The following is a 115,343-nucleotide window of genomic DNA, read 5'->3' on the forward strand; positions in this document are numbered from 1 at the left end:
CTCCGCTTTTTTAGTCTTCTATTGTAAAATTTACCTCTGTATCCAGCTTGGGATATTTGGTAGGAGAAACAAATCTTTTGCCCGTGCAGTCTATTTCCTGCCATCCTTTTCGTTTCTTAACATCTCCCACTTCCATAACAAAAGGGATAAACGAGATATCGTCTTTTCCTTCTTCTTTTATTTCAGCATATTGTACCGCAATATCCAATACACATTCATGATCGGTATTCAGCTTTACATTTCGGTAAATAATATCATAATGAGTCTCTTTATTCTCAGGAATTTCCAGATATGCTTCCCAGTTCTCTGTACTGGAATTAAGTTCGCCTATCGCTTTCAGTGCAAAATATAAAGCAATGGTGTAGTATTTCCTGGTTTCTTTTCTCGCATAATCATCAATAAAATGTCCGCCCTCGAAAAGAATCGTTGGCATTCCGGCCCTGATGAAATTATCACCCGTAGATGTAGGGTAAAATTCATCAGAATATCTCCCGATCTGGTGAGGGATTATTTCTTTAAGATGATTGTATACATTGGCAATTACAGCCATACATTTCTTTCTGTTTTCAGTAACGGTACGTTCAACGTTTTCTGAAGGTGCTAAAAATGATAATGTAGCAGGATGAATTCCATCTGTTGTAAAAATCGTTCTCTGCTCATGAAGGTTCAGAGCATAGTCATAGCTTTTCTTTAAAACAGCTTCTTTTAAAATGATGATTTCTTTGCTCGCTTCATTGTGAAAGTCTCTGTTGAGATCGATCTCGGAGGCATTTAGTCTTGTCCATTTTTCAGACCCGTCAGGGTTTAGCATAAAAATAAAATCGAGCTTTATTTTATCAAGCAGTTCGGCTTTTAGTTCAGGAGCTTTATCCAATGTAAATAACAGATCAAGCATTGCATGGGTAGCATTTGATTCGTTTCCGTGCATCTGTGACCATGCAAGTACATTAATATTCCCATTTCCTATTGAGAATTGGTAAATAGGCTTTTCCAAATATGATGTTCCAATCTCTTGAATATAATCGCTGTAATTCGTCTGTAAGTAAGAAAATAATTTTTCCGGGGAAATATAACGATATGGGAAATTAGGATTCGACTGATAAATCTGTTCAAAATTCATTGTGTAGTAATTTACAAGAGTCAAATTTAATCAATTTTTCAACAAATAATAAAATTAACATTTGTAACAATATTAAACAATGTAAATTGTCAAAATGTCTGTGGATAAAATTGTGGATTAATAATAATTTAATGTCATATATTTATATAATTAAAAATGAATAAGTTGAAAGTTTTATCTAAATATTAATTTGAATATTACTTTAATACCATAAAACAATAGTTTTTGACATTTGCTTGTAATTATGTTAAACAAGTTTAGCTGTGGAAAATTTGAAAAATAATATAATATACAAATGTGAATTGTTGATAATTTAGAAGTTTAAATTCGTTTTTTGAATAATATTTTACCCATTATTAAAAATGTAACTTCTATTTAATAAATGAAAAACTTTTTTGATTTAATATTAAATAGTATTTCTAAGGTTCCCTATTAATGGTACCTTACACACATTTCAATTTTTAAAATCAGGCCATTTCTAAGTGATTTATCAGTTTATCAGATATTTGCAACAACCCTACCCTATTTTGTCTTTTAAAAGACTGTTATTGCCTATGAATACAGGTAAAACAGTTGTAAAATATGATTAATTAATTATTAATTAGTCTACTTCATGTATTACTTGAAGCTTAAAGAGTTTTATTGAAAGATGTTGAAAGTTTGTTAAATAAAAAATCTTGCGTCATATTGTTTTTAGTATAATATTTTGAAAATAAGAGAGTTATTAATTAACATTTGTATACAAACAAAATTTAATGTCGTTTACTTTTGTATTTTTCAATTGTAAATTTTATTTTTACATTTGTAAAGTGATTATAAAGCATAGTTTATGAGTTTAAATGAAAGAATTTCCAAGGTTATCGACTATTCAGGACTTACCCCTTCTGAGTTTGCTGATGAGATTGATGTGCAGCGATCTTCTATTTCTCATGTTACCTCTGGAAGGAATAAACCATCTCTGGAATTTATCATTAAAATAAAATCACGCTTTCCGGAGATTCTCTGGGACTGGCTCGTGACAGGTGAAGGTCAAATGCTCAAATCGGATTTACCTGAGATTAAAGTAACAGAAGATAAATCGCCGGAGTTCGCAGATGAGGAAAAGTCTAAACCAACATCTCTTCCCGATCTTTTTACAATGATGAATGAAGATGATGATTTTGGAGCAGATGAAAATGAAATTATGCCGTTTAAAGAAACTCCCGGAGAATCGTATATATCGTCCCAAAGTAAAGGACAGGAGAAAATAAACGATTCTCAGCGATTAGAAAATTATAATCCTGCAAATTTAAAACAAACTTCTGAAAATCAAGGAAGTACAATAAAACGTATTGTAATTTTCTACGAAAATGGGAAATTCGAAAGTTTTGAGCCATAAAAGGTGTTCCAGAAATATAGCATATAAAAAAAACCTTGCAATCTGCAAGGTTCTATCAATATTTTTAAAACAGAAAATTATCTGCTATTTTTTCTCCTTTCAAGTTCTTTCTTAATAAGACCAAGCTCTCTTCCGGTCTGACCGGCAACAGAAGTATTTTCCTGAGCCCTTCTTGTCAGGTACGGAACAACATCTTTTACAGGTCCGTACGGAAGGTATTTTGCCACATTATATCCTTTATCTGAAAGGTAAAATGTAATATTGTCACTCATCCCGTAAAGCTGTCCGAAATAGACATGAGAATTGCCATTTTCAAGGCTTTTACTCTTCATCTTATCCATGACAAGCTCGGAAGAAATTTCATTATGCGTTCCAAAAAAAGCAGAAACCTTATCCAGATGATTCATCACAAAATCAATTCCTGAGTTATAATTTTTATCGGAAGCTTCCTTATTCGGCTGTATCGGGTCAGGATAACCTTTTTCTGCTGCTCGTGCCCTCTCTTTTTCCATATAAGCACCACGAACGATCTTATAACCAATAAAATATCCTTTCTCCCTTGCTCTCTGAAGATGTTCTTCCATATATTCCAATCTTCCGGTGCGGTACATCTGGATGGTATTCCAAACGATCGGCTTTTCCTGATTGTATTTTTCCATCATCTCTTCGCAAAGATAATCTGCAGCATCCTGCATCCAGGTTTCTTCAGCATCCACCATTACTTTTTTGTCATTTTCGTGGCATAGTTGACAAACCTCATCAAATCTTTTAATAACTCTTTGCCATTCTTCTTTCTGGCTTGAAGTCAATTCTCTATTATTGCCAACAGCTTCATAAAGATCAATTCTTCCGAAAGCAGTAGGTTTAAAAACAATAAAAGGAATCGCCGGGTTTCCAACAGAAAATTTTACGATATCTTTAATCTCTCTGCAGACAGCATCAAATGTTTTCTCATCTTCCTTACCTTCAATGGAATAATCGAAAATACTCCCGACCCCTCTTTTGAATAACTGTTTTACCACTTTCATGCTTTCTTCACGAGTTTCACCGCCGCAAAACTGCTCAAATAAAGTGTTTTTTACAATTCCGGTTACGAAAGGAAAGTTATTATGAACGGAAAAATTAAGAACGGAAGTTCCAACTTTGGTGAGTGAAGGCTGCTCGATCATCTTGAACATCCAATACGCTTTTCTTAACTGTGCATCAGATTTATCTGCAAATGCGATTTTAGTATCGTTAAAAATGGGCATTACTTATTTAAATTTAAGGTTCTGCAAAGGTAAGAATAACCTTAGTTTTTTTAAAGAAAATTCTCTATAATTTGCCTTCCAAGCCACTTAAAAGCATAGAAATAATTCCTAGAAAAACCCAGAATCTAAGAATATTAATTGTGAGGAATTTGTTCTTCCTAAAATGGTTCATAATGAGATAAATACAAAGAATAAAGACAAAAAGTCCAACAGCAAAATAATAAGCCATAAATCCTGAAATTCCTGTGCGGAGAATCAGCTTCATTGATACAATCATCGTTGTTATAAGTAACGAAACAATAATTCCGTTAACCGTTTTACTGTCAAAATAATTGGGAATGGTCGTATAACTAAATGCTTTATCTACGCTTTTTGTTAAAGTATCTTTCACGATATCAATACATAGCAATACCAGAAAAAGAAAAACCGCCATTAAAAGAACTTTCTTTGAAAATGTTTCGTAATATACCATCATTCCGAAGAAAGGGTATAAGGTAAGGCTTACAAAAGTGAGATTATTGAGAATTAAAATACGGCTCAGCTTATGACTGTAAAACCACATAAAAAATTGGTAGACAATAAAAAATACGAAAACTTTGTGTGAGATCATCCATGCTACACTCAAAGAAATTACACTCAGAACAAGGTAGGCATAAAGGAAATATTTCTGGTTAATAAAGCTTTGGATTCTTGTTCTGAAGGGCTTTACAATATGATCCTTTTCAAAATCGTAGAACTGATTGATGATTCCTCCGGCTAAAATCGTAAGTACTGTACAGAAAATGATTCCGTGAACCTTAAAATCAAAGACAAACTTTCTGAAGCTCTCATCCTGATTAAAAAGGAAAAAAGTAGACACATACAGCGCAAAAGTAAGAAGTGCAGCAACAAAAAAACGAGCTCCCAGAAGAAAGCCCACAAATTGTGATAATCTGTAAATAAAAGATTTTTTAATATATTTTTTCTCCTGGAAATTTTCTTTTTCAGAATTCATTTCCAACAGTTTAGAATCTGTAAATCACTTCTTTATTGAAGCCATCAAGCATTTTTTCTGCTTTCTCGTAATCTTTGGTAAAACCTAAAATATAACCACCGCCACCGCTTCCGCAGAGCTTTAAATAATAAGCATTAGAATCCAGTCCTTTTTTCCATACATTAAAAAGACTTTCCGGAATCATCGGACGAAAATGTTCATATGCCCAGTGTGAAAGTTTTTTTAGATTTCTGAAGAAAGGGTTCATATCTTTTTTCAAAAATGCATCAATACAAGCATTATTATAGCGTATGAATTCTTCTTTCAACGTTTTTCTGAAACCTTCAGTTTTCATTTTTTCGAAGAAAATCTGTACCATTGGTCCTGTTTCGCCAGTCATGCCGGAATCAATAAGGAAAATAGCACCTTTCCCAGCTTCACTTGCAGGAATTGCAACTTTATCAACACTTTCTTTACTTTCAATAAGAATCGGGAGATTCATATAGCAGATTAACGGATCTATTCCAGAACTTTTACCATGGAAATAGCTTTCCATTAAACCAAAAACATGTCTCAGATTTTTTAATTCGTCCTTTGAAATATTTTCCGGCTCATGTTTTGAAATAGAATATCGCTCAAAAATAGCTGCTACGAGTGCACCTGAACTGCCCACTCCATATCCCTGCGGAATATTACTGTCAAAAAATAGCCCTGAAGAAATTTCTTCTTTAAACTTTGAAACATTTAATTCAAAAGTTTCCGGAAGCTCCAGTTTTTCCAGATAGCCGGCATATTTTTGAAGGTGTTCATTAGATTTTTTTTCAAATTCGGAATCTAATGATGAAAACTTGAGGGTACCTTTATAAAAACTATAAGGTAATGTCAAACCTTGGGAATCTTCAATGATTCCATATTCTCCGAACAAAAGAATTTTCGCGTAAAATAGTGGGTTTGTCATTTAATGTAAATAAATTTTTTGCAAATGTAAAATTATTCTGTTGAATATGAGCAAAACCCGCGCCGAATTCTAAGATATTTTAACATTAAGCAAACTGTCTCTTTTAAAATATTGTAAAAAGTTGTTATTTTATGTTAAAGTTAATAAAAAAGCCTGAAATAATCATTATTTAATTATAACTAAAAACATTAAAAGCAATAAAAAGCAGTATAAAAAAAGACGCTTCCATGAGCGTCTTATTATCGTGAATATTTTGTCTAATTATTTTTCGGTGGAGTAAGCTTTAAAAATCTTATAAGAATTAAACCTACGAAGAAGAAAATTGCCATTGAAAATGCTGCAAACCTCATTCCCGAAGCAGATGGCAGTATGATATCTATTTTAGCGAAAATCTCTTTTAGGGAATCATATTTATCGATAAATAATGCAAAAACAAATGTTCCAACAATAATCGCTATTTTCTCGAGTACATCATAAAAACTGAAAAATGTAGTATTTTCCATAGAGTTTTCCGGTAAAAGCTTGGAATAGGTAGATCTCGACATAGCCTGAAGACCTCCCATCACCAAACCTACTACAGCTGCCACACCATAAAACTGATATTCTACCGTAGGATTTTCCTTATTAAGGAAATATGCCCAGATACATGCAACAATCCATAATATAACAGCAATGGAGATCACATTTTTATTCCCTATTTTCCTTGATAATCTGGAAAAAATTACCGCCCCGATAATCGCTTCAATCTGAATTACCAATAAAGTTCCGATTAATTTATCCTGAGGAAGGTTGATTTCGCTTTTACCAAATAAAGTAGCCATCAGGAAGATCGTCTGCATTCCTACACTGTAAAAGAAAAAACTTGACAAGAAAAACTTCAGGTTTCTGTGTTTAAAAAGTTCTTTTCCTACTTTAAAAAGTTCATTAAAACTTTCTTTACCAATATCTTTATAGAAACAAAGATTGTCCTTTAAAACCTCAAAAAAACCACCCTGCTCTTCGTGTTTTTTAAATATGTTTTTATAATTTAACAATACCAGATCTTTTGGAAGCTTTTCCTTCACGTCTCCAAACTGGGGTAAATGCTTGAAAGTATATTGTGAAAAACCAAACCACCAAGCTCCTGTTAATAAGAAACTTACTCTGGTAAACAATAACTGTTTTTCAGGATTTCCTTTGGCTACCACCTGAATTAACACCAGACAAATAATAACCAAAACGACAGAACCAATATATCCGTAAACATAGCCTTTCGCGGAAAGTGCATCCTGCTTATCCCGGGTAGCAATATCCGGAAGGAATGAATTATAAAATACAAGACTTCCCCAGAACCCAACACTTGCCGTAATGCTGAAAAGTAAACCCAGAAAGACATTGTGCATTCCTGTAAACATTGCTAATCCCATACATGAAGTTGCCCCCAGATAACAGAAAAACTGTAAGAATGATTTCTTATTCCCGATCGTATCTGCTAATGAAGACAGAAATGGTGATAATAAAACAACGATAAAGAAAGAGATTGTGAGCGAATACCCATAGACAGCATCAGGCTGATATTCTTTTCCGAAAATCGTGATCATGTGCCTCACAGGGACATCAATATAGGATTTTGTTTCCTGTACATATTCTTTCTTTTCATACGCAGTGGTAAGAATAGAATAATATATTGGGAAAATAGTAGAAGTAATCACTAAAGAATACACCGAATTGGCCCAATCGTACACCGCCCAGGCTTTCATGATCTTCGGGTTATTTTTTATATTTTGAGTTTGCAGATTCTCAATTTCAGACATTTCAAATAATATTAGTAGCACAAAAATAGGAAAACGAATGAATATTCAGAGATTTTATTTCGCTTGGGAGAAATTTTATTGTTTTGTTAAAATTGGAATTGAGGTCCTGATCAATTAAACAAAAATCCAGAAGCATAACTTCTGGATTTAAAAAATATTTTAATGCTAAATTTTATTGCATATTCTCTATAACGATTGCCGAAGCACCACCACCACCGTTACAGATCGCAGCAGCTCCATACTTACCGTTATTTTGTTTTAATACATTGATCAATGTAACGATAATTCTTGAACCTGAACTTCCAAGCGGGTGTCCAATAGCTACTGCTCCACCATTTACATTCACTTTAGAAGCATCCAATCCTAAAATCTTATTATTAGCCAGACCAACAACAGAAAACGCTTCATTGAATTCAAAGAAATCGATATCCGTAAGTGACAAGCCTGCTTTTTTAAGAGCTATAGGGAGTGCTTTTGAAGGCGCTGTGGTAAAATCTTCAGGAGCCTGGGCAGCATCGGCATAAGAAACGATTCTTGCCAGCGGCTTAAGACCTAATTCTTCCATTTTTTCTTTAGAAACAAGAATTAATGCAGATGCTCCGTCATTAAGCGTAGACGCATTTGCTGCGGTTACTGTTCCTTCTTCCTTTTTGAAAACAGTAGGAAGCGTTGGAATTCTGTCGAAATTTACTGCTTTAAATTCTTCATCTTCAGCAAAAACAATCGGTTCTCCTTTTCTCTGAGGAATTTCTACCGGTACAACCTCATCAGCAAACTTTCCTTCACTCCAAGCCTTGGCAGCTCTTTTATAAGACTCAATTGCGAAATTGTCCTGCTCTTCTCTGGAAATACTGTAATCAGTAGCACATTTCTCAGCGCAAACACCCATGTGTACTTTGTTGTAAACGTCTGTAAGGCCATCTAAGACCATTCCGTCCTGCATTTTTACATCGCCCAGTTTTGTTGCATTTCTGGCATTATAATAGTGAGGAACGGAAGACATATTTTCCATACCTCCGGCCACGATTACATCGGCATCGCCTGCTTTTATGGCCTGTGCAGCCATCGTAACGGCCTTCATTCCTGAAGCACAAACTTTATTCACGGTTGTAGAAGGTGTTTCATTTGAAAGTCCCGCTCCCAATGCTACCTGACGTGCAGGAGCCTGTCCTTCGCCGGCCTGCAAAACATTTCCCATATAGATTTCCTGAACCTGCTTCGGATCAAGACTGATTTTGTCTAATGCCCCTTTTACGGCAACAGCGCCCAGCTTCGTAGCCGGTACAGCTGCTAAACTTCCTAAAAAACTTCCCATCGGAGTTCTTACTGCGGAAACGATGAATACTTCTTTCATTTTTATAATTCTATTTTTTTTATAATTCTATTTTTAATTTAAATATACCTTTCAGATTATTAATTTCACAAAATATTTATGTGTTTCTATTAATCTTTATTATTTCAAGAATCGATTACTTTTTTCTTATTGGAGCAAGAAGAATGATAAAAGCTCCCAGGAACTCTACAATCCAGCCCCATCTTAATTTTACTATGCCCGCAAGCTTATCCTGCCATGATTTAAAAGGCATAAAACTGAAATATTCAGAAGCCTGAAGCTTTATTGCAAATAAGGTAAAGACAAATAAAATAACCAGCAAAACGCCGAAAATCTTTGCCGTTTTTATACTGTTATTTACTACCCCAAAAAGAGATCCGGCGGCAAGAATCCAGCATGCAATGGCAAGAAAATGATCAAGTTTCCAGTAGTTCCAATTTCCAATTATGGGAACATGAACCAGCGGCAGAAAACTTCCTGCAACCACCAATAGTACACCTAATAACTGAATATTTTTCATAATTCTTAAAATGCCAAAATACAAAAAAAAACACACTTATAATCAGTGTGTTTAAAAAGTAAATTTTATTCAGCTATCATTCATGAATGATAAAACAATTAATAAAAATTTAATTATTATGTAATATAAAATGAAAATCATTATATAATTAAAAACTTGCATTTAATAACTCTATTCCGATCTGAAGTCCATATTTGCTTCTGAGATTTGCATTATTGTTAAATGTTGGCGTAAAATCTTTTTGAATAAACACATTAAATCCTGCATATCCTATTCCTAATTTTCCTCCAAAAATAATGTCATTCACTCCATGATTGATAGACTCTCTTTCAACGATCCTTTTACTGTAATCGTTAGAATATCTGTTATAAATGTTGCTGGCGATTCTTACACCGCCGTAAACACCAGCGACAATAGAAAACTGGCTTACTCTGTTGTTTAAGTATTTTGTACCGTTATGTTCAATATATTTGGGGTTAAGAACAAATTTAAAATCGACAGGAACAAAAAGATAATGATTGTTAATATAAGTATCTTTCAGATTTCCTTTTGTAAATTCTTTGGTATCCAGCGTCAGATTTTCCTGGGTAAACGTTTTTCCGTATTTAGCCTTCGACTGATCCCAACGGTAGCCAAGTCCTAACCGGTAAAAAAAAGGGCTTGTAAAGCTTCCGAGCTGACCTTCATATCTCACCATATATATTCCGGAATTGAATACTGTATTTTTAAATTCCGAATTATTATTTAAAAATGCAAAAGGTTTATTTTTAGTGGTGTAGCTGGTTCCCACCAATGCTACCACGTATTGCCACGTACGAAGATAGTCCGATGGTTTATTTTTATCTCCATCCATACGTATTGATACACCGCCCAGACCGAAAACAATCTGATTTTTATCTTTATGCAGTGAATCCAAAGGCTTTAAAACGGCGTCTTTCACAGCCTGTCTGGTAAATTCCTCAAATTCGGTTTTATGAGCATCTATTTTTTCATTGATTGTCTCTTCATATTTTGAGGCAATATCTGCTCTCAACTTTTGTTTTTCATCGCTGGTAATTTTGTTTTGCTTAAAATCATGATCAACACCATCGAGCTCCTTATTCATTTTTATTTTTTCAGAAACTACGATGCTGTCAATCATTTTTGAATAATTCTTCATGGAAGCATTCATATTCGGAGTTTCTTGTGCAAATGAATATGAAAAGGCCATGAAAGCACTCATTAGGGCAATTTTAGTTTTCATGTATATTAATTTTTAGACAATATTTTAGTACTGATCATCTTTTGAACAATCTTTTTAATTAAAAAATAATATTTGTTTATTTGGAATCTACATAGACGGTTACTCCGAGTACGGTTACATTCTCAACATTGGGCCGCGGTTTATCGAAATTAAAAATTCCAATTTTTATATCTTTTTTATAAGGATTTTCCGTTGACTTATCAAATTCTCTTCCTAAAAGGAGCTCATTTGAGTTGATATAAGTAGGCTTCGTCTTTTTAACTTCAGCAATTACCGGGACACCGCTTTCAATTTTCGGAGGTTTTATATTAATTTTTTCATCTGGAGTTATTTCTACGTTTTGTGTCCTAATGTCCGAAAGTTTTGCAATGGTTATTTTGCTTTCATTTTTAGAAACCGGAACCGGTTCAGAAGGTTTTTTCTGGGGTTCAGTGGCAATTTTTATAGTATGATCTTCAACAGGATTGGTTTGTGATATGCCTTTGGGGTTTTGAAATTCAGGATTTATTGGATTAACTTTTGGGTTTAAAACTTTCTTAACAGCGTAGTCGGTGTTTTTGTAACTGAACTCATTTTTCCGCGAATTGAAATATAATATACTGCCCAAAGAAATAAAAAACAATATAACCGCTGCATATTTCCACCAATGAAAAGGCTTTTCTGTGGCTTTTGCAGATTCTTCTCCTAACTTAATTTCCAGTCTGCTCCACAAATCGGAAGAAGGCATTCTTTCAAGCTCTTCGTAGTCTGATTTTAATTTATTTAATGTATTGTTTTTCATCCTTTTTTTTCTTTAAAAAATCAGTGATCCATTTTTTGGATTTGCTTAGCTGGCTTTTGCTTGTACCTTCAGAAATATTCAGTATTTCTGCAATTTCATGATGCTTTTTTTCCTCAAAAACATAAAGATTGAAAATGATTCTGTAACCATCGGGCATTTTGGAAAAAATTTCGTTGAGATCCACAGTTTCCATATCTTCATCCCAATGGTCCTCCGGGTATTCAAGGTTCTGTATTTCTATATCGGAGTAAAGAATATTTTTATTTTTCCTGATCAGATTTATGGAATTATTAACAACAATTTTCCTCAGCCAGTACGGAAAACTTTTCCACTCTCTGCATTCATCAATTTTTGAAAAACAGGTAAAAAAAGAATTCATTACAATATCTTCGGAATCATGAATATTATTCATATAAGAGTTTGCAATGGCCAGCATTTTCGCCGAAAACATTTCGTAAAGTGCTTTCTGCCCTTTTCGATCCTGCTTTTTTGCCAGTTTAAAATTCTCTTCTAAATGCTTCATGTATCTGTTTCTATCTATAAGACGGAACTTTGATTAAATAGTTGCCTCAAAAAATAAAAAATTGCACTTTTTTTGAAAGTGCAATCTAATATATTAATTATCAATAATAAAAGTTAATGTTTTATCTGCGAAATTTCTTCAGGATTGTGCTTGTGTTTAAAAACAATCGCAAAGGCAATAGTTACAATTAATGCATATCCGGCAAAAATATACCAGGAAGTTTGCCATCCTGCAAGCTGTAAGGAAGGATCTGTCTGTGAGAAAACATAATGGTTGACAACCTCCTGTGCAGCTAACATTCCTATTGTCGCTCCAAAACCGTTGGTCATCATCATGAATACACCTTGCGCGCTTGATCGTATGCTTCTATCAGTTTCTTTGTCAACAAATAATGAACCTGACACATTGAAGAAATCGAATGCAATACCATATACAATCATGGAAAGGATAAACATCCAGACACCTCCGCCAGGATTTCCAAGACCGAATAATCCGAATCTTAAGAACCATGCAAACATTGCCATCAGCATTACCTTTTTAATCCCATATCTTTTCAGGAAAAATGGAATCAGTAATATACAAAGTGTTTCAGATACCTGTGAAAGGGAAATAAGAGCATTCGCATTGTTGGATCCCCAGGTATCTGCATATTCAGGAATTGCCTTAAAGCTGGTTATAAAAGGATTTGCATATCCATTCGTGATTTGTAATGAAACACCGAGAAACATTGAAAATATAAAGAAAATTGCCATTTTTTTCTCTTTGAATAAAGCAAAAGCTTTGAGGCCAAGTGCATCAGATAAAGTTCTTTTTTCGTTGCTTTTATTTACTTCACAATTTGGTAAGGTAAATGAATAAAAGAATAGTATTATACCTAATATACCGGAAACGAAAAATTGGCTGTAGCTGTGTTGAAAACTTGGAAAGTCTGTATCGTTCGAAAAGTTGAACTTCAGGCTTCCATTCTGAATTCCGGCAAAATTTACGAATAACATAGCACAAATAAATCCTACTGTTCCCAGTGTACGAATTGGCGGAAACGATTTAATTGTATCAAAATTATTATTAACTAAAACCGTGTATGCCACAGAATTGGAAAGGGCGATCGTCGGCATATAGAAAGTCACACTTAAACTGTAAAGAATAAACAGCTTTGAAAATTCTACATTTTCACCCGCTGACATCCCGTAATATCCTGCCCAAATCAAAAAGACAGCGGCCAGAAGATGCGAAATACCGAGAAGTTTCTGAGCCTGAATCCACCGGTCTGCAATGATACCCATGATAGCAGGCATAAAAATCGACACAATCCCCTGCATCGCATAGAAAAGTCCTATTTTAGAACCCAGCCCTACTGAGCCCAGATAATTACCCATGGAGGTAAGGTAGGCACCCCAAACTCCAAACTGCAGAAAGCTGAGGATGATCAATCGTAATTTTAAATTCATCTTTTATATTATATCACTAGTCAATTTTCTTTTTCCTCCTTTTGATTTCTTCCTGAATTTCCAGGGCCGTATCGTAATCTTCTTCCTTTACGGCTTCATCCAGTAATTTCTGAAGTTCTTCCATTGAAACCGATCTGAGACTGTCTTCAGTATTTACTGTTTCTGAAAATGACTCTTCTTCTTTGGCTACATCTTCCAGCTCCAGAAGAATTCCTGCTTCGTTCAATACCTGTTGAGTGGTAAAGATTGGCGCATCAAACCTTACGGCCATCGCCACCGCATCAGACGTTCTTGCATCCAGAATCAGTTCTTCTTCGTTGGTTTTATTTTTAAAATTAATATTTGAGAAGAAAACGCCGTCTACGATCTGGTAAATGATAACAGAAACCAGCTCATAATTGGCAGAAACTATAAATTTTGTAAATAAATCGTGTGTAAGCGGACGAGGCGGATGTATATCTTTCTCCAGACCAAGAGAAATGGATTGTGCCTCGAAATTTCCTATAACAACAGGTAATTTTATATGTGTTTCTTCATGTTCCAATAACAATGCGTACGCTCCTGATTGGGTCTGGCTGTACGATATTCCGCGAATAATTAGCTGTTTATAATCCATAAGTACAAATATAGATTAATTTTTGAAAGTTTTTTTTACTTTTTAGACAAAAATAAAAGCCCGGAAGGGGCTTTTATAGGTGAGTTATTATAATTGGTGAATTGTGAATTTATTTTTTATGAGTCAATTTTGCTTTGCAAGTGAATTTTTAATTTAAATAATAATTAAAATTGACAAGCTTAGCGAATTGACCATTCACAATTGACTTCTCTTATCCTTTTAATGCCTTAATTTTCTCTGTTAATGCAGGAATAATCTGGAAAGCATCTCCTACCACACCATAATCGGCTGATTTGAAGAACGGAGCTTCCGCATCACTGTTAATAACAACAATAGTTTTTGAAGAGTTTACTCCTGCAAGGTGCTGAATAGCTCCTGAAATACCTACTGCAATATATAAATTCGGAGAAATCGCTTTACCGGTCTGCCCAACGTGCTCCGTATGAGGTCTCCATCCGATATCGGAAACCGGTTTGGAGCATGCTGTAGCGGCGCCTAATACATTAGCTAAATCTTCGATCATTCCCCAGTTTTCAGGCCCTTTCATACCTCTTCCAGCAGAAACTACGATTTCCGCTTCTTTAAGGTCAAGTTTTCCTGAGCTTTGCTCGTGAGAGATTACTTTGGTATCTTCATTGGCAACAGAAAGATTTTTCACTTCTTCTGATCCTGAAACAGGATTTTCCTTTACTCCAAAAGCATTTTGTGAAACAGTAATGATCACACCTGCCGATTCGGCTTTTGCATGCATGAAGCCTTTTCCTGAGAAAGCTCTTCTTTTCACCTGGAACGGAGAAAGACTTTCCGGAGCATCCAGAGCATTGGTAATTAAAGAATGTCCGTTCATCACAGCCAACATAGGCGCAATTGAAGAAGCATCTGTGGTGTGTGGAAAAATGATGATATTTCCGTTTGCCACTTCACTGATTGCCTGCGCATAAGCTTTAGCCGAGAAACTTTTAAGACCTTCGTCTTTGATGTTGATTACATTGGATGCTCCGTATTTATACAATACATCTGAAGCATCGGTTGGGTTTACAGAGATTGCTGTTACGGTATCTCCAGTCTGATCTGCTACAGCTTTAGCATAAGAAACTGCTTCAAAAGCTGCTTTTTTGTAAACTCCGTTTATATTTTCTGCGTATACGAATACTGCCATTTTTTTGAATTTTAAAAATTAAAGGTTTAGGTTTAGGCTAAGATTTATAAAATTAAACCTCAAACTCAGCCTTAGCCATAATAATTAGATCACTTTCGCTTCTTCGTGAAGTAATCTTACCAATTCATCCAGATTATCAGGAGAAATCATTTTTACGGCAGCTCTTGGAGGTACGCTGTCATAAGAAACACCCTGAACTTTCACTTCAGAAGAAGACGGCTCTACTACCTGCAAAGGTTTTGTTCTTGCAGACATGATTCCTCTCATATTCGGGATAATCAGATCTTTTTCATCAACCAATCCTTTCTGACCGGCAATGACGGCCGGTAACTTTACAGAAATTGTTTCCTTACCTCCTTCGATTTCTCTTACGGCAGTTGCTTCACTTCCGTTCACATCTAAACCTACAGATGCATTTACGAATGGCTGATTCAATAACTGGGCAACCATTCCCGGAACAGAACCTCCGTTGTAATCGATGGATTCTTTACCACAAAGAATTAAATCATAACCTCCGTTTTGTGCTACAGCAGCAATTTCTTTTGCTGTTGAAAAGCTGTCTTTAGGATCAAGATTTACTCTTACAGCATCATTAGCACCAATAGCCAATGCTTTTCTTATAACGGGCTCTGTGGCTGCATCCCCCACATTGATTACCGTTACGGTAGCTCCCTGTGACTCTTGCAGTTTAATTGCTTTTGTTAAGGCAAATTCATCCAAAGGATTGATTACCCACTGAATTCCGTTTTTGTCGAATGCGGATTTATCCGCAGTAAAGTTAATTTTTGAAGTAGTATCGGGAACACTACTAATACAAACTAATATTTTCATATGTTGTTTTAATTTTTTGCTTTAAAAAGCCTTAAAGTTTCATTCGCTAATATAATTAAAAAATATATTATGCATGCATAATACTTAGTAAATTATTATTCAGCGCATTAGATGTATTTAATTGGCTGGTTTTGTTGCCCTAAATTCTATCTTGCTCGGTAAAACTCTAGGATTCATTTTTAAAATATCCAAAACAAGATTTCCCATATCCTCCGGCTGAATCTTCCACACATCTTTTTCGGAAGGGATATTACCGTTAAAATGTGTTGCCACCGAACCAGGCATAATGACTGTACACTTGATATTGTATTTTCTCAGATCAATCATAGCAGCTTGTGTAAAGCCTACAACCCCAAACTTTGAAGCGTTGTAACCCGATCCATTTTCAAAAAAATTGGCTCCGGCCAGGCTTGCAATTGTGATATAATATCCCTGAGTTTTTTTCAGTTCTTCTACAGAAGCTTTTAACGTGTAGAATGCGCCTGTTAAATTTGTTTCGATCATGTCGTCCCAATCTTCAACAGAAAGCTGATCTACCGGCTTAAAAACACCCAGCCCGGCATTAGCAATTACAAAATCCAGCTGTCCAAATTTTTCTATCGTGTATTTTATTGCTTCTTCCTCACTTTCAAAGTTCCTTACATCTGAAACTATTCCCAATACATTTTTGGAATATTTTTTTAACTCATTTTCAGCTTTTTCAACATCATCTCTTTTCCGTCCTGAAAAAGCTACAGAAACACCATGTCCAAGCAAAATTTTAGCGATTCCAAAACCAATTCCTTTGGTTCCTCCTGTGATATAAGCTACTTTATCCTTTATCATGTTTTTTGATTTAGTTCTTAAAAATAAGAAAAACGCCCTAAATAGAGCGTTTTTATATGGTTAAATATTTATAAGTATATTATTTTTTGATGAATTTTTTTGAAGTTCTGCCTTCTTTAGTTTCAATATTTATGATATAATTTCCGGGATTAAGATTAGTAACATTTACTTTATCGCCATTTAATTCACTTTTTACATTTTTTCCAGACATGTCATAAATTTCAATCTTATTGACTTTTGTATTTGATTTAATAGTCAAATGATCACTAACAGGATTTGGATAAACTAATACATCATCCGCCGCAGCTTTAAAAATTTCATTAGTAGCCAATGTAGTAGTATTACTTGCAAATACCTGATAGTTATCAATACCAAAAGTTGTTGCTGTATTATTTCCTGTTCCTGCTGAGCTGTAAACATTAAATTCAGTTGGAATAAGACCAGAAGGCGTTGTATATCCTGAAACATTTAAAACTAAAGGAGTGCCTCCATTAATTGTATATGTAATTTGCCCGTTAGCAGTGTTATAACTGTAAGCTACTGTTATCCATGTGTTTGCAGGGTAAGTACTAGTAGTTAATCCTGTGATATTATAAAAATTACCTTCTAAACCGTTAGTAAGGTAAGCCAAGCCATTGATAGTTTTAGTAGATGAGTTATATCTTATCCCAACAATCCCCACAGAATTCCCATCCTCATCTTCACCAAAGATTGCAACACCAGAATTATGATTTCCTGTAGATGTACCTGTATAAATATCTACAGATCCTTTTATAATATTATTTCCAGGTGTCCTTGCATCCCAAGCCGTATCTAAACCATCTTTAGAAACAACTCTCAAGGACGTTGCCGTCGCAGTATTACCTGTTGTAACCTGTAAATAATTACCGTGTCCCCCTGTTCCTGCAACAATTTGATAATCTGTTACTGCTCCAGTATACGGATACATACCACCCTGACCTGCTACAGTTCCTGATGTACTAGTAGATACATTTCCTATAACATAAGAGTTATAATTATCAGATTCTAATAATTGAGCTGATAAAGATAACGATGTCGAAATTAATAGATTTAATAGTAAAATTTTTCTCATATTATTAATCATTATTATTAGGTAATAAATATAAGAACAATATTTTAATCTTCAAAATATTAAAAAAAATAATTGTTAATTTATTCAATTAGTAAACAAACCATAATAAAAATTAATATGTTATAGCTGTAAATGTTAACACTGAGTCAAGTTACTTCACATAATTCTCAAAAAATAGCGGAATACTTTTAATTCCTTTATAAAAATTGAATAATCCGTAATGTTCATTTGGCGAGTGAATCGCATCCGAATCCAAGCCGAATCCCATTAAAACAGATTTAGCTCCTAAAACCTGCTCAAACATTGATGTAATAGGAATACTTCCTCCTCCTCTGTATGGAAGAACTTCTTTTCCGAATGTAGATTCCATGGCTTTTTTTGCAGCCAAAAACTCTTTTGTATCTGTAGGCAAAACATAAGGCATCCCTCCGTGGTGAGGGGTAACTTTTACTTTTACATTTCCAGGAGCTATTTTCTCAAAATATCTGGTGAATTTCTCTGTAATTTCTTCAGGGGTCTGATAAGGAACAAGTCGCATCGAAATTTTAGCAAACGCTTTGGACGGAATTACTGTTTTTGCCCCTTCGCCTGTGTAACCTCCCCATATCCCATTACAATCTAATGTAGGACGGATTGACGTTCTTTCCAGGGTAGTATATCCTTTTTCTCCTTCCACTCCATGCAGGCCGATGGATTTTTTAAATTCTTCAGGATTATCTTTCAATTTGTTCATCTCTGCTCTTTCAGTATCTGAAACTGTTTCTACATTATCATAGAAACCGTCAATAGTGATGTGCCCATCCTCGTCAATAAGCTTGGTAATCATTCTCGAAAGCACATGAATAGGATTCGGAACGGCACCGCCATATAATCCGGAATGCAGATCTCTGTTAGGACCTTCCACCTCTACTTCTACATAACTTAAACCTCTCAAGCCTGTAGTAACCGTCGGTTGCTCATTGCTGTAAATATGAGTATCTGAAATTAAAATACAGTCACAAGAAAGTTTTTCTTTATTTTCATTCACAAAATCGCCAAGGCTCACAGAACCCACTTCCTCTTCTCCTTCTAAGATAAATTTAACATTACAAGGAAGAGCATTGGTTTTCATCATAGCTTCGAAAGCTTTAAGATGCATAAAAAACTGTCCTTTATCATCTGCCGAACCTCTCGCAAAAATGGCTCCTTCAGGATGCAGTTCCGTTTTTTCGATATACGGCTCGAAAGGTGGTTTTGTCCACAATTCCAAAGGGTCGGCAGGCTGCACGTCATAATGACCATATACCAGAACCGTTGGCAGCTCTTTATTTAAAATCTTTTCTCCGAAAACGATAGGATATCCTTTTGTCTGACAAACTTCCACATTGTCTGCGCCTGCATTTTTCAGGTGTGCAGCTACTACATCCGCACATTTCAGGACGTCTTCCTTATAAGCAGGATCTGCTGAAATTGAAGGAATTCTCAGTAACTCAAATAATTCATCCACGAAGCGCTGTTTGTTTTCGTTGATGTAATTTAATGTTTCTTGCATCGTAAAATTTATTTTGCTAAAAGTAAAAAAATTGCCACGCCGGAACAAACAAAAAGATATAATTTTCTTCATGTTTTTACGATATACTGCACTGATGAAAATGTGAAATATTTATATAAGGACGAAAATCCTAGCCCGGATCTGAGCGGTTACCCCACAGCGGGGCTGGAGTATTGGAGAGTACAGGGGTTTGGTGTTGGAGCGCATCGGCGAAGGTCGGCGCGAGGAGTAATAGCGGAGAGCCGGATCAAGCTCCAAAAAAATATCCCGCATTTCTGCAGGATATTAGTATATTTTACCTAATTAATTAGTGTTCAGCCTTTGGAGTCTGAGAACCTTCCGGGATTGGAGTTGCATCAGAGTGTCTGTTGTCTTCTTCTTTATGCTTTACAGCTCCGGCAGTATCTGTTTTAGCAGGAGTTTCATGGCCATCATGCGCATCTCCTCTGTATTCAGAAAGATTATCCTGCTCACCGCTTGTCTGTTCGTCATCAGAATATCTTTCTACACCTTCTTCAAGTTTTAAAGTATTCTTATTTCCGCCAGCCTGGATTTTTTTACAGCTTACCGCAACAGTAGCAAGGGCTAAACATATAACTAATTTTTTCATATGGAAAATTTATTTTTTATGAGTCATCTAAAACCGCATTCTTTGGTCATTTATATGATTTTAGCAATGAGCGATTTCAGGCTAATTTTTTTAATTGCCCAAAATTAAGAAATCTTGCATTTTACAGCAACATTTTTATACTGATTTTAAAATTATTTTACCTTTTTTGGACTGTGTAAAAATAAGATAATAATCGCCTCCATCTTTCAAATTGTATTTTTTCTTTATTTCCTCCGGTTTTAAAGGATAATTCTTTGAAATGATATTGTATTGGCTTTTCTTTTTAATCTCCTTAGGATCAATGATTTCCATTTCAAATATTCTTCCCGGGAAATTTTTAATTCTTAAATCTGAGGTATAGATGTGAGTATTCGGATGAAGTTTTTTCAATCCTGTTTTTTGTGAGATAAGATTAAAAATACCTGCTTTCAGGATGGTATTATTGGGGATGTAAATATATTTTTCCGGTTCTCCGTAATTTGCAGCGACCTCTTCTTCTTCGCCGATTATAAACTCAAAAGCAGGATCATCAGTTTCAAGATTTATACAATTGCAGATTATTTCTCCATGATTTTTTTTGGATAAAAAGACTACAATTTCTTTCACATCATTTTTAACGGCAATAATTTCAACCCTGAAAACACCCTTCAGTACAGAAAGTAAATATTTTATATCAATTAACGGCGATAATTTTATTACTACTTTATCACCAATAGAAACCAGTTTTTCCTGAATTTCAAGAATATTCGGCGACAAATCTTCAAGGAGGAAAACTTTATTTTTATTATGGTCTCTTCGTGCAGGATCAAGATAAATTACATCAAACAATTCTTTAGTTTCTGTGAGAAAATCTTCAAGCTTCTGATGTATAAATTTTGCATTTTTTTCTAAAATATTCCAATTATGCCGAACAATATTCAAAAGTTCGTTATTTTGCTCTATAAGGGTAACATCCTGAAAATTTTGTGACAGATAGTAAGCATCAATCCCAAAACCACTCGTAAGATCGATAAACGATTCGCCTTTTATCAATTGTGATTTGTACTGAGCGGCCTTATCGGAAGAAGACTGTTCTAAATTAAGTTGTGGAGGAAAAATGATCCCTTTTTTCAGTAAAAACGGAAACTTTTTCTGTGCAACTTTTTTCCCTTTGATCTGCTGAACAATTTCCTGCATGGAAACCTCTGGAAATGGCGATTTTTTCAATAATAAGGCGTGCAGATCTGTATCCAGATTGGCATTGATATATTCCTGAACTTGTTGATTTAATAATTTATCTCCCACAAATAAGTTAGCAACAGAACTTAAAAATTCAATTAAATTTATCTTTTATAAAAAATATAATCCGTTAAAACCGGCTCTATTCCGTTTTGCTTCAATAATGAATTGATCTGTCCTCTATGATAGGTTGAATGGTTAATTGCCTGAAAAAGCATTTCGAAAACAGTATTTTCAAAAGCTGCTCCTCTTGAGTTTTGGTATGTGATCTTTTGGTCAGGATCAAAATTGCTAATGATTTCAATACTTTTTTCAAAGTTATTCTGATTAATTTCTTCTAAAACTTCAAAAGGATTCATCTGCCATACTTCAAACATTTTTTCGTTTAAAATTCTCGAGTTCCAGATCTTCTGGGCATTTAAAGTGTGGTTGATCAGGCTAATCGTTTTCTCATCAACTCTTTCCAAATTTTCGGAAATAACTTTAATCATCTCAGTGTTAAAATGATAAGTATATTCAAATAAATCAATTAGTTTTTCTTTCATTATTCAAACATCTGAGCCCATCTTACAGGCTTTATTTCACTTTTATTATACAAATCTTCTGCAGCTTTTTTAGCCTCTAATTTGGGATATAAGTTAACGCCAATAAGCTTTATTTTTCCGTCTTCCACCCACTTCTGTTCTTCTAAGGCATGGTCGTAAATCTGTTTCTGGACCACACCATTTTTCAAGCATTCAAGATAACCTCCTGCTTCTTCAATTTCAAGGAAATAAGCCCATGATTTTTCAGCGATCTGCCGGGTAATATCTTCTACAAAATAACTTCCGTTGGAAGCGTCTTCAAAAACATTAATAATACTTTCATAAGCCAGGACGATCTGTTGTTTAAAAGAAATTTCCTCCGAATTTTCCGTAGTTTTGTCTACAAGATAATTGTTACTGAAAACAGCATCAGCTCCGCCAATCATTGCTGAAGCCAGCTCTAAAGTTGAACGGATCAGATTATTTTCATTATCCGATACCGCTTTATTTCTAAGCGATGTTTCTGCAAAAATATATGGAATTTCGTCTAAATTATATTCCTTGGATAATTCGTTAAAAACAAGTTTAAAAGCTCTTAACTTTGCCATTTCGAAGAAATAATTTCCTCCGACTGCTATTCTGAAAATTAATTTATTTAAAATTTCCGGGCCATAAACTTCAATCAATTCTTTAGTTTTTGCCAACGCAATTCCTAATTGCTGATATATTGCGGCTCCGGCGTTCTGGTGTAATGATATATCAATACAAATATTTCTTCTGAATTGCTTCGCCAGTAATTCTTTAACCAGCTGATCATTTATTACAGCTTCTTTTTCATCAAAAACATCAATTAATGAAAAATACTGATCCTCTTCTCTGGGACTGATATGTCCGGCAAGATCGGTATCGTCAATAAAAATCGTTTTCTGTGAAAGGTTTTCGACATTGTGATCCAAAAGGAAAGCAAATACATCCTCTTCCAGGCTTTCGTGATATCTTGCCACCAAGTGCGTATTTTCTTCTACTTTCGGCAGATTTACCAATGGCGTATTCACTTCATCATAAAATGGCTTTACTACAATTCCTTCTAAATTTTCTTTAGTAAGAATTGGATAAATATCTTCGGTTTTAAGCTGTTTCCTGACTAAATTTTCCCAAGCTGTGTTTGACATGGCGTATTGTTATATGTGGTGGTCAATTGTGAATGGTCAATTGTGAATGGTGAATTTACCAAACAGGCTTATTTTTTACCTTGTGATATTGACAGGCGCAGCGAATTCACAATTCACCATTCACTTTTTAATTATTTCTTTGCTACTTTTGTGCTGTCTACGACCAGAATAAAAATTTCTTCATTCGGTTTTTTCATAAAATAATTTTCTCTGGCGTACTTCTCCTTTTCAGATTTGTTGTTCATCAGCTTTTTATAAAACGCATCATTTTTTTCATATTCGGTTTTATAATACTGAAGCTGTTCTTCATATTTGTTAATCTCACCATTCAGTTCATTGATTACTAGGAATGAAGTTTTATCAAAAAAAATCATCCAGACCAGAAACAGACATATTGTGATGGTATATTTATTGAAAATATACTTCTGAATAAATTTAAAAGTCTCAGATTTTGGCTGAATATCTTTGATAAGTTTGGTCCCTTTCATGTATTTAATGTTTTCTCAGAGAGTTTTTTATCACAGTTGTTAAAAAATCAATCGCCACGGAATTTTGCCTCATGTTTGGAATAATAAGATCTGCTTCATTTTTTGAGGGCTCAATAAATTCCTGATGCATAGGTTTCAGAGTCGTCTGATAACGGTGCAGAACTTCATTTAAATCCCTTCCTCTTTCCTGGGTATCTCGTCGTATTCTTCTGATCAGTCTTTCATCGGAATCCGCATGTACAAAGACTTTAAGGTCGAATTCCTTTAAAAGTTCCTTATTGGTAAGAACAAGAATTCCTTCTACTACCAGAACATTTTTAGGCTCCACCGTAACATGGTCTCCGGTTCTGGAGTGAGTTACAAAGCTGTAGATTGGCTGCTCGATAGGCTCATTATTCTTTAAAGCTTTCACATGTTTTATCAGTAAATCAAAATCAATGGATTTCGGATGATCATAATTCAAAGCTTCCCTTTCAACCAATGTAAGATTATGATTATCATGATAATAATTATCCTGTGAAAGGATGTTCATTCCTTCAATATCAAGCTGCTGAATAATCTTATCAACAACTGTAGTTTTGCCGGATCCCGTTCCTCCCGCAATTCCTATTACAAGCATTCTTTTTATTTCTTTATCGTTTTACAAATATACTATTTTAGTTGAATGCAAATAAATATGCCATCTGAAATTCTTTTAAAACAAAAAAATCCGATGCTATTACAACACCGGACCTGCTTTTATTTTTTAATGAATTTCGTTGATAATTCTAATGCTTTTATTTGTAAAATATAATCTCCTGCCTGCAGATGCGAGACATTTATTGAGTTTCTGGCATTTGTGATGGTTGTTTCCATTATTTTTCTACCTTCCATGTTGAAGATTTCTACTTTTTCTTCCTTACTTATTTTCACGGAAATATTTAGCACATCCGAAACCGGATTAGGATAAATTGCAATAATCTCTTTCTTAGATACATCATTTACACTTAACTGGCAGGAATAAGCCGGCATAGTATATCCTGCAGCAGTAAATTCTGTAGTCATTTGCATAATATCATTGCAGGTAAAACCAAATGTCCCTAACATATCAATAGCAGCCTGTCTTACAGCAATAGCGGCATTTTCCTGGTTTGTACTGGAACTTGTCATTGCTAACCCTTCAAGAAATGCCCTGTCCGTTTTTTCTTTCCCGATGGCATCATAAATTCGCATTAATGCAGAAGCCCATATTTGTCCGTCTGTATGTATGGAACCGGTCAGTCCTCCAGGATAAGCTGCAGTATAATTTGTTATTCTTCCCGGCCAGAAAGAATTATGTCCATCCCAATTGAACATCCAGTGGTAAGCAGCATCAGTAGGTTGCCATTGATTTAAGCTTCTGCTGTATGATTGTGCCCAATAATCCCCGCAGCCTTCGCTCAAACCATCTACCTGCGACAATCCCCCGTTAGTAAGCCAGTCGTGGATACCGTGACCTAATTCATGAAGAATAACGTCTGCATCTTCTGCATCATCGACTCCCCCCTCTCCGAACGCTAAAATCTGTGTTGTTCTCACGTAATGTGAGTTATCGGAGCCATTAAACCCATGTGGATCAAATTTTAATACACCTGCGTTCTGTGTAGGTTTACAGAGAATTCCGAGAGTCAAATTAATATACCTTAAATTATTATCAAGATGCCAATAAGCGTTGACAGCTTCAAATCCCTGTTCATTTCTATTAAAAAGAAACTGGTTATTGGTCTGTGTAAAGAGGCCTGTTGCCGGAGCTTCCAAATCTGCAATTTCTACATAGGTTCCTTTCAGCTTATAGATACCTGAATTCAATTCAAGTTCAGGAATAGTAACCAAAGTTCTTGCAGCATCCAGGCTTGCATTTGTAGCGTCATTGCCATCAACATACTGACCTCCATAAGCTACCTGAGCCTTAGAGAGCGGATCCGGATTAAAGATATAAGCTGAACCTGTAACTAATGTATTTTTTTTCGTTAAACTTTGTTTACTTGTTTTTTTCGGCGGATTTTCAGATTTTTCTTTATGATAAAAAGAAATATCTTTTACACTGATCACGTCACCATTTTGAGCGTCAATAATTGTCTCCCAATCACCAGGATTATCGTACGAATGTGTTATTACACGGTAAACCAGTTTGGTATGCCCTTGCTCTGTAACATAAACAAAAAGCTTGTTTTCTTCAAAAGTAGTCTCTCCTTTAGAACGGGAGGCAATATGTGCTTTTTTTATGGCTTCATCAGGAGAAAATGAAGGAATTGTATTGATCTCTTGCACATTCTTTTTAAAACTTTCTGTAGAAGTATAAGTTATATTGTTCTGCTTATTAAAATGAACTACAATTTCAGATTGAAAGACGGGTACGTCTTTAATAATATGCTGAAAACGCAGAGTTTCACCTGTGCCTCCTTTTCTTACAAAGCTTAGTTTAAACTGACTGAAACCACGGACACCTAAGTTTTTGGAATTTTCTACTATCCATTTTCTTGCCGGAACTTCAAAAGATGATTCCTGACCCATTAATGCCGAAGCAGACATTAGACAACCAAGAATTAGCGAATTTAATTTTATTTTCATACAAATGTTATTTAAGATGCTAAAAGTATCAAAATATTATGAAATATTCAAAATTAAATTCTATCTTATATTAAAACTGCATATAATAACAAAAAAAGAGACCGTCCAAACTTTAGGACAGCCTCTTTTTTTTATACTATTTCGCTCGTCAATTCTCTTGAAAGCAATTTTTCATGCATGGGTTTAAGTAAATCCATTGATCCAGTTTTGACCGTACATTTACCTTTAAAATGAACCAAAATGGTGCATTGTTCGGCCTGTTCCAGCGTATGCTTGCAAATTTCTATCAGACAGTCAATTACATAATCGAAAGTATGAACATCATCGTTATGCAAAACCAATTTATAGACTTCATCCGTATCTTCCAGCACAAGAACATCTTCTTCATACTTACGTTTCGGATCGTCGTAATCTTTAATGCTGTTATAAAAATTCATCCGTCGTTATTTTAGAATTAGATCAGACCTCGCCGATTTTTTCAGCCAGATCATTTATATTATTTGGTTCTTCATATAAAAGCTCAACCAGCTCAACACTTTTGTTATTCATTTTTAAAATTTTAAAATGATAATTCTCAAGTTTAAACTCCTGGTTTTCTTCCGGAATGTCTTGCAAAGCATGCAAGATAAAGCCGGCAAGTGTATTATATTCACTTTCTTCCGAAAGAGGTAATTTTTTAGGCAGAAATTCATTGATTTCGTCAAGAGGCTGCGTTGCCTGAACCCAAAATGTATTCTCCGCAATTTTATCAACTATCTTTTCCTCATCATCTTCTTCATCCTGGATCTCACCTACCAATTCTTCAAGAATATCTTCAAGGGTAATGATTCCCTCCGTACCACCAAATTCGTCAATAACAATGGCAAGATGCTGTTTTTTCTGCTGGAAAATTTTCAAAAGATCCGATATCTTTTTACTTCCTACCACAAAAAATGCATCACGCATCAGTTCTTTAAGATCTTCATGGCTGAGTTCACCTTTTCTCTTTACAAATTCCCTGATGATCTCTTTTGTATAAAGAATACCAATAACATTGTCAATAGAATTTATATAAACCGGAATTCTGGAGTATCCGCTTTCCATGATTTTGTTGATAATTTCATTGACGTCTTCCTCAAAATCGATGGATGTAATATTCTGTCTGGGAACCATGATCTGTTTGGCCGAATGATCTGTAAAGTCAAAGGCATTTTTGATAATCTCGTAGTTTTCTTCCTCAATTTCTCCACTGTCAGCACTTTGCTTTACCAAAAGCTGAAGCTCTTCTGTAGAGTGAATCTCATGTTCTGAAGCAGGATGGATTTTCACTAATCTCAAAAATGTGTTAGACATTAAATTCATCAACCAAATAAAAGGTTTAAAAACAGTATAGAAAACCCTTAATGGAATTGCAGTCGCCATCGTAGTCGATTCTGATTTCCTGATTGCAATTGATTTTGGGATAAGCTCACCAAAAACGATATGCATAATAGTGATCAGAACAAAACTTGTAATGACGGAAATTGAGGTAATTGTTGTCTCTGTAAGGTTAATATTGAGTGAACTGAAAATGTCTTCAACAATATGATGCAGGGCACTTTCTCCCACCCAACCTAAGGCAAGGGATGCCAGCGTAATGCCCAGCTGTGTTGCAGAAAGATATTCATCAAGATGCTTGATGATGTGTTCTGCCTGTTTTGCCATAGAATTTCCTTCTGCGGCTTTTAACTGGATTTGTGAATAACGAACTTTAACAATTGAAAATTCTGCGGCTACAAAGAAGCCATTAAGTAAAACAAGTAATAAGGCCAGCAAAAGCCTGACTATGTCCGAGTCCATTTAGAAGTTGTATATAATTTGATACAAATATATACAAAATAAAAATAACAAAAAAAGCATCGTGGTATACGATGCTTTAATAAATATTGTATGAAAATATCTTTTTAAGAGTTTTTCAAAGCTTCTGCTCCTGAAACAATCTCTAAAATTTCGTTCGTAATAGCAGCCTGTCTTGCTTTGTTGTAGAAGATTACCAGATCATTCTTCAAAGCCTGAGCGTTATCTGTCGCTTTATGCATCGCAGTCATTCTCGCTCCGTGTTCAGATGCTACCGAATCCAGGATTGCTTTGAAAACCTGAGTTTTAATAGATTTAGGAATCAAATTATCCAAAATTTCCGTTCTGTTTGGTTCGAAAATATAATCTGTTTCTACCTGAGGCTCTGTAGTTTCAGGCATTGAGATCGGAAGAAGCTGTTCCGTTGTCACTTCCTGTGTAGCAGCATTGATGAATTTATTGTAAATTAAATAAACTTCGTCAAATTTACCTTCTCTAAAGCTGGTCATCACTCCTTCTGCAACGTTAGACACGGCATCGAAGTTTAAATTGTCATATACTGAACTTGCATTAGAATATACCGTACGGTTTCTTCTTACAGCATCAAAAGCTTTTTTACCTACCGGAAGAACTTCAATCTCATACTGAGAATTATGCTGAAACTGTGCATTAAGCTCCTTAACAATAGAAGAATTGAAAGCCCCCGCAAGACCTCTGTTTGAAGTAACAGCGATAAAAAGCACTCTTCTTACTTCTCTTTTTTGAGCATACACAGAAATCTGATCAGGATCTGAGCTGGAATTTACATTCTGGATAAGCTCCTGCAGTTTTTCAGAATAAGGTCTTAACATTACGATAGCATCCTGTGCTTTTTTAAGTTTCGCTGCGGAAACCATCTTCATAGCACGTGTAATTTGCATCGTAGATGAAATTGACGTAATTCTACCTCGTATTTCTTTTAAGTTTGCCATTATTTTGGTTCAAGGTTTAAGGTATGAAGTTTAAGGTCTAAAACATTCATTCTAAACCTTAAACATTGAATTTTTAGTTATACTTGGAAGCTAAATCATTAGCTGCCTGCTTAAGAACACCCGTAATTGAATCATCGATTTTCCCAGCTTTAATTGCAGCCATTGTGTCAGGGTGCTTAGATCTAAGGAACTCGATATATTCGATTTGGAATTCTTTTACTTTTCTGATAGGAACGTTTCTCAATAAATTCTCTGTTCCTGCGTAGATCATTGCTACCTGGCTGTCTACAGGAAGTGGAGAGTTTACCGGCTGCTTAAGGATTTCCACGTTTCTTTCCCCTTTAGAGATTACGGCTAATGTAGCAGCATCAAGGTCAGAACCGAACTTAGCAAACGCTTCTAATTCTTTATATTGTGCCTGGTCTAATTTTAATGTACCAGATACTTTTTTCATTGATTTGATCTGAGCATTACCTCCTACTCTTGATACGGAGATCCCTACGTTGATTGCAGGACGAACCCCTGAGTTGAATAGATCTGATTCAAGGAAGATCTGTCCGTCTGTAATCGAGATTACGTTGGTTGGAATATACGCAGAAACGTCACCTGCCTGCGTTTCAATGATTGGAAGAGCTGTCAATGAACCTCCACCTTTTACGATTGGTCTTAAAGACTCAGGTAAATCGTTCATCTGGCTTGCGATCTGGTCATCAGCGATCACTTTTGCCGCTCTTTCCAATAATCTTGAGTGAAGATAGAAAACGTCTCCAGGGTAAGCTTCACGGCCCGGTGGTCTTCTTAAAAGTAGAGAAAGCTCACGGTAAGCAACCGCTTGTTTAGATAAATCATCATAAACGATCAAAGCCGGTCTACCAGTGTCTCTGAAGAACTCACCAATCGCAGCTCCTGCCATTGCAGAATATACCTGCATCGGAACCGGATCAGATGCATTAGCAGCAACGATTACTGTATAAGCTAAAGCTCCTTTATCTGATAATGTTTTAACGATTTGTGCTACAGTAGACGCTTTCTGTCCGATAGCAACATATATACAATATACAGGTTTCCCTGCATCAAAAAATTCTTTTTGATTGATGATCGTATCGATCGCAACAGTAGTTTTACCTGTCTGTCTGTCACCGATGATAAGCTCTCTTTGCCCTCTTCCTACAGGGATCATAGAGTCGATGGCAACGATACCTGACTGTAAAGGTTCAGTTACCGGCTGTCTGTAGATAACTCCAGGAGCTTTTCTTTCCAATGGCATTTCGTATAACTCACCAGAAATAGGACCTTTACCATCGATAGGGTTACCAAGAGTATCTACTACTCTTCCTAACATCCCTTCTCCTACTTTGATAGAAGAGATTCTGTTTGTTCTTCTTACGGTATCTCCTTCTTTTACTAATTTACTTTCACCAAGTAGCGCAACACCTACGTTGTCTTCTTCAAGGTTTAGTACAATACCTTCTACATCACTAGAAAATTTCACCAACTCTCCGTATTGTACGTTTTCTAACCCGTATACACGAGCAATACCATCACCGATGGTTAAAACTGTACCTACTTCCTCAACATTTGATTGAGTATCGAAGTTGGCCAATTGCTGTTTTAAGATCGCAGATACTTCTGCCGGATTTATTTCTGCCATTGTATGGTTGTTTTTTCTTTAATTTAATTGAAAATCTTTTTTAACTTTATTAAGTTTAGACTTTACAGATGCATCTACCTGCTGATCACCCACCCTTAAAATGTAACCTCCTAAAATTTCAGGCTTAACATTTACTTCCAAGTCGAATTTGGCGTCAGTATTTACCATATTGGTAGATTTTAAAATCTGATCGATATTTTCTTTTGAAAGCTGAGTTGCTGTTGTAAGTGTTACTCGCTGTACTCCGTTGATATCTTCAACTTTATTGATAAATTCCTGAGCAATATTTCTAAGCTGATTTTCTCTTCCATGTCTGATCACTAAGGTAATCAAATTCTGTGAAGAAGCCGATAAACTCTTAAAAATCTCACTTGCTACCTCTACTTTCTTTTTAGAATCAATGTAAGGTGTAAGGAAGAACTTCTTTAAATCCTGAGACTCAGTCATGATCTTCACTACATCTTTCATTTCAGAAAATACAGTAGCTGTCTGACCTGATTCATTGGTAAAATCAAGTAAACCTTGTGCGTATCTTTTAGCTACTTTAGATGTAAGCATTATTAGTTAAGGTTTGATTTGTTTAAATAATTCTGAACTAATTCGTTTTGAGCCTCAGTATTGTCAAGCTTTTGCTTAAGGATAGACTCAGCGATGTTTACTGATAAAGTACCGATCTGAGATTTAATATCTGCCATTGCAGCATTTTTCTCTGAAGTGATCGTTTGTTTAGCAGCTTCGATCATTTTATCACCTTCAGCTTTAGCAACATCTTTAGCTTCCCCTACGATTCTATCTTTAATTTCTCTTGCTTCTTTAAGGATAGCATCTCTTTCGATTTTTGCTTCACGAATGATTCTCTCGTTATCCTCTTTTAAAGTTTCCATTTCTTTTCTTGCCAGGGTAGCTTGGTTAAGAGCATCAACGATAGAAGTTTCTCTGTCGTTAATAGCATTAACAATTGGTTTCCAAGCGAATTTTGCTAGAAGAAATAATAGGATAACAAAAGTAAGGGTCATCCAAAACAAAAGTCCAATTCCAGGTTCTATAATTCCCATATCTGTAGATTCTTTTTTACGTGTTATTTTATGGATTGTGTTTTAAAAAACTCTTAGCAGCAGCCAACCGCTTCACTGCTAAGAATGTTTTTTTGAGGATAGATTACTTGATGAAAGCACCAAAGATAATCGCGATAAGACCAGCACCTTCGATAAGACCTGCAGCAATAAGCATTGCTCCCTGAATCTTACCAGCTTGCTCAGGCTGTCTAGCGATAGCATCCATTGCGTGACCTCCGATTTTTCCGATACCAAGACCTACTCCTAGTACTGCTAAACCGATTCCTACGTAAACTAAACCTGCTCCTGTTGACATGTCCATAATAAATAAATTATATTAGTTAAAAATTATTTTAAATATTTTCTTTTAATTAATGAGCGTGCTCTTCGTGACCGTGCTCATGCTCGTGCTCTGCTACTGCAATACCGATAAATAAAGCGGATAATACAGTAAAGATATATGCTTGTAGTGCTGCTACTAATAATTCCAATACAGAAACAAATAACGCTAATGGCACAGATGCAAATCCTAAGAAAGGAGATTTGAAAATGAAGATCAATGAAATAATCGCCAAAATCATAATGTGTCCTGCTGTAACGTTAGCGAAAAGTCGCATCATTAAAGCAAAAGGCTTTGTAAAGATCCCGATAATCTCAATTGGAACCATGATAGGATACAAGAGGATTGGCACAGGTGGCATAAAGATATGTTTCCAGTAATCTTTATTAGCGCTAAATAATGTAATTAATAAAGTAATGATTGCTAAAACTGCAGTGATTGCAATATTACCTGTAAGGTTTGCCCCAAAAGGAAAGAAAGGAATTAATCCGAATAAGTTATTGAACCAGATAAAGAAAAATGCTGTCAATAAATAAGGCATATATCTTTTATATTTAACTGATCCGATATTCGGAATAGCTACTTCATCTCTTATAAATACAATTACAGGCTCTAATAATTTCCCTGCACCTTTTGGCAACTGAGATTTTTTATAGTTTCTTGCCATTCCCATGAAAATTACCGCCATGAAAATTACTGAAAGAAACATGGATGCTGTATTCTTTGTAATTGAAAGATCAAAAAATACATCGTTTGATTTTTGCTTTCCGCTGATTATTGAAAAAAGTGTTGCTTTTTCAATACCTTTAGTTGAAACAACCTGTCCGTCTTCTAAAGTATAACCGTCATGTTCATGACCGTGAGCAATGCTGCCTGAAAGGAAAGTGTGCCACCCTTCATTATCTTTAATAATTATCGGAAGCGGAACAGAAACATGATGCTCTTCACCATTATCATCTTTTGTAGTCCATAAATGCCATTCATTTGAATCACCGATGTGTTCCATGATCATTTTAGTAGCATTAAAGTCTTCTTTCTGCTCTATTTTTTCTGCCGGCTCTTCGCCTTCAGAAGTATGCTGAGCAATAGCTAAACTGCTCACAAACACAAATAAAAATGCGAAAAACAATGAAGAAATCTTTCTATTCATATCTCTTTTTTAATCGTGTGCAAATATATCGATTTTATTAAACTTTACCAATACTAAAAATTGATTTTTATCATCAAAAAAATCAGGATTTATTAATGAGTTTTATTACAGGTATATATATAAGGAGTGATGCGATTATAAAACATATCACTATAAATAGAAAATTTTCTCTTGTTTTCTCTATGATCATCAAAGAAACGGCAAGCCAGATAATATCTTTGGAAATATTCAGTGACAAAAACTTCATGGCAGCATCTGCTTTACCATAAATACGTTTTTTAAAAAGTATAAACACAGTAATATTCAGGATTAAAATTAGCAGGATGATCATTAAACTGTCTATAAAATTCATTTTGCAAAAATAGTACTATAATTCTGATCCGTTACAAATCTCTGCACCTTATATATTATATATACTAAAAAATTCCTTATTTTTGCACACTATAATTTACAATACATATGTTTAATAGTTTACAGGATAAATTAGACAAGGCGCTGCACAATATTTCAGGACGTGGAAAAATCACGGAAATCAATGTAGCGGAAACCGTAAAAGAAATTCGTAGAGCGTTGGTGGATGCCGATGTTAATTATAAAGTTGCAAAGGATCTTACGAAAAGAGTTCAGGACAAAGCCCTGGGACAGGATGTTCTTACCTCGCTTACTCCGGGACAGCTGATGACGAAGATCGTTCACGACGAACTTGTAGATTTAATGGGAGGTTCTCAGGAGGGAATTAATCTTTCAGGAAAACCATCTGTGATTTTAATTGCCGGACTTCAGGGTTCAGGTAAGACCACTTTCTCAGGAAAGCTTGCCAATTATTTAAAAACAAAAAGAAATAAAAAACCTCTTTTAGTAGCATGTGACGTTTACCGTCCTGCTGCGATCGACCAGCTAAAAGTTTTAGGTGGACAGATCGGGGTTCCTGTTTTTACGGAAGAAGGTTCTATGGATCCTTCAAGCATCTCTCAGAACGCCATTAATTTTGCTAAATCCAACGGTCATGATGTTGTGATTGTGGATACAGCGGGCCGTCTGGCGATTGATGAGCAGATGATGAAGGAAATTAAAACAGTTCACTCTGTTATTACACCTAACGAAACGCTTTTCGTAGTAGATTCGATGACGGGTCAGGATGCTGTAAATACAGCAAAAGCGTTTAATGATGCTTTAAATTTTGATGGAGTTGTTCTAACGAAATTAGACGGTGATACCCGTGGTGGAGCTGCATTAACGATCCGTTCTGTGGTTGAAAAACCAATCAAATTCATTTCGACTGGTGAGAAAATGGAAGCTTTAGACCTTTTCTACCCGGAAAGGATGGCTGATAGAATCTTGGGAATGGGAGACGTTGTTTCCTTAGTAGAAAGAGCTCAGGAGCAGTTTGATGAAGAAGAAGCGAAAAAGCTTCACAAGAAAATCGCTAAGAATGAGTTTGGTTTTGATGATTTCCTTAAACAAATCAACCAGATCAAAAAGATGGGTAACATGAAGGATTTGATGGGGATGATTCCTGGTGTTGGAAAAGCAATCAAAGATGTAGAAATCAGTGATGATGCATTCAAACATATCGAAGCGATTATCTACTCCATGACTCCTGAAGAAAGAAGAAAACCTTCTATCATCAATACGCAGAGAAAAAACAGAATTGCCAAAGGTGCCGGAAGAAAAATTGAAGATGTAAACCAACTGATGAAGCAATTCGACCAGATGGGTAAAATGATGAAGATGATGCAGGGGCCTCAGGGTAAGCAAATGATGCAGATGATGAGCAAAATGCCGAATATGCCTGGAATGGGCGGAATGTTCGGAAAATAAAAACACCAAACGACAAAAAAAATATTCTTATGGAAGTGTACGGAAATAATCAAGGTAATTATAACCAGCCTTATAGATCAGAGAAAAAAGTAGCAGCTGGTATCCTTGCTATTCTTTTAGGTGGATTAGCCATTCACAAATTTTATTTAGGATATACTAAAGCGGGAATCATTCAATTGATCCTAAGCATTGTAACATGTGGTACGATTGGAGGGCTTATCGGTTTGATTGAAGGAATTATTTATCTGACAAAATCAGATGAAGAATTTGATAGAACGTATGTTCAGAATCAAAAAGAATGGTTTTAAATTTTTAAATACAATATAAAATCCGGCTCAAATAAATTTGAGCCGGATTTTTTTAAGACTTTGTCAAAGTTTAGATCTTTGACAAAGTTTTTTTATTTATCAGATTTCTGAGCTTTAGCTTTGATGAAATAAGAGAAACCAACATTTACACCGAAAGTTTTTACGTTTGTTTTAACATCGGTATTCATGATCGTTTCTTTATTTGAGAACTGATCGTAAGAAACACCAAGGTTCACCCCTAAAGACTGAGTAGCCATATAAGTAACTCCACCTTTTACTTTCCATGCAAGACCATCCGTTGTATTCTCGTCTGAAGCAGAAATACCCATAAAATTCATTTCTCCCTTATTTTTCACAGATGCATACCCGATACCTGCACCAAGGAAAGGAACGAATTTGCTGTCATTAGCAAAATAATAAGTAGCAGTAGGCATTACCGAAAAACTCGTTGTAGTAGCCTTTGTTCCTTCATACTTTGTTGTAGCGCTTGTAAGCCCCAAATCGATTCCTACAGCTAACTTATCAATTACAAAATATCCTACAGAAGGAGTTACTGAGAAAGTGCTTACTTTTGGTCCGTCAGCAGATTGACCTTCTACCTTCACGGTTGTGTTGACATTATTAAATCCGAAACCTGTGTTTCCACTGATCACCCAATCTCCTTTGGTCATTTGGGCATTTGATAATCCGAAAAGTGCAACAGCACCTGCTAGTAATAGTTTTTTCATGATTTTTTATTTATAAAAGTTTATTATTAATTATTTAGCAAAAACATATTTTACTCCGAACATTACCGAAGATAAGTTCAGCCCGAAATTGAATGTATCAGTTCCGTTATCCTGATCTTTAATTTTTGTGTTGTTATAGCCAAACTCTCCGATGGTTGCTTCAATCGTCCAGTTTTTACTGATAAAATAATCTAATCCCGGCTTCACATTTACGCCGAAAGAAGTATATTTCTGTTCGATATTCATAGTCTGAAAATATGTATACCCGTTCATATCAACATAATCCAATTGTAAATCTGCTGTACGTTTTCCAATTTCAATAGGAACTTCAAGCTGTCCAAAAATATATAATTTATCTGAAAGTGTCCAGTATTTCCTGATAAATGGTTTTGCCGTAAAAGCATTTGTTTTAATGGTTGTTTGCAGGGTTTCAATACCGGAACCGAAATTAGTAATATCTGTATGATCTGCTCTGCTTCCGGCATAGCCTATTCCTGTACCGACAGCCAGATTAGGAGCAATGAAAACACCAACAGTTGGTACAACACTGAAGTTCTGATCTTTATTATCTGTATTGTTATCTTTTTCCTGAGAATAGCTTGCCTGTCCTGATAGATAAACAGTACCTGTTTTAATCTGGGCGTTAGAAAGCCCGAAAAATGCAACAGCAATCGGCAGTAATAATTTTTTCATGGTTTTTAATTATAATATTTAAAAAGTGGAAAAGCCCTAAGCAAAAAACTTAGGACTTTAAGAGTTTATATTTTGTTTATTATTTAGCAAAAACATATTTAACACCGAAAGTAACTGAAGATAAGTTTAATCCAAAGTTGAAGTCATCAGTGCTTTTATCAAGATCTTTGTATTTGAAGTTATTGTATCCGAATTCTCCGATCGTAGCTTCAATAGACCAGTTTTTGTTTAAGAAATAATCTAAACCTGGTTTTATATTTACCCCGATTGAAGTGAATTTAGATTCATTATTGAACTGAGCAGCAGTACCGCTGTATTCAACTTTATCTTTACCGAATGCCATTGGAACTTCCAATTGTCCGAAGATGTAGAACTTCTCGCCTACAGTCCAGTATTTTCTTACGAATGGAGCTACTACAAATGCATCAGTTGATGTTTTAGTTTCTAAACTGTTTATAGCATTGACTCTGGTTCTTGAACCGTTTTCATAACCAACACCTAGTCCAACAGCAACATTATTTGCAACGAAATATCCAACAGTAGGAGTAATTGTAAAGCTTTCGTCTTTAGCATCAGTATTGTTATTCTGAGTTGAAGAGTAATTTACCTGTCCTGATAAATATGTAGTCCCTTTAGCGATCTGAGCATTAGATAAACCGAAAAGTGCAATAGCACCTGCTAATAATACTTTTTTCATTTTTTAAAAATTTAATACTTTCTGGCAGCAAATTTACAGTGGTACCAGTGAATATTAAAATTTGTTAATGTGATTAATATCATTGATTATTATTGGCATTTTACAACAATAATCCGTATTAATAGATAGATTTTGATTTTTTCACAATTATTTGAATAAAAAAACTCCAACTTTTCAATTGGAGTTAAATATGGTTGATTTTTAAAAATTTTATTTCAGGAAGAAATTGGCTCCGAAATTAATGGCTCCGAAATTAAAACGATCGTCACCATGCCAGTAACGCTCTTTATACTTACTGCCAATATTCTGGAATCCTAAGTATAATTCTACGTTTTTCATCTGATATCCAACTCTTGGTGCTACATATAATCCGCTGTTAATATAATTTTTCGTCGAAATTGCTGCTCCCAAGTCTAATCCTACAAAAAGCGGAACTTTATTAAAGGTATATTTTCCTGACACCGCAATAGGCACAAAACCAAAATCATCTACATTATTTTTTCCGAAAAAGTGAGAATATCCTGTTGTAGCACCAATATCAAGGCCTTTAGTAATATTCCACATATAACCGGCATCAATACCGATCGTTACACTTGCAGCGTCTGCAGCGTCACCAAGCGGAGCTCCGATATGACCACCAAGTCTGAAACCTTCCTGCGCCTGTGCAACACCACCCAAAAGTGCAAAAGCACCCAGTAATAATAATTTTTTCATTTTTAATAAGTTTAAATATTTAATTGTTGAATTATCTGCAACAGAAATGTGGTATCTCTGAAACCACGAAAAAAGCGGTACAAATTTTGTACCGCTTTGATCTCTTTTGTGAAATAATTCTTAGTTTCCTCCGAATTTGAAACCAACTCCAATTTGGAAGAAGCTGTTTTTTAAAGTTTCATTTCCTTCCGGGTTCTTAATGAGATTAGAAACACCAAGATTATATCTTGCATCAAAGAATAAACCATTCTCCAACGTGTATTCAGCACCAATAAACGGAGCTAAATTTAATGTGTTTACATCATCTTTCACATCTTCAGTAGAACTTGTCGACTCAGAAAAAGATTGTCCCATAGCTGATCCCGACAATGTAGCGGTAGCTTCTACTTTCGCTGAAGTAACAATACCTACATTAAGACCTAAACCGAAAGCTAAATTTTCAGTAGCGTAATATTTGGCACTAACAGGGATCTGCACAGTTCCAAATTTCCAATCTGTTTTTTCAGTACCTGTAACAGTAACACCCATTTCGTTATAAGATACAGATTCTTCCTGCTTTCCTCCTAGTGGAGAATATAAAACTTCTCCCTGTACTGCAAATTTATCACTGATTTTATATTCTGCTAATATTCCTGCATAGAAAGTAGATTTTGAATCAAATTTATAAGATTCTCCATCTCCTTTTGCATTTAGCATTGATAATGAGTAACCTGCTTTAGGTCCGAATCTGAACTCCTGAGCGTTAGCGCTCATTCCCATAACAGCAACTGCTGCCAATAGTAGAAATTTCTTCATTTCGTTAATAGTTTTTTTAAAATTATTGACGGCAAAAATAATATTTTTTTTTAAATACCAAACCTTATTTGTTTATTTTTAATAAAAATCAGAATTATTCTATCCTGATTTTTATTAATATATAAAACTTAATCGTTTCGCTGTCTTTTCTCTTCATCATTATAAGCCAGGATAATCTTTTTAACCACCGGATGTCTTACTACATCTTCTTCCGTAAGATGTACAAAACCAATTTCCTTTACCCCTTTCAGAATCCTCATAGCTTCTTTCAACCCTGATTGCTGTTTAGGCGGAAGATCGACCTGGCTGGGATCACCCGTAATGATGAATTTTGCATTCATCCCCATCCTGGTTAAAAACATCTTCATCTGTGAATGGGTGGTGTTCTGAGCTTCATCCAGAATAACAAAAGCATCATCCAGCGTTCTTCCTCTCATAAAAGCAAGCGGCGCAACTTCAATCACTTTTTTCTCAATAAATCCTTCCAGCTTTTCGTGGGGAATCATATCACGGAGTGCATCATATAGAGGCTGTAAATAAGGATCCAGCTTTTCTTTAAGATCTCCAGGCAAGAAACCAAGGCTCTCCCCTGCTTCCACAGCAGGTCTTGTGAGTACTATTCTTTTTACAGTTTTATCCCTTAGTGCTTTTGCAGCAAGAGCAACACTCGTATATGTTTTTCCTGTTCCCGCAGGTCCGATTGCAAAAACCATGTCCTTTTTCTCAGTTTCCTTTACTAATTTTTTAAGATTGGTGGTTTTAGCTTTAATAATTTTACCATTTACCCCTTTTACAATGATATCCTGATCAAAAACAAGCTGTTTCTCATTTTCATCCTTAATATTCAGGATATTTTCAACGTCTTTAAGATCGATAGAATTATTTTTTGAGATATATTTTACAATATCATCCAGTTTTAGCTTAAAAATATCAAGCGCTTCCTGGTTGCCCATTGCAAAAATATAATGATCTCTACCCGTGATTTTAAGTGTAGGAAAAGTAGACTTTATTAAATTGAAATATTGGTTATTAACTCCATAGAAGATTTTCGCATCGATATCCTCCAAATCATATGTTAATTCAAACATGCAGTATCTTTATTAATTTTAGAATTTAAATGTAAAGCTTTTTTTGGAAATTTATATCAAATTCTTTTCCACAATCATTCGGGCATTCTTTTTATTTTAAATAAATTTGCATTTCTACTATTCTATAAACAATCAATGTCAATTATTACACTTACTTCAGATTTCGGAAATTTGGATTACAGGGTTGCCGCTGTAAAAGGCAGTATACTTTCTCTGAATCAGAAAGTTAATATTATTGATATTACCCACGACATTCAGGCCTTTAATCTGGTACAGACCTCCTATATTGTCAGGAATGCCTACAAACATTTCCCGAAAAATTCTGTCCACATACTTTCCGTCGATAGTTTTCACAACAAATCAAGAAAAAATATCGTGTGTAAAGCCGACGGCCATTACTTTATTGCTGCCGACAACGGACTTTTGAGTCTTATATTTTTCGATATAAAACCGGAAGCCATCTACGAAATAACGCTTAATAACAGATTCGATGACATCGTCAACTTTACTTCAACCGACGTTTTTGTTCCGGCTGCAGTACATTTGGCCAATGGCGGGCTTCCCGAGGTGATCGGAAGAAAAATTGATACAGCCAAGCAGCTTTTATTCCCGAAACCTGTTTTTAATGATTCTGAAAAAATGATTATCGGCGAGGTAACCTATATTGATAATTTCGGAAATATAATATCAAATATCAGTAAAGATTTTTTTGAAAGTTCCGGTAAAGGATACGAAAATTTCACGATAAAATTCAGAAATCTGAGTCTTTCACGCATATTCCTTAGCCACACGGAAGTCGTTTCGGACTGGGAAAGGGAAACCGAATTCCACGGGCAATCTGCAGCAATTTTCAATGATAGCCAGCTTTTGGAATTAACGATTTACAAGGGAAGCAAGAAGAACGGCGCCAAGTCTTTGTTTGGACTTAATGTCGGAGAGAATATTTACATCGAATTTTTCTAAAATTTAATATTTCATAAAAAAATCGATTTTTTTTATATATTTGTCAAAATCTAAAAAATAAAAATGGCAGAGTACAAATTATTGCTTCCTTCCATGGGAGAAGGTGTGATGGAAGCCACCATTATCACCTGGTTATTCAGTGAAGGAGATCATGTGAAAGAAGATGATTCCGTAGTGGAGATTGCAACTGACAAAGTAGATTCAGACGTTCCGACACCAGTTTCGGGGAAAATCGTAAAGATTTTAAAACAGAAAGACGAAGTTGCAAAGGTAGGCGAAGCTATTGCTATTTTAGAAATTGAGGGAGAAGGAAGTGCTCCTGCTTCTGAAGAAACAACCACAGAAACTCCTGCTTCTGTTCCGGACGCGGAAACTTTACAAACAATAGAAGAACCGTTAAAAGTATCTGCTTCTACAGAGTTTTCGGGAGATCTTTATCTTTCTCCGCTTGTAAAATCAATTGCACAACAGGAAAATATTTCTGAAGCCGAACTGAAATCCATCAAAGGAAGCGGTTTAGAAGGAAGAATTACCAAAGAAGATATTTTAGCATACGTTAAAAACAGAGGAAACCAGCCGGCTCCACAGGCCGCTCCTGTACAACAGGCTCCTTCTGCTCCACAATCATCTGTAAGTTCAGCTCCGGCTGCTACCATTACAGCTGCTGCAGGCGACGAGATCATCCCGATGGACAGAATGAGAAAAATCATCGCCGAAAACATGGTGAAAGCCAAGCAGATTGCTCCTCACGTTACTTCTTTCATCGAAACTGACGTTACCAACGTTGTAAAATGGAGAAATAAAAATAAAGCTGTTTTCGAAAAACGTGAAGGTGAAAAGCTTACTTTCATGCCGATTTTCGTAAGAGCTGTGGTAAAAGCAATTCAGGACTTCCCAATGATCAATGTTTCTATAAATGGTGAAAACATCATTAAAAAGAAAAACATCAACATCGGTATGGCTACTGCTCTTCCGGACGGAAATCTTATTGTTCCTGTGATTAAAAATGCAGACCAGCTGTCTCTTTCAGGATTGGCGAAAGCGATCAACGACCTGGCCTACAGAGCGAGAAATAAAAAATTAAGACCTGAAGATACGCAGGGCGCCACATATACGATCTCTAATGTTGGAAGCTTCGGAAATCTTATGGGAACGCCGATCATTCCTCAGCCTCAGGTTGCAATTCTGGCTATTGGAGCCATCGTTAAAAAGCCTGCCGTTCTAGAAACCCCTGATGGAGATGTAATTGCGATCAGAAACCTGATGTTTATGTCGCATTCGTATGACCACAGAGTTGTTGATGGTTCTTTAGGCGGAATGATGCTGAAACATGTTCACGACTACCTTGAAAACTGGGATCTGAACACTGAAATATAAGTAATGAGAATGGGTAATAAGTAATTACTACCAGTTAATAATAAAGATAAGTTATAATGCAATTGTCATGTTGAGCTTGTCGAAACATCTCATCAATACAAAAACCTTCGGAAATCCGGAGGTTTTTATTTAAATAAAATATCTTATAACAATACTTTTATGTATTTATCAATAATATTCATTAACTTTTATAATCTCTTGCATATTACAAATAATTTAAATACTTTTGCACCTCGAAATAATTAACAAATTTATTTACATTATGAACAATTACGAAACTGTTTTCATTTTAACTCCCGTTCTATCTGACGCACAGGTGGAGGAAGCAGTGAAAAAATTCGAAGATCTTATTAAAGACAAGAACTGCGAAATCGTTGCTAAAGAAAACTGGGGATTAAAAAAATTAGCTTACCCAATCCAATTGAAAAAGAACGGATTCTACACTTTAATCGAATTTAAAGGTGAAGGTTCTGTAGTTGCTGATTTAGAATTAGCATTCAAGCGTGACGAAAGAGTAATCCGTTACCTGACTACAAAACTAGACAAACACGCTGTCGACTACGCTGTAACAAGAAGAGCAAAAGTAAAAGCAGCTAAAGCTTAATTATTAACCCTATTTTTTAAAAAAGACAAGACATGGCAATAGATGAAATGGCTAAACAAGCCTCTGCTGGAGGAGAATCAGAAGTAAAATTCCTTACTCCGCTTGATATCAATACAAAATCTGAAAAGAAATATTGTAGATTCAAAAAATACGGAATTAAGCACGTTGACTATAAAGATGCTGATTTCTTATTACAGTTCGTAAACGAACAAGGTAAAATCTTACCAAGAAGATACACTGGAACTTCTTTAAAATATCAAAGAAAAGTTTCTGCTGCGATCAAAAGAGCAAGACACCTTGCGTTACTACCATACGTAGCTGATTTATTGAAATAAAAAAAATTGCAATTAGCCATTAGCGTTAGCTTTTGGCTTTTTGTTGCTGAATAAATAATTAATTCTAACTTGATTTTAGATTTCAGATCTCAGACAAAAGACATTAAGTCTAATTTCTAATATCTCACTTCTAACATCTAAAAAAAGGACAACAACAATGGACATTATCCTAAAAAAAGACGTAGAAAATTTAGGTCTTGAATTCGACACAGTAAGCGTAAAGCCTGGTTATGCAAGAAACTTCCTTATCCCTCAGGGATATGCGCTTTTAGCTACACCAAAAAACAAAGCGGCTCTTGAAGCTACTTTAGAAGCTAGAAAAGAAGAAGAAGCTAAATTAATCGCTGCTGCAAACGCTGTCGTTGATCAATTAAAGAAAACTTCGATCACTATTCCTGCAAAAGTTGGTTCTGGTGATAAATTATTCGGATCTATCAACAATGCAGATCTTTCTGCTGCTCTTGAAAAAGCTGGTGTTTCTGTAGAGAAAAAATACATCAAAATCCCAGGAAATACAATCAAGAGAACTGGTAAAGTAACTGCTAACATCAGATTACACAGAAATGTAGAATACAATTTCGAATTCGATATCGTATCTGATGCTCCGGTAGAAGCTGCTCCTGCTAAAAAGGAAGAAGCTAAATCTGAAGAAGCTTAATTTACAAGACTTTTACAAAATATAAACCACTTCAAATTGAAGTGGTTTTTGTTTTACTTAATAAAGAAAATTTTCAAATCAAATTTATGACTTTGGAGCCCATTGTTTAAAAAACTCTTTTGTTTTCTCAAGACTGTACCCCTTTCCTTCTTCCAATACGTCGCTTTGCTGAACATGGATCATCTTACCATTTTTATCCAGAATAATGAACACAGGATACCCGAATTTGTCTCCAGGATTACCGTATTTGGCAAAAATCTTTTCATTCTTATTGTCAGGTGAATAGTTTAAGTGGTAATATTCGTAATTTGCATCAACGAGCTTCTTCAGCTCAGGTGTCGTCTGTACAAACTGGTTGAACCTCAGACACCAAATACACCAGTTTCCACCAGCCTGGATCATTATATTCTTTTTCTCTTTTTTTGCTTTAGCAATAAGATTCTGAATATCTTTTTCAGCATCAGCCTTCGGATCATATGGCTTCGGTAATTTTGCCTTTTCTTCCGCTGCTTTCTTTTTAGCATCCAGCTCTGAATGATCCGTTTGTACCAATAATGTTTTATCAGTATTCACCTTATCGTCGTCCGGCTTTATATTTTGAGAAAAAGCAAAAACGCTTAATCCCAGAAAACCTATTAATGATAACTTTTTCATAATATAAAATTAAAAAAATAATACTATTTGCAAGCAAAAATACAACCATATTTTTATTATCCGTAAATTTGCCTGTTTTATGAATTTTTTAATCAAAATATTATACTTAATTTCCAAGCTTCCGCTGAAAATCTTATATATCTTTTCGGATATTATGTTTTTTCTGAACTGCTATATTGTGGGCTATCGTAAAAATGTTATTACGAATAATTTAAAGAATTCATTTCCTGAAAAATCAGATGAGGAAATTGATAAAATAAGAAAGAAGTTCTACCGCAATTTTTCAGATTATCTGGTCGAAACCATCAAATCCTTCAGCATCTCAGAAACAGAGTCAAGGGTAAGAATGCAGCACATCAATCAAGAAGTTTTTCATGAGGCAAAAGCGGAAGGGAAAAATATTATATTGCTCGCCGGACATGTTTTTAATTGGGAATGGATCAATGCACTGGCAACCATAATTCCTCAGGATCACTGCCATCCTGTATACAGAAAGGTAAACAGTGATTTTTGGGAAAACCAGATGAAAAATGTACGCAACAAGTTCGGTAATGAAGCTCTGGAAGCTAAAGAAGTTATCTTGAATATCGTACGGTCTAAAAATGACGGAAGTTCCGCCTACATGTTTGTTGCGGACCAGACGCCACATTTTGCTCATATCACATACGGATTAAATTTCCTGAACCAGAGAACGCCCGTATTTACCGGCTACGACCGATTGGCGACAAAAATGGATCTTGCATTCATCTATTGTGAAATGAAAAAAGTAAAGCGTGGTTTTTACCAGGTTAATTATCACAGAATCTATCCTGACGGAGAAAAATTTGTAGAGCATGAAGTGGTAAAAAAATTCCATAAATTATTGGAAAACACGATTCATAAACGTCCAGATAATTATCTTTGGTCACACAGAAAATGGAAATATCAGGATTCCATCAAAAACTTTGATTCTGAAAAAATTGAATAGCAAATGCCGAAAAAATTAGCTGTCGTTATATTAAACTGGAACGGAAAATCCTGGCTTGAAAAATTTCTTCCAGGCGTGGTTCGGTTTTCTGAGCAATATGATATTTACGTGGTTGATAATCTTTCTACAGATAATTCCATTGATTTTTTACAGAACAATTTCCCTCAGGTAAAGATCATTAAAAATGATAAAAACTACGGTTTTGCGGGTGGTTATAATGAAGGATTAAAACATATTCAAAGTGAAATATATTGTCTGCTCAATTCTGATGTAGAAGTTACGGAACATTGGGTAGAACCAGTACTGACTCTATTTGAAAGAAATCCTGAAATATCTGCGGTACAGCCAAAAATTTTATCTTATGACAAAAAAAACTATTTTGAATTTGCGGGTGCAGCCGGTGGTTTAATCGATAATTTAGGATACCCGTATTGCAGGGGGAGAATTTTTGATGATATAGAAGAAGATCATGGGCAATACAATGATGAAACGGAGATTTTCTGGGCCTCCGGATGTTGTCTGTTTATCAGATCAAAAGATTTCTGGGAACAACAAGGTTTTGATGAACGATTTTTTGCCCATCAGGAAGAGATTGATCTTTGCTGGAGATTAATTAATTCCGGGAAAAAGATTTTTTATACAGGAAAATCGACAGTTTATCATGTGGGTGGCGGAACATTAAATAAGCAAAGTGCAAAAAAGACTTTTCTGAATATGCGGAATAATCTTTCTATGCTCTTAAAAAATATGCCCTTCCCGAATATGATTGCCGTTATATTTGCCAGACTTGTCCTGGACGGATTAGCAGCTGTATATTTTGGCTACAAATATGGAATATCACATTTTTGGGCTGTAGGAAAAGCACATTTTGCTTTTTACACTCAAATTCCGGGGACATGGAAAAGACGTCAGAAATACCAAAAACATAACTTTTATCAATCTAAATGGTTGATTTTTAAACATTTTTTAAAATGAAAACAACTCCAATATCACTGCTGTTATTTTTGCTCATTTTCCAGTACTCATTTTCGCAAAAGAATGTGTGGTCTACAATTGATAAAAGCTACAGTTACCGTACAATAACAGAAAAAGGTTCAGAAAATATAAAAGATTCGGACGTCGTAAATATTGAAATTTATTCGTTCCGTGATCTTGTAGATAATATTGACCTGGAAAAAGAAAAGCCTGTATCTAAAAAGGTTATGTCATTAAAGGATATTACAGAAAAGATTGATCGTAAGAGGAAAGTAAGCTTTAAAAAAAGTTCCGTTTACCTGGTAAGACTTCAGGAGGGAATTCATGGAGGAAGATTTCGTATAGAAATAAATAAAAATGCTGACAAAAATACTGTTGAAAATATTAATAAATATATCAGCGAAAAAGTGACACACGGCAGTATCCTTAAAGAAACGATTAATACCCCTGAAAGGAAAAATGCCATTAAAAGTTTCATTATTACCATTACTGATAACGATCATTTTGATGTTAATACTTTAAAAGATAAATTTAAAGATGTAATTACCGATATAACAAAAGTGGCGACCAACAGGAATACAACATTTTTCAAAATAACAACGTAGCATTATGGATTTTTGTGCAATAGATTTTGAAACGGCTACTCACGAGCGCAATTCCGCATGTGAACTGGGCGTATGTATTGTACAGGATTCTAAGATTGTAGAAACAAAGACGTGGCTTATCAAACCGCCATGCTTTCCTTATTTCAGTCCTTTTAATGTTGATGTTCACGGAATTTTACCTGACGATGTGAAAGATGCTCCAACATTTGATGAAATCTGGTATGAGGTGGAAGAAATGATGTACGGCACTTTAATGATTGCTCACAATGCAGGTTTTGATGCCGGAGTTTTGCGAGGATGCCTTAATCACTATGGAATGTTTACGCCGAAACTTAATTATTTGTGCAGTATTCAACTGGCAAAAAAATCTTGGAATTATTTACCTAGATATGGATTAAAACATTTGGCAGAATACCATCAATTAAGTTTTAATCACCACAGAGCAGGCGATGATGCAGAAGCTTGTGCTAAAATATCTTTATTAGCTTTTGAAAAGCTCTTTCTTACAACAAATGAAGAAATTGCAGACTATATGAAACTTAAGATCAAAAAGCTTTAATTAGTTGCTTAAAACTTCCGATAATAAATTAAATTTAGGAATATCAATTTCAAAATTTTCCTGGGTTTCCATGTTTCTTACTAGGTATTTCCCACTCATATTTCCTACTCCGGAACGTAACATCACATTTGAAAAATACGCAAAATTTTCATTAATGGAAATTTCAGGGGTAAGCCCGATCACACCATCTCCTATAATTTCTGTGTAACCAAATCCCACATCGAAAATAAGCCATTTTCGTTTAAGGACTTTTATAGGGAAATTTCCGTCATTTTCGATTGTTATATTATACTTGAAAACGTACCTGTTTTCAGACGGATAACTGTTTTTGCTATCATATTCAGGTATTACTGAAACTTTGATATTAGAGGTCATTTTTGAAAACATCATCTTGGTATTTTCTAAAAATATACAAAAATCTCGCCTTTTTGGGGCGAGATTAAAATTTATACTATAATTCTTTTCTAAGATTATAAGCCTAAGCCTTTTCTTTCGTCACCATTCATTAGAATACCTACCGGGTTGTCGATGGCTTCTTTTACCGCAACCAAGAACCCTACAGACTCTTTTCCGTCGATAATTCTGTGGTCATAAGACATCGCTACATACATCATCGGACGAATTACCACCTGCCCGTCAACCGCTACCGGTCTCTGGATGATATTGTGCATTCCTAAAATTGCAGATTGAGGAGGGTTAATGATCGGTGTAGACATCATAGACCCGAAAGTACCACCGTTTGTAATAGTAAACGTACCTCCTGTCATTTCGTCAACAGTAATTTTTCCGTCTCTTACTTTTGTAGCTAAGTCTTTAATATTTGCTTCAACGCTTGCAAAAGACATATTTTCAGCATTTCTCAACACAGGAACCATTAATCCTTTAGGACCTGAAACCGCAATTGAAATATCACAGAAATCATAGTTTACTTTAAAATCACCGTCGATCGATGCATTTACATCCGGATACATCTGTAATGCTCTGGTAACCGCTTTTGTGAAGAAAGACATAAAACCAAGCCCTACACCGTGTTTCTGAGCAAATTCTTCTTTATATTGTTTTCTCAGTCTAAAGATTTCAGACATGTCAACCTCATTGAAAGTCGTTAGCATCGCTGTTTCATTTTTTACAGAAACCAATCTTTGTGCGATTTTTCTTCTAAGAACTGAAAGTTTTGTTGTTGTCGTAGATCTTGAACCAGTAGCAGTAACCGGGTTTCCTCCTAGTGCAGGAACAGCCGCCAATTCTGCGTCAGATTTTGTGATTCTTCCATCCCTTCCGCTTCCTGAAACCTGTCCGGCATCAATACCTTTTTCGTCAAGGATCTTTTTCGCTGCAGGAGAAGGAGCACCTGTTGCATATGTTTGAGTCGCAGCAGCTGGCTGAGCGGCAGGTTTTGGAGCCTCTTGTTTAGCCGGTTCAGCCGCTTTCGGAGCTTCTTCCTGTTTTGGAGCTTCAGCAGCAGGAGCAGAGCTTCCTGAAGGTTTTGCAGCATCCATATCGATTAAACAAACCACTTGTCCTACCTGTACTACATCACCTTCTTCAGCTTTTAAAGTGATCACACCACTTTGTTCAGCAGGCAATTCAAGAGTCGCTTTATCTGAATCTACTTCAGCGATTGGTTGATCTTTTTCTACATAATCACCATCTTTTACAAGCCAAGTTGCAATTTCAACTTCCGTAATTGATTCGCCCGGTGAAGGAACTTTCATTTCTAAAACTGACATATCGTATTTTTTATTTTTTTAATTTTTATTTTTAAGACTTAAGAAAATGGATAAAAGAATAAAGAATCATTTCTAACTTCTAATATCTAACTTCTATTTAAATTTAAGCGGTTACCGGTCTTTTTACAGGAGCATCATCTCTGTCGAATACCCTGTTGATTACTGCGTTTTGGTTTTTCTCAAACATTTTGTGACTCCCCGGAGCCGGAGCACCACTTGGAACAGGAGCAATTACCTGAATTCCTGTATCTCTGAAGTTTCTTAAGATGTAAGACCATGCACCCATATTTTCAGGTTCTTCCTGAGCCCAAACAATCTCTTTTTTATTTTCATATTTACTGAAGATTGCTTCGATCGCATCTGTCTGAAGAGGATATAACTGCTCAAATCTTACCAAGGCAATGTTATCAGCATTTAATTCTTCTTTTTTAGCCAATAATTCGAAATATAGTTTACCTGAGCAAAGAACTAATTTTTCAATTTTCTTAGGATCTGCAGTCGTATCATCTAAGATCGGCTGGAAGCTTCCTGTTGCAAAATCTTCTAAAGGAGAAACGACTCTTGGATGTCTTAATAGTGATTTCGGGCTCATAACAATCAAAGGTTTCCTGAATGACCACTTCAATTGTCTTCTTAATAAATGGAAATAGTTTGCCGGAGAGGTGATGTTTGCCACGACCATATTTTCATTAGCACAAAGTGTTAAGAATCTCTCGAGTCTTGCGGAAGAGTGCTCTGCCCCTTGTCCTTCTGAACCGTGAGGTAATAACATTACTAGCCCGTCCTGAATTTTCCATTTTTCTTCTGCAGCTGCCAGATATTGATCTACAATAATTTGAGCTCCGTTTACGAAATCTCCGAACTGAGCCTCCCAAATCGTCAATGTATTAGGAGAAGCCATAGCATATCCATAATCGAATCCAAGAACACCATATTCTGAAAGGTGAGAATTGTAAACATCAAATCTGCTTTCTGAAACGTGTCTTAGCGGGATATATTCTTCTTCCGTATCTTCAGTTTTCACAACGGCATGTCGGTGCGAGAAAGTTCCCCTTTCTACATCCTCACCGGAAATTCTTACATTGTGGCCTTCAACCAAAAGCGTTGCGTAAGCCAGCCATTCTCCAAGAGCCCAGTCTAATGAGTTTCCTTCAATCGCTTTAATTCTGTTCTCGAAAAGTCTTGTAATTTTATTTAAAAACTTTTTATCAGCAGGAAGAGTAGACATTTTTATAGCCAGTTCCTTCAGCTTTTCCAGATCATATTTTGTATCAACCGGTTCCTGAACGGCTCCTCTTTTAGCAATCGGATAGTTGGTCCAATCGTCTGCCATAAACACATCCATTATATTCTTTTCAATTTCTTTGGATGCGTCGAAATCTTTATCCAACAATGCTTTGAATTCAGTTTCCATTTTAGCGATAACATCATTTGAAGTTACACTATCTTTTAACAACTGATCTTTATAAATTTCTCTTGGATTCGGATGTTTTGAAATGATTTTATAAAGGTTCGGCTGCGTGAATCTTGGCTCATCCCCTTCGTTGTGACCGTATTTTCTGTATCCCAACAAATCGATATATACATCTTTACCGAACTTAGCTCTGAAGTCTGCTGCAAAATGAATGGCATGTACAACCGCTTCCGCATCATCAGCATTTACATGCATTACAGGAGATTCCGTAACTTTTGCGATATCTGTACAATAGGTGGAAGATCTCGCATCCATATAGTTCGTTGTGAAAGAAACCTGGTTATTTACCACAATATGAACTGTTCCTCCAGTTCTGTATCCTTCCAAAGTCATCATCTGAGCTACTTCATAAGCAATCCCCTGTCCTGCAATAGCGCCGTCACCGTGGATAACGATCGGCAAAATTTTAGAATAATCTCCTTTGTATTTATCATCCACTTTTGCACGGCAAATCCCTTCTACAAGGGCAGCAACCGTTTCAAGGTGAGATGGGTTGGGGGTTAAATTGATGGCAACTTCTTCTCCTGATGCTGTTTTAATCTTTTTAGATGAACCTAAATGGTATTTAACATCACCGGAGAATACATCTTCTTCAAATTCTTTTCCTTCAAATTCTGAGAAAATCTGCTTGTACGATTTCCCGAAAATATTGGTCAGCACATTCAGTCTTCCTCTGTGTGCCATTCCTAAAACAACCTCATCTACACCCAGCTGTGAAGATCTTGAAATCAACTGATCCAAAGCAGGAATCAATGTTTCACCACCTTCCAGAGAGAATCTTTTCTGGCCAACAAATTTTGTATGAAGATAATTTTCAAACGCTACCGCCTGATTTAGTTTTAATAAAATTTCAGTTTTTTCGTTCGCTGAAAGGCTTGGATGGTTTTCATTAACCTGAAGCCATTGCTTGATAAAGTCTTTTTCCTCAACGTTGTTGATGTGCATATACTCTACCCCGATAGAATCACAGTAGATGTTTTCCAGATGCGTGATCAGTTCCTGTAATGTTGCAGGACCTTTCATTCCGGTTTCAACCGCGCAGTTGAATTTTGTATTCAGATCAGATTTATCCAAACCGAAATTTTCGATGTCTAAAGTCGGAGTATAATGTCTTCTTTCTCTTACAGGATTGGTTTTTGTAAACAGATGACCTCTCGTTCTATACGCTTCGATAAGGTTTACCACCTTAAATTCTTTCTTTATGTGTTCAGGAACTTCTCCGTTTGAAGCTGCCTGTGCTGCCTGCTGTACTACAGGAGCTGAAACTGCCGGATTTTGAACGTATTGAATATTATCATCGTCTCCGTAGTTCTCCAAAGCAAAATCAAAGCCCTGAAAAAAGGCTTTCCATGATGGTTCTAAAGAGTCGGGAAATTTTAAGTACTGTTGGTATAAATCCTCAATTAATTGAGAATGAGCTGCGTTTAGGAATGAAAATCTGTCCATTATTACAGTTTATCTGTTATTAAAATTTGTTTATAGAATTAAACCCCAAATTTAATAAAAAAAACCGACTTGGAACAGCCCGCAACTATTAAAAAAACTATAAAAGAAATAATTATTTTGAATTTACTTAAATACTGATAATGAGAGCTTCATATTGACATCCTGATCTTCCGCAGGGCGCTCTATAAAGGTCTGTCTGATATCTCCGAAACGCATCTCGTCCTTTTTAGCTTTCTGAATAAGCTGCTGGATTGCTTTTATTCTTCCGGCATAATTTCCTTTGTAATACATGACGTAATTCTGTGTAGGGCTTTGTGTCCTGAAACTGAAATTATTATCGGTAAGTCCAAACTTTTTAGACAATGGAATTCCAAGAAAATAAGACACTTCTTTATCTTTATAATTGTCGGCATCCGTAATCAGAACCGGAAATCCGAATTCATCGTCTTTTTTGCCTAAATCCATTGTTGTATAATTATAAATTTTATTATAATTCATCACAATATTTTTGTAAAGAGCATCCTTCTTGTTCGAAGTACTCACGTTGATACCTAATAAAAGTTTTTCTTCTTCATTTTCAACCATTAAACTGTCATATTTTATCGCAGCCATCTGATTGTCTTTCTCTACTTTATTTCCTAAGACATTGTTGAGATTACCCATACTTTTGTCGATATTTTCTGCAAATCTGTCTTCCGTCCAGAAATTTTCAACACGTCTTAAAACGGATAATTTTGGGGTATGTACAATCCAGGTAATTTTTGTTTTTTCGGGTGCAACAGCTTTAAATTTAACATCAACCAAAGTAGGACTTTCATTTCTATCCTCAAAAAGCTGATATCTGAGCGTTTTATTCGGGTTTTCATAGCGAAGAAACATTTCGCCGTCCGTATCCTTCTTAGGATCTGTATAACTGATGGAACTTCCCTGCCCTTCATACGGCGTATAATAATCGATATCAATAGATTTGGAGCTTGTAAAGAAATTATTCCAACGGGTGAAATTCTGCAGGTTATTAAATTGACTGAAAACTTTTTCTACAGGATAATTAATTTCCTTTTCTATTTTAAAATCTTTGCTTTCATCCACAAAATAATACATAGAAGCTGCATAAGCTCCAATCAGCAAAACGATAAATACGGCTATGATCTTAAAAAAACGCATCGTACAAATGTATAGAAAATAACAAAAGTGACCAATATGATGATCACTCTGTTTTGATTTTATTTTAAAAATGGAAGATCAAAAAACTGGTGATAAAGTTCATTTTCAAATATCTTAATAAACTTCAACAACTTCTTCCAGCTTTAGACATTCGGTATTTACCCAATATGAGTTCCCGGTGCAAGAACAGCTCCTTTTTTAACCACAATAATTCCATCCTGAACTGAGTACGTTCCGTAGTCACCGTCGTTAAGATGTTTTCCTCCGATGATCCGTACGTTATCGCCGATGTAGCAGTTTTTATCTAAAATTGCTTTTTCGATATAGCAGTATTTTCCGATTCCCATATTAGGCTGGCCTTTTTCATCATTCATAACAATTTCCGTCGTATCCTGGTAAAAATCCGATCCCATGACATAAGAATTCACAATGGTACTTCCTTTATCAATTCTTGTTCTGTTTCCGATTACTGAATTTTCAATTTTATCAGCCATAATGATGCATCCGTCTCCAAAAACCGCTTTACTCACGTAAGAACCGTTAATTTTTGATGGTGGCAACATTCTCGCTCGGGTATAAATTGGGGAAGAAGAGAAAAGATTAAACTGCGGAAAATCCTGACAAAGGTCAATATTTGCTTCATAAAAAGATTCAATAGTACCGATATCTGTCCAGTAACCTTCATACTGGTAGCTGAGTGTTGTATATTTTCCGATAGAATTGGGGATAATATCTTTTCCGAAGTCATCTCCTGCGCCTTCATCAAACATTTTTTTCAGGATGCTTTTGGTAAAAATATAAATTCCCATTGAAGCAAGATATTCTTTACCAGCTTTTTTATTTTCTTCAGAAACTTCAGACTGTAAGCCGTCCAGCATATCATATCCCGGCTTTTCAACGAAAGAGGTAATATTTCCTTCATCATCGGAGCTTAAAATTCCGAAACCTGTTGCATCTTTGGCATTTACAGGAATCGTTGCGATAGTGACATCACCACCTTTCTGAATGTGGAAATCCAGCATTTCCCTGAAATCCATCTGGTAAAGCTGGTCTCCTGAAAGAATTAAGATATAATCATAATCATATTTTTCCAGGTGCTTCATCGACTGGCGTACTGCATCAGCCGTTCCCTGATACCAATTCTCATTTTCAACGTTCTGTTCTGCAGCCAGAATATCTACAAATCCTTTGCTGAAAATATCAAAGTGATAAGAGTTTTTGATGTGTGAATTTAAAGATGCTGAATTAAACTGCGTTAAGACAAGAATTTTATTTAATCCCGAATTGAGACAGTTTGAAATAGGAATATCTACCAATCTGTATTTCCCTGCAATGGGTACGGCAGGTTTAGATCTTGTATATGTGAGCGGGAACAGCCTCGTTCCCCTACCTCCTCCTAAAACAATGGAAATTACATTGCGTTTCATAAATTATATTGCGTTTTTATGCTTATTATTAATTCTTATATAAAGCTATATATTTTTCTGCAGACTTTTCCCATGCAAAATCAAAATTCATATTAGCATGGATAAGATTTTCCATCACATCTTTCTGATTATATAACATTAATGCCCTGTTCATTGCATGGATGACATCATCTACTCCGGCATACGTAAAATTGATTCCTGCTCCCCCTGTAGAAATATCAGCAACAGTATCCCGCAGGCCTCCGGTGTAACGCACAATCGGAACTGTTCCGTACCTCATAGAATACATCTGATTAAGTCCGCAAGGTTCAACCCTTGAAGGCATCAGCAAAAAATCCGCCGAAGCGTATATTTTATGTGAAAGATGTTCTTTATATCCTAAATCCAAAGCAAAATTGGTGTAGGTATAATCATATTCTTTCAGCTTATTTTCAATATAAGTATTTCCGGATCCTAAAATCATGATATTAAGAGCTCCGTAGCTTTGCTTAATACTTCTCCATACAATATCCGGCAGTAAATCTGCACCTTTTTCGGTGGCAAATCTTCCTATAAATGCAAAAAAAGGAAGCTCAGCCTTTAAGCCATATTCTTTGCAAAGTTTCTCTTTACTTTTCCTTTTTTGTTCAACGGCATTTTTAACATTAAAATTAAAATCCAGCATCGGATCGGTTTCAGGGTTCCAAACCTCTGTATCAATCCCGTTGATAATGCCATATGCTTTTCCAAATTCATCTCTTACAAGACTTTCCAGGCCTCTGAAGCTTACATAAAGCTCTTCAAGATATCCTTGCGAAACTGTTGTAAATGCACTGGCGCATTTGATCATACTCGCAAGTGGATTTATTAGCCCATTCCAGTCAAGCAATCCCCATTTATACTGATCAAAAGAAGGAAGATATCTGGCCATTTCCCAGCTCATCATTCCCTGATATTCTCCGTTATGGATCGTGCCTACGGTTTTTACGCCTTTAAGGAAAGAAAATTCAGGACAATGTTCGATCATGAAAGGAACCAGTCCTGTATGATAATCATGACAGTGTAAAATGTCCGGACGGATTTCCATGGCACTCAACCAATGCAGCACACCATGCTGGAAAGCAATGAACTGAAAATTTTCATCCTGATATCCGTAAGGATTATCTCTGTCTAAAAGTCCCGGGATTTTTACCATGTACAATTCAAATCCTAAAACATTGGATTTTTCCTTCAAAACCTGTACCTGAAGCATATTTCCACCCTGGTGTATAAAGCCATCAAAAACTATGTCAAACTCATGATCATACACAAAAGATTTGTTATACCAGGGCATAACAACCTTCGCATCAATATCTTTAATTTTGTTCTGATACTTCGGCAAAGCGCCTACTACATCCGCCAGACCTCCTACTTTTGCCACGGGATAGCATTCCGTACTTAGATGGTAAATTATCATTTCTAACTTATCTTTTATGGTGTTTAATTCTGTTCTGTTTATACTTTTTATCTTTCCTCTTTAAAATAATCCCTGCCAGCGGAGGTAAGTTGATGCTGATTGACTTCTGATGATCCATATAATCCTCATACTCTTCATTGAAAATATGTGCTTTCACCCCACTCCCTGCATATTGCTCATCATCGGAATTAAAAATAACTTCCCAGTGGCTTCCCGCAGCTACACCGATCTTATAATCGATCACTCTCGGTGTGAGATTGAGAATAACCATGCATACATCATCCTTTTTTTCTCCTTTTCTCAGATAAATATATACCGAATTGTCGAGATCATCAGCCTGCACCCATTCAAATCCATAATGATTAAACTGATTTTCGTAAAAAGCAGTTTCATGTCTGTATATGTGATTAAGCTCTTTCACCAATTGCTGCAAACCTTTATGAACAGGATATGCAAGCAAATGCCAGTCCAGACTTTTTTTGAAGTTCCATTCACTGGTTTGCCCGAATTCATCGCCCATAAATAAAAGCTTGGCGCCCGGATGGGTAAACATATACACATACAAAGCCCTGAGGTTAGCAAATTTCTGCCATTCGTCACCAAACATCTTGTAAATGAGGCTTGATTTTCCATGGACTACTTCATCGTGTGATAAAGGCATCATATAATTTTCATTATACATATACATCGATGCGAAAGTCAGCTTGTGATGATGAAATTTTCTTGCGATAGGATCTACCTTAAAATAATCTAACGTGTCATGCATCCAGCCCATCATCCACTTCATCCCAAAACCGACACCTCCGTCATGAACAGGTTTTGTCAACAGAGGAAAATCTGAGCTTTCTTCAGCAATTGTAAGGATATTATCACCGAATTCTTTATAAACAGCAGTATTAAATTCCTGTAAAAAAGTTTTTGCTTCAAGATTGACGTTTTCGCCATAAATATTTGGCTCCCATTCTCCTTCATTCCGGGAATAATCAAGATGAAGCATGGATGTCACAGCATCCACACGCAGTCCGTCTGCATGATACCTTTCCAGCCAGAACATCGCATTTGAAATTAAAAAAGATTTCACTTCATTCCGTCCGTAATTAAAAATATAGGATTTCCAGTCGGGATGAAAGCCTTTTCTGGGATCTTCATGCTCATACAGATAAGAGCCATCAAATCTGTGTAAACCATTGGCATCTCCAGGAAAATGGGAAGGAACCCAGTCCAGAATCACACCGATATCATTTTTATGAAGCTCATCAATCAGAAACATCAGATCCTGTGGTGAACCGAAACGGGAAGTTGCCGCAAAAAAACCGGTAATCTGATAACCCCAGCTGGGATCATAAGGATATTCCATAACGGGCATGAATTCCACATGAGTGAATTCCATCTCTTTGATGTAAGGAACAAGCCTTGCGGCTATATCTCGGTAATTAAGAAATCTTTCAGAATCCTCATCACTTCTCATCCAGGAACCGATATGAAGCTCATATACAGACAAAGGAACTTTGAGGCTGTTTTTTTTCCAACGGTTTTTCAGCCATTCTTCGTCATTCCATTCATACCACGTGGTAGACACCAGTGATGCCGCCTGGATATTCTGCTCCCAGCTCAATGCATAAGGATCACTCTTTTCCAGAATTTCACCTTTTGCAGTTTCTATCGCATATTTATATAATGTTCCCCAGGTAAGGCCTTCAATAAAGCCTTCCCAGATACCCGATCCGTCCCATCTTGGAAACAGAATATGATCTTTATGATTCCAGCTGTTGAAGTTTCCGATCACCGAAACTTTTTTTGCGTTGGGCGCCCACACTGAAAAATAGGTACCCTTCACTCCATCCTTTTCTACGGAGTGCGCACCAAATTTGTCGTACAGCTTATAGTGTTTACCTTCTTTAAAAAGATAAATGTCGTGATCCGTAAAAAGAGTGTATGTTTTAACCGAATTCATCACGGTTTGATTTAAATTTTATTATTTTTCTGAAAATACTAAAAAAATCAGAAAGGATTGTTAATTAATATTGAAGTAATTATTATGTTAAATGCATATCGTCACTTGTTTCTATCAAATATAGAGCTTTTTTCAGGAGCGTCCGGTGATTTTAAAAATAATTTGTCACAAAAAGATTTTATTATAAATTTATCATTCTGAATTGTAAAAACGCACGAATGAGATTTGAACTCTTTACTGAAGAAAATGATGAAAGAAATATTTATATCACAGGAAATTTCAACAGCTGGAATCCTAGAGATGAACATTATAAACTCACTAAATCCGAAAACCAGAATTACTATATCGAAATAGACAATCAGCTTTTGCCTGAAAATATTGAATACAAATTCACGAAAGGCGGCTGGGAAAATGTAGAGTTGGATAGATACGGAAATATCACCCCAAACAGAAAAGTCAGCAAGTCCACAGGAAAAACTGCCGACCTGGTAAAAAAATGGAGACTGAACTGGGGACCATTTAAAAAAGAATTTTTCCCGATTGTGGAAGTGATCTCTGAAGAATTTTACATTCCTCAGCTAGACCGCCACCGCAAAGTATGGGCACTTCTCCCCTACGATTATTATATCTCTGATAAAAGCTATCCTGTTCTTTATCTCCAGGATGCTCAGAATCTTTTCAATGAAGGAAGCGATTACGGAAATTGGGAGATAGACAAGAAACTCTCTGTACTTACCGAATATGGCCGCGGAGATATCATTATTATCGCGATCGAGCATGGAAGTGAAGACCGGATCAAAGAATATATTTTTGATAATGACCATGTTGCAAACGGGTCTGAAGGAAAGAAATACATCCGATTTATAACGGATACTCTGAAACCATTCGTTGACGATAATTACCGGACAAAAAAAGACCGTGACAATACCGGAATCGGAGGAAGTTCGCTAGGTGCGCTGATCAGTATTTACAGTGGTTTTCTTTATCCTGAAGTCTACTCCAAGCTGCTGATTTTTTCACCATCTCTTTGGGTTGAACCCAATAACAATTTTCCGATAATGAATTTCAGGGTTCCTTTTACCATGAAAATTTATTTATATGGCGGAGGACGCGAAGGATCCAAAATGGTAAAAAGAATTCATATTTTTGAGCAGTATCTGAAACGCTGGGAAAAGAAAAATCTTTTTGACTTTGAATTCCGGACCAGTATTAATCCTGAAGGTAATCACAGTGAATTCTACTGGTCTCAGGAATTCCCAAGGGCAATAGAATGGCTTTTCTACAACAATACAGAAAATCCGGTTGAAGTAAAACCTCAGCAAAAAAAGTAAACATTAAATTATGAAATTAGTCAATAAAAAAATCAAAAATTACACGCAGATATTTCACCTTTTCACCGAAGAGGAATGGATAAAAACATCTAAAAATTTCAATAAGAATATATCTGCTTTTTTCACCGGTAAAAAACACGAAGTCTTCATCAACGCTCAGGAAGAAGGAATTGCTTATTTCATTGGTTTGGGTAAAGAAGATTTGGCGTTATTTGAAGTTCAACAGGTTGCTTTAAAGTTTTCGCAGACTTATAAAGAGAAAATATTACCATTACCCACATTAGTTGTCGGAGACTTCATTAATGAAAGGCAATTCGAAGAGTTTGTGAAAGGATTGTTTATCGGTACATATAATTATCCTTTCGAAAAGACACATCCGTTCTGGAATACAAAGTTTGAGCTTCATTTCGAGAATTTAAGCCAGAAAAAGCTTGATTTTATCAGCCGAAAATCAGAAGCAATAAGTAACGGGCAAATCACCTGTCAGGAATGGCTGAACAAACCGGCCAATTTAAAGAAGCCAGATACTTTCAGTACATATTTAAAAAATTTATCTAAAAAATATGATCTGAAATATACTTCATTCAATAGAAAAAAGTGTGAAGAACTTGGCCTTGGAGCATATCTTTCGGTAAACCAGGGAAGTGCTTATGACGCAGCATTCACAATCCTTGAATATAAAACTGCTGCTAAAAATGCAAAAACCTTTGGCTTAGTTGGCAAATGTGTACTGTTTGATACAGGAGGAATTTCTTTAAAAAACCCGGACAATATGCATTATATGAAGTCGGATATGGGAGGTGCGACCGCTGTTTTGGGTACTTTAATTTACGCCGCAGAAATGCAGCTTCCTGTGAATATTATAGCTATTTTACCGATTACCGATAATGCCATTTCTGAAAAAGCTTTTCTCCCAAGTGATGTCATTACGGCCTACAACGGCAAAACGATAGAGGTCCTCAATACGGACGCAGAAGGAAGAATGATCTTGGCCGACGGACTATCTTATCTCTCAAAAAACTACAAAACCGATATTCTTATTGATATTGCCACGTTGACAGGAAGCTCGGTAAGAATGTTCGGCGATACCTGCGGAGCGCTATTTTCCAATAATGAAGAACTTAAAAATCTTATGATTAAAACCGGCGACAAAACCAATCAAAGGCTTTGGAACCTGCCACTTTGGGACATCTGGAAAGAAGATATCCGTTCAGATGTAGCCGATATAAAAAATATATCAATGAAAACCATTGGAGATTGTATTGTTGCAGCAAAGTTTCTGGAACAGTTTATAGAAAACCATCAAAAATGGGCGCATCTTGATATTGCGGGAGTAGCATTTGGAAATGTAGGATATGCCAAAGAAAAAGCGGCAACCGGGTTTGGTGTACAGCTGCTGGCGGATTTAATCGAAAATTATCATTAAAAATTAGTTTATTACAAAAATTCTCTGTATAATTGAAACAGAATTTCCAAAAGCTTATTATATTTATTAATTTAATATTAAATAAATAATAAAAAACTGCTTTTATTTTTGAAATTTCACTAAAAACTAAAAAACATTGTATGGAGAAGAAAACAATAGTATGCATTTCGTGCTATTACAAAGGCTATGATTTCATGGATGAGATGAAAAGCCTCGGTAATAATGTGATTTTGGTAACTTCAGAAAATCTGAAAGAGAAAAATTGGCCGTGGCATGCTATCGACGAAGTCTTCTACATGCCTGAACTGAAACCGTCAGTCTGGAATCTCGATCATCTTATCCAGGGATTTTCTTACCTCATGCAGACCCGAAAAATTGATGCCGTTGTCGCCCTCGACGATTATGATGTGGAAAAAGCAGCACTGATACGCGAGACTTTCCGTATACCTGGAATGGGACAGACCACGCACCGCTATTTCAGGGATAAGCTTGCGATGAGACAGAAAGCAAAAGATTCCGGGATTAATGTTCCTGAATTTGCTGCTGTTTTCAACAATGATGAAATTAATTCCTTTATTGATAAAGTTCCTGCACCATGGGTTTTAAAACCACGTTCAGAAGCTTCTGCATCAGGAATCAGGAAACTGACATCCAAAGAAGAACTTTGGGAAGCCCTCAATAGTCTCGGGGAAGAACGTCATTTATTTTTACTGGAAAGTTTTAAACCCGGCGACGTGTATCATGTTGACAGCCTGACTTTTAATAAAGAGATTGTTTTTACATCAGCTTCAAAATATCTGGCGCCTCCGATGCAGGTTTCTCATGAAGGCGGAGTGTTCAGGACGAAAACATTAGGACGGTATTCCGATGAATTTCAAGCTCTTGAAATTGCCAACGCTAAAGTTTTATCCAGTTTCGGTCTGGTAAACGGAGCTACTCATACGGAATTTATCAGGAGTAAAGAAAACGGAAAATATTACTTTCTGGAAACTTCTTCAAGAGTTGGAGGAGCGCACATACCGGACCTTGTGGAAGCTTCAAGCAGTATTAATATCTGGAGAGAATGGGCAAAAATAGAAGATGCATTGCTTTGGGGAAAGGATTATCAAATTTCAAAGCCTACAGGATATTATTCCGGTCTGATCATCGCATTGATTAAAGATGAAAAAGCAGATTACAGCAAATTTGAAAGTGAAGAAACAGTAAAATTCTTACCTATTGATTATCATGTCGGCATTGTTTATAAATCCAGCGATCCGCTTATTATTGAGGAAAGGTTGGACAAAGCAGCGGAAAAAATTAATGCTGAAATGTTGAATATTCTTCCTCCGAAAAGCAAACCCACGAGTTAGCATCTAGCATCTAGCATCTAGCATCTAGCATCTAGCAAAAATATCTCTTAATCTATTATCATTCATAAGTTATTAAAACATGCCACATATAGAACATACAGATTACTATTCACATATTTTGTGTACAAGCATCAAAGTGGAAGTTACAGGACATTACGGTCATCCGGTCATAATGTTTCCGACTTCGCAGGGGCTTTATACCCAAAATCATGATTTTCATCTGAATGAAAGCGTTAACTGGTTCGTTGAACAGGGAAAAATCAAGCTTTATAATATCCAGACGATTGACAGTTGGAGCTTTTATGATGAAGGGATCTCTCCTCAACAAAGAATTAAAAATTATGAACGGTATGTGCAGTTTTTGATCCAGGAATTCGTACCCTACATTCAGAAAATTCATAAAACTCATCGTGTTGCGGTAGCAGGAGCAAGCTTCGGCGGATATCACGCTGCCAATTTCGCCTTCCGATTTCCGGATGTTGTTTCACACCTGTTTTGTCTTTCGGGAGCTTTCAGCATCAGGAATTTCATGGACGGATATTCCGATGATCTCGTTTATTTCAATTGCCCAAGGGAATTTGTAAGAAATGATGAAGCATGGAAATACAAGCATATGCACATTGTTTTAAGCACTTCTGATCAGGACATCTGTAAAGACAAAAATATTGAAATGGCAGAAATTTTACGTTTAAAAGGAATTGATTTCTGGTATGACGAAAGAAAGTGGATCAGTCATGACTGGCCGCTTTGGAGAATGGTTTTTCCAACATTTATTGGGACATTTTTCTTTTAATTTAAATAAAAATTAATACACATAAAAAAATACAACTATGGTAAAAAAAGTCGGAATACTATTCGGAATGGAAGATACTTTTCCCTGGGCATTTATTGATAAGGTAAACGAGCTTGGAAAAGGTGAAATCGTTGCAGAACCTGTAAGCATTGACAAACTTGAACAGGGCGCAGATTATGACTATGCCGTTATTATTGACAGAATTTCACAGGACGTTCCTTTTTACAGAGCGTACCTCAAAAATGCAGCACTGAATGGAACGTACGTCATTAATAATCCGTTTTGGTGGAGTGCAGATGAAAAATTTTTCAACAATGCTTTAATGATCAAACTCGGAATTCCTCTTCCGAAAACAGTTTTGCTGCCTTCATACGAAAGACCAACCAATACTTCAGAAACGTCTTTCAGAAATCTGAAATTCCCTCACGACTGGGATTATATTTTTGATTATGTGGGATTTCCGGCCTACATGAAACCGCATGACGGTGGCGGCTGGAGAAATGTGTACCGTGTCGAGAACCCTCAAGACCTCTGGGATAAACATTCGGAAACCGAGCAGCTTGTGATGATGGTACAGGAAGAGATTATTTTTGATGATTACTACAGAGTGTATTGCTTAGGCCGAAAATATGTTCATATTATGCCTTATGAGCCAAGAAATGCTCCTCACCTGAGATATGAAACAACTCACAAAACAGAAGGAAAAGAATTGGAAAAATTATTAAAAACCATTCATGATTACACCATTAAAATGAATGAAGCGTTGGGCTATGATTTTAATACGGTGGAATTTGCCGTTCGGGACGGAATTCCTTACGCCATCGACTTCTGCAATCCTGCGCCGGATGCCGACAGGAATTCTGTAGGAGAAGAAAATTTCGCTTGGATTGTGGAGCATTCCGCAAAATTGGCCATAGAAAAAGCCAAAGAATATGTTCCGGGGAAACCTAATATCGCCTGGGGGAATTTCGTAAAAGATTCTATACAATAAAAAACATAAAAACACGAAAAAAAATGCATCAGTTTACTATTGGGATCGAAGAAGAATATCAGATCATTGATGTTGAGAGCAGAGACCTGATCTCTCATGTTTCGAAAATTATTGAAGGCGGGAAAGCTGTTTTAAGCGAAAATTTAAAGCACGAAATGCACGAATCCATGATCGAAATGGAGACGGGAATCTGCCAGAATATTCAGGAAGCTAAAGCAGAACTAACCAACCTGAGAAGACATCTTATCAAAACCGCCCACGAACAGGGACTTCGCGTTTCCGGCGGTGGAACACACCCATTTTCAAACTGGGAACACAATACCATAACCAATGGTGAACGGTACAATAAAATTGTAGACGACATGGGCGATGTCGCGCGTGGAAACCTCATCTTCGGACTTCATGTACACATCGGAATACCGAACCGTGAAGAAGGAGTAAGAATCCAAAATGTGATGAGATATTTTCTTCCGCATGTCTATGCATTATCTACTAATTCACCATTTTGGATCGGCAGGAATACCGGTTTTAAATCGTATCGACAGGAAATTTTTGTGAAGTTTCCGAGAACAGGAATTCCTAGCTTTTTCAACTCTCTCGCAGAATTCGACAGCTATGTAGACCTCTTAGTGAAGACAGGTACGATCGACAATGCAAAAAAAATCTGGTGGGATCTTCGGGTGCATCCTTTTTACCCAACCATAGAATTCAGGATTTGCGATATGCCTTTACGAATAGATGAAACGGTATGCCTTGCAGCGATCATGCAGTCTTTGGTTGCTAAAATATACAAGCTGCACCAGCAAAATTTAAGCTTCAGAAGCTATAGAAGGTTATTGCTTAATGAAAATAAATGGAGGGCCTCCAAAAGCGGAATTGAAGCTCATCTTATTGATTTTGGTAAGGAGGAATCTGTGCCTTATCCTGATCTTTTAAAAGAACTTTTAGAATTCATCGATGATGTCGTAGATGATTTAGGATGCCGTAATGAAGTGGAATATGCCTGGAAAATTTTAGAAAACGGAACAGGTGCGGACCGGCAGCTCAGAATTTTTAATGAAACCGGTGATCTTACAAAAGTTGTTGATTATATGATCTCAGAAACCGAATATGGTATTACGCACGGAGAACCACTTCACAATATTTAATAAATTTGTATAAAATATGAAGTAGCATGAAGGATATTCGAATTGCATTACTGGATATGAATAATAACCAGGTAAATCAGGGATTTAAAAATATAAAAGAAATTTCTGAAGCTTTTCAGCAACGTTGTGTGGAAGAAAGCGTAACCATTAAGACGTTTGATGTAAGGTTTAAAAATGAAATTCCGGAGATTGAAGATTTCGACATATTTATTTCTTCCGGAGGCCCTGGAAATCCTCATCGGGAAGGATTGGAATGGGAAGATAAATTTAGCGGATTCTTAAATGCTATTTTTGAACACAATAAAAACAATCCTGAAAAAAAATATCTTTTCCTGATCTGTCATTCTTTTCAGCTGGCAAGTATTCATTGGAAGCTCGGAACGATCAATAAAAGAAAATCGTATTCTTTCGGGGTAATGCCGGTTCATAAAACCGAAGAAGGTGAACAGGAATTTTTGTTTAAGAATCTTCCAGATCCCTTTTATGCCGTTGATTCTCGGGCTTATCAATTTATAGAACCTGATCATGAGCGTTTTGAGGAATTGGGAATGAAAATCACGGCGATTGAGAAATTTCGGCCACACATTGATCTTGAAAGAGCGGTAATGGCTGTTCGTTTTTCTGAAGAAATTTTCGGAACTCAGTTTCATCCTGAAGCTAATCCTGAAGGAATGATGGAAAATCTTAAGGATGAAAAAAACAAATTGGCCATGATCGAAAATTTCGGTATGCAAAAATATCTTGAGACGATTGACAGAATTGATGATGAAGATAAAATCATTCTTACACAGTCCCAGATTCTCCCAAGATTTTTAGACTTTGCGAAACGGAATATTCTAAGCAGAATTCATGCTTTAATGTAGAAAATACTTCGATAAAAAATATATATACAATCGGGCTAAAATGTCCGATTTTTTAAATCACAAAGAAAAAGATTTATGATTCCAAAATACAGAAAACAGTTTAATCAGGATTTTTCACAGGAAAAGTATAGCCTGCTAAAAGAATATTTAAAACAAAAAAGCGGACTAGAACCGGGATTCAGAATTTCTGAGAGTCCTATTTTCTTAACAAAAGATTTTGAAGCTAAACTGATCCGTGCGAGCGAAAGCATTATTGACCAGATCAAGACTTTATCTCCAGACCTTTTACAAAAAGCCATTCCGGACAACTGCAGAGTTCCTAACGATACCGATAAGCCGCATTTCTTCACCATAGATTTCGGAATCTGTAAAAATGACAATGAAGAAATCGAACCACAGCTTATCGAACTTCAGGCTTTCCCTTCTCTGTATGCATTTCAAAAGATTTTTGAAGAATCTTTCTGTGAAATTTATCCGTTTCTTTCAGAAATCAGGAACAATATGTCTCAAGAAGATTTTAAAAATCATCTTAAGGATCTTATCGTCGGTGATGAGAACCCCGAAAATGTTATTCTCCTGGAAATTTACCCTGAAAAACAAAAAACACAAATTGATTTTATTTTTACCGAAAAACTGCTGGGAATAAAAACAGTTTGCCTTACTAAAATCAAAAAGAACGGCAAAAAATTATATTATGAACATGATGAAAATTTAATTGAGATTAAAAGGATTTATAATCGTGTGATTTTTGACGAATTAGACCGTATTCCGGATCTGAAAACGGAATTTGATTTCCGTGAAGATGTCGATTTAAAATGGATTACCCATCCAAACTGGTTTTTCAAAATTTCTAAATTTTTGTTACCGCTCTTAGAGCATCAGTTTGTTCCGAAAAGCTATTTTTTGCATCAATTTCCAGACGATGAAAACCTCGAAAATTTTGTTCTGAAACCTTTATTTTCTTTTGCGGGAAGTGGTGTTAATTTAAATCCGACAAAAGAAATAACAGACGCTATTGAAGATAAGGAAAACTATATTTTACAAAGAAAAGTTAATTATGAACCGGTTTTTGAAGATATCAACGGAGATTTTTCAAAAGGAGAAATCCGTTTGTTGTATATTTGGCATGAAAATGACGAACGTCCTATCCTGCTGGAAAATCTTGCAAGAATGACCAAAGCTGATATGGTAAATGTAGATTTTAATAAGAAAGATGCCATCTGGATTGGAAGTTCCAACGCTTTTTTTGCACAAGAATAAATTATAAAAACGAATATACAATGCATGAAACTTCAGCTTTTGAAGAATTTGAAAAGAAAACAAATTTTACACGAAGAAGAAATCTTCTGCCAGTCTGGATCAAAATCTGTGTCTGGTTCTTTCTCATCGGAGGTTTAGTCACAGCTTTGTTCCTTGGTATCGGACCTTTTGTAAGGGAATTTAAAATGTCAATTTACGGAATTCAGGCAACACATGTTTATACCCTTTACGGATTAATAACAAGTTGCCTACTCATCTATAAAGGAATTGTGGCATATGGGCTTTGGTTTGAACAAAAATGGGCTCCGCAAGCGGCGATTGTTGATGCTGTTATTGGTATTTTAGTCTGTGTCACTATGATGATTATACCATTTCTATTGCCTGAAACGAATACTTTTACCCTACGATTAGAGTTGATTCCATTATATTTTTATCTGGTAAAAATGCGGGAGATAAAGCCACTGTGGGAAAATCTATAAATTAATTTATAAAAGTAAGATAAAGTTTCGGCGGCATCTTCGATGCCGCCGAAACTTTTAAATATAATGATTAAATCTTATCGTCTTCGAGCAATTCTCTAGCCTGATAATCCTGTACCAGATCAATAGCATTGGAAATCACGTCGCTTAAAGCTGTTATAAATGTTCCTTCTTCAGCCATTCCCATTGCATGTTTCAGGGCTTCGATTTCCTTAGGAATAATTTCATAGCTCACATCTCTTCCTGAAGACTGCATTCCTTCAATGATAAGACCGTTGATTTCATCTTCCGTTCTTCCGCGAAGATGCTTTTCATTTCTGATGATGATATGGTCGAACATTCTTCCTGCAATCTTACCGCATTCCCTGATATCACTGTCTCTACGGTCTCCGACACCGGAAATAATACCGATCTTTTTTGTCGCTTCTACATTTTTAAGATAATCCTCAATAGCTTCATATCCCGAAGGATTATGGGCGAAATCAATCAGAACTTTAAAGTTTTTAAACTTAAAAACATTCAATCGGCCAGGGGTAAGCTGGGCGCTAGGTATAAAAGTTCTTAAAGAATTAGAAATATCTTCAATGCCAAATCCGTAAAGATAACAGGCGAGACTTGCAGCCAGAACATTTTCAATCATAAATTTTGCCTTACCCTCCATGGTGATCGGGAAATCTTTGGCCTTGCCTATTCTTATCTTCCAGTCTCCTTTTTTGATGGTAACAAACCCTTCTTCGTAAACGCAGGTAATTCTTCCTTCCTTCGCAAATTTCTGAATATGCGGATTATTTTCATTCATACTGAAAATTGCGACCTGACTGTCAAGATCGTTAATAATCTTCATTGAATACTCATTATCGGCATTCAGAATACTCCATCCGCCTTTCTTTACACTGTCGAGAACGACTCTTTTTACACGGGTAAGATCTCTCAGGTTGTGGATATCATTCATTCCGAGATGATCTTCTTCAATATTGGTCAAAACCCCTATATCACACTGTGAAAAGCCCAGTCCGGAACGTAAAATTCCACCCCTTGCCGTTTCCAGCACGGCAAATTCCACTGTTGGATCTTTTAAGATAAACTCTGCTGAAAGAGGCCCTGTAGTATCTCCTTTAGACAACATCGTATTCTGAATATAAATTCCGTCTGAAGTCGTAAAACCAACCCTGTAGCCGTTACTTTTTACAATATGAGAAATTAATCGGGTTGTCGTGGTTTTTCCATTAGTTCCGGTCACTGCAATAATTGGAATAGTGAAAGGTTTTCCCGGTGGATAAAGCATATCAACAACCGGAGCGGCAACATTTCTTGGGAGTCCTTCACTTGGAGCAAGGTGCATCCTGAAACCTGGCGCAGCATTCACTTCAATGATTGCTCCACCACTTTCCTTTAAAGGTTGAGTAAGATTTTCAGCCATAATATCAATTCCGCAGACATCAAGTCCGATGATTTTTGATATTCTTTCGGCCATTGTAATATTTTCCGGATGAATCATGTCTGTTACATCGATCGATGTACCACCCGTTGAGAGATTAGCGGTTGACTTCAGGTAAACGACCTCCCCTTTCTGAGGAACTGTTTCCAGTGTATAATTCAGTTTTTCAAGAAGCTCGGTGGTATCTTTGTCGATCTCAATTTCGGTCAAAACATTTTCATGCCCATACCCTCTTCTCGGATCGTTATTTTCTTTTTCAATGAGTTGCTGAAGATTCATTTCACCGTCCCCGACAACGTGAGCCGGAACTCTCCTGGCTGCAGCAACCATTTTATTATTGATGACCAGAACCCTGAAATCATATCCTGTAATGTATTTTTCAACAATGACGCGTTTAGAATATTTCTGAGCATGCTCCAGTCCTATTTTGGCAGATTCCCAATCGTTAACGTTAATCGAAGAACCTTTTCCATGATTTCCATCCAAAGGCTTAATCACCACCGGATATCCTATTTTTCTTACGACACTGTCTAAACCTTCTTCATCGGTAATAAGTTCTCCTATCGGCACCGGTATAGCCGCATCATGCAGCATTCTTTTGGTCAACTCTTTATTACATGCAATATCTACCGCAATAGAGCTTGTTTTTCCGGTAATCGTGGCTTGGAATCTCTGCTGATTAACGCCATAACCAAGCTGTACCAGCGAATTCGTTCCCAAACGTATCCACGGAATTTTTCTTGACACGGCTTCCTCAACGATACTTCCGGTTGATGGCCCAAGACGCACTCTTTCGCGGATTTCTTTAAGCTTCTGGATGCACGCATTCAGATCATAATCTTCTCCGTTAATCAAAGCTTCTGCGATCTTTACAGATTCTTCAGCTGCAAAAATTCCTGCATTTTCTTCAATATAATTAAATACAACATTGTAAACTCCCGGCGTTTTTGTCTCCCGTGTTCTTCCGAAGCCCACATCCATGCCAGCAAGGGTCTGAATTTCTAACGCAATATGCTCGATAACATGCCCCATCCAGGTCCCTGTTTCTATACGGTGAAAGAAACCTCCCTCTACCCCTTCAGAACATCTGTGACTAAATAAAGAAGGGATTAATTTTTCTATTCTTTCTCTGAATCCGTCGATCTTATTCGTGGGGAAATTTTCCATTTCTTCCAGATCCAACCGCATCTGTATCAGCTTCTTCCTCCTGATACTCCAAATATTCGGGCCGCGCAATGCCTGTATTTTTTCAATTTTCATAGTCTATTTGCATTTTTAATAGTTAACAATAACTGCATTTAGAATCAAAGATAATGCAAAACCCTAAACAAAACTATACCACGCTTGAATATTTACTAAAAATAATCTGGATTTTTTTATCATTCTAAAATCCTCAAAATCAATTTTATGTACCCTGAATTTTCTCAGCTGTTAATAATTTTTTAAATTTGCAACCTATGACGAAACCTGTTGGAAAATTAATTGTAATCGGCGGTGCTGTAAACAAAGGAAGTTTTGCCGAAACCGATTTTGATCAGAATATCGAAAAAAACCTGAACTTTTTTGAGAGAGGAATTCTTAGAAAAATTATCAACGAATCTAAAAATAAGGAAAATTCTGTCATTGAAATTATTACGACAGCCTCACAGATTCCACAGATCGTAGGTGCAGAATATAAAAAAGCTTTTGAGTTTCTAGGCGCAAAAAATGTGAATATTCTTGATATTCACAACCGTGAAGAGGCCAACTCTGACGCTATCGTTGCAAGGGCAAATGCTGCCGATGTTGTCATGTTTACAGGAGGAGATCAGCTCAGACTGACATCCATTCTTGGAGGGACAAGATTCCACGATACGATTTTACTGAAATATCAGGAGCAGGATTTTATTTATTCCGGAACTTCTGCCGGGGCTGCCGCTGCTTCTGAAAATATGATTTATCAGGGGAGCAGTTCTGAAGCTTTGCTGAAAGGCGAAATAAAAACCACACAGGGATTAGGACTTATTGATAATGTGATCATCGATACGCATTTCGTACAGAGGGGAAGAATCGGAAGACTTTTCCAGGCTGTAGTGAACAATCCCAGAACACTTGGGATCGGCCTGGGAGAAGATACGGGACTTTTTATTCATAATGATGTAATGACTGCCGTTGGCTCTGGGCTTGTCATTCTTGTAGACGGAAGGTTTATTAAAGACACCAATCTCACCAACATCAATCTCGGAGAGCCTATCTCTATTGATAATCTCACCGTGCATGTAATGTCTATGAACGATCATTATGACCTCACTACTAAAACCCTGACCATCGAGAATTCTCAATTTAATCCGATTCCTCAGGAAAAATAAAAAATTAAAGCATGTTCAGACATAAAGGCAGGACAAGAACTTATTACCACAATCTTCGTATAGCCTGCTTGCTGTCTTTTGTCGCCGGTATCGTAAATGTAGCAGGATATTTATCTGTCCAGACCCTTACAACGAATGTGACAGGCCATTTTGCATTCTTTATTGATGAGGTATTCAATTTACGGTTTTGGAAAGGCACTGTATATTTCCTGTACATTCTTTTCTTCTTCTTCGGATCATTTACTTCCAATTTTATGATCGAATTTGCTTCCCGAAGGAACAGTAAATACATGTACATCATCCCTACTCTGATTGAATGCTTACTTTTACTATGCGCAGGCCTATGGGGAAATTATTTCATTGCATACAATTCGGTACTGCTTTCTTTTATCCTGCTTTTTGCCATGGGTTTGCAGAACTCTCTGGTGACAACCATTTCCAATGCAACCGTTAGAACCACACACCTTACAGGGCTATTTACAGATCTCGGAATCGAACTCTCGCAACTTTTCTTCTACAGAGAAGCAGAGCAGAGAAAAAAGCTTCTTTCTTCTGTAAAGCTCAGAATCTCAATCATCGGTTTTTTCTTTCTGGGAGGAATTACCGGAGGAACGCTTTACGGTTTCATTACATTAAAGATACTTATCCTGGCAGCAGCTATTTTAGTGTCGGGGATCATATATGATTTTATAAAAATTGGCTATCTTGTCTACAAAAAACAACATTAAAATGAAGGTAATAATTCACGGTGGATTTTTCTCTGAAAGCGATCAGAGTCATGAGGTAAAAACGGCGAAACAGGAATCTTTAAAGAACATTGTAAAAAAAGCCTTTGAATATTTACAGGATCATTCAGCGTTTGATACTGCAGCATTTGCCGTTTCCCTGCTTGAAGATGATGAACTGTACAATGCAGGGACAGGATCTCAAATCCAGAGTGACGGAGTGATCAGGATGAGTGCAGCAATTATGGATGGAAAAACCGAAAAAATGAGCGGCGTGATTAACATTCAGGATGTAAAAAATCCAATTTTTGTAGCAAAAGAGCTCATGAAAGAAGACGACAGGGTCTTAGGTGGAAGCGGAGCGAAAAAATATGCCACAGAGCACGGCTTTGAAAACTTTTCAACGGAAATTCCGAAAAGAAGAGAAGAATATCAGGCAAAATTAAACAATGGCGGAAAAGGCACCGTTGGCTGTGTCGTGATTGATAAAAACGGGAAATTAGCCGTTGCCACCTCTACAGGCGGGAAAGGATTTGAGATTCCTGGAAGGATTTCCGATTCTGCAACCGTGGCCGGAAATTATGCCAATGCTTTCTGTGCTGTAAGCTGCACAGGAGTAGGTGAAGATATCGTAAGCAATGCAACAGCAGCAAAGATCGTTACAAGAGTTACTGACGGAATGTCTCTGCAAAATGCTTTTAAGAAAACGTTTGAAGAACTGAAAACAATCGACGGATTCGCAGGAGCTATTGCCATTGACAAAGATGGAAATATCTATCATCAAGACTCCTATCCTACTATGGTTTTTGCAAGTTTTGACGGGGAAAATTTAGAAACTTTCAATTAAATTTAACATTATTTTATATTTCTGTCATTTTTTTTGGCACGTATTTTACATGATTACTAATAACAAATTTTAGTATTAACATTTAAAAAATAGAAATCATGGGAAATAAGACAAAAGGTTTATTAGCGTTAGTTGGTCTTGGAGCTTTAGCATATTGGAAATATAAAAATTCAAGCCCTGAACAAAAGCAAATGGTAAAAGATAAAATCAACAATGCAAAGGATAACCTAAACAAATGGGGAAATGATCTTAAAGATAAAGCTAATAATGTCGCTTCCCAGGTTCAGGACAAAGCAGATGAATTTAAAAACAAAGCACAGGATACTGTAAATAAAGCGCAGGAAACTGTAGGATAAGACTAGTTATTTTAACATTCATATATTCAGAAAGTCATCGTAATTAAAAACTACGATGACTTTTTTTGTGCTTCTATTGCAAAAACAAGCGGGATCTTATTTCCAAATTGCGGAATTCTCCACTTCCCTTTTTCAAATTCTTCTACATGCCTGAAACAAGGATAGGGTGACCAGTTGTATTCTTTAAACTGATGAATATCGATTCCATTATTAATCAAACTTTGAAGAACCTCCGCCAGAGAATGATTCCACATTACATATTCCTGAACAATATCTGCAGACTGATCTGCATAGGTACCTTCATAAGTTTCTACGATCGGTTTTTCATTAAAATAATTGTATTTCACCCCTTCAAAATCATCATCAAACATCCATACGACAGGATGAAATTCTGCCATAATGAATTTTCCATCAGGCTTAAGAAAATGTGAAATAACGTTTGCCCACCGTTCCAGATCCGGCAGCCAGCCAATTGTTCCGTAGCTCGTAAAGACAATATCAAACTGCTGATCAAGAACATTCGGGAGATTGTATAAATCTGTGCAAATAAACTGTGTGTCGGTACCACTTTTTCGAGCCAGTTCTTTTGCTGCATCGATGGCTTTATCCGACAAATCAATTCCGGTAACTTCAGCGCCAAGCCGTGAAAGAGAAATTGAATCCTGACCAAAATGGCATTGCAGGTGCAGAATTTTTTTATTTTTTATATCACCTAAAAGTTCCAGCTCGATAGAATTCAGTGAAGTTCTGCCTTCTAAAAATTCATTCACAAAATAAAAATCCGATTGTAAATGAGGCTCAACTTTGGCATTCCAGGATTTTTTGTTGATTTCTAAATAGTTTTTCATGACTATATTTTGGGTCTAAAAATATAAAAATAAATGTAACTGCAATTATAATCCTAATTTAAAGGAATTAGATTAAAAAGGACTTTTTATTATTCTTTTGATATAAGATTACTTTTTTACAAGGTAAGGTTACATTCTTGAGAAGTGAAGTTACTTTTTTATGTGGTAGTTTTACATTGGCACGAGGTAAAGTTGCTTTTTTACATTGTAGAGTTACATTTTTGCGGTGTAAGGTTACTTTTTTAAATGATGATTTTACTTTGGCACGATGTAAAAAAGATATTCTTACGTTGTGAAGTAATATTTTGACATTTATTCTCTCTCAATGACAATAGACGTATAAAGACTATAGAGTTTCCAGCCTAATAATTCATATAGTTTTTTACCTTGTTCTGTGGCAACCAAAAAATTAGTAAAAAAGCCTTTTGACAGTGCTATTTTTTCAAGCTCTTTCATTAAAAAGCTCGCCAGGCCTTTTCTTCGATGATCTTTTTCCGTAAAAATTCTGTCATACACAGCAAGATCATCAACAAATACAATGCGTCCTGATGAAGCTACTACATTATTTTCCATAATATTGACCAAAAAAGTAGATTGATACTGTTTATATTCGAATATGTATTTATCCGGTAAGTTTTTATCGGCAAATTCCATAGGAGAAGAGCAGTACATCATGTATCCTTGTGGCTGCAAGACCCATCTTTCCGGGATTTTGTCTTTAAACTCATCGAAAGATGCACATACTTTCAGGAAAATCCAGGGCTCATTAATGGTTTGTGCCAGTTCAAAAAAATCATCATTACATGTTGGAAATACATAACGCTTCCTTTGCCTTTCTTCTCCTACATCCACCATCAATCCGGATTTATGGCGCACGGGCAATGGCAGTTGTCTTGACAGTGACCATGCTTTAAGCCACTTTTCAATAAGGTCTGATGAAACTTGTCCGTCCATACAATAATGATTACATAAAAGTCAGCAGACATCCCATTACAGAACCCAAAACAACAATCAGAGCACTATTGATTTTTCTATATACAAAGCTTAGAAAAAGACAGACAACAGCAATCAGAATCGTCCTCCAGTCAGTAACAGTATCTATTCCCATGCTAATGCATACGGATATAATAATAGCAACAGAAGCAACATTTACCGCATCCAGAAATAATGAAAAAATTGTTGACTTTCTCATTTTCTTTACTAAAGGATTAAGCAAAGCAACGAAAAGAAATGACGGCAAGAAAATCCCGAGAGTTGAAACAGCTGCTCCGGTCCATCCGTTAATCTGATATCCTATAAAAGTCACCGAAGAAAAAACCGGTCCGGGAGTGAATTGTCCTACGGCAATGGCGTCTATAAGTTGCTTTCTTGTCATCAGTCCTGTAGAGACAAGCTCAGCATCCAGAAACGCAAACAATACATAACCGCTTCCGTAAAGGATAGCGCCAACTTTAAGGAAAATAAGAAATAATTTAATATGTAATGGGGATAATAAATCGTTTCCCGATCCATGTAAAGAAATAATGGGAATAAGATTTTTTAAATCTTTCGACTTTCCGGAGTTTATAAAATATAAAAAGACATAAATTATCCCGGCACCAAAAAGAAGAAGGATTTCATTAACACCCAATAATGACCCTGTTAACGCAAGCAATCCTAAAATAATCAACAGTCCTGTTTTCAAAGATTTTTTTGCCAGCGGAAAAATTGCTGACAAAATAATAGCGATGATAGCGGGCTTAATGCCGTAGACAAAAGGCTGAACTTCCGGTAATGATCCGTATTTTTTATACAGCCAGGCAAAAATACCTGTAATAAAAACTGCAGGAAGAATAAAACAAACTCCTGCAGTAATTAATCCTTTCCAGCCTCCCTTTTCTCTTCCGATATGGATCGCCATTTCCGTACTGTTGGGACCGGGAATTAAATTGGTTGCTCCTATCAGATCTAAAAAATGCTGTTGCGTAAGCCATTTTCTTTTGGTAACAACTTCATCCTGCATCATTGAAATATGTGCAGCCGGCCCGCCGAAACCGATGATTCCCAATTTGAGAAAAAGTTTAGCTATTTCTTTTAAGTCTTCTGTATTTTTCATGGCATTACAGAATTCTCAGAATGATATTATTTGTTTAAAAACTCTTCTAAAGTAACCGTTTTCTGCTCTCCTGCTTCTAGATCCTTATATGTTACATTTCCGTTCTTAATTTCTTCCTCGCCAAGGAAAACAAGATTTTTAATTCCTTTTTTCTCAGCATAGGTAAACTGCTTTCCGATCTTTGCAGATTCAGGATAAAGTTCGGCAGAAATTCCTTTTTCTCTTAACTGTTTGATGATTTTTAAAGCTTCAAGCGTTTCATCACCCCCGAAATTAGCAAACAGAAACTCCACTTTTGAGGTGGCTTCTTCAGGAAATAAACCTAATTCTTCCATAACCAGGTAAATCCTGTCCAAACCAAAAGAGATCCCTATTCCCGGAATATTTTTAACTCCGAAAACTTCTGTAAGGTTATCATATCTTCCACCACCACCAATAGAGCCCATCTGAACTTCATCAGCTTTCACTTCGAATATCGCTCCGGTGTAATAATCCAGTCCTCTTGCAAGCGTGATATCAAATACCAGATTCTGAATATCAACACCCAAATTCAGGGATTGCGTGATCACGAACTCTAATTCTTCCACCCCTTTCAATCCTGTTTCGTTTCCTGCAAACTTTTCTTTGAGCTGAAGAAGATTTTCCAACGCATCATCTGATTGGGTAAAAAGGAAATCCAGTTTATCAATAGATTCCTGAGTAATTCCTCTTTCAATAAGTTCTTTAACTACGCCATCTTTTCCTATTTTATCCAGCTTATCCAGGGCTACCGTGAAATCAATAAGCTTATCTGCGATTCCGGCATAGTCGGCAAGGCCAGAGAGTATTTTTCTGTTGTTGATATGAATTGTTACGGAAACACCCAATTCTGCAAATGACTTCAAATATAACTGAACCAGGTCTACTTCCTGCAAAAGGCTTTCGCTGCCCACTACATCCGCATCACATTGATAGAATTCTCTGAATCTTCCTTTCTGTGGACGATCCGCTCTCCATACCGGCTGAATCTGATACCTTTTAAAAGGAAAAGTAAGCTGATTGTGGTTCATCGCTACAAATCTTGCAAAAGGTACGGTAAGATCGTAACGAAGGGCTTTATCTGAAATCTGTGAAGTTAATTTCTGATGATTTTTGTTCTCCCAGTCTTCCTGATTTACTTTTGAAGTGTAATCTCCTGAATTTAAAATCTTAAAAATCAGGCGGTCTCCTTCCTCTCCGTATTTTCCTGTTAATGTCGAAAGATTTTCAAAGCTCGGTGTTTCCAATGGCTGGAACCCGAATAATTCGAAGTTTTTCTGTAAAGTCGTAATAATAAATCTTCTTCTTGCAACTTCCAATGCTGTAAAATCTCTCGTCCCTTTTGCTAAACCTGGTTTCATTCTATAATTGATAAATGATGATTAATGTATAAGTGCTGCAAAAATAAGGAATTGAACTGACTTTATCCTACAAATAAGAGCTGAAGAAACAATCTTCTCCAGCTCAGGATTATTCATCACTTGTGTTTCTATTAAATAATCAGATGTTCTCTAAAATGTCAAGAATCTCTTCTCCGTAATTTTCTATCTTATGCTTACCAAATCCTTTGATATCCAATAGCTCTTCTTTGCGTACAGGTTTATATTTTGCCACGGACGCCAGTTCTTTATTCGTTGCTATGAAATACGTCGGAAGGTTCTGCGCTCTTGCTTTTTCGGAACGCCATTCTTTGAGAGCAAAAAGGATTTTCTCTTCGTCGGAACTCAGCACATCATTTTCAGCGGTATATTTTGTTTGCTTTGATTCTCTCACTGTGTTGACGGTTATTTTCAATTCATCAAAATATAATACAACCGACCAGTAATTGTCATCATTTACAAAAGCCGTTTCAACTTTTACAATCTGGTGAGATTCGAGAAAATCATCAAGCATATGCTGATCATCATGTAAAAACTCCGGCTGCAGTCTGATTTTAAAAACTTTCACTTTCATCATTTGTGTTTTTATTATTTGCCTCCCAAAAGCAGAATTTCATCTACTCTGATCTCAGTAATATACCTTTTTACACCGTCTTTATCATCGTATGATCTGTATGTCAGCTTGCCTTCAATCGCAATTTCTTTTCCTTTCGGCACATATTTCTGAAAGATCTCGGCAGTTTTCCCAAAAGCGATCAGATTATGCCATTGTGTTTCCTCTACCTTCTCACCTTTTGCATTGGTGTAATAATCGCTAGTAGCAATAGATACTACTGCTTTTACGCTTCCGTTTTCGAAGTTTACCATTTCAACTTCTTTTCCTGTGTAACCGATTAATGTTACTTTGTTTCTTAGTGACATAATTCTATTTTTTTAAAGATTAATACTAAATCTGAGACGTTCACCTGTTTCTCAAATCTCTGTTGCAAAGATTGCCGAAAACTGAAATTCAAGTCGGTACGAAATTATTTAAATTCGTTTGTAGTCGTTTGAAAACGATTATCGCAAACAATCTGAAAATTTACCCGTTTGAAAACGGATAATTCCGTACCTTTGAGTAGATATGAAGAAAACCATTAAAAGAACGCTGAGAGTCTCAAAATATGTAATTTACAAAGAAACACTGGTAGACTACAAAGAACATTTCTGGTCATTCCTGGGAGCGTTTTTCGGAATTGGAATCATTGCTTTCATCCAATCGCATTCTTTATCGGCAACAGAAAATATTTTTCTTATCGGATCTTTCGGAGCCTCCAGTGTATTAATCTATGGAGCGATACAAAGCCCCCTAGCACAACCCCGGAATCTCATTGGCGGGCATGTGATCTCAGCCTTGGTAGGCGTTACGATATACAAAATCGTGCCTGATATTATCTGGCTTTCGGCGCCTCTTGCTGTTGCTTTCTCCATTGTCATGATGCAATATACAAAGACCCTTCATCCTCCGGGTGGCGCCACTGCATTGATTGCAGTAAGCTCAACCGGTAAAATTCCGGAGCTGGGATTTTGGTATGTATTATCGCCGGTTCTTTCCGGATGTCTTATTCTTTTAACAGTAGCACTTTTTTTCAATAATATTACCTCTAACAGAAGCTATCCTACTCACAGCAGGTTCCTGAGGTTGCTAAAGAAAAAACATGCTCATCCACACAAACTGAAAAAATAAAATTATGGACTGTCTTGAATGCGGCGAAAAAATCATCGGGAGATCAGACAAAAAGTTCTGCAACGATGCCTGCCGAAATGCTTACAATAACAAACAGAACAAAGATTCTAATAATCTGATGCGTAATGTCAATAATAAGCTTCGCAAAAATTACAGGATTCTTTCAGAAGTGAATACAGATGGCAAAGCGAAAGTTCCCCGCTCGAAACTCGATGGCTTAGGTTTTGATTTTGATTATTTTACCAATCTAAAGGTTTATAAAAACGGTTCTGAATATAAATTTATATACGACTACGGCTATAAACTTTTGGATGATGATTTTGTTTTAATCGTTAAAAATCAGTCATAAATATCAAACGCAATAATGAAATGAAAGACATCATACTGATCACCGGAGCAAGCGGACTTATCGCCCAAGAGCTTTCCAAGAGGCTTGAGAAAAACTATACCGTTCGCTTCTTAACCCGAAATAAAAAGCACGACAATGAGTTTGAATGGAATATCAAAGCACAGACTATGGATGAAAATGCACTTGAAGGAGTCTCACATATCATACATCTGGCGGGTGCCAATATTTCTGAAAAACGGTGGACAGATGAACGAAAAAAAGAGCTGATCTCCAGCAGAATTGATTCTGCCGGACTTATTTTAAAGAAACTACAGGAGCAAAATATTAAACTGAAATCTTTTATAACCGCTTCCGGGATCAATTACTATGGAACAAAAACCACAGATAAAATTTTTAATGAGAATGACCGTCCGGGAGATGACTTTTTAAGTGAAGTCGTTGTCTTATGGGAAGCAGCCGCCGACCAGTTCAAAAAGCAAAACCTTGCGGAAAGAGTGGTGAAAATCCGTACAGCGGTTGTTCTTTCAGAAGAGGATGGCGCCTTAAAGAAGATGCTTCCAACCATCAAAATGGGAATAGGTTCCCCTCTGGGAACCGGAAAACAATATATGCCGTGGATCCATATTAAGGATATTGTTGCGATCTACGAATATGCCATTCAAAATTCAGAGATGGATGGAGCTTTCAATGCTGTGTCGCCTCAGCATATTACCAATGAAAATTTAACCAAAACAATTGCAGAAGTTATAAGGAAACCGCTCTTTATGCCGAATGTTCCGGGATTTGTTTTAAAACTTATTTTTGGTGAACTGGCAGATGCTTTATTGGAAGGTTCAAGAGCCTCCGCCGGAAAAATTCAGAAAGCAGGGTTTCATTTTAAGTTTCCCGATCTAAAAAAAGCTTTAGAAGATTTATTAAAGAAATAATTACCAAGATCATACAATCTATGTCTAATACAAACGTTAAGATAGAAAAAACAGAAATATTATCAGACAACTGGTATACCTTGAAGAAAGTAACTTTCACTATTCAGAAAAAAAACGGCAGCGTTGAGCAACAGAGCCGTGAAGCATACGACCGTGGAAACGGCGCCGTTATTCTGTTGTATAATAAAACATCGGGTACAGTGATTTTAACGAGACAGTTCCGTTTGCCTACATTCATCAACGGAAATCCTTCAGGAATGATGATCGAAGCGTGTGCCGGACTGCTGGATAATGACAATCCCGAAGAGTGCATCAAAAGGGAAACGGAAGAAGAAACAGGATACCAGATTTCCCATGTCGAGAAGATCTTTGAAGCCTATATGTCACCGGGATCCGTAACGGAGATCCTTCATTTCTTCATCGCCGAATATTCAAAAGAAATGAAGATCGCAGACGGTGGCGGACTTGAAGATGAGGGCGAAGATATTGAAGTCCTTGAACTTTCTATTAATGATGCCCTGGCAATGATCGACTCCGGAGAAATTAAAGATGCCAAGACCATCATGCTGCTCCAATATGTAAGACTTAAAAATATTCTTTAAATTCATAAAAGTTAATTAAATATCATGAAATTATTATATACTGCCGGCCTTTCATTAGTTTTATCCATGCCGGTTTTTGCACAGAAGACAGAAAAGCCGGGTCCGAAAGACAAAGCTGTTATTGAACATTTTAAAAACGACTACAAAAAGAAAAGCTATAAGAAATTTGCAGGAAATATGGTAGTAAAAGACAATCAGGTGCTGTTTGACAGTAAAGTTGTTTTTTATGATAAATCTGATAAGATCACCAAGGCTATTCTTCAGGAAGGATTGATTTATCCTCAGCTTTTAACCGATTTTCAGATTGATAAGTTTGAAAATGAAGACAGTGACAGAACCCAGAAAAGATTTGCCAAACTGCAGAAAAACTGGAAGGATGCTTTCGATGTAAACAATATCAGGTTTTACAATGCTTCGGAACTTGCATTTTTAAGCACTGATGACAAAGTAAAAAGATTCAGAATCTTGTGTAAGGATCAGAAGTTTCCTAATACGATGATCTATTATGTAGAACTTACCAATAAAAATGCGGTGAAAGGTACCTCATTAGAGGATTTTATTAAAAATTCGAAAGTAACGCATATTTACCAGAGGACGGAATAGTTTAAAGCAATAATAAAAAATCAAGGTTGAAATTTAATGTAATGCTGAATCCTGACATTATCGCCCTTTTTAATACCATCTGTGAATTCAGGCAGGTATATCCGGTGATTAAAGGACAGGCCTTACGTAAAGATGATCCCGGAATGATATCCATTCGTGATGCTCTGCGGGATTTTAAGAAGCTGCTGGAAAATCATTATCGGGAAGTTAACCATACCCGGCTTACAGTGGAAATTTCCCGTGGTATCATTAATTTGCCTCATGTGCTGTATGCATGCATCCTGCCACCGGGTCAGCTTGTTCCAAATGGCATTTATACGGCTATCTGCTTTGATATCTTAGGAAGAGGCGCGTTGGTTGGCTGCGTGGAATCTAAAGTTACGGCAAAAGGCCTGGCGACCGTGCAGCGAAAAAAGAAATCCGGGCTCTTGCCAATTGACGTTGATGGAGCCAGCGAACGCACAAAATACAATAATGTGTTCGTCAATCCGAAAGAGTTTTATTACCCGTTGGAAAATGAAGACGCACTGGATCAGCATATTAGTGAGTCGATAAAGATGGCAAATGTATTTTTAGAAAATAAATAAAATGAGATTTTTTTACCTCATACTCCTAACTTCTGCATCATTATCAGCACAGGTGAATCGTGATGTCCAAAGCCAGATCAAACTTAAAAATTATCGTTATCTGGATAGCATTAATGTTTATTCCAAAGATTATCCTACTCAACTTATTGAGGGATCCGGTTCAATAACAGACCGTGACCGTAGAAATATCGGGTCAATAGGTTTCTCAACTGCGATAACGAAGGATAAAAATGATAAGGTAATACGTATTTTAAAATCCGAATCCCAGCATTATCAAAAATCCTTAGGAAAGCCTCAAAAAAGTATCATTAATGAGACTACCATTTATTTTAATGATGCTCAGCAACCCGACCTGGCAACATATATTTCTAAAACCTATATTTCCGGTGCTTTGGTCACAAGTAAAAATAAGTTGTTTGACTTACAAAAAAATCATGACGACGATGCAGACTTCAGACCTGTAAAAACAGTATGGGATGAGACAAAAAGCTATGTTAAGTAAAATTGTTTTTAATTAATAATGAACAACTTACCATTTATCAATTAAAAACCTTAATTTTGCCTCCCGAAAAAAGGATCCCACCATATGAAAAAATTAGGCGAATACAGAAAGCTTCTGGAAGTAGATAAAAACGTAACCTTAAAAGAGCTGAAAACCATTTACAGAAATGTAATGAAAGACACGCATCCTGATAAATTTATCAATGATGAAGCCGGTAAGGTGGAAGCGGAAGAGAAAAGCAAATCGGTAATTGAAGCCTATCATTTCCTGGTAAGCATTAACCCTGAAACGCAGGAAAAATATAAAGAAGAATATACGGAAACGGTTACAACCTCCAATATTCAGGATTTCTATCTTGAAAAATCGATACTGACCATTCAGCATCTTAACGGAAACATTTATGAATACCTGGGTGTTCCGCGAAATACCTATATCAAAATGGTGAATGCCGATTCTCCGAGCCGTTTTGCAAGAAGACATATTTATGGCAGCTTTGTATATCGTAAGGCGGGTGAAGTAATGGCAGATTAATCTGTTTTAAAATATTGATTTGTTTAAAGGAAAGGTGGCTTCGGCTCCGCTCAGCCACCAGTCCTTCAAGTGCACGCGGGCCTTCGAGACCCTCAGGCCCCGCCATTCGACTACTTTTCGTCGTTCCACAAGAACATCCATACAGCTATACTCTAAAGACACTTAATCCACTCTAAAACACTACAACTTCAATGGTGGCTGAGGCGACTCGAAGCCACCAGTCCTTCAAGTGTAATGCGGGCCTTCGACTCCGCTCAGGCGCCGCCACTCGACTCCTTTTTGTCGTTCCACAAGAACATCCATACAGCTATCTCTAAAGACGCTTAATCCACTCTAAAACACTACAACCCCAATGGTGGCTGAGGTGACTCGAAGCCACCAATCCTTCAAGTGTAATGCGGGCCTTCGACTCCGCTCAGGCCCCGCCATTCGACTCCTTTTCGTCGTTCCACAAGAACATCCATACAGCTATACTCTAAAGACACTCAATCCACTCTAAAACACTACAACCCCAATGGTGGCTGAGGTTCTCGAAGCCACCAATCCTTCAAGTGTAACGCGGGCCTTCGAGAACCTCAGGCGCCGCCAGCCGACTACTTTTTGTCGTTCCACAGGAACATCCATACAGCTATACTCTAAAGACACTCAATCCACTCTAAAACACGACAACTCCAATGGTGGCTGAGGTCACTCGAAGCCACCAGTCCTTCAACTCAAACCCTCCTACCCAACAGTGGCTAAGCGAAACCGAAGCCAAAAATCCGGCCGGGAAATTCCCTAAGCCGGAGTACCATTATACTAAAAAAAATTACCCTGTTAAAGGTTTTAGGTTTTCCGAGAGGTGTTTTCGTCGGGCGACGAAGGCACCTTGTGACGCCCGACGCAACCTCCTTACCACGCCCGACGCAAGACCCTTGTGTCGGGCGACGAAAGCGTCTCTCGGAAAACAGAGACTCATTACTTACGCTACCGTCAGTATTTTATCGAGAGTAGCAGTTCTCGCATCTTTCAGGGGAGTACCGCCACCGTATTGCGTTACCACTTCCAGATTATAAGTTCCTGCTGCCAATGCCGGAATCACGACAATAAGTTCCGAAGGATTATTAGTAACGATATCACTCTGTTCCACTTTAGTCCTGCCCTGTGTCGCAATATCTACAAAATAAATACCTACAGAAGCATCATCACCGACAACTTTAATCTTACTGCCCACAATCTTCAGGTTTCTGCCAGCCGTAAGAAGATCATTCACCGAACCACTTTTCACATCCGTTACCTGTAAGATTACCGCAGAAGCTTCTGCTACGCCCAGTATGTTAACTTCAATATTAGGAATCTCTGCCCGTAGCTTTTCTCCCTGGTTGAACTGGAAGATAATGCTGTGCTTGTCTTTGTTAAAAGTCTCCGAAGGGCTATCAAATACCCCACGAATGGTGGTGCTTGCGGTGAAGTAGCCGGTGTTTACGGAAAAGCCATCGCACAGCTGGTAGGCCATTTCCTTAAGGAACAGTTCTGTCGCATGTTCCATGGCCGAAGCAGAAACATCTGCGCCACCACGGCCGGCGGCGGCTTCACAGATCTGCTTTACAGAAAGGGAACGCTCGCTTGCCGTGCGGGCAATGAAGTCATTGGGATTGTCTTTGGTTAAAACGTTATCATAAAGATACGCTTTGATTTTGTGTAGGATGTTTGCCATTGTTATTGATTATTAAATTATTTGATTATTAAATTGTGCTATGCTTTTTACTTGTATCTGGTAATGGTAAATAAACCATACGTGTTATTGTGACCTAGGCCATCATCTGCCCGCATAAGAGACCACGTTGCAATATAAAATTGAACGCTACCATCTGTTGTATTATGAATGAGGATATTTGTATTTACATATTCACTAATCCCATTTGTGCCAACTGCGAAACCATCATTTCCATCAATCTGCTTACATACGGCTCCGGGTGCTAACCACCTTCCTGTTCCGGTATTTAAGTTAGCATCTGCTGTTGAAAGTGCATTCAAACTATAGAATATAGGCGAAGAAGAGGTATTAACAAACTTGGGTGCAGGGCAACAAGCCCCAGAATATCCACCTGATGCAAAGTCCATCCTTAAAGCACCATTCGGTCCGAAGCTAACGAAATCACTTGTACTGCCTGCTGCGTCTGATAAAAGTTTATAATTAACACTTTGTGTGCTACTTACTTCTCTTCCGTTCATCCAGGTACGACTAACTCCGGTAGAGCCATTAGCAAATGAAGATGTTGGGACGGTGATTACTGCCGTTCGCGTTTCTCCAATATTCAGATCGGTTGGGGAAGATGTTGCCCCATCTCCTTTCAGACTAATCCATTGAGACCCGTCCCAATAATACATTCCTGCACTTTTAAGGGATCCTACACCTGTATTGTACACTAATAATCCCGCAGTTGGAGAACTAATGGTACTTGTATCTGTCTTGCTGTTAAGGGCTACCCTGGGTGGAAGAAAACCTTTATTGGTGGAAGTAACGTCCAAAGCTGCGCTTGCATCCGGGCTGCTTGTTCCTATTCCCACTTGTCCATTGTCTTTGGCGACGAAGTCTGTGCCTGCTGCCCTTGTGGTCCCATCTGCTTTTGTTCCCAGCTTTACCAAACCGTTGGTGGTATCATTGATCCAGGCATCGTTGGTGGTATCACCTGCGGAAGCTCCTGTCATTCTCTGCCACACGCTTCCATCAAAATAGTAGTAGCCTTCTGCGGTGATATTGGCTGTTTTAACATCTGTGTGACTCGCTGGTGATTTCACGTAAACAATCACTCCTTTTTGGGCACTTCCGTATGCTGATGTATTGAGAGAATTGCCATCTAATTGTGGAATCAAAAGTCCTTCGGGTTTACTACCGTCTGTAGTTTTTGGAGTAATATCGAGGGTCGCATTGGGGGTTTTTGTGTTGATCCCCACCTGACCGAACATGGATTGAGAAAAGATAGCCATCCCTAACAGATAGGCTGTTGTAATAATTTTTTTCATTGTGTAATTGTATTTATAAACTTTATTTGTTGATTTCTTTTTTATAATTCAAGATGTTTATGTTGAGTATATATTTTAGTTGTTATTAAATCTTCACAGGGCTGAGAGCTCTGTGAAGATTATCTTTCATTGATTTACTTTTTATAAGCGAACTTGTGCAAATCTCTAAAATCCTGCACGACTGAGACGCGTACACCAGCGCGTGATTTTTAGTGCGAGCATAAGATTATTATTCAACAGATTCAACCCGTATAAAAGTATGATAATCATACCCATAAAGCACTGTAGCTGTTATCGCCTTCCACTGTATATAGTCGCCTTGATTTAAGTTGACTATAGCTGATGTATATGCTGTTCCGTCTTGTGTTCCCGAGTTGGTCGCAGATGTTATATTACAGATAGTGCTTCCATTTACATATGCATAAACACGAGGATTACTTGATGAATTCCAATTGAAGAACATATTGGTGGTTACCCTGTATTTTCCAGTGTAAGGAGCTACCCATTTTTGTGTAGCATCTATCCATCCATAAGAATTACCATAAATAGTTTTAATATTTTCTCCTTTTATTGTATGAAAAAAGTTCACTATACTCCCTGCAGAAAACGACGTACTATTTCCTGTTGAATGTACTTCTGAATATACAAATACAGAATTACTAGACTGCCAACTTGAGTTTCCAGCAGCATCTGAAGTGAGAATTTTACCCGCAGCTGCCCCGTAAGGTAATTTTAAACCAGTATTGCTGCTGCTTGATGAGATTTCTAGTAAATTTCCCGGAGTTGAAGTTCCAATTCCCACTCTATTATTCACCGCATCTACATTTAATGTAGTTCCATCTACCGTAAAATGGCTGGTTCCATTGGTTGCACTAGAAGTGAAAGCTAAATTATTCGTACCCAAGTCTACTGAAGTATTGCCTCCGGATAATGCTCCGCTCCCTTTGTAGATGCCTCCAACTCCTGTATTTAAATCTCCATTGGCTACAGTTCCATCAGCGATTTTAGAAGAAGTTACGGCGTTACTGGCAATACTTGGTGATGCGGCGGTTCCGGATAAATCTCCTGCCAATTGTACAATCCCTTTTGCCGATGTAGTAGCATCCGTTACTGAGGCACCGTTAGCCACTTTCTGCCAATTGGTTCCGTCAAAATAATAATAGCCTGCTGTAGTAACGTTGGCCGTCTGACCTGCAGGAGTTGCAGGAGCTGCCGTTACATAAACAATCGCTCCTGTCTGTGATGAGGTATAAGTGAAACCCTGGAGCTGAGTCCCGGTAAGTCTGGGTGCGATAAGTCCTTCGGCTACACTGCCGTTGCTCCCGGCTTTAATGTCTAATGTTGCCTGAGGAGTATTGGTTCCTATTCCCACTTTGTTGGTAGGGCCGTCAATAGATAGCGCTGAATTGCCCGTAGCAATATTGCCCCCTAATCTGAAACTATTGTCAACACCTATCGTCATACGTCTGACACTATTAACTCTATCTGTAATATTGAATGACGATTGTCCTGGTATCCCGTTTTGTCCTCCTGCATTTTCACTTCCTAATGCCCAATCTGAAGATGAGTTTGTCAGTCTGAGATGATCGCCACTTGTTCCCGAAATATGCATTATGGCTTGGGGAGAAGTTGTGCCGATTCCTACCCTGTTATTCGCAGCATCTACAGAAAGTGTAGTTCCATCTACAGAAAACCCATTCGTGGCTGTGGAGGTAAAGGCCAATGTACTACCACCCTGTGCCACTGTGGTGTTACCAGACAATGCCCCATTTCCTTTGTAGATTCCTCCAACTCCTGCATCTAAATCTCCATTGGCAATGGTTCCGTCAGCGATTTTAACAGAAGTTACGGCGTTAGCTGCTATTGTTGTGGTATTGCTGTTGGCAGAGGCTGTTACATCTCCTGATAGAGCAGTTCTCTCAAAACTGGTTCCGTTTAGGTTAATAGAGGCAGAACCGGTATAAGTTGTATTGGTATCAGTATCTGCAGCAGGCTCCCAGGCACTTGTGGTAGTATTGTATTTCAAGACCTGTCCATTGGTAGGTGCGGTGGCTGATAATGTTTTGCCCTTTAGCTTGTCAACACTGGTTACTCCTGCATTGGAAATGGCGACATCTCCTGTCGGACTTACGGCTGTGGCCACATTTGAGGCATTCCCCACTAAGATGTTTCCGTTGTTCAGGGTAGTACTTATTCCATTGGCAGTAGGCGCCCAGGTTGTTCCGTTCCAACCCAGTACCTGTCCTGAAGTGGCGGACATCTGGTTAAGCTTTGAAGCTGTTACCGCACCATCTGCTATTTTAGCAGAAGTTACTGCACTGCTTGCAATGGTAGGGGCAGTAACAGGTCCTGCTAAATCTCCTGCCAGTTGTATAATCCCTTTTGTCATTGCCGTAGCATCATTTGCTGAGAAGGAAGTTCCTGTCAGGGTGAGTCCGGTTCCGGCGGTATAGGTAGTATTTGTGTCAGTTGGTGTCACACAGGTTCCGTCTCCTCTTAAGAAAGTTGTAGCGGTAGCTCCTGCAGGAAGCTTGGCAACGGTTACTGCATTATTGGCAAGGTGTGTCGTGGTAACTTTGCCTGTGCCTATAGAAGTTATTCCTGCATTGGAAATGGCGACATCTCCTGTCGGACTTACGGCCGTGGCCACATTAGAGGCGTTCCCCACTAAGATGTTTCCGTTGTTCAGGGTAGTACTTATTCCATTGGCAGTAGGGGCCCAGGCTGTTCCGTTCCAACCCAGTACCTGTCCTGAAGTGGCGGACATCTGGTTAAGCTTTGAAGCAGTTACCGCACCATCTGCTATTTTAGCAGAAGTTACTGCACCGCTTGCAATGGTAGGGGCAGCAACAGGTCCTGCTAAATCTCCTGCCAGTTGTATAATTCCTTTTGTCATTGCCGTAGCATCATTCGCTGAAAAGGAAGTTCCTGTCAGGGTGAGTCCGGTTCCGGCGGTATAGGTGGTATTGGTATCCGTAGGCGTTACCCATGTTCCATCTCCTCTTAAGAAAGTTGTCGCAGTAGCTCCTGCGGGAAGCTTGGCTACGGTTACTGCATTATTGGCAATTTTCGATGTTGTTACGGCGTTAGCTGCTATGGTGGTGGCTCCGGTATTGGAAATGGTAACATCTCCTGTTGGACTTACGGCTGTGGCCACATTTGAAGCACTTCCTACATAGATGTTTCCGCTGGCAAGCGAAGTGCTTACTGTATTTCCTGTAGAGATTTTCTGCCAATTCGTTCCATCGAAATAATAATAGCCTGCAGTGGTAATATTGGCTGTTGGCCCGGTAGGATTAGAGTCGGCTGAAGAGGCATAAACAATAAGTCCTTTCTGTGCTGCTCCATAGACAGCGGCGGCTGTGGCAGTATGGATGTTATCACCGGATAATTGTGGGATAATGAGTCCTTCGGGTTTGGTTCCGCTGGTTTTGGCGGTAATATCGAGGGTTGCTTTTGGGGAAGTATTATTAATCCCCACCTGGGCGAATGCGGTCATGCTGAACAGCACGGCGGCGGTTGTAAATAAATGTTTCATTGTTTTGTATTTAGGTTGTTGTTTATATTTTTAATTGTGAACACGAAGTGCACAGAGATTCTTTAATATGATATGCTTTTAAGTTTCACAAAGGCGTTCTACTTAAAAGAGTCCGCTAAGCTGGTTTTTAAACACAAAATACACTAAGACTCTTACGCGTTGTGCATTTAGATTCACTCCGTCACTTCGAGTAGATTTTGAAAAAATCGTATCGAGAAGTTTATAAGTTTGATTATCAATTTCATTCTCGATACATTTTTTCTTCACTTTGTTACGAAAAAACACTCGAATTGACGACGAATCCAATACCAAAAATTTAGATTCACAAAGGCGTTCTACTTAAAAGAGTCCGCTAAGCTGGTTCTTAAACACGAATGGCACTAATGGCTTAAACACTAATTTCACAAATGTTGTGTGAAAATCTTTGCTGAGATCCCTACGGGATGACAAACGGAGCGGGAAGTGACCCGTACATTAGAGTTCCTGTGTTATTTGTGTAAATCATTCGTGTGAAGATATTTGTGCTTATTTGTGTTTAAATAATTCGTGTCATTTGTGTTTAATAAAAAAAAGCAAGTATGGGAGGAGGGCGGCTGAAGTGGTTGGTGATAATTTCTAAAAGGTTAAAATGGTTAGTATGTTTATATAGAAGTTTCTTTTCTGAGGCAATTACTTGTGGTAAAGTCCAAAAGTCAGAGCCTGTCATTTTATGATGTTGTTTTACCGGAGAAGTATTTCCCAGAACAGCTGTCGACAACGGGTTGGCAGAGTTTCCAACATAATGCGAGCTCTTTGGAGTGGTAAAGCAGAGCTGGCTTGATGTTTTGCTTATGGACGATGAACTTAGCCTGGAGAGAGCTTTATGTTTAGCTATATTGAACTGTTTTACAGTCTTATTCTTTCCTGACAGAGACGTCGCACCGGAGATTTTAGAAGACAGTTCAACATACAGATAAGAATCATCAGAGATAAAAAGTATTGAATCGGCGTAGGAAAAAGGAGTCTGGGAACTGATAAAAACAGCAATGAAAAAGAGCTGACAACACAGCATCCTTACGCTAAAACGCAGGAAATGAGGGAGCTGGGAAAGGGTCATCATTTGTAGTTTCATTGTGTAAAAAAAGGTAGTCACGCTTAGACTACTTTTAAGTCCAATGAATTAAGAATCAATACAAATTGCTTTTTTCAGGGTAAAAACGAGAGCAATTCTTTTAGCTCTGGACCAGCCCTTTTTTAATGGAAATTATAGTAGCTAATTAATTAACCTATTAAAAAACAAAGGATTATTATTTGGAAGTAACGATAATTTGTTTACATTTGTCACAGAAAAAGTAGTCTAAGCGTGACTATATTTTTCGTTGGGCTATATAAATTTTTCTCTGCAATATTAAATGGTTAATTGAGAATATTACAAAGTAACATTATTCAAAATCAGATAAAACAAAAACCGTCTCGTAATACAACAAGACGGTTTTTTGGTTAATTAAGGTTTGTATAAATTAATCTAAATGCTTCGGAGTATATCCGTCCTCACTTAGTTCTCTATGCTCATATTCGGCTTTCATTTCAGCTTCATAGTCTACTTTTTCATGTTTTCCCATTCTTCTTAAGATCGAGTCAAATAAAGAGTATACCACCGGCACAATGATCAATGTAAGGAATAGGGATGAGGTTAAACCACCAATTACTACCCATGCCAAACCTTTGTTCATCTCTGCTCCTGCTCCGGTTGCTAATGCGATTGGCAACATCCCGAAGATCATCGCGATCGTGGTCATGAGGATCGGACGGAGACGGGCATGGTTGGCCTGGATCAATGCATCATGTGTGTTTGCTCCTGCTGCTTTCCTCGCATTCGTAAAGTCTACAATCAGGATCGCATTCTTGGCTACCAAACCGATCAGCATGATCATCCCCAACATGGTAAAGATGTTCAATGAGTTGGCTGTAAGGGCAAGAATCACCATTACCCCGATCATCGCCAAAGGAATGGAGAATAATACCACAAACGGATACACAAAACTGTCATACAAAGAAACCATTACCAGGTATACCAATACAATAGCAGCTAATAAAGCAATTCCCAAAGTACCGAAACCTTCCTGCTGATTTTCCATATCTCCGCTCCAGATGTAGTCTACCCCAACAGGTTTATCTTTGCTTTCCATGAATTGTTTTGACCACTCATTCGCTACGTCACCAACAGGTCTACCTACGGCTTTTGCTCTTACTTTCACGGAAGGCGATTTGTCTCTACGTTCCAGCAAGCTCGGTCCTGAACCCATTTTTACATCTGCAAACTGGCTCAGACGGATCTGCTGCCCCTGCGGATTGGTAAACATCAGGTTTTTCACATCATCAATGGACTGTCTGTTGGCATCTCCGAAACGGATATTGATGTCGTACTCATACTCCCCGGCTCTGAACTTTCCATCAGTATTTCCGTTGAAAGCCGTCTGCATCGTCTGTCCTACGCTGGAAAGGTTTAAGCCTAAAGAAGCCATTTTATCTCTATCTATATTCACCTGAACCTCCGGACTACCGGTGTCGGTTGATAATTCCGCATCAACTGCTCCAGGAACTTTTTTAAGCAATGCTAAAATTCGGGTAGCCTCTTTTACAGCCGTTGCATTATCCGGAGCTGTTACCACCATTTCGATCGGTGCATTTTCAGCACCCATGATCCCGATTGGAGCAGTTTTAAATTCAACTCCTGTAAATTTCTCTTCTAACGCTCTTTTTATTTTTGCCGCTTTGATGTTTGTGCTTTCAGAACGTTCTGATTTATCCGTTAAGTTTACCTGCACCTCCGACTGATAGGTTGTAGCCTGAGCTCCACCAAAACCTGTCGACTGCTGTCCGACAGTTGTAATCAGATCTACTACATCTTTATCATTTCTTAAAAATTTCTCAACATCTAAGGTAAGCTGATTTGTTTTTTCAACCGTTGCATCTTTTGATAACTCCATCTGCACCAGGAACTGCCCTCTGTCGATCGGCGGGAAGAATTCAAATCCGATAAATCCAAATCCTACCAGCATAAAGGAAGAGATCAGTACGAGGAAAGTGATTACCACGGTCATTATTCTTCTCAAAGTGGTTTTTAAACACCATTCCAAAACTCCGGTAATCCAGTGCGTAAATCTGTCGATCATACTTTCAAACCAAAGGATAAACTTCTGGAACCAGTTTTTACCTGTTAAATGTTCAAGCTTACCAAATCTTGATGATAGCCATGGAATGATGGTAAATGAAGCGAGCAATGAAAGTAACGTTGCAATAACCACCGTGACGCAGAACTGCGCCAGAATGTTGGCCACCAATCCTGAACTCATCGCAATCGGAAGGAATACCACTACAATTACCAATGTAATCGCTGCTACCGTAAATCCGATCTCTGAAGCTCCATCATACGCTGCCCGGATCTTGCTTTTCCCCATCTCCATGTGACGGTAAATGTTCTCCAGCACTACGATCGCGTCGTCCACCAGGATACCTACCACGAGCGACAGCCCCAGTAAGCTCATCAGGTTTAATGTATATCCCATAAGGTTCATTCCAATGAACGTAGCTACCAATGACGCCGGAATGGATACCATTACGATAAATGCGTTTCTGATGCTGTGAAGGAACAATAACATGACAATCGCTACCAGGATAATCGCCAGGAATAAGTCGAAGATCACGTGGTTGGCAGATTCAAGGGTAAAATCTGTGGTATCATTTACCACTTTTACCTTTACGCCCTGCACTTTATAAGCTTCCTCTACTGTTGCAATTGTCTTCTGAACACTTTCTGATACTGCTACTGCATTGGCATCAGACTGTTTTTTCACCTGCATCAAAATGGTAGGGAACTGATTGAATCTCGCTACTTTCTCAACATCTTTCTGAGAATCGAACACCGTTGCAATATCAGATAAACGAACCTGCGCTCCGTTTTTATTGGAAACCACAAGGTTGTTCATCTCTTCCACCGACTTATATTTTCCTGATAATCTGATCGTAGATTTTGAAGTTCTCGTCTTCAGACTCCCTGTCGGGAAATCGAGGTTTGAAGAAAGAATAGCCTGTTGTACATCTCCTATTGAGAGCCCGTACCCCTGCAGTTTTTTCTCATCAAGATTCACCTGGATTTCTCTTTCCTGGCCACCCACAAGATCAACCTGTGCCACACCGTTTACACGGGAGAAGATCGGTTCTATTTTTTTATCTAAAAGGTCGTAAAGCTCTTTGCTGTTTAATTTGTCTGATGAAACACTCATCGTGATGATCGGTAAATCATCGAGTGAGAACTTATTCAGTGATGGTGCATCTACATCATCCGGAAGATCTGCGAGAATGGCGTTTACCTTTCTCTGGGCATCATTCAGAGCATAATCTACATCGGCTCCGTCATTCAGCTGTACCATAATTACGGATAAGCTTTCATAGGAAGACGATTCTACTTTTTTTACGTTTTCCAGGGATCCAACGGCATCTTCGATCTTCCGGGTCACGGATGTTTCCACCTCAGCAGGCGAAGCTCCGGGATATACCGTGGAAATCGTTACCATATTGGTTTCAAACTTCGGAATCAACTCATACCCCATCATGGAGTAACTTAAGATACCTCCCAATGTAAGAATCGTAAATAATACGATGACAAGGGATGGCCTTTTAATGGATATTTCTGCTAACTTCATCGTACTTCTACTTTATAATATTCACTTTAGATCCGTTGTCTAAGTTGATCTGTCCGCTGGTCACTACCTGCTCACCGCCATTCAGTCCGCTTAGTACCTGAACTTTATCGCCATATACTTTTCCTACGGTTACTTTAATAAGTTTAGCCACACCATTCTGAACAACAAATAATTGTCCTGAGCTTACCCCGTTTACAAAAGCTTCCGCAGGAACTGTCAGCATATTCTGGGTTTCAGCGCCGTTGTTGGTTTTAAAGGTAGCCGTAGCATACATCCCGGCTTTTAAGTTTCCTTTATTCTGAACTTCAATTTCAACTGGGAAATTCAATGAAGCATCACTTTTTGGAGCAATGAAGGTAATTCTTCCTACGAAAGAATCTTCCGGCAATACATTTACTTTAATCGGAACTTCCTGTCCGATCTGAATTTTCCCGATCTGGCTTTCGTCAACCAAAACTGCCAGCTTTAATGAATTGATGTTTACGATTTCAAATAAAGGCGTTCCCGGGGAAACCACCATTCCCGGTTCCACCATTTTTTTGTTGATGGTACCGCTGATCCCCGCACGTACGCTGGTATCGTTTACTCTTACGCCCTGTGCTTTTACGGCTGCCTGCGCATTTTTTAGCTGTAATCTTGAGTTATCAAGCTGCTGCTTGGTCACCCCTCCTGTCTTGAAAGCGTTTTCATAACGCTGATTGTCGATAATGGCATTCTGCAAATTGTTCTGCGCCTGGGTAACATCTACTTCGATCGCATCTTTTTTAATGGTTGCCAACACCTGTCCGGCACCCACTCTTGATCCTTCTTTTACCAAAACGCTTACAATTCTTCCTGATATTTCTGAAGACTGGTTAGATTCCTGCTTCGGAATGAAGGTTCCGTTAGCTGAATAATCTGTATTTATATTTTCTCTGGAAACGGTTACCACGTTTACATTGATCTTGTCTACCTGCTTGGCTACTTCTTTTACTTCCTGGGTCTGTTTTTCTTTATTGCCTGCAATTTTGTATGCTGCTAAACCGACCAGTACAGCTGCCACGATAATATATATTAGAGTTTTTTTCATTGTCGTTTATTATGGGTTTTGTAATGTGTTTAATTGTCCTTTTGCTTTGATTAATTTGATTTCAGCCTGCTTGTAATCCAATAGGGCATTTGCATAATTCTGCTTGGCCTGGGTTAAAGCATTTTCTGCATCCAGCACTTCGGTAAGCGTAGCCAAACCGTACTGGTAATTGGATTGTGTATTTTGCTGAACTCTTTCTGCCAATCCTACATTGTCTTTCATGCTTTCGATATTGATGATCGCATTCTCCATATTGCTGATGGCATTTTTATAATCAAGATCCAGGCTTTCCTTGGTGTTGTTGATATCCTGATCCAAATCCTGAATATCAATCTCTGCCTGCTGAATCTGTGCCTTTGTAGAACCTCCCGAGAAGATCGGAATTTTAATGGCCAGACCTATTGAAGCGTAGTCGCTCCAGTTGGTTCCCTGCGCACTTCCAGTAAAATAAGGAAACTTATTCCCTAGTCCCTGCCATCCGTAATTGGCCTGAAGCCCGACTGTCGGATAAAGCAAAGCTTCGGTAGCTTTTTTATTGTACTGTAAAAGCTCCTTTTGTTTGTTCAGTACTTTCAGCTCTGAACGCTGTTCCAGATTTGCTTCCGTATTCAACAGTGCTGAATTGGGTTCAATCGTTTTTTCTTCCAGCTCGATCGGCGTACTGATCGGAACTCCCATGTAAAACTTCAGTGCATTTTTCGAAACTTCAACAGCATTTACCAATTGCTGTCTGTTTGAACCGATGTTGGTAAGCTGAACATTGGTACGGTCAAGATCAATAGACTTTGCCAGTCCGTTATCCACAAGGCTTTTGATGACATTTCTCACTTTCTCCGTATTGGCATAGCTGGCCTGTACGGTTTTGAGATTCTCTTCCTGAACAAATACCTGATAGTATGCAGTGGCCACGTTTTCAATGATCTGTTCGTTGGTAAGCTCCGAATTAAGCAGATAAAATTCTCTGGTAGATTTAGCCGCTTTTAAACCTGTAAAAACCCTCTGGTCAAAGATATTCTGGTACAGTGACACAGAATTTACCGACTGCCATTTTGTTCCGAAAGTAACGGGAACCAGCTGTCCCGGCATCCCTATGATTTCTCCGGGAAGCACAGATGTCTGAAGAATCGGGTTAAAAGTATTGCTGATATTGGCGCTGATCTGCGGAAGTGCTCCCGCTCTTGCCTCATCAATTTTGTATTCAGCCTTTTTCACCTGCAAAGCCGCTTTTTTAGCTTCCGCCTTATTTTGGAGCGCCTGTTTGATAGCCTCCTGAAGAGAAACCTGTTGCTGTGCAGAAATTGATGAAAAGCCGAAAATCATAAATGCAGCCGCTATCCCTATTTTTAGCTTTTGTGCAGTTATACGTTTTCTTTTCATAATTTTATACTTCGTTTATTTTTTTAATGTAATTGCTGTTGCTGTAGTTTTTATTCCTAAAAGACGATTCATTTTTTAAAATACTTTACCATTTAATTAATTTTTAAACAACATATTCAAAATAATCTCTTTTCTTTCCGAAATAATCTTATCAAATTCCACCTCATCGATCATTAAATTTTCCATCAATAAAGGTCTTACGGCGCTTGGAAAAACCAATAAGGAGATCATATTAAGAACAAACTGTATAGGTGCCATTTTTTCAATATTTCCCAGTTCCATTTCTGCTTCTACTTCTTTATATAGCTTTTTCAATTCTTCTTCTTCAATATCTTTTTGATGACAGTTTCCTTTATTAATCTGTGATACGATATAAGTTTCCAAATACGGGTACTGCAGACTTGTAGATAAACTCCCCTCGATAAACTGCCCTATCTTTTGTTTAAATGGCAGATCGGAATTCATAATGATTTCAGATTTTTCGTGTTCTACTCTCTGAGCTTCGTCAAAAATGATCTGAATCAGATTATCTCTTGAGCGGAAATAATAATTGATCAGCGTTCTGTTGACACCTGCTGCATCGGCAATCTCCTGCGTGGTTGCATCAAACTTTCCTTTCACAAAGAATAGATTCTTCGCGGTTTCCTTGATTAATTCCTGTGTTTGGTCTTTTTTTGCTTGATTTGACATTTTTGTTAAACAAATTTGTGCAAATATAAATCAATCAAACGTTTTGACAAAATTGTTAAACAAAATAATTAAAAGAAGAAATTATGATATGCGTCATGTTTTAACATAATGAAATTGTATTAATCATTTTTAATCTTTTAGAATAGGCGGATTTATTATATTTGCCGGAAAATTAATAACCGATGCGAAAAATTTTATTTCTGCTGACTTTTTTCTCTTGTATTTCTATTTTTTCACAGAAAAAAACTCCTGCAAACAATGATTATTTCTTTTATGAAAACAAAGGCCAGATTGTAGATCAGGACGGAAAAGAAAATTCAAGTGTAAAGTATTTATTTCTTTCTAACGGATTAAATGTTCAGCTGAAGAAAAATGGATTTTCATATGATGTTTATGAAGTAGAGAAAACTGTAAATCCTAATTCTTCAAAGTTTAAAAAAGATAAATCGATAGAAGGCAAAACTTATTACGAAGATGAATTCTTGTATGAAAATTTATACCACAGAATTGATATTGAACTTTTAAATTCAAATAAAAATGCATCTATTATTGCAGAAGGAAAATCTCCGGATTATAATAATTATTTCAATATTCCTAATCAACCAAAAGGAATAACAAATGTTCATCGCTTTAAAAAAGTTCTATATAAAAATATTTACCCGAATATTGATTTAATTTTTTTTAAACCAAACGATACTTTAAAACCTGTAGAATATAATTTTATTATCAATCCCGGAGGTAGAATTTCTGATATTAAAATGAAATTTAATGGTGCACCTACTAGTATTAAAGATCATAAACTTTCAATGAAAGTCCGTTTTGGAGAAATGTATGAAAACATTCCTAAGAGCTGGATTACCGGAAATGAAAAAGAAAATATTAATGTTGCTTTTAAAGATCTTGGTGATCAGACTTTTGGATTTGATGCTCCTATTAATACTTCGAATAGGACCATTGTAATTGATCCGGTTCCCACCAGAGTTTGGGGAAGCCATGTAGGAGGAACTGGAGATGATTATGGAAGAATTAGAACCGACATTCAAAATACCGGCTATGTGATTGGATCTACAACAAGTAATAATAATTTTGCGACTTCAGGAACATATCAACAAAACATTGCTGGTGGAATTGATGCTTTCCTCATAAAGATTACTAAAAACGGACAAAAACTTTGGGGTACATATTATGGTTTCGGGATGACAGACTATTTTATGGATGCCGATTTTGATGAGGATTTTAATATTTATGCTGGAGGAATCGTCCAAAGAGGACCATATAACAACAATATTGTCCTGGTAAAGTTTAACGTTAGTGGAAATCTGGTTTTTCAGAAAGAATTTACTTCAAGCAGTAATGATAAACTGTATTCTGTGTCATATAATCAAAATCACGTGTACATCGCCGGTGATTCATTTAGTACAGATTTTCCAACTGTAAATGCCATGCAGCCAACAAAATCTACTCCATCAGGCTACACAGATGGTATTTTGGCATCTATAAATGCCTCCACAGCGGCAACAGATTGGGCAACCTATTTTGGAAACAGTGACGGATCAACTTCATTTTTTCAAATCATGTCTTCTGCAGACAATCTTGAATTAATAGGTGCAACACAGTCATCAAATATTCCAATGGTCAACGCTTTTCAACTACTGAAGGCCGGCGGCTCTGATGGCATCTACATCAGGCTTTCAAAATCCGGCAACACAATCCTAAGGTCAAGTTACTATGGTAATGTAGGAGATGAATTTATTATGAAAGGCAGAATCGTAAATAATGTTCTGATTCTGCCCGGAAAATATTCTACAACTAGTTTTCCTACAGGACAACCCGGTATATGGAGAATAAATCTAACTAACAATTCAATTTCAAAAAACTATTTTAATTTTGACGGTGGTTATCAACTCCTTGCCTATCCGGATGCCTTTGGTAATGTTTTCTTTACGGGATTACACTCAAATGGTCAAGCTGATATTTCAACACCGGGCGCATATATGGGGTTTCAAGCCTCGTTTTCCTCTACCTTCATGATTAAATACAATCAAAATGACATTAAAGAATGGGGAACTTATTACACAGGAAACGGAGCTACTCAGCAAGGCGAGGTTATCAAAGATAATGAAGGTGCTATTTACTTAACCGGAATGTCCGGTGGAAACACTTCCGGGATTGCAACTCCAGGAACATTTCAACAATCTCCCGGCGGAGGCAATGATATGTTTATTGCAAAGTTTCAGGATTGTACATCTGCAAGTATGGTAACTTCCAACTCCCCTGTCTGCATTAATTCCACTCTTCAATTAAACGCTTCAGGAGGAACTTCCTACAACTGGACCGGACCAAACGGATTTACATCAACACTCCAGAACCCTACTATTCCGAATGCAACAGCATCTCATTCCGGAGTATACAGCTGCCAGGTATCTGGATCAGGAAGTTGCGACGGAATTTTCACCGTAAATGTGATTGTGGGAGACAATATCGCGCCTATTCCAAACACAGCAACTCTTGCAGACATTACCGGCGATTGCCACACGGTAATTTCAACAATCCCCACTGCTACGGATAATTGTGCCGGAACCATTACAGCTACGACAACAGATCCGCTTTCCTACTCTATTCCGGGAACATATGTAATTCACTGGACCTATAATGACGGAAATGGAAATATTTCAACACAAAATCAAAATGTAACGGTTACTTCACCTGCATTGCCAATAACTACCAGCACCCAACAAACTTTCTGTGCAAGCAGCCATCCTACGATTGCCAATCTTCAGATTACAGGTCAGAATATTAAATGGTATGATGCAGCCGGGAATATTTTACCATCTACAACAACTTTAGTAAACGGACAAACGTATTACGTTTCTCAAACCATCAACGGTTGCGAAAGTAATAAAACTGCTGTTCAGGTTACAATAAATGAAACCCCTGAACCCGCCGGAAATTCTGTACAGGATTTCTGCGCCTCATCAAATCCTACCCTGGCAAGCCTGATTGTCAGTGGAACCGCAATAAAGTTTTATGATGCTGCCGGAAATATTTTGCCTCTTACAACTCCTCTTATTCATGGAGTAACTTATTTCGTAACACAAACTTTAAACAATTGCGAATCGGAAAAGCTGCCTATTTCAGTAACTTTATCAACGAATAATGTTCCGGCAAATGACTTTTCTGCCACGATATGCAACAGCTCAACAGGAAATTCAACAGTCATAGACCTTACTTCTTATCAGGCAAATCTTATTACAAATCCCGGAATCTATACGTTTACATATACTGACAATCTTGGGAATCCTATCGCCAACCCATCCAATTATACCATGAATGTTGGCTCAACGGTTATTCATGTAAAAGTTTCCACGGCGGACGGTTGTTTTATAGTTGTACGATTAAGCCTTACCATAAATCCAAAACCAAATATCAATCTTCCCGAAAAGATTGATTTCTGTAAAGGTAACAATATAACGCTGGATGCCGGAAGCGGTTATTCATCCTATCTCTGGAGTACCGGAGCCACCACTCAAACCATTACTGTTTCGACTCCGGGGAATTATTCTGTAACGGTAACCAACAGTTTCGGGTGTCAAAATACAGATCATGTTGAGGTAAGCTACACAATACTCCCGGAAATAACTGCTGTCAATATAAACAACAATTCAGCTACAATAATTCTTTCTGCAACAGGAAATTTTGAATATTCTTTGGATAATATAACATGGCAGGATTCTAATATTTTTACGAATTTAAATATCGGCGAATACATTGTTTATGTCAGAACAAAAGAAGGGTGTATCATTGGCCAAAAGCCTTTTTCAATCTTTAATATTCCAAATGCATTTACCCCTAATGGTGACGGATACAATGACAAATGGAAAATTGCAGGATTGGAAAATTATCTGGGAACTGAAGTGAATGTTTATGACAGAAGAGGATTGCCTGTCTTCAAGGAAGTGATCACCAAAAAACCACTTGAATGGGACGGTAAGCTGAATGGAAGCCAAGTTCCTACAGGAAATTACTGGTATACCATTAAAGTATCTGATGGCAGAGTCTATACCGGATGGTTGATGATCAAGAACAGAGAATAAAAAGAAGCCGTCTCATTTCACGAGTCGGCTTCATTTTTTATATTTTTGATATTATTCAAATTATTTTGGAAATTTTTCTTTACGATATTTGAAAATGGCTTATTATGCCACTCTCTTTCTTAAATTGTGGGCTAAAGCATGTAATCCGAACTCAATTTCTACTTTTTTGAGAGATTTTAGCATAAATCTCTTAAAATGATGATTATGTTTGAGATGGGCAAACTCGGGCTCTACATCGTAACATCTTTTTTTACGCTTTTCTATGCCTTCTTCACTTTTTAAGCGTTTCCTGACAATTTCTTTATGACGCTCCAGGTTATGATTGCGCTCTATCACCCGATTATCTTTAGATTGATGACAGACACCCCGCAGTGGACAACCTTCACAGTTTTTTGCCCGGTAATGGGATTGCTTTTGTTTAAAACCGTTTTTTGTGCTCGTGGTACTTTCGTAGCTTTTTTCCATTCTTTGTCCCATCGGACAAACGTAAAAATCCCGCTCCTGATTGTAATGCAGATGCTCTTTGCTAAAGGTTTTATGCTTGTTTTGATAATGCAGGTCCTGCTCTTTATCAAAGGTATTGTACTTTACGAAAGCTTCTATCTCAAGCTCTTCTAACAATTGATAATTTTCTTCACTCCCATAGCCCGCATCTGCGGTCAGAGATTCTATTGCAGAGAATTTTTATTCGCCAATATTTTTTTTAAATTCTTCTAAATGCGAAGCTAAAGTCGTGGTATCCGTGGGATTTTGATGAAGCGTGTAATTGAGAATAAATTGATTTTCAGTAGAGATTTGTGCGTTATAAGCCGGCTTTAATTGCCCATTCTTCATATGATCTTCCTTCATTCTCATAAACGTTGCATCTTCATCCGTTTTGCTGTAAGAGCCTCTTTCTTTCAAGATTTCTTCTTGTCGTTCGTATTTTTCAAGGTTTTTTTCAAAATTGTTTTTGATATAATTGAGTTTTGCTTTTGCCTTGGTTTTGCCTTTGTCCGAAATGGTATTTCCAGAAAGTTTTCGGTTGATATTTTCAACGGTTTGCTGTATCTTTTTCTTTACTGATTTCCTTAAATTCTGGCGGCTCAGGATCTTTATCCTCATCAGAGGCTACACTCTGTGCATAATTCCAAAGCTCTTCCAGCTGCTTTAGCATTTTTTCTTTGTTGGTTTTGATGGATTTTCCCCAAACAAAGGTGTAGCGATTTGCTTGCGCTTCTATCTTGGTTCCGTCTGTATAAACCTGTTTGAGAGTGATTAATCCTTCTTCTGCTAAAAGCAAAACCACTTGTGTAAATATATCTTTAAATGCAGACTGTAATTTCTGGCTTCTGAATCTTGCAATAGTATTATGGTCGGCAATATTCATATTAGAGAGCCACATGAAGAGTACATTTTCACGCATCGCTTTTTCTATTTTCCTGGAAGAATAAATATTTTCCATATACGCAAAAACCATCACCTTAAGCATCATCAGAGGATGATAGCTGGGATTTCCTTCTTTACGATAAGCCTTAACTAAAGTGCTGATGTTTACTTTATCAATCACATCATTCACGATTCGAACCGGATGATCCCTGGAAATCAAATCCTCAAAAGTGTGCGGAAACAAAACCAGCTGATTTTGATTATAATGTCTAAATCTCATATATTCTACTGATTATCAGATAAATATACAAAATCCTCACAAATATTACAACTTTTTTAATATAAAAAAACCGCCTCAGTTGTGAGACGGCTTCTTTCATTTATAACAATTTGATTTTATCCTCTGAAATATCAATGATTTTATCCTTGTACAGTCCACCAATAGCTTTCTTGAAATTTTTCTTGCTCATCTGTAGCTCATCTTTGATTTCTTCAGGCGAAGATTTGTCTGAAAGGTAGAGTAATCCATAGTTTTCTTCAAGCTTATCCAGAATTTTCTGCTTAAATTCATCGATATTCTCAAAGCCTTCCGGCTGTAAAGAAACATCAATTTTGCCATCTTCGCGAATTGCTTTGATATAACCGGTTTCTTCGGACAGCGGATATAATTTTTTGAAAACATCAGAACTGTAGATCAGTCCGATATATTTTTTATTGATAACTACATTCCAGCCTAGTTCGCTTTCATTCATCATGATAAGATCAACTTTATCCCCCTTTTTAAACGGAAGATCCTGGTATTGCGGATTTCTTTTAAATTTAGTTGTACCTGTTATTAATTCCAGATCTTCATCAACATAAATATGAACGAGATATCTTTTTCCTTCAACAATTTTTGTTTTCTGCTGTTTGTAGGGGATAAAGAGGTCTTTGATAATTCCCCAGTCCATAAAGGCACCGCTAGGAAGGCTCTGTACACAGCTCATCACGGCAAATTCGCCAACTTCAGCCAATGGGATTTCTGTGGTTGCTTTTAGCTTATTATCATCCTGATATACAAAAACTTCAATTTCATCATCTATTTCTTTGTCTTTCTGAATAAAAATCTTAGGCAAAAATGCTTTTTCACCCGATTCATCCGTTAAGATCCATCCTGAATTATTTTTATCTGAAATTTTTAAAGTCTGAGTTTTTCCGAGTTGCATTGATGATAAAATTAGTCGGTAAAGGTACGGAAATATAATACGAACTTGCAAAACGTAAATTATAAGCGTAAAAAGAGAAAGTCTTTGTCCTCTCGCTATTATAATTTAGAAATATACTCCATCAGTTCTTTTCTACTGCTTTCAAAATCAAAAGAATCATAAACCAGAAAATAATTTTGCTTATCAACACACTTAGAAAATAACGATTTGGCCAAGGCAAGTTTATTTTTATCAAAGCTCAGATCTTTTACCAAAATACTAATCTGCTTTGAAGTAAACATCGCATGACGACCTTGCTGATTAATAAACTCCATTTTTTTATCATCGAACCAAGCCCTGTTTTTCATTGTATCTATAAACTGTTGAAAAGTCCGATTATCCATAACATTAGGATAATTTAAACCTCCACTGTTTCCATACGGATTATTCCAGACATCGTTCCAGCTGTCGAAACCATAAGATTGGCTCTGAACGGGATAAGAATCCAATAAAAATAAACCTTTATCCGTGAAAAAATCAAGAACAAGCCTACTGTTGTTTCGGACATTTAAAGTAGTTCTGTATAATAAATAGCCACTTTCATAAATAGAAACGGGAATTCTTCCTGCCGGCAAATCAAAGAACCTGAATTTCCCCGAATTATTTGATATAAACTGATCTCCTATTTCAACACTGAAAAATCCCTGCTCAGGAATTCTAAGAAAAACTTCGGAATAACCATATTCCTGATTCCATTGATATTGTGGATTGTTTGTTCTGAAACCATTATTGTCCTGATTTCTAAAACCTGAGCTATTGTTGTTTTTCTTACTATCTGATCTTTTAGTATTAACAGATCCTATTTCTGTTTTGGAAGCTTCATTTTTCAGAAGTTCACCCGCTTTTCCTGCTTCTTGTGCTAATAAATTTGTTGCAAAGAGAAACAGTACGCTTACTAATATACTTTTCATAATTTATTATTTGAGTTTGATTTGATCTTAAATTTATTTAACTGCAAAATTTAATTTCGACAGGATAAAATAGTAACATTTAGATATTTGTTTTAATTAAAAGTTAATCAGCATAAAAATAACAGCACAACAATAATTTTAACTCATTAATTGTCAATCATAAAATTTCATCACAAAAACTTAATCAGTTTAAAATATTAAATAAAAAAGAGAGACAAATGCCTCTCTGGTTTACAAATATTTTAAATGATTACATTTTTAATCAAATTTTACATATGAATTGGTCTTTTCGCCGTAGCATCCAACGCTGCTTCTTTGATCGCTTCTGCATATGTAGGGTGCGCATGAGAACTTCTTGCGATATCTTCAGCGCTTGCACGGAATTCCATAGCAATGACACCTTCTGCAATAAGGTCTGCAGCTCTTGCCCCAACAATATGCATCCCCAGAACTTCGTCAGTTTTTTCGTCTGCAATGATCTTAACCAAACCATCAACATCTCCACTTGCACGGCTTCTTCCTAAAGCTCTCATCGGGAACGATCCTACCTTGTAAGCAACTCCTTCTTCTTTAAGCTGCTCTTCAGTTTTACCAACTCCGGCAACTTCCGGCCATGTATAAACAACTCCCGGAATTAAATTATAATTGATGTGAGGCTTCTGACCGGCTAAAGTTTCAGCAACAAAAACACCTTCTTCCTCTGCTTTGTGAGCAAGCATTGCTCCTTTGATAACGTCTCCGATCGCATAGATGTTGGCAACATTCGTCTGTAGGTGATCGTTTACTTTCACTCTTCCTCTTTCGTCAAGCTCTATCCCTGCTCTTTCAAGTCCGAGACCGTCTGTGTAAGGTCTTCTTCCTACAGAAACAAGACAATAATCTCCTTCAACAGTTACTTCTTCTCCTTTTTTATCTTTAGCTGTGATTTTTACAGTATCTCCATTTCTTTCAACTGCGGAAACGGCTGTAGAAAGCATAAATTTCATTCCTTGTTTTTTAAGAACTTTAGTTAATTCCTTACTTAAAGCTCCATCCATTCCAGGAATGATCTTATCCATAAATTCAACCACAGTCACCTGAGCACCCAATCTTAAATAGACTGAGCCCAACTCAAGACCGATGACACCACCTCCGATCACAACCAAATGTTTAGGGATTTCTTTAAGATTTAAAGCCTCCGTGGAAGTAATTACACGTTCTTTATCAATCGTGATGAAAGGCAGAGAAGATGGCTTTGAACCAGTCGCGATAATCGTATATTTAGATTCGATAGTTTCTGTGGAACCGTCGTTTTTTGTTACTTTGATCTGGGTTGCAGATTCGAAGCTTCCAACGCCTTCAAAAACAGTGATCTTATTTTTGTTCATCAGATAGTTGATTCCATCTGTATTTTGCTTTACCACCTCGTTTTTACGCTCGATCATTCTTGCAATATCGGCCTGAGGTTCGTTGATAATGATTCCATGTCCTGCAAAATTGTGCTTTGCATTCTCAAAATGCTCTGAACTGTCCAAAAGCGCTTTTGAAGGAATACAACCCACGTTAAGACAAGTTCCTCCCAAAGTCGGATATTTTTCAATAATTGCTGTTGTGAAACCTAATTGTGCAGCACGGATTGCAGCAACATAACCACCAGGACCGGAACCGATTACGGTAACATCGAATTGACTCATATTATTTTATGAATTTGTTTATTAATAACTTTCTTATGCTTACAAATTTAACGATTAATTATGAGTTGAGAAAATGACATTTATTAGAGTTTCGAATCCTTGCTATATGTTATTCATCTAACTTTGGCAAACCGCCCCAATCCATATGGGTGCCTTTTAAAATTATATTATCAGAAGTATTTATATCACTTTTAGAAATTCTAATCATAATAGAACTTTCTAAAAATTTACTTTTAAACTTGATCAACTCTAAATGATCAATGTTTTTATCATCAATGTTTATATGCTCTTTCAATGCATCAAGACATAACTTAGCCATATTATCAAGATCTTTATCTCTAACTTTATTGAGAATAAAAACAAGTTTGATACATAATCTATCTTTGCTAAGAAAAGTCAAATTTTTACCGTAAGGTGATAATAAGAATTGTTTTTTAAATTCATTTTTAATTATAGTTGAAGTTTGTCTTGTTAATGGAGTAATTCTGACAGGAAAGTTATGTATTGGTAATTTATCATCACAAATTTTACAATGACTTTGATTTAAAAAGCTAGCTTTTCCAGTTTCATTAATAAAAACCCTTTTTTCACCTTCATTAATATCAAAACCTACAAAATATATTTCATTTAGCACAATCCACTTTGTGACTTCCTCCTCTTCTTGAATGCTTGAATTATTAAAATCATAATTTTTATCTTGATCTTTATTAAATAATAAAAATAATTCTTCTCTTAGCTCAGAAATATTTTCTGCTTTACTTTTTAATATTTCTATAATTTTTTCTCTCACTTTAGTTTTTTTATAATTTAAGTTTTCTCTAAATATTTAATGGATCGGTAATAATTATAAATATATTTTCCCAACGCCAAATGCTGTCATATTTTCAAAAAATTCACCGCCGTAGACATACCACTCAAGGCTTTCAATATATTCCAGCACATTTTCGGGCGTAATCTGCGAGCGGTCTTTTTTCGAAACAATTCCTTTGTACCATCTTCCCGACTTGGAATAATGTTCAAATTCAACCAAATAATGAATCCATATCCTTTGACAAAGCTTGCATTGCTGAATACTCACTTCCGCATATCTTCCGTTGGTGTGATCTATACCCAGTTCGGAACTTCTGTATTCTGTATAGTTTGAGGTAGGTTTTTCACAGCTGCATCCTATTTTCTGAATTTTAATCATGAATAAAAATTGTAATTGATTAACGCTTCCAAAAATAGAGAAATAAGACGGCATCGGACAACTATTTCACAAGATCCAGCAAGACTTTTTCATATTTATCCATGATCATATTTTTGGAAAATCTCGATTTTATGGAACTTTTGATAACTTCTTTGTCATAGTTCTGATGAAGGATCCTCAGAATCTCCTGCGAAAATCTTTCACAATCTTCAATATCTGAGATTTCCCCGTTGATCGTATTCTGAATGATTTCATTAATTCCTCCCGGGCAGTTATTGGCCAGAGAATAGGTTCCGCAAGCCCCTGCTTCAAGCAACACGTTAGGAAATCCTTCGTAGCGCGAAGAGAGAATAAAAAGGTCCGCATATTTCAGGAATTCATATGGATTTTCTTGTCTGCCGTGGAAGATGACGTGTTCAAGACCAAGAAAATCCTTCATCTGATGCAACATTTCGCGGTCTTTTCCGTCTCCCAGAATGTGAAGCAGAATATTTTCATTTTTCAGTCTGGAAAAAACTTTCAGCAGATTATCAAAACCTTTTCTTGCCGATAAATTTCCGATAGCTACTACGTTTTTGTAGTTTAATTTAAAGCTTTCAGGCTTTTGTGCGGAAGCAAGCTTTGATTCAATAAAATCAAAATCTACGGGATTGTTGATTTTAACAATCTTGCTCGATTTTATGCTGAAATTTCTAATAAGATCCCGCATCATATCATCACTCTGCGCAATAATCTTATCGTAATTATTATAGAAATTATAGAAGAATTTGATTTCCTTTCTGGTGACGTGCCGGGTGACCACATTTGTTTCCCTTGCGATAAATTTCGTTTTCGGAAAAAGCTTGATAAACAATGATAAATACGCATTTACCTCTCCAAACCCGGAAAATACAATATCGGGTTTTCTGCGGTATATTTCCCGCAGAATAGGTTTTAATGAATGCCTGATTCTTTCAGTATTAATATCAATGATTTCTACATCTCTATTGAGAAATTTCAGATATCCGCCCTGTTTGCGTAACAGCAAAATCTTGGGCTCGAAACGATCTCTGGAAAGATGATTCGCAATGGTGGTAACAATCCTTTCTGCGCCGCCTGTTTCCAGATCCGGCAGAATAAATATGACAGAAATCTTTTTCATCTATGTAAATTTAGTAAAAAGTTTTATTACCCTTAAATTTCAGCATGTAATTAATGATTTTTAACGTAAGACATTTACTTTCACCTCTATTTCAAAACAAAAAGAAACTCTCCGGCAGAAGAATTTCTTTTAAAATATTTTGTTTAGTTTAAATTTATTTTAATTGGCAACGTCACTGATGAATTTTATCCTTAGCATTCTCACTTCCTCATCAGATAGTTCATCCCCGAATTCATCCAGCAAAACCTTCATACTGTCACTTTCAGATTCGTTCATGAATTCCATGAAACCATCTACGATATCTTCATCAAAATTATCTTCAATATAATAATCGATATTCAGCTTGGTTCCCTGGTAAACGATACGTTCCATTTCTTTCAGCAGCTCATCCATTGAAAGATTCTTCGCTCTCGCAATATCTTCAAGGTCGATTTTCTTATCGGTGCTCTGGATGATGAATACTTTGTGGCTGGATTTATTGGCCACCTGCTTCAGCACCATATCCTGGGTACGCTCGATGTTGTTGTCTTCTACATATTTACTGATAAAATCGGCAAACTCTTTACCATATTTTCGTGCTTTACCTTCACCTACACCGTAGATTTTACCAATTTCTTCAACAGTTATGGGATATTGAACCGTCATATCTTCGAGGCTCGGATCCATAAAAACCGTGTAAGGTGGAATGCCATGCTTTTTGGCGACTTTCTTTCTCAGTTCCTTCAGCTGGTTGAAAAGATTCTGATCTAAACCTCCTGCCGACTGCATCTGAACCTGATCACTTTCCGCTTTCGCCTGCGTAAGATCAAATTCCCTGTCTTCCGCAATGAGAAATGAGTGTTCCAGTTTTCCGTCCAAAACAAGTCTGCCTTTTTCTGCGATTTTTAAGACACCATATGTTTCAATGTCTTTTTGTAAAAAATTCTGAACTGTAGCCTGTCTAAGGATCGTTTTCCAGTGATTATCTTTTTCTTCTTTTCCGAAACCGAAATACGAAGTCTGCTCGAGCTTGTAAGATTTGGTAACCGCCGTTTCTTTCCCGGCGATAATGGAAATAAGGTCTTTTGCCTTAAATTTTTCTCCCGTATCTCTGATTAATTCAAGAACTTTTTTCAGATCATCAGTCGCATCCTTTAATTTTGGAGGGTTTGATGAATTATCGCACATTTTGGCGCCGTCTCCGTTTACCGGATCAAAATTTTCACCAAAATAATACAGAATATATTGTCTCCTGCTCATGGAAGTTTCGGCATAACCTACGACTTCATTTAACAGCTGCAATCCGATTTCTCTTTCGGAAACAGGTTTTTGAGCAAGGAATTTCTCCAGTTTTTCGATGTCTTTAGGATCGTAAAATGCAAGACAATACCCTTCTCCGCCATCTCTTCCCGCTCTTCCGGTTTCCTGATAATAACTTTCCAGAGATTTCGGGAAATCATAATGAATCACGAAACGTACATCCGGCTTATCAATTCCCATCCCAAAAGCAATCGTAGCAACAATAACGTCTACCTCTTCCATCAGGAACTTATCCTGGTTAGCCACCCTTACCTTCTGGTCAAGACCTGCGTGATAAGGCAGTGCATTGATTCCATTTACCTGAAGAAGCTGGGCAAACTCCTCAACTTTACGCCGGCTGAGGCAATATACAATCCCTGATTTCCCTTTATTCTGATTGATAAATTTTACAATTTCCTTATCAACATTTACTTTCGGACGTACTTCATAATAAAGGTTTGGTCTGTTGAAGCTTTCCTTAAAGACCAGTGCATTCGTCATTCCCAACGTCTTCTGGATATCATCCTGCACTTTAGGGGTTGCCGTTGCTGTAAGAGCGATGACCGGAACATCGGCAATCTTGTCAATAATCGACTTCAGGTTTCGGTATTCCGGTCTGAAATCATGACCCCATTCTGAAATACAGTGGGCTTCGTCAATCGCGAAAAATGATATTTTTACATCTTTCAGAAAATCAAGATAATCTTCTTTAATAAGAGATTCCGGAGCGACATAAAGAAGTTTTGTCTTACCGCTTTTTATATCGTCAAATACCTGCTTGGTCTGGGTTTTGTTTAATGATGAATTTAAAACATGGGCCACTCCGTTATCAGATGAAAGTCCGTTCACCGCATCCACCTGATTTTTCATTAACGCTATCAAAGGTGAAACCACAATGGCGGTACCTTCGGAAATAAGTGCCGGAAGCTGGTAGCATAAGGATTTACCACCTCCTGTTGGCATTAAAACAAATATATCCTTTCCGTTCAGAAGATTGTCTATAATTTGTTCCTGCTGCCCTTTAAAAGTAGAAAATCCGAAATATCTTTTCAATTCGCCTGATAAATTGGCTTTTTTTGCGCTCATCTAATTTTATTGCTAAATTTGCATCTAATCCAAAGTTATGAATTTTTCGCTTAAAATAAAAGCGAACGAATTTATAAAAAATAAAGTTTATAATAAAGATTCTATCAAAAATATAACGTTTTTTTAGTGATTTTTATATGCCTCATGTAAGTAAAATGGAAAGAGCCGATATCATTTCAATAGCGAAAAGCACTTTAGAAATAGAAATTTCAGAACTTGAAAAACTCCGGGACAGATTAAATGACGATTTTGCCAAGGCAGTAGAAATCATTCATTCTGCAAAAGGAAAACTGATCGTGGTCGGAATCGGTAAATCGGCACATGTGGGCAACAAGATCGTAGCAACTTTAAATTCCACCGGAACGCCATCCCAGTTTTTACATGCTTCGGAAGCGATTCATGGAGATCTGGGCGTAATTCAGAAGCAGGATGTCGTTTTGTGTATTTCCAACTCAGGAAATTCACCGGAAATCGTAAATCTGGTTCCTTACCTTAAAGATTATTCTTCTGCGCTCATCGGGATGACGGGTAATAAAACCAGCAAACTGGCAGAATTCTCTGAAATGATACTGGACACCCATGTCGATATGGAAGCCTGCCCCAATAAGCTAGCCCCGACAAGTTCTACAACGTTGCAGATGGCGTTGGGAGATGCTTTAGCTATTGCTTTAATGGAGATGAATGATTTTAAGGCTAATGATTTTGCCAAGTTTCATCCGGGTGGAAGTCTGGGTAAAAACTTAATTTCAAAGGTTGATGATTTTCTTTCTTCCCAAAAACCTGAAGTAACGGAAAACGATACTGTGAAAGATGTCATTATTTCCATAAGCGGCTCCAGACACGGTATTACAGTAGTTACCAACAACGATGAGATTATCGGTGTAATCACTGATGGCGATTTAAGAAGAATGCTGCTGAAAGGCGATGATATTTCAAAAGTCCTGGCGAAAGATATTATGTCTGCCAACCCAAAAACAATCGAAAGAAACGCCCTGGCAAAAGAAGCGATGAAGATTTTAAAAGATAATAATATCGGACAGCTTGTAGTAACAGAAAACGGAAAATATTTCGGTATTATTGATCTGCATAAATTGCTGGATGAAGGGATTATTTAGGTTAAAGATGGTAGATCGTTCAGATACTAATTTTGCATAATTTGATTTTAGATTCGTCCGTTCGAGTGTTTTTTGGAGCAAAGCGGATAAAAATGTATCGAGAACTGATGAATAATGCCGACCGGAATCCCGGCTTCTCGATACGACTTCTTCAAAGTCTACTCGAAGTGACGTGTACGTTAATTATTCGATACGAAGATTCGTCGTCTGTTCGAGCAAAAATTCTGAAATAATTTTTTATCGAGAACCTATAAGGAGACAACTCGCTGTACAACTTCTCGATATGATTTCTTCGAAATCCACTAAACTGACTAAATGAATAAGAATGCACACCGAGTTAATATAAATAAGCAGGAATAAAAATAACCGGCAAATTTTAAACTTCAATCTTCCGCACTTAACTAACTTCTGCTTTACTGAAACTTTTTTCATAAATTTGGAATCTTAAAAAAATTATCCTGTGAGTGATGTTAAAGACATGTCTTTCCTTGGGCATATTGGGGAATTAAGAGGTCACCTCATCCGTTGTATTCTTGCAATCATCATTGCGGCGGTTATTATTGGTTTTAATATCAACTGGATTATGGACCATATCTTTTTCGGTCCTACCAGAAACGATTTTGCCACCTTCGAGATCGTTAACCATTTTTCCAAAATGATTTTGGGTGAAGACAGCATTCATCTTCCGAAAGACTTTCCGGTGCGTGCCAGCAAATTATATCAGCAGTTTAATGTGATGATGGCCGTTTCCATTTTTGGAGGTATCGTGCTCGCTTTTCCATATATCGTATGGGAATTATGGCGATTCATCAGCCCTGCGCTGCATCCTAAAGAAAGAAAAAACTCCATATTCATTATCAATTCGGTCTGGATTCTGTTTATGACAGGCGTTTTATGCGGATATTTCCTTATTCTTCCTTTTGCCGTTAATTTCGGAGTTATTTTTAAGATCTCGGATATCATCATTCCACTTTATGACCTGAGTGATTATACGACCCTGTTTTTACAGGTGGTTCTCGGGATGGGTGTTATTTTTCTCTTCCCGGTTCTCATTTATTTCCTGACGACCATCGGAATTCTTACGCCAACATTCATGAAAACATACCGTCGTCATGCCATAGTTCTAATCATGGTCGTTGCCGCAATCATTACTCCGGCAGACGTCCTGAGTATGCTAATGGCTGCATTTCCATTACTGTTGCTCTATGAATTCAGTATCATCATGTGTTCCTACACCTATAAGAAAGTACAGAAAGCAGCAAATAATTTACCCGCGGTGCAGGAATAGTGTTAAATTCATAAAAGCAATCAAAAAAACAATAAGGAGTCCTGAAAGGACGACCTAAATCAGGACAGGATAAAATCCTGTCAACGATTAAACAACAATACATTGAATAGTTTCGGCGAGCCTCTGGCTCGCCGAAACTATTTCTAAAGCAATTAATCATTACCGGGCCTTCGACTCCGCTCAGCCAACGCCAGTCGACTACTTTTTGTCATTCTGTAGGAATCTCGGCATAGCGGTAACGTTAGCTTTTAATTTTTAACACTATGTTCGCAAGAGATTTATATAGTATGCATATTCTTTTGAGCGCAAAAGGTACTTCGACAGGCTCAGCATAAACTTTAGCACTCAGCAAATGATAACGAATCCTATTTAAACTCTCATATCGAATCCTGAAAACTCTCAAATACTGCAACTCCAAGGGTGTCTGATGCGACTCGAAGCTACCAATCTCAGAATCTTTCTTAAACCACCCCGTCAAAAATTCTTTGAATTTTTGCCACCCATCCATTGAGGGGAATCTTGTACCGCTTAAAATCCTTCAGCACTCCCATTCTCAAACCCTCTAACTCAATGTTGGCTGAGCGAAGTCGAAGCCAAACTCCGGCTGAGAAAGATTTCCTAGCTGGAGTAACACACTGATGAAAATCCCCATTCTAATGATAGATTCCTCTTGCGTTGATAGGAGCATTACTACAGTACAATATTTACTACGTACTAGGGACATGCCATCCCTCGAGCGAGAGAGACACTGTCCTCCGAGCGGAGGAAACACCTTCCTTCGGGCGAGGGACAAGATAACTTACGGGCGATGCCATTGATTTCTTATTCAACGGTTAATAACTTATCTAAAAGCTACTCTTGGTTCCTTTAGAAAAGTATTGTTCTTGGAAAACTGCGTAACCACTTCCAGATGATACGTTTCCGCCGCCAATGCAGTAA

General features: G+C 37.0%; 104 protein-coding genes and 1 pseudogene. 36 read left to right on the forward strand and 69 right to left on the reverse strand.

Going from position 1 to position 115,343, the window contains the following annotated elements; all coding sequences use genetic code 11:
- Positions 1-10: 10 nt before the first annotated feature.
- On the reverse strand, positions 11-1,120 hold the full coding sequence (locus AC3WV0_RS04290; RefSeq protein ID WP_488844285.1) for a M14 family zinc carboxypeptidase: 1,110 nt from the start codon (positions 1,118-1,120) through the stop codon (positions 11-13).
- An 829-nt stretch (positions 1,121-1,949) separates the two neighbouring features.
- Here AC3WV0_RS04290 and AC3WV0_RS04295 point away from each other — a divergent pair.
- Positions 1,950-2,498 carry a helix-turn-helix transcriptional regulator gene (locus AC3WV0_RS04295; protein WP_488844286.1) on the forward strand — a complete coding sequence of 183 codons (549 nt, stop codon included), beginning with the start codon at positions 1,950-1,952 and terminating at the stop codon, positions 2,496-2,498.
- 77 nt (positions 2,499-2,575) lie between these two features.
- On the opposite strand, the gene AC3WV0_RS04300 is transcribed toward AC3WV0_RS04295, so the two are convergent.
- The 31 genes from AC3WV0_RS04300 to atpB form a co-directional block, all read right to left on the reverse strand.
- Positions 2,576-3,748, reverse strand: a complete 1,173-nt coding sequence (locus AC3WV0_RS04300; RefSeq protein ID WP_488844288.1) for a proline dehydrogenase family protein — start codon at positions 3,746-3,748, stop codon at positions 2,576-2,578.
- A 64-nt stretch (positions 3,749-3,812) separates the two neighbouring features.
- On the reverse strand, positions 3,813-4,742 hold the full coding sequence (locus tag AC3WV0_RS04305; RefSeq protein WP_488844289.1) for a UbiA family prenyltransferase: 930 nt from the start codon (positions 4,740-4,742) through the stop codon (positions 3,813-3,815).
- Between the two features lie 10 nt (positions 4,743-4,752).
- A complete protein-coding gene (locus AC3WV0_RS04310; RefSeq protein ID WP_488844291.1) occupies positions 4,753-5,679 on the reverse strand; it encodes a mevalonate kinase family protein in 927 nt (308 codons plus the stop codon).
- A 257-nt stretch (positions 5,680-5,936) separates the two neighbouring features.
- A complete protein-coding gene (locus AC3WV0_RS04315) occupies positions 5,937-7,472 on the reverse strand; it encodes an MFS transporter (protein ID WP_312901151.1) in 1,536 nt (511 codons plus the stop codon).
- A gap of 172 nt (positions 7,473-7,644) precedes the next feature.
- Entirely contained in the window at positions 7,645-8,826 is a 1,182-nt protein-coding gene (locus tag AC3WV0_RS04320) for an acetyl-CoA C-acyltransferase (RefSeq protein ID WP_488844293.1), read from the reverse strand.
- Positions 8,827-8,941: 115 nt separating this feature from the next.
- Positions 8,942-9,325 (reverse strand): hypothetical protein, encoded by a 384-nt coding sequence (locus AC3WV0_RS04325; protein WP_488844295.1) that lies wholly within the window; start codon positions 9,323-9,325, stop codon positions 8,942-8,944.
- Positions 9,326-9,473: 148 nt separating this feature from the next.
- Positions 9,474-10,568, reverse strand: a complete 1,095-nt coding sequence (locus AC3WV0_RS04330) for a hypothetical protein (protein ID WP_488844297.1) — start codon at positions 10,566-10,568, stop codon at positions 9,474-9,476.
- A gap of 76 nt (positions 10,569-10,644) precedes the next feature.
- The gene (locus tag AC3WV0_RS04335; protein ID WP_488844298.1) at positions 10,645-11,349 is read right to left on the reverse strand and encodes a hypothetical protein; all 705 of its coding nucleotides are present in this window, start codon (positions 11,347-11,349) and stop codon (positions 10,645-10,647) included.
- Positions 11,327-11,872 (reverse strand): RNA polymerase sigma factor, encoded by a 546-nt coding sequence (locus AC3WV0_RS04340; RefSeq protein ID WP_488844300.1) that lies wholly within the window; start codon positions 11,870-11,872, stop codon positions 11,327-11,329. Before AC3WV0_RS04340 ends, AC3WV0_RS04335 begins: the two co-directional genes overlap by 23 nt.
- A 113-nt stretch (positions 11,873-11,985) precedes the next feature.
- The gene (locus tag AC3WV0_RS04345) at positions 11,986-13,320 is read right to left on the reverse strand and encodes an MFS transporter (RefSeq protein WP_488844302.1); all 1,335 of its coding nucleotides are present in this window, start codon (positions 13,318-13,320) and stop codon (positions 11,986-11,988) included.
- Between the two features lie 16 nt (positions 13,321-13,336).
- Positions 13,337-13,936 carry a bifunctional nuclease family protein gene (locus AC3WV0_RS04350; protein WP_488844303.1) on the reverse strand — a complete coding sequence of 200 codons (600 nt, stop codon included), beginning with the start codon at positions 13,934-13,936 and terminating at the stop codon, positions 13,337-13,339.
- A 211-nt stretch (positions 13,937-14,147) separates the two neighbouring features.
- Complete coding sequence (locus AC3WV0_RS04355) at positions 14,148-15,095, reverse strand: electron transfer flavoprotein subunit alpha/FixB family protein (protein WP_488844305.1); 948 nt, start codon at positions 15,093-15,095, stop codon at positions 14,148-14,150.
- Positions 15,096-15,179: 84 nt separating this feature from the next.
- Positions 15,180-15,926 carry an electron transfer flavoprotein subunit beta/FixA family protein gene (locus AC3WV0_RS04360; protein ID WP_488844307.1) on the reverse strand — a complete coding sequence of 249 codons (747 nt, stop codon included), beginning with the start codon at positions 15,924-15,926 and terminating at the stop codon, positions 15,180-15,182.
- Positions 15,927-16,043: 117 nt separating this feature from the next.
- Entirely contained in the window at positions 16,044-16,751 is a 708-nt protein-coding gene (locus AC3WV0_RS04365) for an SDR family oxidoreductase (protein ID WP_488844309.1), read from the reverse strand.
- A gap of 79 nt (positions 16,752-16,830) precedes the next feature.
- Positions 16,831-17,844, reverse strand: a complete 1,014-nt coding sequence (locus tag AC3WV0_RS04370; protein ID WP_488844311.1) for a T9SS type A sorting domain-containing protein — start codon at positions 17,842-17,844, stop codon at positions 16,831-16,833.
- A 151-nt stretch (positions 17,845-17,995) separates the two neighbouring features.
- On the reverse strand, positions 17,996-19,375 hold the full coding sequence (locus AC3WV0_RS04375; RefSeq protein ID WP_488844313.1) for a dipeptidase: 1,380 nt from the start codon (positions 19,373-19,375) through the stop codon (positions 17,996-17,998).
- A gap of 307 nt (positions 19,376-19,682) precedes the next feature.
- Positions 19,683-19,985 (reverse strand): hypothetical protein, encoded by a 303-nt coding sequence (locus tag AC3WV0_RS04380; RefSeq protein WP_488844315.1) that lies wholly within the window; start codon positions 19,983-19,985, stop codon positions 19,683-19,685.
- Positions 19,986-20,120: 135 nt separating this feature from the next.
- Positions 20,121-21,269 (reverse strand): class I SAM-dependent methyltransferase, encoded by a 1,149-nt coding sequence (locus AC3WV0_RS04385; RefSeq protein ID WP_488844317.1) that lies wholly within the window; start codon positions 21,267-21,269, stop codon positions 20,121-20,123.
- A 38-nt stretch (positions 21,270-21,307) separates the two neighbouring features.
- Positions 21,308-21,748 (reverse strand): DinB family protein, encoded by a 441-nt coding sequence (locus tag AC3WV0_RS04390; protein ID WP_488844319.1) that lies wholly within the window; start codon positions 21,746-21,748, stop codon positions 21,308-21,310.
- Entirely contained in the window at positions 21,748-22,899 is a 1,152-nt protein-coding gene (locus AC3WV0_RS04395; RefSeq protein WP_488844321.1) for a methylmalonyl-CoA mutase family protein, read from the reverse strand. Before AC3WV0_RS04395 ends, AC3WV0_RS04390 begins: the two co-directional genes overlap by 1 nt.
- A 131-nt stretch (positions 22,900-23,030) precedes the next feature.
- The gene (locus AC3WV0_RS04400; RefSeq protein WP_488844323.1) at positions 23,031-23,387 is read right to left on the reverse strand and encodes an FtsB family cell division protein; all 357 of its coding nucleotides are present in this window, start codon (positions 23,385-23,387) and stop codon (positions 23,031-23,033) included.
- 4 nt (positions 23,388-23,391) lie between these two features.
- Entirely contained in the window at positions 23,392-24,006 is a 615-nt protein-coding gene (udk, locus tag AC3WV0_RS04405; RefSeq protein WP_090000790.1) for a uridine kinase, read from the reverse strand.
- A gap of 119 nt (positions 24,007-24,125) precedes the next feature.
- A complete protein-coding gene (locus AC3WV0_RS04410; protein ID WP_488844325.1) occupies positions 24,126-25,976 on the reverse strand; it encodes a T9SS type A sorting domain-containing protein in 1,851 nt (616 codons plus the stop codon).
- 131 nt (positions 25,977-26,107) lie between these two features.
- A complete protein-coding gene (locus tag AC3WV0_RS04415; RefSeq protein WP_090000788.1) occupies positions 26,108-26,413 on the reverse strand; it encodes an ATP-dependent Clp protease adaptor ClpS in 306 nt (101 codons plus the stop codon).
- A gap of 22 nt (positions 26,414-26,435) precedes the next feature.
- Positions 26,436-27,794 (reverse strand): hemolysin family protein, encoded by a 1,359-nt coding sequence (locus AC3WV0_RS04420; protein WP_488844327.1) that lies wholly within the window; start codon positions 27,792-27,794, stop codon positions 26,436-26,438.
- 104 nt (positions 27,795-27,898) lie between these two features.
- A complete protein-coding gene (gene atpG, locus AC3WV0_RS04425) occupies positions 27,899-28,762 on the reverse strand; it encodes an ATP synthase F1 subunit gamma (RefSeq protein WP_090000786.1) in 864 nt (287 codons plus the stop codon).
- A gap of 73 nt (positions 28,763-28,835) precedes the next feature.
- Positions 28,836-30,413, reverse strand: coding sequence for a F0F1 ATP synthase subunit alpha (gene atpA, locus AC3WV0_RS04430; protein WP_090000785.1), 1,578 nt, complete (start codon positions 30,411-30,413; stop codon positions 28,836-28,838).
- Between the two features lie 18 nt (positions 30,414-30,431).
- A complete protein-coding gene (gene atpH, locus AC3WV0_RS04435) occupies positions 30,432-30,971 on the reverse strand; it encodes an ATP synthase F1 subunit delta (RefSeq protein ID WP_488844329.1) in 540 nt (179 codons plus the stop codon).
- A gap of 2 nt (positions 30,972-30,973) precedes the next feature.
- Entirely contained in the window at positions 30,974-31,468 is a 495-nt protein-coding gene (locus AC3WV0_RS04440) for a F0F1 ATP synthase subunit B (RefSeq protein WP_090000783.1), read from the reverse strand.
- Between the two features lie 103 nt (positions 31,469-31,571).
- Positions 31,572-31,790, reverse strand: coding sequence for an ATP synthase F0 subunit C (locus AC3WV0_RS04445; protein ID WP_056031560.1), 219 nt, complete (start codon positions 31,788-31,790; stop codon positions 31,572-31,574).
- Positions 31,791-31,839: 49 nt separating this feature from the next.
- Positions 31,840-32,958, reverse strand: a complete 1,119-nt coding sequence (gene atpB / locus AC3WV0_RS04450; protein ID WP_488844332.1) for a F0F1 ATP synthase subunit A — start codon at positions 32,956-32,958, stop codon at positions 31,840-31,842.
- A gap of 459 nt (positions 32,959-33,417) precedes the next feature.
- On the opposite strand from atpB, the gene ffh reads away from it, so the two are divergent.
- Together ffh and AC3WV0_RS04460 are read left to right on the forward strand one after the other, a co-directional pair.
- Entirely contained in the window at positions 33,418-34,779 is a 1,362-nt protein-coding gene (ffh, locus tag AC3WV0_RS04455) for a signal recognition particle protein (RefSeq protein ID WP_488844334.1), read from the forward strand.
- Positions 34,780-34,808: 29 nt separating this feature from the next.
- The gene (locus tag AC3WV0_RS04460) at positions 34,809-35,087 is read left to right on the forward strand and encodes a TM2 domain-containing protein (protein WP_090000779.1); all 279 of its coding nucleotides are present in this window, start codon (positions 34,809-34,811) and stop codon (positions 35,085-35,087) included.
- Positions 35,088-35,179: 92 nt separating this feature from the next.
- On the opposite strand, the gene AC3WV0_RS04465 is transcribed toward AC3WV0_RS04460, so the two are convergent.
- The 6 genes from AC3WV0_RS04465 to AC3WV0_RS04490 form a co-directional block, all read right to left on the reverse strand.
- On the reverse strand, positions 35,180-35,815 hold the full coding sequence (locus AC3WV0_RS04465; protein ID WP_488844336.1) for an OmpW family outer membrane protein: 636 nt from the start codon (positions 35,813-35,815) through the stop codon (positions 35,180-35,182).
- Between the two features lie 30 nt (positions 35,816-35,845).
- Entirely contained in the window at positions 35,846-36,508 is a 663-nt protein-coding gene (locus AC3WV0_RS04470) for an outer membrane beta-barrel protein (protein WP_488844338.1), read from the reverse strand.
- Between the two features lie 79 nt (positions 36,509-36,587).
- Positions 36,588-37,205 carry an outer membrane beta-barrel protein gene (locus AC3WV0_RS04475; RefSeq protein ID WP_488844340.1) on the reverse strand — a complete coding sequence of 206 codons (618 nt, stop codon included), beginning with the start codon at positions 37,203-37,205 and terminating at the stop codon, positions 36,588-36,590.
- Between the two features lie 210 nt (positions 37,206-37,415).
- The gene (locus tag AC3WV0_RS04480) at positions 37,416-37,919 is read right to left on the reverse strand and encodes a hypothetical protein (RefSeq protein WP_488844342.1); all 504 of its coding nucleotides are present in this window, start codon (positions 37,917-37,919) and stop codon (positions 37,416-37,418) included.
- Positions 37,920-38,039: 120 nt separating this feature from the next.
- On the reverse strand, positions 38,040-38,714 hold the full coding sequence (locus AC3WV0_RS04485) for a porin family protein (protein ID WP_488844343.1): 675 nt from the start codon (positions 38,712-38,714) through the stop codon (positions 38,040-38,042).
- A gap of 128 nt (positions 38,715-38,842) precedes the next feature.
- Positions 38,843-39,802, reverse strand: coding sequence for a PhoH family protein (locus AC3WV0_RS04490; RefSeq protein WP_312901128.1), 960 nt, complete (start codon positions 39,800-39,802; stop codon positions 38,843-38,845).
- Between the two features lie 135 nt (positions 39,803-39,937).
- On the opposite strand from AC3WV0_RS04490, the gene AC3WV0_RS04495 reads away from it, so the two are divergent.
- From AC3WV0_RS04495 to rplI, 5 genes are all read left to right on the forward strand, one after another.
- Complete coding sequence (locus AC3WV0_RS04495) at positions 39,938-40,765, forward strand: SAM hydrolase/SAM-dependent halogenase family protein (RefSeq protein ID WP_090000772.1); 828 nt, start codon at positions 39,938-39,940, stop codon at positions 40,763-40,765.
- Between the two features lie 63 nt (positions 40,766-40,828).
- A complete protein-coding gene (locus AC3WV0_RS04500) occupies positions 40,829-42,142 on the forward strand; it encodes a dihydrolipoamide acetyltransferase family protein (protein ID WP_488844346.1) in 1,314 nt (437 codons plus the stop codon).
- 262 nt (positions 42,143-42,404) lie between these two features.
- Positions 42,405-42,746, forward strand: a complete 342-nt coding sequence (gene rpsF / locus AC3WV0_RS04505; RefSeq protein ID WP_488844348.1) for a 30S ribosomal protein S6 — start codon at positions 42,405-42,407, stop codon at positions 42,744-42,746.
- A gap of 32 nt (positions 42,747-42,778) precedes the next feature.
- On the forward strand, positions 42,779-43,081 hold the full coding sequence (gene rpsR, locus AC3WV0_RS04510; RefSeq protein ID WP_002979091.1) for a 30S ribosomal protein S18: 303 nt from the start codon (positions 42,779-42,781) through the stop codon (positions 43,079-43,081).
- 157 nt (positions 43,082-43,238) lie between these two features.
- Positions 43,239-43,739 carry a 50S ribosomal protein L9 gene (gene rplI, locus AC3WV0_RS04515; protein ID WP_090000769.1) on the forward strand — a complete coding sequence of 167 codons (501 nt, stop codon included), beginning with the start codon at positions 43,239-43,241 and terminating at the stop codon, positions 43,737-43,739.
- An 84-nt stretch (positions 43,740-43,823) separates the two neighbouring features.
- Here the strand turns inward: rplI and AC3WV0_RS04520 are convergent, their stop codons facing one another.
- Positions 43,824-44,393, reverse strand: coding sequence for a thioredoxin family protein (locus tag AC3WV0_RS04520; protein ID WP_488844351.1), 570 nt, complete (start codon positions 44,391-44,393; stop codon positions 43,824-43,826).
- Positions 44,394-44,472: 79 nt separating this feature from the next.
- Between AC3WV0_RS04520 and AC3WV0_RS04525 the strand changes: the two genes are divergently transcribed.
- From AC3WV0_RS04525 to AC3WV0_RS04540, 4 genes are read left to right on the forward strand one after another with little or no spacing between them, the layout of a single operon-like run.
- On the forward strand, positions 44,473-45,360 hold the full coding sequence (locus tag AC3WV0_RS04525; protein WP_488844353.1) for a lysophospholipid acyltransferase family protein: 888 nt from the start codon (positions 44,473-44,475) through the stop codon (positions 45,358-45,360).
- A 3-nt stretch (positions 45,361-45,363) separates the two neighbouring features.
- Entirely contained in the window at positions 45,364-46,335 is a 972-nt protein-coding gene (locus tag AC3WV0_RS04530; protein ID WP_488844355.1) for a glycosyltransferase family 2 protein, read from the forward strand.
- Complete coding sequence (locus tag AC3WV0_RS04535) at positions 46,332-46,940, forward strand: hypothetical protein (RefSeq protein WP_488844357.1); 609 nt, start codon at positions 46,332-46,334, stop codon at positions 46,938-46,940. The genes AC3WV0_RS04530 and AC3WV0_RS04535 overlap by 4 nt, the downstream gene beginning before the upstream one ends.
- A gap of 4 nt (positions 46,941-46,944) precedes the next feature.
- The gene (locus AC3WV0_RS04540) at positions 46,945-47,499 is read left to right on the forward strand and encodes a 3'-5' exonuclease (protein WP_488844359.1); all 555 of its coding nucleotides are present in this window, start codon (positions 46,945-46,947) and stop codon (positions 47,497-47,499) included.
- On the opposite strand, the gene apaG is transcribed toward AC3WV0_RS04540, so the two are convergent.
- The 7 genes from apaG to glgB form a co-directional block, all read right to left on the reverse strand.
- On the reverse strand, positions 47,500-47,889 hold the full coding sequence (apaG, locus tag AC3WV0_RS04545) for a Co2+/Mg2+ efflux protein ApaG (protein ID WP_488844361.1): 390 nt from the start codon (positions 47,887-47,889) through the stop codon (positions 47,500-47,502).
- A gap of 80 nt (positions 47,890-47,969) precedes the next feature.
- Positions 47,970-49,229: a 2-oxoglutarate dehydrogenase complex dihydrolipoyllysine-residue succinyltransferase gene (odhB, locus tag AC3WV0_RS04550; RefSeq protein WP_488844363.1), complete on the reverse strand. Its 1,260-nt coding sequence runs from the start codon at positions 49,227-49,229 to the stop codon at positions 47,970-47,972.
- Positions 49,230-49,332: 103 nt separating this feature from the next.
- A complete protein-coding gene (locus AC3WV0_RS04555; protein WP_488844365.1) occupies positions 49,333-52,149 on the reverse strand; it encodes a 2-oxoglutarate dehydrogenase E1 component in 2,817 nt (938 codons plus the stop codon).
- A gap of 123 nt (positions 52,150-52,272) precedes the next feature.
- Positions 52,273-53,313 carry an SRPBCC domain-containing protein gene (locus AC3WV0_RS04560; RefSeq protein ID WP_488844367.1) on the reverse strand — a complete coding sequence of 347 codons (1,041 nt, stop codon included), beginning with the start codon at positions 53,311-53,313 and terminating at the stop codon, positions 52,273-52,275.
- A gap of 158 nt (positions 53,314-53,471) precedes the next feature.
- The gene (locus AC3WV0_RS04565) at positions 53,472-54,740 is read right to left on the reverse strand and encodes a glucose-1-phosphate adenylyltransferase (protein ID WP_488844369.1); all 1,269 of its coding nucleotides are present in this window, start codon (positions 54,738-54,740) and stop codon (positions 53,472-53,474) included.
- A gap of 28 nt (positions 54,741-54,768) precedes the next feature.
- Entirely contained in the window at positions 54,769-56,175 is a 1,407-nt protein-coding gene (locus AC3WV0_RS04570) for a glycogen synthase (protein ID WP_488844371.1), read from the reverse strand.
- 7 nt (positions 56,176-56,182) lie between these two features.
- Complete coding sequence (gene glgB / locus AC3WV0_RS04575; RefSeq protein ID WP_488844372.1) at positions 56,183-58,129, reverse strand: 1,4-alpha-glucan branching protein GlgB; 1,947 nt, start codon at positions 58,127-58,129, stop codon at positions 56,183-56,185.
- Between the two features lie 218 nt (positions 58,130-58,347).
- Between glgB and AC3WV0_RS04580 the strand changes: the two genes are divergently transcribed.
- From AC3WV0_RS04580 to AC3WV0_RS04620, 9 genes are all read left to right on the forward strand, one after another.
- A complete protein-coding gene (locus AC3WV0_RS04580) occupies positions 58,348-59,460 on the forward strand; it encodes an alpha/beta hydrolase (protein ID WP_488844374.1) in 1,113 nt (370 codons plus the stop codon).
- Positions 59,461-59,470: 10 nt separating this feature from the next.
- A complete protein-coding gene (locus AC3WV0_RS04585; RefSeq protein ID WP_488844376.1) occupies positions 59,471-60,886 on the forward strand; it encodes a M17 family metallopeptidase in 1,416 nt (471 codons plus the stop codon).
- A 140-nt stretch (positions 60,887-61,026) separates the two neighbouring features.
- Positions 61,027-62,238, forward strand: a complete 1,212-nt coding sequence (locus AC3WV0_RS04590; protein ID WP_488844378.1) for an ATP-grasp domain-containing protein — start codon at positions 61,027-61,029, stop codon at positions 62,236-62,238.
- 79 nt (positions 62,239-62,317) lie between these two features.
- The gene (locus AC3WV0_RS04595) at positions 62,318-63,031 is read left to right on the forward strand and encodes an alpha/beta hydrolase-fold protein (protein ID WP_488844380.1); all 714 of its coding nucleotides are present in this window, start codon (positions 62,318-62,320) and stop codon (positions 63,029-63,031) included.
- 37 nt (positions 63,032-63,068) lie between these two features.
- Entirely contained in the window at positions 63,069-64,022 is a 954-nt protein-coding gene (locus AC3WV0_RS04600; RefSeq protein WP_488844382.1) for an ATP-grasp domain-containing protein, read from the forward strand.
- Between the two features lie 23 nt (positions 64,023-64,045).
- Positions 64,046-65,170 (forward strand): carboxylate-amine ligase, encoded by a 1,125-nt coding sequence (locus tag AC3WV0_RS04605; protein WP_090000751.1) that lies wholly within the window; start codon positions 64,046-64,048, stop codon positions 65,168-65,170.
- A 26-nt stretch (positions 65,171-65,196) separates the two neighbouring features.
- A complete protein-coding gene (locus AC3WV0_RS04610; protein ID WP_488844384.1) occupies positions 65,197-66,033 on the forward strand; it encodes a type 1 glutamine amidotransferase in 837 nt (278 codons plus the stop codon).
- A 75-nt stretch (positions 66,034-66,108) separates the two neighbouring features.
- The gene (locus tag AC3WV0_RS04615) at positions 66,109-67,293 is read left to right on the forward strand and encodes a hypothetical protein (protein WP_488844386.1); all 1,185 of its coding nucleotides are present in this window, start codon (positions 66,109-66,111) and stop codon (positions 67,291-67,293) included.
- Between the two features lie 20 nt (positions 67,294-67,313).
- On the forward strand, positions 67,314-67,772 hold the full coding sequence (locus AC3WV0_RS04620; protein WP_488844388.1) for a hypothetical protein: 459 nt from the start codon (positions 67,314-67,316) through the stop codon (positions 67,770-67,772).
- Between the two features lie 70 nt (positions 67,773-67,842).
- Here AC3WV0_RS04620 and cphA read toward each other — a convergent pair whose 3' ends face one another.
- Positions 67,843-70,470 carry a cyanophycin synthetase gene (gene cphA, locus AC3WV0_RS04625; RefSeq protein WP_488844390.1) on the reverse strand — a complete coding sequence of 876 codons (2,628 nt, stop codon included), beginning with the start codon at positions 70,468-70,470 and terminating at the stop codon, positions 67,843-67,845.
- 197 nt (positions 70,471-70,667) lie between these two features.
- Here cphA and AC3WV0_RS04630 point away from each other — a divergent pair, with 197 nt between their 5' ends.
- The 4 genes from AC3WV0_RS04630 to AC3WV0_RS04645 all read left to right on the forward strand — a co-directional run bounded on the left by AC3WV0_RS04630 (position 70,668) and on the right by AC3WV0_RS04645 (position 73,486).
- Positions 70,668-71,558 (forward strand): cyanophycinase, encoded by an 891-nt coding sequence (locus AC3WV0_RS04630; protein ID WP_488844392.1) that lies wholly within the window; start codon positions 70,668-70,670, stop codon positions 71,556-71,558.
- Between the two features lie 11 nt (positions 71,559-71,569).
- Positions 71,570-72,286 (forward strand): YoaK family protein, encoded by a 717-nt coding sequence (locus AC3WV0_RS04635; protein WP_488844394.1) that lies wholly within the window; start codon positions 71,570-71,572, stop codon positions 72,284-72,286.
- A gap of 1 nt (position 72,287) precedes the next feature.
- The gene (locus AC3WV0_RS04640; RefSeq protein ID WP_488844396.1) at positions 72,288-73,130 is read left to right on the forward strand and encodes an isoaspartyl peptidase/L-asparaginase; all 843 of its coding nucleotides are present in this window, start codon (positions 72,288-72,290) and stop codon (positions 73,128-73,130) included.
- A 98-nt stretch (positions 73,131-73,228) separates the two neighbouring features.
- Positions 73,229-73,486: a YtxH domain-containing protein gene (locus tag AC3WV0_RS04645; protein ID WP_090000744.1), complete on the forward strand. Its 258-nt coding sequence runs from the start codon at positions 73,229-73,231 to the stop codon at positions 73,484-73,486.
- Between the two features lie 50 nt (positions 73,487-73,536).
- Here AC3WV0_RS04645 and AC3WV0_RS04650 read toward each other — a convergent pair whose 3' ends face one another.
- From AC3WV0_RS04650 to AC3WV0_RS04675, 6 genes are all read right to left on the reverse strand, one after another.
- The gene (locus AC3WV0_RS04650) at positions 73,537-74,334 is read right to left on the reverse strand and encodes a class I SAM-dependent methyltransferase (protein ID WP_488844398.1); all 798 of its coding nucleotides are present in this window, start codon (positions 74,332-74,334) and stop codon (positions 73,537-73,539) included.
- 312 nt (positions 74,335-74,646) lie between these two features.
- The gene (locus AC3WV0_RS04655; RefSeq protein ID WP_488844400.1) at positions 74,647-75,288 is read right to left on the reverse strand and encodes a GNAT family N-acetyltransferase; all 642 of its coding nucleotides are present in this window, start codon (positions 75,286-75,288) and stop codon (positions 74,647-74,649) included.
- Between the two features lie 10 nt (positions 75,289-75,298).
- Entirely contained in the window at positions 75,299-76,429 is a 1,131-nt protein-coding gene (gene chrA / locus AC3WV0_RS04660) for a chromate efflux transporter (RefSeq protein ID WP_488844402.1), read from the reverse strand.
- 26 nt (positions 76,430-76,455) lie between these two features.
- On the reverse strand, positions 76,456-77,808 hold the full coding sequence (gene hisS, locus AC3WV0_RS04665; RefSeq protein ID WP_488844404.1) for a histidine--tRNA ligase: 1,353 nt from the start codon (positions 77,806-77,808) through the stop codon (positions 76,456-76,458).
- A gap of 139 nt (positions 77,809-77,947) precedes the next feature.
- On the reverse strand, positions 77,948-78,403 hold the full coding sequence (locus tag AC3WV0_RS04670; protein WP_488844406.1) for an HRDC domain-containing protein: 456 nt from the start codon (positions 78,401-78,403) through the stop codon (positions 77,948-77,950).
- Between the two features lie 11 nt (positions 78,404-78,414).
- Complete coding sequence (locus tag AC3WV0_RS04675; protein ID WP_090000738.1) at positions 78,415-78,747, reverse strand: single-stranded DNA-binding protein; 333 nt, start codon at positions 78,745-78,747, stop codon at positions 78,415-78,417.
- Between the two features lie 202 nt (positions 78,748-78,949).
- Between AC3WV0_RS04675 and AC3WV0_RS04680 the strand changes: the two genes are divergently transcribed.
- From AC3WV0_RS04680 to AC3WV0_RS04715, 8 genes are all read left to right on the forward strand, one after another.
- Positions 78,950-79,552, forward strand: coding sequence for an HPP family protein (locus AC3WV0_RS04680; RefSeq protein ID WP_488844408.1), 603 nt, complete (start codon positions 78,950-78,952; stop codon positions 79,550-79,552).
- Positions 79,553-79,556: 4 nt separating this feature from the next.
- Positions 79,557-79,901: a hypothetical protein gene (locus AC3WV0_RS04685; protein ID WP_090000736.1), complete on the forward strand. Its 345-nt coding sequence runs from the start codon at positions 79,557-79,559 to the stop codon at positions 79,899-79,901.
- A 20-nt stretch (positions 79,902-79,921) separates the two neighbouring features.
- A complete protein-coding gene (locus AC3WV0_RS04690; RefSeq protein ID WP_488844410.1) occupies positions 79,922-80,827 on the forward strand; it encodes a TIGR01777 family oxidoreductase in 906 nt (301 codons plus the stop codon).
- A 20-nt stretch (positions 80,828-80,847) separates the two neighbouring features.
- On the forward strand, positions 80,848-81,429 hold the full coding sequence (gene nudK / locus AC3WV0_RS04695) for a GDP-mannose pyrophosphatase NudK (protein ID WP_488844412.1): 582 nt from the start codon (positions 80,848-80,850) through the stop codon (positions 81,427-81,429).
- A 24-nt stretch (positions 81,430-81,453) separates the two neighbouring features.
- Complete coding sequence (locus tag AC3WV0_RS04700; protein WP_488844414.1) at positions 81,454-82,032, forward strand: hypothetical protein; 579 nt, start codon at positions 81,454-81,456, stop codon at positions 82,030-82,032.
- 26 nt (positions 82,033-82,058) lie between these two features.
- On the forward strand, positions 82,059-82,619 hold the full coding sequence (locus AC3WV0_RS04705) for a hypothetical protein (RefSeq protein ID WP_488844416.1): 561 nt from the start codon (positions 82,059-82,061) through the stop codon (positions 82,617-82,619).
- Position 82,620: 1 nt separating this feature from the next.
- On the forward strand, positions 82,621-83,121 hold the full coding sequence (locus AC3WV0_RS04710) for a hypothetical protein (protein ID WP_488844418.1): 501 nt from the start codon (positions 82,621-82,623) through the stop codon (positions 83,119-83,121).
- 84 nt (positions 83,122-83,205) lie between these two features.
- A complete protein-coding gene (locus AC3WV0_RS04715) occupies positions 83,206-83,652 on the forward strand; it encodes a KTSC domain-containing protein (RefSeq protein ID WP_090000730.1) in 447 nt (148 codons plus the stop codon).
- 961 nt (positions 83,653-84,613) lie between these two features.
- Here the strand turns inward: AC3WV0_RS04715 and AC3WV0_RS04720 are convergent.
- The 8 genes from AC3WV0_RS04720 to AC3WV0_RS04755 form a co-directional block, all read right to left on the reverse strand.
- Positions 84,614-85,348 carry a DNA-binding domain-containing protein gene (locus tag AC3WV0_RS04720; RefSeq protein ID WP_488844420.1) on the reverse strand — a complete coding sequence of 245 codons (735 nt, stop codon included), beginning with the start codon at positions 85,346-85,348 and terminating at the stop codon, positions 84,614-84,616.
- A 47-nt stretch (positions 85,349-85,395) separates the two neighbouring features.
- Complete coding sequence (locus AC3WV0_RS04725) at positions 85,396-86,658, reverse strand: hypothetical protein (protein ID WP_488844422.1); 1,263 nt, start codon at positions 86,656-86,658, stop codon at positions 85,396-85,398.
- 229 nt (positions 86,659-86,887) lie between these two features.
- Positions 86,888-90,196, reverse strand: coding sequence for a beta strand repeat-containing protein (locus AC3WV0_RS04730; protein ID WP_488844424.1), 3,309 nt, complete (start codon positions 90,194-90,196; stop codon positions 86,888-86,890).
- A gap of 559 nt (positions 90,197-90,755) precedes the next feature.
- Positions 90,756-91,307, reverse strand: coding sequence for a hypothetical protein (locus AC3WV0_RS04735; RefSeq protein ID WP_488844426.1), 552 nt, complete (start codon positions 91,305-91,307; stop codon positions 90,756-90,758).
- 388 nt (positions 91,308-91,695) lie between these two features.
- Positions 91,696-94,881 (reverse strand): efflux RND transporter permease subunit, encoded by a 3,186-nt coding sequence (locus AC3WV0_RS04740; RefSeq protein WP_488844428.1) that lies wholly within the window; start codon positions 94,879-94,881, stop codon positions 91,696-91,698.
- Positions 94,882-94,888: 7 nt separating this feature from the next.
- Entirely contained in the window at positions 94,889-95,950 is a 1,062-nt protein-coding gene (locus tag AC3WV0_RS04745; protein ID WP_488844430.1) for an efflux RND transporter periplasmic adaptor subunit, read from the reverse strand.
- A gap of 9 nt (positions 95,951-95,959) precedes the next feature.
- The gene (locus AC3WV0_RS04750; protein ID WP_312902822.1) at positions 95,960-97,327 is read right to left on the reverse strand and encodes a TolC family protein; all 1,368 of its coding nucleotides are present in this window, start codon (positions 97,325-97,327) and stop codon (positions 95,960-95,962) included.
- A 96-nt stretch (positions 97,328-97,423) separates the two neighbouring features.
- Positions 97,424-98,017 carry a TetR/AcrR family transcriptional regulator gene (locus tag AC3WV0_RS04755; RefSeq protein WP_488844432.1) on the reverse strand — a complete coding sequence of 198 codons (594 nt, stop codon included), beginning with the start codon at positions 98,015-98,017 and terminating at the stop codon, positions 97,424-97,426.
- Positions 98,018-98,199: 182 nt separating this feature from the next.
- Between AC3WV0_RS04755 and AC3WV0_RS04760 the strand changes: the two genes are divergently transcribed.
- The gene (locus AC3WV0_RS04760) at positions 98,200-102,111 is read left to right on the forward strand and encodes a DUF7948 domain-containing protein (RefSeq protein ID WP_488844434.1); all 3,912 of its coding nucleotides are present in this window, start codon (positions 98,200-98,202) and stop codon (positions 102,109-102,111) included.
- Between the two features lie 102 nt (positions 102,112-102,213).
- Here AC3WV0_RS04760 and AC3WV0_RS04765 read toward each other — a convergent pair.
- The 8 genes and pseudogenes from AC3WV0_RS04765 to recQ form a co-directional block, all read right to left on the reverse strand.
- Positions 102,214-103,759: pseudogene (locus AC3WV0_RS04765) on the reverse strand (IS1182 family transposase).
- A 100-nt stretch (positions 103,760-103,859) separates the two neighbouring features.
- On the reverse strand, positions 103,860-104,684 hold the full coding sequence (locus AC3WV0_RS04770) for a CvfB family protein (protein WP_488844436.1): 825 nt from the start codon (positions 104,682-104,684) through the stop codon (positions 103,860-103,862).
- Between the two features lie 98 nt (positions 104,685-104,782).
- Positions 104,783-105,634 (reverse strand): proline and serine-rich protein 1 family protein, encoded by an 852-nt coding sequence (locus AC3WV0_RS04775; RefSeq protein WP_488844438.1) that lies wholly within the window; start codon positions 105,632-105,634, stop codon positions 104,783-104,785.
- A 269-nt stretch (positions 105,635-105,903) separates the two neighbouring features.
- Positions 105,904-107,307: a dihydrolipoyl dehydrogenase gene (lpdA, locus tag AC3WV0_RS04780; protein WP_488844440.1), complete on the reverse strand. Its 1,404-nt coding sequence runs from the start codon at positions 107,305-107,307 to the stop codon at positions 105,904-105,906.
- Between the two features lie 109 nt (positions 107,308-107,416).
- Positions 107,417-108,097 carry a RusA family crossover junction endodeoxyribonuclease gene (locus AC3WV0_RS04785; protein ID WP_488844441.1) on the reverse strand — a complete coding sequence of 227 codons (681 nt, stop codon included), beginning with the start codon at positions 108,095-108,097 and terminating at the stop codon, positions 107,417-107,419.
- Between the two features lie 54 nt (positions 108,098-108,151).
- The gene (locus AC3WV0_RS04790; RefSeq protein WP_488844443.1) at positions 108,152-108,496 is read right to left on the reverse strand and encodes a hypothetical protein; all 345 of its coding nucleotides are present in this window, start codon (positions 108,494-108,496) and stop codon (positions 108,152-108,154) included.
- A 61-nt stretch (positions 108,497-108,557) separates the two neighbouring features.
- Entirely contained in the window at positions 108,558-109,637 is a 1,080-nt protein-coding gene (locus AC3WV0_RS04795) for a glycosyltransferase (protein ID WP_488844445.1), read from the reverse strand.
- Between the two features lie 159 nt (positions 109,638-109,796).
- Entirely contained in the window at positions 109,797-112,001 is a 2,205-nt protein-coding gene (recQ, locus tag AC3WV0_RS04800; RefSeq protein ID WP_488844447.1) for a DNA helicase RecQ, read from the reverse strand.
- 155 nt (positions 112,002-112,156) lie between these two features.
- Here recQ and AC3WV0_RS04805 point away from each other — a divergent pair, with 155 nt between their 5' ends.
- Together AC3WV0_RS04805 and tatC are read left to right on the forward strand one after the other, a co-directional pair.
- Positions 112,157-113,116, forward strand: coding sequence for a KpsF/GutQ family sugar-phosphate isomerase (locus tag AC3WV0_RS04805; RefSeq protein ID WP_488844449.1), 960 nt, complete (start codon positions 112,157-112,159; stop codon positions 113,114-113,116).
- 460 nt (positions 113,117-113,576) lie between these two features.
- On the forward strand, positions 113,577-114,404 hold the full coding sequence (gene tatC, locus AC3WV0_RS04810) for a twin-arginine translocase subunit TatC (protein WP_488844451.1): 828 nt from the start codon (positions 113,577-113,579) through the stop codon (positions 114,402-114,404).
- Positions 114,405-115,343: the final 939 nt, after the last annotated feature.

The sequence above is a fragment of the Chryseobacterium sp. 27AL genome (assembly GCF_057815395.1).

What these genes read in the sequence shown, in the direction of transcription:
- AC3WV0_RS04290 (WP_488844285.1), bottom strand. Translation starts at nt 1,120, where the DNA reads ATGAATTTTGAACAGATTTATCAGTCGAATCCTAATTTCCCATATCGT.
- AC3WV0_RS04295 (WP_488844286.1), top strand. Translation starts at nt 1,950, where the DNA reads ATGAGTTTAAATGAAAGAATTTCCAAGGTTATCGACTATTCAGGACTT.
- AC3WV0_RS04300 (WP_488844288.1), bottom strand. Translation starts at nt 3,748, where the DNA reads ATGCCCATTTTTAACGATACTAAAATCGCATTTGCAGATAAATCTGAT.
- AC3WV0_RS04305 (WP_488844289.1), bottom strand. Translation starts at nt 4,742, where the DNA reads ATGAATTCTGAAAAAGAAAATTTCCAGGAGAAAAAATATATTAAAAAA.
- AC3WV0_RS04310 (WP_488844291.1), bottom strand. Translation starts at nt 5,679, where the DNA reads ATGACAAACCCACTATTTTACGCGAAAATTCTTTTGTTCGGAGAATAT.
- AC3WV0_RS04315 (WP_312901151.1), bottom strand. Translation starts at nt 7,472, where the DNA reads ATGTCTGAAATTGAGAATCTGCAAACTCAAAATATAAAAAATAACCCG.
- AC3WV0_RS04320 (WP_488844293.1), bottom strand. Translation starts at nt 8,826, where the DNA reads ATGAAAGAAGTATTCATCGTTTCCGCAGTAAGAACTCCGATGGGAAGT.
- AC3WV0_RS04325 (WP_488844295.1), bottom strand. Translation starts at nt 9,325, where the DNA reads ATGAAAAATATTCAGTTATTAGGTGTACTATTGGTGGTTGCAGGAAGT.
- AC3WV0_RS04330 (WP_488844297.1), bottom strand. Translation starts at nt 10,568, where the DNA reads ATGAAAACTAAAATTGCCCTAATGAGTGCTTTCATGGCCTTTTCATAT.
- AC3WV0_RS04335 (WP_488844298.1), bottom strand. Translation starts at nt 11,349, where the DNA reads ATGAAAAACAATACATTAAATAAATTAAAATCAGACTACGAAGAGCTT.
- AC3WV0_RS04340 (WP_488844300.1), bottom strand. Translation starts at nt 11,872, where the DNA reads ATGAAGCATTTAGAAGAGAATTTTAAACTGGCAAAAAAGCAGGATCGA.
- AC3WV0_RS04345 (WP_488844302.1), bottom strand. Translation starts at nt 13,320, where the DNA reads ATGAATTTAAAATTACGATTGATCATCCTCAGCTTTCTGCAGTTTGGA.
- AC3WV0_RS04350 (WP_488844303.1), bottom strand. Translation starts at nt 13,936, where the DNA reads ATGGATTATAAACAGCTAATTATTCGCGGAATATCGTACAGCCAGACC.
- AC3WV0_RS04355 (WP_488844305.1), bottom strand. Translation starts at nt 15,095, where the DNA reads ATGGCAGTATTCGTATACGCAGAAAATATAAACGGAGTTTACAAAAAA.
- AC3WV0_RS04360 (WP_488844307.1), bottom strand. Translation starts at nt 15,926, where the DNA reads ATGAAAATATTAGTTTGTATTAGTAGTGTTCCCGATACTACTTCAAAA.
- AC3WV0_RS04365 (WP_488844309.1), bottom strand. Translation starts at nt 16,751, where the DNA reads ATGATAAAGGATAAAGTAGCTTATATCACAGGAGGAACCAAAGGAATT.
- AC3WV0_RS04370 (WP_488844311.1), bottom strand. Translation starts at nt 17,844, where the DNA reads ATGAGAAAAATTTTACTATTAAATCTATTAATTTCGACATCGTTATCT.
- AC3WV0_RS04375 (WP_488844313.1), bottom strand. Translation starts at nt 19,375, where the DNA reads ATGCAAGAAACATTAAATTACATCAACGAAAACAAACAGCGCTTCGTG.
- AC3WV0_RS04380 (WP_488844315.1), bottom strand. Translation starts at nt 19,985, where the DNA reads ATGAAAAAATTAGTTATATGTTTAGCCCTTGCTACTGTTGCGGTAAGC.
- AC3WV0_RS04390 (WP_488844319.1), bottom strand. Translation starts at nt 21,748, where the DNA reads ATGAAAGAAAAACTAATTGATTTATTTGAATATACTTATCATTTTAAC.
- AC3WV0_RS04395 (WP_488844321.1), bottom strand. Translation starts at nt 22,899, where the DNA reads ATGTCAAACACAGCTTGGGAAAATTTAGTCAGGAAACAGCTTAAAACC.
- AC3WV0_RS04400 (WP_488844323.1), bottom strand. Translation starts at nt 23,387, where the DNA reads ATGAAAGGGACCAAACTTATCAAAGATATTCAGCCAAAATCTGAGACT.
- udk (WP_090000790.1), bottom strand. Translation starts at nt 24,006, where the DNA reads ATGCTTGTAATAGGAATTGCGGGAGGAACGGGATCCGGCAAAACTACA.
- AC3WV0_RS04410 (WP_488844325.1), bottom strand. Translation starts at nt 25,976, where the DNA reads ATGAAAATAAAATTAAATTCGCTAATTCTTGGTTGTCTAATGTCTGCT.
- AC3WV0_RS04415 (WP_090000788.1), bottom strand. Translation starts at nt 26,413, where the DNA reads ATGAATTTTTATAACAGCATTAAAGATTACGACGATCCGAAACGTAAG.
- AC3WV0_RS04420 (WP_488844327.1), bottom strand. Translation starts at nt 27,794, where the DNA reads ATGGACTCGGACATAGTCAGGCTTTTGCTGGCCTTATTACTTGTTTTA.
- atpG (WP_090000786.1), bottom strand. Translation starts at nt 28,762, where the DNA reads ATGGCAAACTTAAAAGAAATACGAGGTAGAATTACGTCAATTTCATCT.
- atpA (WP_090000785.1), bottom strand. Translation starts at nt 30,413, where the DNA reads ATGGCAGAAATAAATCCGGCAGAAGTATCTGCGATCTTAAAACAGCAA.
- atpH (WP_488844329.1), bottom strand. Translation starts at nt 30,971, where the DNA reads ATGCTTACATCTAAAGTAGCTAAAAGATACGCACAAGGTTTACTTGAT.
- AC3WV0_RS04440 (WP_090000783.1), bottom strand. Translation starts at nt 31,468, where the DNA reads ATGGGAATTATAGAACCTGGAATTGGACTTTTGTTTTGGATGACCCTT.
- AC3WV0_RS04445 (WP_056031560.1), bottom strand. Translation starts at nt 31,790, where the DNA reads ATGGACATGTCAACAGGAGCAGGTTTAGTTTACGTAGGAATCGGTTTA.
- atpB (WP_488844332.1), bottom strand. Translation starts at nt 32,958, where the DNA reads ATGAATAGAAAGATTTCTTCATTGTTTTTCGCATTTTTATTTGTGTTT.
- ffh (WP_488844334.1), top strand. Translation starts at nt 33,418, where the DNA reads ATGTTTAATAGTTTACAGGATAAATTAGACAAGGCGCTGCACAATATT.
- AC3WV0_RS04460 (WP_090000779.1), top strand. Translation starts at nt 34,809, where the DNA reads ATGGAAGTGTACGGAAATAATCAAGGTAATTATAACCAGCCTTATAGA.
- AC3WV0_RS04465 (WP_488844336.1), bottom strand. Translation starts at nt 35,815, where the DNA reads ATGAAAAAACTATTACTAGCAGGTGCTGTTGCACTTTTCGGATTATCA.
- AC3WV0_RS04470 (WP_488844338.1), bottom strand. Translation starts at nt 36,508, where the DNA reads ATGAAAAAATTATTACTGCCGATTGCTGTTGCATTTTTCGGGCTTTCT.
- AC3WV0_RS04475 (WP_488844340.1), bottom strand. Translation starts at nt 37,205, where the DNA reads ATGAAAAAAGTATTATTAGCAGGTGCTATTGCACTTTTCGGTTTATCT.
- AC3WV0_RS04480 (WP_488844342.1), bottom strand. Translation starts at nt 37,919, where the DNA reads ATGAAAAAATTATTATTACTGGGTGCTTTTGCACTTTTGGGTGGTGTT.
- AC3WV0_RS04485 (WP_488844343.1), bottom strand. Translation starts at nt 38,714, where the DNA reads ATGAAGAAATTTCTACTATTGGCAGCAGTTGCTGTTATGGGAATGAGC.
- AC3WV0_RS04490 (WP_312901128.1), bottom strand. Translation starts at nt 39,802, where the DNA reads ATGTTTGAATTAACATATGATTTGGAGGATATCGATGCGAAAATCTTC.
- AC3WV0_RS04495 (WP_090000772.1), top strand. Translation starts at nt 39,938, where the DNA reads ATGTCAATTATTACACTTACTTCAGATTTCGGAAATTTGGATTACAGG.
- AC3WV0_RS04500 (WP_488844346.1), top strand. Translation starts at nt 40,829, where the DNA reads ATGGCAGAGTACAAATTATTGCTTCCTTCCATGGGAGAAGGTGTGATG.
- rpsF (WP_488844348.1), top strand. Translation starts at nt 42,405, where the DNA reads ATGAACAATTACGAAACTGTTTTCATTTTAACTCCCGTTCTATCTGAC.
- rpsR (WP_002979091.1), top strand. Translation starts at nt 42,779, where the DNA reads ATGGCAATAGATGAAATGGCTAAACAAGCCTCTGCTGGAGGAGAATCA.
- rplI (WP_090000769.1), top strand. Translation starts at nt 43,239, where the DNA reads ATGGACATTATCCTAAAAAAAGACGTAGAAAATTTAGGTCTTGAATTC.
- AC3WV0_RS04520 (WP_488844351.1), bottom strand. Translation starts at nt 44,393, where the DNA reads ATGAAAAAGTTATCATTAATAGGTTTTCTGGGATTAAGCGTTTTTGCT.
- AC3WV0_RS04525 (WP_488844353.1), top strand. Translation starts at nt 44,473, where the DNA reads ATGAATTTTTTAATCAAAATATTATACTTAATTTCCAAGCTTCCGCTG.
- AC3WV0_RS04530 (WP_488844355.1), top strand. Translation starts at nt 45,364, where the DNA reads ATGCCGAAAAAATTAGCTGTCGTTATATTAAACTGGAACGGAAAATCC.
- AC3WV0_RS04535 (WP_488844357.1), top strand. Translation starts at nt 46,332, where the DNA reads ATGAAAACAACTCCAATATCACTGCTGTTATTTTTGCTCATTTTCCAG.
- AC3WV0_RS04540 (WP_488844359.1), top strand. Translation starts at nt 46,945, where the DNA reads ATGGATTTTTGTGCAATAGATTTTGAAACGGCTACTCACGAGCGCAAT.
- apaG (WP_488844361.1), bottom strand. Translation starts at nt 47,889, where the DNA reads ATGATGTTTTCAAAAATGACCTCTAATATCAAAGTTTCAGTAATACCT.
- odhB (WP_488844363.1), bottom strand. Translation starts at nt 49,229, where the DNA reads ATGTCAGTTTTAGAAATGAAAGTTCCTTCACCGGGCGAATCAATTACG.
- AC3WV0_RS04555 (WP_488844365.1), bottom strand. Translation starts at nt 52,149, where the DNA reads ATGGACAGATTTTCATTCCTAAACGCAGCTCATTCTCAATTAATTGAG.
- AC3WV0_RS04560 (WP_488844367.1), bottom strand. Translation starts at nt 53,313, where the DNA reads ATGCGTTTTTTTAAGATCATAGCCGTATTTATCGTTTTGCTGATTGGA.
- AC3WV0_RS04565 (WP_488844369.1), bottom strand. Translation starts at nt 54,740, where the DNA reads ATGAAACGCAATGTAATTTCCATTGTTTTAGGAGGAGGTAGGGGAACG.
- AC3WV0_RS04570 (WP_488844371.1), bottom strand. Translation starts at nt 56,175, where the DNA reads ATGATAATTTACCATCTAAGTACGGAATGCTATCCCGTGGCAAAAGTA.
- glgB (WP_488844372.1), bottom strand. Translation starts at nt 58,129, where the DNA reads ATGAATTCGGTTAAAACATACACTCTTTTTACGGATCACGACATTTAT.
- AC3WV0_RS04580 (WP_488844374.1), top strand. Translation starts at nt 58,348, where the DNA reads ATGAGATTTGAACTCTTTACTGAAGAAAATGATGAAAGAAATATTTAT.
- AC3WV0_RS04585 (WP_488844376.1), top strand. Translation starts at nt 59,471, where the DNA reads ATGAAATTAGTCAATAAAAAAATCAAAAATTACACGCAGATATTTCAC.
- AC3WV0_RS04590 (WP_488844378.1), top strand. Translation starts at nt 61,027, where the DNA reads ATGGAGAAGAAAACAATAGTATGCATTTCGTGCTATTACAAAGGCTAT.
- AC3WV0_RS04595 (WP_488844380.1), top strand. Translation starts at nt 62,318, where the DNA reads ATGCCACATATAGAACATACAGATTACTATTCACATATTTTGTGTACA.
- AC3WV0_RS04600 (WP_488844382.1), top strand. Translation starts at nt 63,069, where the DNA reads ATGGTAAAAAAAGTCGGAATACTATTCGGAATGGAAGATACTTTTCCC.
- AC3WV0_RS04605 (WP_090000751.1), top strand. Translation starts at nt 64,046, where the DNA reads ATGCATCAGTTTACTATTGGGATCGAAGAAGAATATCAGATCATTGAT.
- AC3WV0_RS04610 (WP_488844384.1), top strand. Translation starts at nt 65,197, where the DNA reads ATGAAGGATATTCGAATTGCATTACTGGATATGAATAATAACCAGGTA.
- AC3WV0_RS04615 (WP_488844386.1), top strand. Translation starts at nt 66,109, where the DNA reads ATGATTCCAAAATACAGAAAACAGTTTAATCAGGATTTTTCACAGGAA.
- AC3WV0_RS04620 (WP_488844388.1), top strand. Translation starts at nt 67,314, where the DNA reads ATGCATGAAACTTCAGCTTTTGAAGAATTTGAAAAGAAAACAAATTTT.
- cphA (WP_488844390.1), bottom strand. Translation starts at nt 70,470, where the DNA reads ATGAAAATTGAAAAAATACAGGCATTGCGCGGCCCGAATATTTGGAGT.
- AC3WV0_RS04630 (WP_488844392.1), top strand. Translation starts at nt 70,668, where the DNA reads ATGACGAAACCTGTTGGAAAATTAATTGTAATCGGCGGTGCTGTAAAC.
- AC3WV0_RS04635 (WP_488844394.1), top strand. Translation starts at nt 71,570, where the DNA reads ATGTTCAGACATAAAGGCAGGACAAGAACTTATTACCACAATCTTCGT.
- AC3WV0_RS04640 (WP_488844396.1), top strand. Translation starts at nt 72,288, where the DNA reads ATGAAGGTAATAATTCACGGTGGATTTTTCTCTGAAAGCGATCAGAGT.
- AC3WV0_RS04645 (WP_090000744.1), top strand. Translation starts at nt 73,229, where the DNA reads ATGGGAAATAAGACAAAAGGTTTATTAGCGTTAGTTGGTCTTGGAGCT.
- AC3WV0_RS04650 (WP_488844398.1), bottom strand. Translation starts at nt 74,334, where the DNA reads ATGAAAAACTATTTAGAAATCAACAAAAAATCCTGGAATGCCAAAGTT.
- AC3WV0_RS04655 (WP_488844400.1), bottom strand. Translation starts at nt 75,288, where the DNA reads ATGGACGGACAAGTTTCATCAGACCTTATTGAAAAGTGGCTTAAAGCA.
- chrA (WP_488844402.1), bottom strand. Translation starts at nt 76,429, where the DNA reads ATGAAAAATACAGAAGACTTAAAAGAAATAGCTAAACTTTTTCTCAAA.
- hisS (WP_488844404.1), bottom strand. Translation starts at nt 77,808, where the DNA reads ATGAAACCAGGTTTAGCAAAAGGGACGAGAGATTTTACAGCATTGGAA.
- AC3WV0_RS04670 (WP_488844406.1), bottom strand. Translation starts at nt 78,403, where the DNA reads ATGATGAAAGTGAAAGTTTTTAAAATCAGACTGCAGCCGGAGTTTTTA.
- AC3WV0_RS04675 (WP_090000738.1), bottom strand. Translation starts at nt 78,747, where the DNA reads ATGTCACTAAGAAACAAAGTAACATTAATCGGTTACACAGGAAAAGAA.
- AC3WV0_RS04680 (WP_488844408.1), top strand. Translation starts at nt 78,950, where the DNA reads ATGAAGAAAACCATTAAAAGAACGCTGAGAGTCTCAAAATATGTAATT.
- AC3WV0_RS04685 (WP_090000736.1), top strand. Translation starts at nt 79,557, where the DNA reads ATGGACTGTCTTGAATGCGGCGAAAAAATCATCGGGAGATCAGACAAA.
- AC3WV0_RS04690 (WP_488844410.1), top strand. Translation starts at nt 79,922, where the DNA reads ATGAAAGACATCATACTGATCACCGGAGCAAGCGGACTTATCGCCCAA.
- nudK (WP_488844412.1), top strand. Translation starts at nt 80,848, where the DNA reads ATGTCTAATACAAACGTTAAGATAGAAAAAACAGAAATATTATCAGAC.
- AC3WV0_RS04700 (WP_488844414.1), top strand. Translation starts at nt 81,454, where the DNA reads ATGAAATTATTATATACTGCCGGCCTTTCATTAGTTTTATCCATGCCG.
- AC3WV0_RS04710 (WP_488844418.1), top strand. Translation starts at nt 82,621, where the DNA reads ATGAGATTTTTTTACCTCATACTCCTAACTTCTGCATCATTATCAGCA.
- AC3WV0_RS04715 (WP_090000730.1), top strand. Translation starts at nt 83,206, where the DNA reads ATGAAAAAATTAGGCGAATACAGAAAGCTTCTGGAAGTAGATAAAAAC.
- AC3WV0_RS04720 (WP_488844420.1), bottom strand. Translation starts at nt 85,348, where the DNA reads ATGGCAAACATCCTACACAAAATCAAAGCGTATCTTTATGATAACGTT.
- AC3WV0_RS04725 (WP_488844422.1), bottom strand. Translation starts at nt 86,658, where the DNA reads ATGAAAAAAATTATTACAACAGCCTATCTGTTAGGGATGGCTATCTTT.
- AC3WV0_RS04730 (WP_488844424.1), bottom strand. Translation starts at nt 90,196, where the DNA reads ATGAAACATTTATTTACAACCGCCGCCGTGCTGTTCAGCATGACCGCA.
- AC3WV0_RS04735 (WP_488844426.1), bottom strand. Translation starts at nt 91,307, where the DNA reads ATGAAACTACAAATGATGACCCTTTCCCAGCTCCCTCATTTCCTGCGT.
- AC3WV0_RS04740 (WP_488844428.1), bottom strand. Translation starts at nt 94,881, where the DNA reads ATGAAGTTAGCAGAAATATCCATTAAAAGGCCATCCCTTGTCATCGTA.
- AC3WV0_RS04745 (WP_488844430.1), bottom strand. Translation starts at nt 95,950, where the DNA reads ATGAAAAAAACTCTAATATATATTATCGTGGCAGCTGTACTGGTCGGT.
- AC3WV0_RS04750 (WP_312902822.1), bottom strand. Translation starts at nt 97,327, where the DNA reads ATGAAAAGAAAACGTATAACTGCACAAAAGCTAAAAATAGGGATAGCG.
- AC3WV0_RS04755 (WP_488844432.1), bottom strand. Translation starts at nt 98,017, where the DNA reads ATGTCAAATCAAGCAAAAAAAGACCAAACACAGGAATTAATCAAGGAA.
- AC3WV0_RS04760 (WP_488844434.1), top strand. Translation starts at nt 98,200, where the DNA reads ATGCGAAAAATTTTATTTCTGCTGACTTTTTTCTCTTGTATTTCTATT.
- AC3WV0_RS04770 (WP_488844436.1), bottom strand. Translation starts at nt 104,684, where the DNA reads ATGCAACTCGGAAAAACTCAGACTTTAAAAATTTCAGATAAAAATAAT.
- AC3WV0_RS04775 (WP_488844438.1), bottom strand. Translation starts at nt 105,634, where the DNA reads ATGAAAAGTATATTAGTAAGCGTACTGTTTCTCTTTGCAACAAATTTA.
- lpdA (WP_488844440.1), bottom strand. Translation starts at nt 107,307, where the DNA reads ATGAGTCAATTCGATGTTACCGTAATCGGTTCCGGTCCTGGTGGTTAT.
- AC3WV0_RS04790 (WP_488844443.1), bottom strand. Translation starts at nt 108,496, where the DNA reads ATGATTAAAATTCAGAAAATAGGATGCAGCTGTGAAAAACCTACCTCA.
- AC3WV0_RS04795 (WP_488844445.1), bottom strand. Translation starts at nt 109,637, where the DNA reads ATGAAAAAGATTTCTGTCATATTTATTCTGCCGGATCTGGAAACAGGC.
- recQ (WP_488844447.1), bottom strand. Translation starts at nt 112,001, where the DNA reads ATGAGCGCAAAAAAAGCCAATTTATCAGGCGAATTGAAAAGATATTTC.
- AC3WV0_RS04805 (WP_488844449.1), top strand. Translation starts at nt 112,157, where the DNA reads ATGGAAAGAGCCGATATCATTTCAATAGCGAAAAGCACTTTAGAAATA.